99 protein-coding genes, 2 pseudogenes and 1 riboswitch (2 of these 102 only partly in view) are annotated in these 115,343 nt (G+C 72.3%); of the genes and pseudogenes, 72 read left to right on the forward strand and 29 right to left on the reverse strand.

Features of this window, described 5'->3' with window-relative positions:
• The 4 genes from RAN62_RS20215 to RAN62_RS20230 all read left to right on the forward strand — a co-directional run.
• Window positions 1–1,097, forward strand: partial view of a class II 3-deoxy-7-phosphoheptulonate synthase gene (locus tag RAN62_RS20215; RefSeq protein WP_305786253.1) — the 3' portion only. It extends 310 nt beyond the left edge of the window; the window shows 1,097 of its 1,407 coding nt (coding positions 311–1,407); its start codon lies off the left edge, out of view; it ends in the stop codon at window positions 1,095–1,097.
• The gene (locus tag RAN62_RS20220; RefSeq protein WP_305786254.1) at window positions 1,090–2,118 is read left to right on the forward strand and encodes a threonine aldolase family protein; all 1,029 of its coding nucleotides are present in this window, start codon (window positions 1,090–1,092) and stop codon (window positions 2,116–2,118) included. The genes RAN62_RS20215 and RAN62_RS20220 overlap by 8 nt, the downstream gene beginning before the upstream one ends.
• 46 nt (window positions 2,119–2,164) lie before the next feature.
• Window positions 2,165–3,004, forward strand: coding sequence for a MerR family transcriptional regulator (locus tag RAN62_RS20225; RefSeq protein ID WP_305786255.1), 840 nt, complete (start codon window positions 2,165–2,167; stop codon window positions 3,002–3,004).
• 268 nt (window positions 3,005–3,272) lie between these two features.
• Window positions 3,273–4,217, forward strand: a complete 945-nt coding sequence (locus RAN62_RS20230; protein WP_305786256.1) for a LacI family DNA-binding transcriptional regulator — start codon at window positions 3,273–3,275, stop codon at window positions 4,215–4,217.
• Window positions 4,218–4,711: 494 nt separating this feature from the next.
• On the opposite strand, the gene RAN62_RS20235 is transcribed toward RAN62_RS20230, so the two are convergent.
• The 4 genes from RAN62_RS20235 to RAN62_RS20250 form a co-directional block, all read right to left on the reverse strand.
• A complete protein-coding gene (locus RAN62_RS20235; RefSeq protein ID WP_305786257.1) occupies window positions 4,712–5,080 on the reverse strand; it encodes a cupin domain-containing protein in 369 nt (122 codons plus the stop codon).
• A 1,236-nt stretch (window positions 5,081–6,316) separates the two neighbouring features.
• Window positions 6,317–7,180 carry a deoxyribonuclease IV gene (locus RAN62_RS20240; protein ID WP_305786258.1) on the reverse strand — a complete coding sequence of 288 codons (864 nt, stop codon included), beginning with the start codon at window positions 7,178–7,180 and terminating at the stop codon, window positions 6,317–6,319.
• Complete coding sequence (locus RAN62_RS20245) at window positions 7,171–9,135, reverse strand: Stk1 family PASTA domain-containing Ser/Thr kinase (RefSeq protein ID WP_305786259.1); 1,965 nt, start codon at window positions 9,133–9,135, stop codon at window positions 7,171–7,173. Before RAN62_RS20245 ends, RAN62_RS20240 begins: the two co-directional genes overlap by 10 nt.
• A gap of 144 nt (window positions 9,136–9,279) precedes the next feature.
• Window positions 9,280–10,065 carry a hypothetical protein gene (locus RAN62_RS20250; protein WP_305786260.1) on the reverse strand — a complete coding sequence of 262 codons (786 nt, stop codon included), beginning with the start codon at window positions 10,063–10,065 and terminating at the stop codon, window positions 9,280–9,282.
• A gap of 80 nt (window positions 10,066–10,145) precedes the next feature.
• On the opposite strand from RAN62_RS20250, the gene RAN62_RS20255 reads away from it, so the two are divergent.
• The 3 genes from RAN62_RS20255 to RAN62_RS20265 are packed head-to-tail and all read left to right on the forward strand — an operon-like array spanning window position 10,146 to window position 11,269.
• Window positions 10,146–10,496 carry an Rv2175c family DNA-binding protein gene (locus RAN62_RS20255; RefSeq protein WP_305786261.1) on the forward strand — a complete coding sequence of 117 codons (351 nt, stop codon included), beginning with the start codon at window positions 10,146–10,148 and terminating at the stop codon, window positions 10,494–10,496.
• Window positions 10,497–10,820, forward strand: a complete 324-nt coding sequence (locus tag RAN62_RS20260; protein ID WP_305786262.1) for a lycopene cyclase domain-containing protein — start codon at window positions 10,497–10,499, stop codon at window positions 10,818–10,820.
• Window positions 10,817–11,269, forward strand: a complete 453-nt coding sequence (locus RAN62_RS20265) for a lycopene cyclase domain-containing protein (RefSeq protein WP_305786263.1) — start codon at window positions 10,817–10,819, stop codon at window positions 11,267–11,269. Before RAN62_RS20260 ends, RAN62_RS20265 begins: the two co-directional genes overlap by 4 nt.
• Here RAN62_RS20265 and RAN62_RS20270 read toward each other — a convergent pair.
• On the reverse strand, window positions 11,150–12,208 hold the full coding sequence (locus tag RAN62_RS20270) for a polyprenyl synthetase family protein (protein WP_305786264.1): 1,059 nt from the start codon (window positions 12,206–12,208) through the stop codon (window positions 11,150–11,152). The two genes, RAN62_RS20265 and RAN62_RS20270, sit on opposite strands and share 120 nt — an antisense overlap.
• Before the next feature lie 30 nt (window positions 12,209–12,238).
• Between RAN62_RS20270 and metF the strand changes: the two genes are divergently transcribed.
• The 4 genes from metF (at window position 12,239) to RAN62_RS20290 (ending at window position 15,831) form a co-directional block, all read left to right on the forward strand.
• Entirely contained in the window at window positions 12,239–13,138 is a 900-nt protein-coding gene (gene metF / locus RAN62_RS20275) for a methylenetetrahydrofolate reductase [NAD(P)H] (protein ID WP_305786265.1), read from the forward strand.
• Window positions 13,120–13,773: a CDP-alcohol phosphatidyltransferase family protein gene (locus RAN62_RS20280; protein WP_438874530.1), complete on the forward strand. Its 654-nt coding sequence runs from the start codon at window positions 13,120–13,122 to the stop codon at window positions 13,771–13,773. Before metF ends, RAN62_RS20280 begins: the two co-directional genes overlap by 19 nt.
• Before the next feature lie 118 nt (window positions 13,774–13,891).
• Window positions 13,892–14,335, forward strand: a complete 444-nt coding sequence (locus RAN62_RS20285; RefSeq protein ID WP_305786267.1) for an HNH endonuclease — start codon at window positions 13,892–13,894, stop codon at window positions 14,333–14,335.
• Window positions 14,336–15,519: 1,184 nt separating this feature from the next.
• Window positions 15,520–15,831 (forward strand): cupin domain-containing protein, encoded by a 312-nt coding sequence (locus RAN62_RS20290; RefSeq protein ID WP_305786268.1) that lies wholly within the window; start codon window positions 15,520–15,522, stop codon window positions 15,829–15,831.
• A gap of 159 nt (window positions 15,832–15,990) precedes the next feature.
• Here the strand turns inward: RAN62_RS20290 and RAN62_RS20295 are convergent, their stop codons facing one another.
• Window positions 15,991–16,554, reverse strand: a complete 564-nt coding sequence (locus tag RAN62_RS20295; protein WP_305786269.1) for a hypothetical protein — start codon at window positions 16,552–16,554, stop codon at window positions 15,991–15,993.
• 87 nt (window positions 16,555–16,641) lie between these two features.
• Between RAN62_RS20295 and RAN62_RS20300 the strand changes: the two genes are divergently transcribed.
• Genes RAN62_RS20300 through RAN62_RS20315 form a run of 4 tightly spaced genes read left to right on the forward strand, consistent with a single transcriptional unit; the run spans window position 16,642 to window position 20,021 of the window.
• Window positions 16,642–17,118, forward strand: a complete 477-nt coding sequence (locus RAN62_RS20300; RefSeq protein ID WP_305786270.1) for a MarR family winged helix-turn-helix transcriptional regulator — start codon at window positions 16,642–16,644, stop codon at window positions 17,116–17,118.
• Window positions 17,119–17,158: 40 nt separating this feature from the next.
• Complete coding sequence (locus tag RAN62_RS20305; protein WP_305786271.1) at window positions 17,159–18,370, forward strand: MFS transporter; 1,212 nt, start codon at window positions 17,159–17,161, stop codon at window positions 18,368–18,370.
• Window positions 18,367–18,840 (forward strand): hypothetical protein, encoded by a 474-nt coding sequence (locus RAN62_RS20310; protein ID WP_305786272.1) that lies wholly within the window; start codon window positions 18,367–18,369, stop codon window positions 18,838–18,840. Before RAN62_RS20305 ends, RAN62_RS20310 begins: the two co-directional genes overlap by 4 nt.
• A 41-nt stretch (window positions 18,841–18,881) precedes the next feature.
• Window positions 18,882–20,021, forward strand: coding sequence for an MFS transporter (locus RAN62_RS20315; protein ID WP_305786273.1), 1,140 nt, complete (start codon window positions 18,882–18,884; stop codon window positions 20,019–20,021).
• On the opposite strand, the gene RAN62_RS20320 is transcribed toward RAN62_RS20315, so the two are convergent.
• Window positions 19,972–21,363, reverse strand: coding sequence for an FAD-dependent monooxygenase (locus RAN62_RS20320; RefSeq protein ID WP_305786274.1), 1,392 nt, complete (start codon window positions 21,361–21,363; stop codon window positions 19,972–19,974). The two genes, RAN62_RS20315 and RAN62_RS20320, sit on opposite strands and share 50 nt — an antisense overlap.
• Window positions 21,364–21,467: 104 nt before the next feature.
• On the opposite strand from RAN62_RS20320, the gene RAN62_RS20325 reads away from it, so the two are divergent.
• From RAN62_RS20325 to RAN62_RS20350, 6 genes are all read left to right on the forward strand, one after another.
• On the forward strand, window positions 21,468–22,046 hold the full coding sequence (locus RAN62_RS20325) for a TetR/AcrR family transcriptional regulator (RefSeq protein WP_305786275.1): 579 nt from the start codon (window positions 21,468–21,470) through the stop codon (window positions 22,044–22,046).
• 71 nt (window positions 22,047–22,117) lie between these two features.
• A complete protein-coding gene (locus RAN62_RS20330; RefSeq protein ID WP_305786276.1) occupies window positions 22,118–23,119 on the forward strand; it encodes a DUF4190 domain-containing protein in 1,002 nt (333 codons plus the stop codon).
• Window positions 23,120–23,364: 245 nt separating this feature from the next.
• A complete protein-coding gene (locus RAN62_RS20335) occupies window positions 23,365–23,586 on the forward strand; it encodes a hypothetical protein (RefSeq protein ID WP_305786277.1) in 222 nt (73 codons plus the stop codon).
• A complete protein-coding gene (locus tag RAN62_RS20340; RefSeq protein ID WP_305786278.1) occupies window positions 23,583–24,905 on the forward strand; it encodes an MATE family efflux transporter in 1,323 nt (440 codons plus the stop codon). Before RAN62_RS20335 ends, RAN62_RS20340 begins: the two co-directional genes overlap by 4 nt.
• A gap of 149 nt (window positions 24,906–25,054) precedes the next feature.
• Entirely contained in the window at window positions 25,055–25,801 is a 747-nt protein-coding gene (locus RAN62_RS20345) for a hypothetical protein (protein ID WP_305786279.1), read from the forward strand.
• Between the two features lie 124 nt (window positions 25,802–25,925).
• Window positions 25,926–27,083 carry a serine hydrolase domain-containing protein gene (locus RAN62_RS20350; protein ID WP_305786280.1) on the forward strand — a complete coding sequence of 386 codons (1,158 nt, stop codon included), beginning with the start codon at window positions 25,926–25,928 and terminating at the stop codon, window positions 27,081–27,083.
• Window positions 27,084–27,261: 178 nt separating this feature from the next.
• On the opposite strand, the gene RAN62_RS20355 is transcribed toward RAN62_RS20350, so the two are convergent.
• On the reverse strand, window positions 27,262–28,176 hold the full coding sequence (locus tag RAN62_RS20355; RefSeq protein ID WP_305786281.1) for a LysR family transcriptional regulator: 915 nt from the start codon (window positions 28,174–28,176) through the stop codon (window positions 27,262–27,264).
• Window positions 28,177–28,292: 116 nt separating this feature from the next.
• On the opposite strand from RAN62_RS20355, the gene RAN62_RS20360 reads away from it, so the two are divergent.
• The 4 genes from RAN62_RS20360 to RAN62_RS20375 all read left to right on the forward strand — a co-directional run bounded on the left by RAN62_RS20360 (window position 28,293) and on the right by RAN62_RS20375 (window position 32,478).
• A complete protein-coding gene (locus RAN62_RS20360; RefSeq protein ID WP_305786544.1) occupies window positions 28,293–28,985 on the forward strand; it encodes a succinate dehydrogenase cytochrome b subunit in 693 nt (230 codons plus the stop codon).
• A 1-nt stretch (window position 28,986) separates the two neighbouring features.
• Complete coding sequence (locus RAN62_RS20365; RefSeq protein WP_305786282.1) at window positions 28,987–30,927, forward strand: fumarate reductase/succinate dehydrogenase flavoprotein subunit; 1,941 nt, start codon at window positions 28,987–28,989, stop codon at window positions 30,925–30,927.
• On the forward strand, window positions 30,927–31,670 hold the full coding sequence (locus tag RAN62_RS20370) for a succinate dehydrogenase/fumarate reductase iron-sulfur subunit (RefSeq protein ID WP_305786283.1): 744 nt from the start codon (window positions 30,927–30,929) through the stop codon (window positions 31,668–31,670). The genes RAN62_RS20365 and RAN62_RS20370 overlap by 1 nt, the downstream gene beginning before the upstream one ends.
• A gap of 286 nt (window positions 31,671–31,956) precedes the next feature.
• Entirely contained in the window at window positions 31,957–32,478 is a 522-nt protein-coding gene (locus RAN62_RS20375) for a DUF4760 domain-containing protein (RefSeq protein ID WP_305786284.1), read from the forward strand.
• 213 nt (window positions 32,479–32,691) lie between these two features.
• On the opposite strand, the gene RAN62_RS20380 is transcribed toward RAN62_RS20375, so the two are convergent.
• On the reverse strand, window positions 32,692–33,417 hold the full coding sequence (locus tag RAN62_RS20380; RefSeq protein ID WP_305786285.1) for a hypothetical protein: 726 nt from the start codon (window positions 33,415–33,417) through the stop codon (window positions 32,692–32,694).
• 783 nt (window positions 33,418–34,200) lie between these two features.
• Between RAN62_RS20380 and RAN62_RS20385 the strand changes: the two genes are divergently transcribed.
• Entirely contained in the window at window positions 34,201–35,235 is a 1,035-nt protein-coding gene (locus RAN62_RS20385) for a hypothetical protein (RefSeq protein WP_305786286.1), read from the forward strand.
• On the opposite strand, the gene RAN62_RS20390 is transcribed toward RAN62_RS20385, so the two are convergent.
• From RAN62_RS20390 to RAN62_RS20425, 8 genes are all read right to left on the reverse strand, one after another.
• The gene (locus tag RAN62_RS20390) at window positions 35,196–36,005 is read right to left on the reverse strand and encodes a hypothetical protein (protein WP_305786287.1); all 810 of its coding nucleotides are present in this window, start codon (window positions 36,003–36,005) and stop codon (window positions 35,196–35,198) included. The two genes, RAN62_RS20385 and RAN62_RS20390, sit on opposite strands and share 40 nt — an antisense overlap.
• A gap of 104 nt (window positions 36,006–36,109) precedes the next feature.
• The gene (locus RAN62_RS20395; protein WP_305786288.1) at window positions 36,110–37,549 is read right to left on the reverse strand and encodes a phytoene desaturase family protein; all 1,440 of its coding nucleotides are present in this window, start codon (window positions 37,547–37,549) and stop codon (window positions 36,110–36,112) included.
• Window positions 37,550–37,589: 40 nt separating this feature from the next.
• Complete coding sequence (locus RAN62_RS20400) at window positions 37,590–38,684, reverse strand: glycosyltransferase family 2 protein (RefSeq protein WP_305786289.1); 1,095 nt, start codon at window positions 38,682–38,684, stop codon at window positions 37,590–37,592.
• Window positions 38,681–39,457 (reverse strand): carotenoid biosynthesis protein, encoded by a 777-nt coding sequence (locus RAN62_RS20405; protein ID WP_305786290.1) that lies wholly within the window; start codon window positions 39,455–39,457, stop codon window positions 38,681–38,683. Before RAN62_RS20405 ends, RAN62_RS20400 begins: the two co-directional genes overlap by 4 nt.
• 4 nt (window positions 39,458–39,461) lie before the next feature.
• Window positions 39,462–40,043, reverse strand: coding sequence for a GNAT family N-acetyltransferase (locus tag RAN62_RS20410; protein ID WP_305786291.1), 582 nt, complete (start codon window positions 40,041–40,043; stop codon window positions 39,462–39,464).
• Entirely contained in the window at window positions 40,040–40,744 is a 705-nt protein-coding gene (locus tag RAN62_RS20415; RefSeq protein ID WP_305786292.1) for a monooxygenase, read from the reverse strand. Before RAN62_RS20415 ends, RAN62_RS20410 begins: the two co-directional genes overlap by 4 nt.
• 9 nt (window positions 40,745–40,753) lie before the next feature.
• Window positions 40,754–42,505 (reverse strand): glycosyltransferase family 39 protein, encoded by a 1,752-nt coding sequence (locus RAN62_RS20420; RefSeq protein WP_305786293.1) that lies wholly within the window; start codon window positions 42,503–42,505, stop codon window positions 40,754–40,756.
• A 57-nt stretch (window positions 42,506–42,562) separates the two neighbouring features.
• Window positions 42,563–43,282: a TetR family transcriptional regulator gene (locus tag RAN62_RS20425; RefSeq protein ID WP_305786294.1), complete on the reverse strand. Its 720-nt coding sequence runs from the start codon at window positions 43,280–43,282 to the stop codon at window positions 42,563–42,565.
• Between the two features lie 25 nt (window positions 43,283–43,307).
• On the opposite strand from RAN62_RS20425, the gene RAN62_RS20430 reads away from it, so the two are divergent.
• Window positions 43,308–44,084, forward strand: a complete 777-nt coding sequence (locus RAN62_RS20430) for an alpha/beta fold hydrolase (RefSeq protein ID WP_305786295.1) — start codon at window positions 43,308–43,310, stop codon at window positions 44,082–44,084.
• A gap of 6 nt (window positions 44,085–44,090) precedes the next feature.
• Here RAN62_RS20430 and RAN62_RS20435 read toward each other — a convergent pair whose 3' ends face one another.
• On the reverse strand, window positions 44,091–45,008 hold the full coding sequence (locus RAN62_RS20435; protein ID WP_305786296.1) for an NADP-dependent oxidoreductase: 918 nt from the start codon (window positions 45,006–45,008) through the stop codon (window positions 44,091–44,093).
• 50 nt (window positions 45,009–45,058) lie between these two features.
• Between RAN62_RS20435 and RAN62_RS20440 the strand changes: the two genes are divergently transcribed.
• Complete coding sequence (locus tag RAN62_RS20440) at window positions 45,059–45,481, forward strand: MarR family winged helix-turn-helix transcriptional regulator (protein ID WP_305786297.1); 423 nt, start codon at window positions 45,059–45,061, stop codon at window positions 45,479–45,481.
• Here the strand turns inward: RAN62_RS20440 and RAN62_RS20445 are convergent.
• Together RAN62_RS20445 and RAN62_RS20450 are read right to left on the reverse strand one after the other, a co-directional pair.
• Complete coding sequence (locus RAN62_RS20445; protein WP_305786298.1) at window positions 45,471–46,763, reverse strand: ferredoxin reductase family protein; 1,293 nt, start codon at window positions 46,761–46,763, stop codon at window positions 45,471–45,473. The genes RAN62_RS20440 and RAN62_RS20445 overlap by 11 nt on opposite strands.
• A 77-nt stretch (window positions 46,764–46,840) precedes the next feature.
• On the reverse strand, window positions 46,841–47,668 hold the full coding sequence (locus RAN62_RS20450; RefSeq protein WP_305786299.1) for an SDR family NAD(P)-dependent oxidoreductase: 828 nt from the start codon (window positions 47,666–47,668) through the stop codon (window positions 46,841–46,843).
• A gap of 995 nt (window positions 47,669–48,663) precedes the next feature.
• On the opposite strand from RAN62_RS20450, the gene RAN62_RS20455 reads away from it, so the two are divergent.
• From RAN62_RS20455 to RAN62_RS20515, 13 genes and pseudogenes are all read left to right on the forward strand, one after another.
• Window positions 48,664–49,152, forward strand: a complete 489-nt coding sequence (locus RAN62_RS20455; RefSeq protein ID WP_305786545.1) for an SAV_6107 family HEPN domain-containing protein — start codon at window positions 48,664–48,666, stop codon at window positions 49,150–49,152.
• Window positions 49,153–49,995: 843 nt separating this feature from the next.
• Window positions 49,996–50,445: pseudogene (imuA', locus tag RAN62_RS20460) on the forward strand (DnaE2-dependent mutagenesis accessory factor ImuA'); the annotation flags it as partial.
• Between the two features lie 359 nt (window positions 50,446–50,804).
• On the forward strand, window positions 50,805–52,436 hold the full coding sequence (locus RAN62_RS20465; protein WP_305786546.1) for a DNA polymerase Y family protein: 1,632 nt from the start codon (window positions 50,805–50,807) through the stop codon (window positions 52,434–52,436).
• Window positions 52,436–55,780, forward strand: a complete 3,345-nt coding sequence (locus RAN62_RS20470) for an error-prone DNA polymerase (protein ID WP_305786300.1) — start codon at window positions 52,436–52,438, stop codon at window positions 55,778–55,780. The genes RAN62_RS20465 and RAN62_RS20470 overlap by 1 nt, the downstream gene beginning before the upstream one ends.
• Window positions 55,781–55,852: 72 nt before the next feature.
• Window positions 55,853–56,224, forward strand: coding sequence for an SSI family serine proteinase inhibitor (locus RAN62_RS20475; protein WP_305786301.1), 372 nt, complete (start codon window positions 55,853–55,855; stop codon window positions 56,222–56,224).
• 48 nt (window positions 56,225–56,272) lie between these two features.
• Window positions 56,273–57,868 (forward strand): SLC13 family permease, encoded by a 1,596-nt coding sequence (locus RAN62_RS20480; RefSeq protein ID WP_305786302.1) that lies wholly within the window; start codon window positions 56,273–56,275, stop codon window positions 57,866–57,868.
• A gap of 1 nt (window position 57,869) precedes the next feature.
• Window positions 57,870–58,964, forward strand: coding sequence for a tartrate dehydrogenase (locus tag RAN62_RS20485; RefSeq protein WP_305786303.1), 1,095 nt, complete (start codon window positions 57,870–57,872; stop codon window positions 58,962–58,964).
• A complete protein-coding gene (locus tag RAN62_RS20490; protein WP_305786304.1) occupies window positions 58,961–59,524 on the forward strand; it encodes a hypothetical protein in 564 nt (187 codons plus the stop codon). Before RAN62_RS20485 ends, RAN62_RS20490 begins: the two co-directional genes overlap by 4 nt.
• Window positions 59,494–62,721, forward strand: a complete 3,228-nt coding sequence (locus RAN62_RS20495; RefSeq protein WP_305786305.1) for a S8 family serine peptidase — start codon at window positions 59,494–59,496, stop codon at window positions 62,719–62,721. The genes RAN62_RS20490 and RAN62_RS20495 overlap by 31 nt, the downstream gene beginning before the upstream one ends.
• A 72-nt stretch (window positions 62,722–62,793) precedes the next feature.
• Window positions 62,794–63,540, forward strand: coding sequence for a methyltransferase domain-containing protein (locus RAN62_RS20500; RefSeq protein WP_305786306.1), 747 nt, complete (start codon window positions 62,794–62,796; stop codon window positions 63,538–63,540).
• Entirely contained in the window at window positions 63,537–64,676 is a 1,140-nt protein-coding gene (locus tag RAN62_RS20505) for an alkaline phosphatase family protein (RefSeq protein WP_305786307.1), read from the forward strand. Before RAN62_RS20500 ends, RAN62_RS20505 begins: the two co-directional genes overlap by 4 nt.
• A gap of 10 nt (window positions 64,677–64,686) precedes the next feature.
• The gene (locus RAN62_RS20510) at window positions 64,687–65,982 is read left to right on the forward strand and encodes a DNA polymerase IV (protein WP_305786308.1); all 1,296 of its coding nucleotides are present in this window, start codon (window positions 64,687–64,689) and stop codon (window positions 65,980–65,982) included.
• A gap of 91 nt (window positions 65,983–66,073) precedes the next feature.
• Window positions 66,074–66,463 (forward strand): SCO2097 family morphological protein, encoded by a 390-nt coding sequence (locus RAN62_RS20515; protein ID WP_305786309.1) that lies wholly within the window; start codon window positions 66,074–66,076, stop codon window positions 66,461–66,463.
• 626 nt (window positions 66,464–67,089) lie between these two features.
• On the opposite strand, the gene RAN62_RS20520 is transcribed toward RAN62_RS20515, so the two are convergent.
• Window positions 67,090–68,571: an MFS transporter gene (locus RAN62_RS20520; protein ID WP_305786310.1), complete on the reverse strand. Its 1,482-nt coding sequence runs from the start codon at window positions 68,569–68,571 to the stop codon at window positions 67,090–67,092.
• Window positions 68,572–68,638: 67 nt separating this feature from the next.
• On the opposite strand from RAN62_RS20520, the gene RAN62_RS20525 reads away from it, so the two are divergent.
• The gene (locus RAN62_RS20525) at window positions 68,639–69,199 is read left to right on the forward strand and encodes a TetR/AcrR family transcriptional regulator (RefSeq protein ID WP_305786311.1); all 561 of its coding nucleotides are present in this window, start codon (window positions 68,639–68,641) and stop codon (window positions 69,197–69,199) included.
• Window positions 69,200–69,326: 127 nt separating this feature from the next.
• Here the strand turns inward: RAN62_RS20525 and RAN62_RS20530 are convergent, their stop codons facing one another.
• Genes RAN62_RS20530 through RAN62_RS20540 form a run of 3 tightly spaced genes read right to left on the reverse strand, consistent with a single transcriptional unit; the run spans window position 69,327 to window position 74,162 of the window.
• Window positions 69,327–71,807 carry a transglutaminase TgpA family protein gene (locus RAN62_RS20530; protein WP_305786312.1) on the reverse strand — a complete coding sequence of 827 codons (2,481 nt, stop codon included), beginning with the start codon at window positions 71,805–71,807 and terminating at the stop codon, window positions 69,327–69,329.
• A 16-nt stretch (window positions 71,808–71,823) separates the two neighbouring features.
• Entirely contained in the window at window positions 71,824–73,116 is a 1,293-nt protein-coding gene (locus tag RAN62_RS20535; RefSeq protein ID WP_305786313.1) for a DUF58 domain-containing protein, read from the reverse strand.
• A complete protein-coding gene (locus tag RAN62_RS20540) occupies window positions 73,116–74,162 on the reverse strand; it encodes an AAA family ATPase (RefSeq protein ID WP_305786314.1) in 1,047 nt (348 codons plus the stop codon). The genes RAN62_RS20535 and RAN62_RS20540 overlap by 1 nt, the downstream gene beginning before the upstream one ends.
• A 270-nt stretch (window positions 74,163–74,432) precedes the next feature.
• Here RAN62_RS20540 and RAN62_RS20545 point away from each other — a divergent pair, with 270 nt between their 5' ends.
• From RAN62_RS20545 to aroA, 3 genes are all read left to right on the forward strand, one after another.
• A complete protein-coding gene (locus tag RAN62_RS20545) occupies window positions 74,433–77,327 on the forward strand; it encodes a M36 family metallopeptidase (RefSeq protein ID WP_305786315.1) in 2,895 nt (964 codons plus the stop codon).
• Window positions 77,328–77,517: 190 nt separating this feature from the next.
• A complete protein-coding gene (gene leuS / locus RAN62_RS20550; protein ID WP_305786316.1) occupies window positions 77,518–80,340 on the forward strand; it encodes a leucine--tRNA ligase in 2,823 nt (940 codons plus the stop codon).
• A 53-nt stretch (window positions 80,341–80,393) separates the two neighbouring features.
• Entirely contained in the window at window positions 80,394–81,620 is a 1,227-nt protein-coding gene (gene aroA, locus RAN62_RS20555; protein ID WP_305786317.1) for a 3-phosphoshikimate 1-carboxyvinyltransferase, read from the forward strand.
• A gap of 1 nt (window position 81,621) precedes the next feature.
• Here the strand turns inward: aroA and RAN62_RS20560 are convergent, their stop codons facing one another.
• Window positions 81,622–82,170 carry a TetR/AcrR family transcriptional regulator gene (locus tag RAN62_RS20560; RefSeq protein ID WP_305786318.1) on the reverse strand — a complete coding sequence of 183 codons (549 nt, stop codon included), beginning with the start codon at window positions 82,168–82,170 and terminating at the stop codon, window positions 81,622–81,624.
• A gap of 90 nt (window positions 82,171–82,260) precedes the next feature.
• Here RAN62_RS20560 and RAN62_RS20565 point away from each other — a divergent pair, with 90 nt between their 5' ends.
• The gene (locus RAN62_RS20565) at window positions 82,261–83,667 is read left to right on the forward strand and encodes an FAD-dependent monooxygenase (protein WP_305786319.1); all 1,407 of its coding nucleotides are present in this window, start codon (window positions 82,261–82,263) and stop codon (window positions 83,665–83,667) included.
• Entirely contained in the window at window positions 83,664–84,077 is a 414-nt protein-coding gene (locus RAN62_RS20570) for a hypothetical protein (protein ID WP_305786320.1), read from the forward strand. The genes RAN62_RS20565 and RAN62_RS20570 overlap by 4 nt, the downstream gene beginning before the upstream one ends.
• Before the next feature lie 36 nt (window positions 84,078–84,113).
• Here the strand turns inward: RAN62_RS20570 and RAN62_RS20575 are convergent, their stop codons facing one another.
• Window positions 84,114–85,115, reverse strand: coding sequence for an ArsR/SmtB family transcription factor (locus RAN62_RS20575; protein ID WP_305786321.1), 1,002 nt, complete (start codon window positions 85,113–85,115; stop codon window positions 84,114–84,116).
• On the opposite strand from RAN62_RS20575, the gene RAN62_RS20580 reads away from it, so the two are divergent.
• A complete protein-coding gene (locus tag RAN62_RS20580) occupies window positions 85,114–86,361 on the forward strand; it encodes an MFS transporter (RefSeq protein WP_305786322.1) in 1,248 nt (415 codons plus the stop codon). The genes RAN62_RS20575 and RAN62_RS20580 overlap by 2 nt on opposite strands.
• A gap of 23 nt (window positions 86,362–86,384) precedes the next feature.
• On the opposite strand, the gene RAN62_RS20585 is transcribed toward RAN62_RS20580, so the two are convergent.
• From RAN62_RS20585 to RAN62_RS20595, 3 genes are read right to left on the reverse strand one after another with little or no spacing between them, the layout of a single operon-like run.
• Window positions 86,385–87,146 carry a TVP38/TMEM64 family protein gene (locus tag RAN62_RS20585; protein ID WP_305786323.1) on the reverse strand — a complete coding sequence of 254 codons (762 nt, stop codon included), beginning with the start codon at window positions 87,144–87,146 and terminating at the stop codon, window positions 86,385–86,387.
• Between the two features lie 56 nt (window positions 87,147–87,202).
• Window positions 87,203–87,916: a type 1 glutamine amidotransferase gene (locus tag RAN62_RS20590; protein ID WP_305786324.1), complete on the reverse strand. Its 714-nt coding sequence runs from the start codon at window positions 87,914–87,916 to the stop codon at window positions 87,203–87,205.
• Window positions 87,917–87,958: 42 nt separating this feature from the next.
• The gene (locus RAN62_RS20595; protein ID WP_305786547.1) at window positions 87,959–89,179 is read right to left on the reverse strand and encodes a MurT ligase domain-containing protein; all 1,221 of its coding nucleotides are present in this window, start codon (window positions 89,177–89,179) and stop codon (window positions 87,959–87,961) included.
• A 464-nt stretch (window positions 89,180–89,643) separates the two neighbouring features.
• Window positions 89,644–89,853, forward strand: a riboswitch (cyclic di-AMP (ydaO/yuaA leader).
• Between the two features lie 40 nt (window positions 89,854–89,893).
• Between RAN62_RS20595 and RAN62_RS20600 the strand changes: the two genes are divergently transcribed.
• The 24 genes and pseudogenes from RAN62_RS20600 to RAN62_RS20715 all read left to right on the forward strand — a co-directional run.
• Window positions 89,894–90,688, forward strand: a complete 795-nt coding sequence (locus tag RAN62_RS20600; RefSeq protein ID WP_305786325.1) for a C40 family peptidase — start codon at window positions 89,894–89,896, stop codon at window positions 90,686–90,688.
• 600 nt (window positions 90,689–91,288) lie between these two features.
• Complete coding sequence (mraZ, locus tag RAN62_RS20605; protein WP_305786326.1) at window positions 91,289–91,720, forward strand: division/cell wall cluster transcriptional repressor MraZ; 432 nt, start codon at window positions 91,289–91,291, stop codon at window positions 91,718–91,720.
• 222 nt (window positions 91,721–91,942) lie between these two features.
• Window positions 91,943–92,998 (forward strand): 16S rRNA (cytosine(1402)-N(4))-methyltransferase RsmH, encoded by a 1,056-nt coding sequence (gene rsmH, locus RAN62_RS20610; RefSeq protein ID WP_305786548.1) that lies wholly within the window; start codon window positions 91,943–91,945, stop codon window positions 92,996–92,998.
• A gap of 8 nt (window positions 92,999–93,006) precedes the next feature.
• Entirely contained in the window at window positions 93,007–93,546 is a 540-nt protein-coding gene (gene ftsL, locus RAN62_RS20615; protein ID WP_438874531.1) for a cell division protein FtsL, read from the forward strand.
• A gap of 4 nt (window positions 93,547–93,550) precedes the next feature.
• Window positions 93,551–95,869: a penicillin-binding transpeptidase domain-containing protein gene (locus RAN62_RS20620; RefSeq protein ID WP_305786328.1), complete on the forward strand. Its 2,319-nt coding sequence runs from the start codon at window positions 93,551–93,553 to the stop codon at window positions 95,867–95,869.
• A 55-nt stretch (window positions 95,870–95,924) separates the two neighbouring features.
• Window positions 95,925–97,439: a UDP-N-acetylmuramoyl-L-alanyl-D-glutamate--2,6-diaminopimelate ligase gene (locus tag RAN62_RS20625; protein WP_305786329.1), complete on the forward strand. Its 1,515-nt coding sequence runs from the start codon at window positions 95,925–95,927 to the stop codon at window positions 97,437–97,439.
• Window positions 97,436–98,830: a UDP-N-acetylmuramoyl-tripeptide--D-alanyl-D-alanine ligase gene (locus RAN62_RS20630; RefSeq protein ID WP_305786330.1), complete on the forward strand. Its 1,395-nt coding sequence runs from the start codon at window positions 97,436–97,438 to the stop codon at window positions 98,828–98,830. The genes RAN62_RS20625 and RAN62_RS20630 overlap by 4 nt, the downstream gene beginning before the upstream one ends.
• Window positions 98,827–99,924, forward strand: a complete 1,098-nt coding sequence (mraY, locus tag RAN62_RS20635) for a phospho-N-acetylmuramoyl-pentapeptide-transferase (RefSeq protein WP_305786331.1) — start codon at window positions 98,827–98,829, stop codon at window positions 99,922–99,924. Before RAN62_RS20630 ends, mraY begins: the two co-directional genes overlap by 4 nt.
• A gap of 63 nt (window positions 99,925–99,987) precedes the next feature.
• Window positions 99,988–101,508: an FtsW/RodA/SpoVE family cell cycle protein gene (locus tag RAN62_RS20640; protein WP_438874525.1), complete on the forward strand. Its 1,521-nt coding sequence runs from the start codon at window positions 99,988–99,990 to the stop codon at window positions 101,506–101,508.
• A complete protein-coding gene (locus RAN62_RS20645; protein WP_305786332.1) occupies window positions 101,508–102,620 on the forward strand; it encodes a UDP-N-acetylglucosamine--N-acetylmuramyl-(pentapeptide) pyrophosphoryl-undecaprenol N-acetylglucosamine transferase in 1,113 nt (370 codons plus the stop codon). The genes RAN62_RS20640 and RAN62_RS20645 overlap by 1 nt, the downstream gene beginning before the upstream one ends.
• Window positions 102,621–102,714: 94 nt before the next feature.
• Entirely contained in the window at window positions 102,715–104,118 is a 1,404-nt protein-coding gene (gene murC, locus RAN62_RS20650) for a UDP-N-acetylmuramate--L-alanine ligase (RefSeq protein ID WP_305786333.1), read from the forward strand.
• 19 nt (window positions 104,119–104,137) lie between these two features.
• Entirely contained in the window at window positions 104,138–104,905 is a 768-nt protein-coding gene (locus RAN62_RS20655; protein ID WP_305786334.1) for a cell division protein FtsQ/DivIB, read from the forward strand.
• Window positions 104,906–105,194: 289 nt separating this feature from the next.
• Window positions 105,195–106,337 carry a cell division protein FtsZ gene (gene ftsZ, locus RAN62_RS20660; protein WP_305786335.1) on the forward strand — a complete coding sequence of 381 codons (1,143 nt, stop codon included), beginning with the start codon at window positions 105,195–105,197 and terminating at the stop codon, window positions 106,335–106,337.
• Window positions 106,327–107,049 (forward strand): YggS family pyridoxal phosphate-dependent enzyme, encoded by a 723-nt coding sequence (locus tag RAN62_RS20665; protein WP_305786336.1) that lies wholly within the window; start codon window positions 106,327–106,329, stop codon window positions 107,047–107,049. The genes ftsZ and RAN62_RS20665 overlap by 11 nt, the downstream gene beginning before the upstream one ends.
• Window positions 107,050–107,284: 235 nt before the next feature.
• Window positions 107,285–107,983, forward strand: a complete 699-nt coding sequence (locus RAN62_RS20670; RefSeq protein ID WP_305786337.1) for a cell division protein SepF — start codon at window positions 107,285–107,287, stop codon at window positions 107,981–107,983.
• Between the two features lie 25 nt (window positions 107,984–108,008).
• Window positions 108,009–108,314, forward strand: a complete 306-nt coding sequence (locus tag RAN62_RS20675) for a YggT family protein (RefSeq protein ID WP_305786338.1) — start codon at window positions 108,009–108,011, stop codon at window positions 108,312–108,314.
• 56 nt (window positions 108,315–108,370) lie between these two features.
• Entirely contained in the window at window positions 108,371–109,183 is an 813-nt protein-coding gene (locus tag RAN62_RS20680) for a DivIVA domain-containing protein (protein ID WP_305786339.1), read from the forward strand.
• Window positions 109,184–109,259: 76 nt separating this feature from the next.
• A complete protein-coding gene (locus RAN62_RS41385; RefSeq protein WP_305786571.1) occupies window positions 109,260–110,387 on the forward strand; it encodes a hypothetical protein in 1,128 nt (375 codons plus the stop codon).
• Between the two features lie 180 nt (window positions 110,388–110,567).
• Window positions 110,568–110,933: pseudogene (locus tag RAN62_RS41390) on the forward strand (DUF167 domain-containing protein); the annotation flags it as partial.
• An 86-nt stretch (window positions 110,934–111,019) separates the two neighbouring features.
• A complete protein-coding gene (locus RAN62_RS20695) occupies window positions 111,020–112,531 on the forward strand; it encodes a potassium/proton antiporter (RefSeq protein ID WP_305786340.1) in 1,512 nt (503 codons plus the stop codon).
• Window positions 112,532–112,856: 325 nt separating this feature from the next.
• Window positions 112,857–113,258, forward strand: coding sequence for a TraR/DksA family transcriptional regulator (locus RAN62_RS20700; RefSeq protein WP_305786341.1), 402 nt, complete (start codon window positions 112,857–112,859; stop codon window positions 113,256–113,258).
• On the forward strand, window positions 113,255–113,971 hold the full coding sequence (gene lspA, locus RAN62_RS20705; protein WP_305786550.1) for a signal peptidase II: 717 nt from the start codon (window positions 113,255–113,257) through the stop codon (window positions 113,969–113,971). The genes RAN62_RS20700 and lspA overlap by 4 nt, the downstream gene beginning before the upstream one ends.
• Entirely contained in the window at window positions 113,968–114,891 is a 924-nt protein-coding gene (locus RAN62_RS20710; RefSeq protein ID WP_305786342.1) for an RluA family pseudouridine synthase, read from the forward strand. The genes lspA and RAN62_RS20710 overlap by 4 nt, the downstream gene beginning before the upstream one ends.
• A 10-nt stretch (window positions 114,892–114,901) precedes the next feature.
• Window positions 114,902–115,343, forward strand: partial view of a hypothetical protein gene (locus RAN62_RS20715; protein WP_305786343.1) — the beginning only. It continues 542 nt past the right edge of the window; the window shows 442 of its 984 coding nt (coding positions 1–442); it begins with the start codon at window positions 114,902–114,904; the stop codon falls past the right edge of the window.

Genomic DNA, 115,343 nt, shown 5'->3' on the forward strand with positions numbered 1-115,343 from the left:
ACACCGAGAGCCACCTGCTGGCCAACGCGCGCACGCTGCTGCAGATGGCGGTCGTGCTCACGTACGGGGCCTCGATGCCCGTGGTCAAGGTGGCGCGCGTCGCCGGGCAGTACACCAAGCCGCGCTCGTCGGCCACCGACTCGCTCGGGCTGCCGGCCTACCGCGGCGACCTGATCAACTCGCTCGAGGCCAACGAGGCGGCGCGCGTCGCCGACCCGCAGCGCATGATCCGGGCGTACGCGAACAGTGCCGCCGCCATGAACATGCTGCGCGCGTACCTCTCGGGTGGCCTCGCCGACCTGGCCAGCCTGCACACCTGGAACAAGGACTTCGTCCGGTCGTCGCCGGCCGGCGAGCGCTACGAGGCCGTCGCCCGCGAGATCGACCGCGCGCTCGACTTCATCCGCGCCTGCGGCATGACCGACGACGAGGCCCTGCGCACGGTCAGCCTCTACTGCTCGCACGAGGCCCTGGCCCTGGAGTACGACCGGGCGCTGACCCGGGTGTCGGACGGCCGCGCGTACGGGCTGAGCGGTCACTTCCTCTGGGTCGGCGAGCGCACCCGGCAGCTCGACCACGCGCACATCGACTTCATCAGCCGCATCGCCAACCCGATCGGCGTCAAGCTCGGCCCCGGCACGTCGCCCGAGACCGCGATCGAGCTGTGCGAGAAGCTGAACCCGGAGAACATCCCCGGCCGGCTCACGCTGATCAGCCGGATGGGCAACGGCAAGGTGCGCGACGCCCTGCCGCCCATCGTGGAGAAGGTCACCGCCACCGGGGCGAAGGTCGTCTGGCAGTGCGACCCGATGCACGGCAACACGCACGAGTCGTCCAACGGCTACAAGACGCGGCACTTCGACCGGATCGTCGACGAGGTGCTCGGCTACTTCGAGGTGCACCGCGGGCTGGGCACCCACCCGGGCGGCATCCACGTCGAGCTGACCGGCGAGGACGTCACCGAGTGCCTCGGCGGCGCGCAGGGCATCGAGGACCTCGACCTGCCCGACCGTTACGAGACCGCGTGCGACCCGCGGCTCAACACCCAGCAGAGCCTCGAGCTGGCCTTCCTCGTGGCGGAGATGCTCCGTGGCTGATTTTGTCGATCTCCGCTCGGACACCGTCACCAAGCCGACCCCGGCCATGCGCGAGGCCATGGCGTCCGCCGAGGTGGGCGACGACGTCTTCGGCGACGATCCGACCGTCAACGCGCTCGAGGCCCATGTGGCCCGGCTCTTCGGGCACGAGGCGGCGCTCTTCTGCCCGTCCGGCACGATGGCCAACCAGATCGGCCTGCAGCTGCTCGTCTCCCCGGGCGAGGAGCTGCTCGCCGGGTCGGACGCGCACGTCGTCAACTACGAGGTGGGGGCGGCCGCGGCCTACGGCGGCATCTCCACGCGTACGTGGCCGTCGGTCGGCGCCGAGCTTGATCCGTCATATATTTCGGACATGATCGCCCCGGCCGGCTACCCGTCGGTGCCGACCCGGGCCGTCGCCGTCGAGCAGACGCACAATCGCGGCGGCGGCACGATCACGCCGCTCGCCACGCTGCACCGGCTGCACGAGACGCTGCATGGCACGGGCGTCGCCCTGCACTGCGACGGCGCGCGGATCTGGCACGCGCATGTCGCCGACGGGGTGCCGCTGTTCACGTACGGGCAGCTCTTCGACACCCTCTCGGTCTGCCTCTCCAAGGGTCTCGGCGCGCCGGTCGGCTCGCTGGTCATCGGGTCGCGCGAACGCATCGCCCGGGCCCGGACCATCCGCAAGCGCCTCGGCGGCGGCATGCGTCAGGTCGGCATCCTCGCCGCGGCCGGCCGCTACGCCCTGGACCACCACGTCAAGCGGCTCGCCGAGGACCACGCCCGGGCCCGCCGCCTGGCCGAGGCCCTCGAGCCGCTCGGCGTGGTGACCGCGGCCGACGTGCGCACCAACATCGTGCTGATCGACACGGCGAAGACCCGCTACGACGCGCCGGAGCTGGTCCGGGCGGCGGGGGAGCGCGGCATCCGCATCGTGGCCATGGCCCCGCAGACCGCCCGCGTCATCACCCACCTCGACGTGGACGACGACGGCGTGGACCAGGCGATCACCGTCCTGCGTGACCTGCTCTCCTGACCGGTCTTGACTCTCACACGGTGTCAGGGCCCAGGCTGAACGCACCATGTTCAGTATCGGAGAGTTCGCCGGCCTGGGCCGGGTGTCGGTGCGCATGCTGCGTCACTACGACGCCATCGGCCTGTTGCGTCCCGCCCACGTCGATCCCCGCAGCGGCTACCGCTACTACAGCGCCGCGCAGCTCCGGGTGCTCAACCGGGTGACCGCCCTCAAGGATCTGGGCTTCAGCCTGCAGCAGGTGCAGGCGCTGCTCGACGAGAAGGTGGACGTGGCCGAGCTGCGGGGGATGCTGCGCCTGCGCCGGGCCGAGCTGGCCGCGCGCATGCGCCAGGACACCGCCCGGCTGGCCCAGGTCGACACGCGCCTCCGCATGATCGAGAGTGAGGGGCACATGGACACCGGAGATGTCGTCCTCAAGAGCGTTCCCGCGCTGCGGGTCGCGCAGCTGTCCGCCACCGCGGCGGGCTACGACCATCCGACGTCGATCACCGAGAACCTGAGCCCGCTCTATCCGCGGCTCATGGAGCTCCTGGAGAAGCACGCGGTGGCGATGACGGGCGCGCCGCTCGCCTGGTACGAGCCCGCGCCCGCCGAGCCCGGCGACGAGACGATCACCGTGCACGCCGCCTTCCCGATCGGATCGGCCGAGGTCGGCCCGGACGCCGGCTTCGAGGTCGTCACGCTGCCGCCGATCGAGCAGGCGGCGACCGCGCTGCACCACGGGTCGATGGCCGAGGCCTTCCGGACCGGCCAGAAGATCGCCACGTGGATCGACGACAACGGGCGCCGGGCGGCCGAGCCCGGTTTCGCGCGGGAGGTCTATCTCGACTGCCCGCCGGGCGAGTTCGACAAGTGGGTCACCGAGCTGCAGATCCCGCTCGCCTGAGGCGCTCTTCTCACGAGTCTCCTGAGGCGCTTGTTTCGCGAGTCTCCTGAGGCGCTTTTCACGAGCGTCGGCGCGGCCACCGCCTCCGGTCCTCGCGGATCGGGGCGCGGGGCAGCGCCGACTCGTTCTCCCGCCGGCTCCGGCGGGTGGCCACCAGCCAGGCAATCGGTTCCATGGCATCTCCTCGGATGAGCCGTTAACGTTAACGTGAACGCTAACGGGCCTCCGGCGGGGAGGTCAAGGCCGTGGGCGCTAAGCTGCGCACATCGTGGAGAAACGGCAGGTCACGCTCAAGGACGTCGCCCGGGCGGCAGGCGTGTCGCACCAGACCGTCTCGCGGGCGATCAACGACAAGGGCGAGATCGACCCCGAGACGCGCCGGCGGGTGCTCGAGGTCGCGCGGGAGCTGCGCTATCGGCCGAGCCGCTTCGCCCGGGGCCTCGTGAGCTCCGGCACGATCACCGTCGGACTGCTGGTGCGCGAGGTCGTGAACCCGTTCTTCCCCGAGCTGATCGCCGGCGTGCTCGCCGCGGCGGACGAACGAGGCTGGCAGGTCGTCGTGGCCAGCAGCGAGAACGACGAACGCCGCGAGGCGGCCGCCGTCAGGTCGCTGGCCAACCAGGTCGACGTACTGATCGGTTATCTGATGGGACCCGCACCGGAGGACGGCCTGCCCCTGGTCGTCATCGGCCGCGAGGGCGCCGACATCGACGTCGACGCGGAGGGCGGCGTGCGGCAGGCGCTCGACCACCTGATCGATCGCGGCCACCGCCGGATCGGCATGCTCGACCTGCCGTCACCCTGGGGGAGGCGCGAGCCCTTCCTCGAGTACGCGAGGGAGCGCACCCTGCCGATCGACGCCGGCTGGGTCATCGACACCGAGTCGGTCGACCCGGACGGCGGAACGGCCTTCGAGCGACTCCGCGCCGTGCACCCCGACGTGACCGCCGTGCTGGCCTACAACGACGTCATCGCCGTCGGCGCCCAGCGGGCCGCCCGCCGCCTCGGCCTGCGCGTACCGGAGGACTGCGCCTTCGTGGGCTTCGACGGCCTGACCATCGGCGACCTCCTCGAACCACCCCTGACCAGCGTCGCCATCGACAAACGCCGGATGGGCGAACTGGCCGTCGAGCAGGCCGAGCGTCTGCTGGCCGGCACTCCGGCCGACCGGATCATCCTCGAGACGACGCTCGAGGTGAAGGGCAGCAGCTAAGGCCCGTCCTCGCGGGCACTGAGCGTCGGATGCCGACTGCTCGGTCCGTAGGCGAGGTGCGCCACGCCCGCGGCCGTTCAATCGCCCATCACGGCGGTCCTTGAAGATCGCCGAGTCGGCCGCAGAAGTCCATCGCCGCGACCGACGGAATGCTGCGCTTCGCATTGGCCATGCTCCGCATTGTGCGGGTCGCGCTGTGCCCGTGCCGCGCAGTTATCGAAACCGCCGCTGTTTTTCCTGGCGAGCCTCGCGGGAAAGGCGCTCGTCATCCGCGCGCGTAATGCGCCTCAATCCATTCTCGTGGGCCGATCGGCGGTAGTGCGCCGGGCCGAGCTGGTGGTGCGGCCGCCCGTTCCGAAGTTGAGCTGAGCGACGCTGACGGCTGCGGGTGGCTTCGTCGACCCGGGAGAGTTCGGCCTCGATGGCGAGCGCGCCCCCGGCGGGGGCGGAGGGGCGTGACTTGCCGGCCCTCGGCGACAAGGACCCGGGCGGAATCACATCAGCGAGTCGTCGTAGGCGGCCGTCAGCTCCCCGTCCGCATCTCCCGTGTTGATCACGCCGGTCGGCTCGATGAGAACCGCGTGAACCTCTCCGTCGGCGACCGGGCAGTGCTCGACGCCCCGGGGTACGACGAAGAGCTGACCGGGACGCAGGACCACGTCGCCGTCACGCAGCTGGATGGTCAGCTCCCCGTGGACCACCAGAAACAGCTCGTCGGTGTCCTCATGGGTGTGCCAGACGAACTCCCCCTGCACCTTGACGACCTTGACCTCGTAATCGTTGAGCCGCGCCACCACTGCAGGCGACCAGTACCGCGACACATGGGACAACTTCACGGCGATGTCGACAACGTCACGAGCCATACCCGCCAATATGCCATCGGCAGCTGCACTTAGGGAGATCGACACCCGTCGTGCGGAAGCCGTCGACGCCAAAGCGGAAACGGCCGACCCTCGCGCCGAGGTGGCCGGCGGGCGGGCGTGGGCGTTCGCCCTCCGTGCGGAGGTCGCCGGCGGGTGGGCGTGAGCGGTCGGCCTCCGTGCGGAGATCGCGCGCGGTGAGGCGGGAGCGGCAGGCCCTCGCGCGGAAGCGGCCTGATGGAGGCGGTAGCGACCGGTGGTGGTGGCGGGGTCAGCTCCGGGCGCGCAGGCTGAGCTGGTGGGGCAGCCGCTCGTTTCGGAGTCGAGGTGAGCGGCGCCGCCGGCTCTGGCGCCGGAGCGGGTCGCGTGGGACTCGGGGCAGGACGGACCGACTGCGGCAGGGCTGGACCGGGCAGAACTGCGGGCTGCGGCGCGGTCGGGCCAACCGGCGCCACGGGCTGCGGCGCGGCCGGGATGGCGGCCGGGATGACTGACGCGACCGGCTGCGGCGCGGTCGGGGCAACCGGCGCCACGGGCTGCGGCGCGGCCGGGATGGCGGCCGGGATGACTGACGCGACCGGCTGCGGCGTGGCCGGCGCAACGGGCGCGCTGGGCTGCGTTGCGGAAGGTAATGAGGCGGCTGGAGCGTGCCGTGCGGTGGGCTGCGGCGCGGAGGCCGGCCGGGATCGGGGGCGCACCGGCATGGCTGGCAGCACTCCGCCGGGACCACTCGCGCCGGGCGCCCAGAAGCCCTCCCGGCGAGCCCGCAGCTCAGCCAGCCGCCGGGTGTGCAGGCGAAACTTGCCCCAGTCGCGCCGCACCTTGTGCTCGCGCCGAAACTGCTCGCGCTCCGGGCACCAGCGCCGCGAGCGGGTGCGATCACGCATCCCGGTCACCTGCGCCCGGCTGAACAATCCCAGCTGTCCCATGCCGAAAATTGTCCTCCCGCCCGATGCCGAATGTCGCATCGAAATGACGATCCGGCGTGGAATTAACCACCGTCACCATGCCACTCCGAATTGGCTTACGAATGCATGTGAGTGATACAAGCAAAGAGCGAGGAAGCGCGGAGCGTATTGCCGCTGAGGCGGCAGAAACGGACGCCGAGACGGTGAAACAGACAGACGCCGGACGGTGACAAGGGCGGGCAGAGGGATGGTGACAGAGGCGCGCGCCGAGACGGTGACAAGGGCGGGCGGAAGGACGGTGACCAAGGCGGGCGGAGGGACGACGGGTGCGTCAGAGGTCGCGCAGGCCCTTCAGCAAGGCGATGTCGGCCGCGTGGCCCTCGTGCTCCTTCGTCGGCGTTTCGACGATGATCGGGACGCCGGCGGTGGCGGGGTGGGTCAGCAGCTCGGCGAAGGGGGCCGCGCCGATCGTGCCGGCGCCGATGGTTTCGTGGCGGTCGCGGGTGGAGCCGCAGGCGTCCTTGGAGTCGTTGGCGTGGATCAGCATCAGCTTTTCGCGGCCGACGGTGGCGATCAGGGAGTCGATCGTGGCTGTCATGCCGCCCGGGGTGGCCAGGTCGTGCCCGGCCGCCCACGCGTGGCACGTGTCGAAGCAGACGCCCAGCCACGGGTGGTTCTCGACCGCCGCGAGGTACGGGCCGAGATCCTCGACCTTCGACGCCAGGCTCCGGCCGCCGCCCGCGCTCGGCTCCACGAGCAGCTTCGGCAGACCCTCCGAGGAAGCGACGTCGAGCAGCGGGAGGAGCGCCTCACGGAGCTGGTGCATCGCCTTGTCGTCGTGGGCCGGGTCCACCGAGCTGCCCGCGTGATAGACCACCGCGGTCGCCCCGATGGCCTGGCCGCGGCGCAACGCGTGCGACAGCGTCTCCACCGAGCGGTCGACTGTCTGCTCCGTGGGCGAGCCCAGGTTCACGAGCAGCGACGCGTGGATGTAGGCGGGCAGCCCGCGTTCGCCGCACCCGTCGCGGAACAGGGTGTCCTGCTTGGGGTCGCCCGGGGGCAGGGCCCAGCCGCGGGAGTTGGAGACGTAGACCTGCACCGCCTCCGAGCCGGCGGCGTCCGCATAGGGGAGCGCCGCCTTGGCCAGGCCGCCGGAGGTCTTGGTGTGCGATCCGATCCGGCGGGTCACAGGCAATTCAGCACTACCTCGGTCTGGGGCGCCACCTGGCTGTTGCCGCCCGGGTTCTGCTGGAACACGTTGCCGTTCTGGTTGAACTGGAGGCGCACCCGCAGGTTCATGCCCTGCAGCGTCTGGGCCGCCTGCTGGCAGTTCTGCCCGGTGAGGTCGGGCACGGTGACGAATGGCGGGCCCTTGCTGACCTCGAGCTTGATCTCGGTGTCCTTCTCGACGCCGGTGCCCGGAGCGGGCGTCTGGCCCAGCACCGTGCCGGCCGGCTCGTCGCTGTCCTTGACCTGCTCGACCACCTGGAGGCCTTGGCCCTGCAGCTCGGCGCGGGCGTCGTTGATGTTCTTGCCCTTGACGTCGGGCACGCTGATCGGCGCCTTGCCCTTGCTCAGCACGACGGTGACGGTGTCGCCCGGCTTCGCCTCCGTGCCCGCCTTGGGGTCGGTGGAGATGACGGCGCCCTCGGCCACGTCGTCGCTGTATTTCGGGGTGCCCTCCTTGTAGACCAGCTTGGCGCCCTCGATGTCGCCCTTGGCCAGGGCCTTTTCCTTCTCGATGACGTCGGGCACGGGGTAGCGCTCCGGGCCCAGCGAGAGGATCAGCGTGATCGTGCCGCCCTTGGCGATCTTCTCCTCGGCCGGCGGCTGCTGCTCCAGCACGACGTCCTTGGGGACCTCTTCGCTGTAGCGGCCCTGCCCGAGCACGATGCCGAAGCCCTGGGCCTTGGCGGTCTGCTCGGCCAGCGTCTGGGTGGCGTTGACCAGCTGCGGCGCCTTGGTGAAGCGCCCGGCGGTGAGCCACCAGGTGCTGCCGGCGATCGTGAGGACCATGGCCGCGATCGCCGCGATGATCAGGATGCGGCGCCGGTCGCCGAAGCGGCCGGTGGGCTCGGGCGGCTCGGGCTCGGCGTAGCGCCGGGCGCCGGCCGCGCGGCGGCCGCCACCCTGGTCGGGCAGGCGGGCCCAGGACGGCCGGTTGCCGCCGGCCGCGGGGAAGGTCGAGGTGACCTGGGGTACGAGCGCCGTGGCGTCGGCCGCCGGCGGGCGCGCGGGCACCTGGCGCAGCAGGGCCGTCTCGACGTTCGCCGCGCCGAGGTCGTCCCGGACCACCTGCACCTCGGCGAGCAGCGCGCCCGCGTCGGTGGGGCGGGCGCCGGGGTCGCGGCGGGTGGCCCGGGCGACCAGGTCGTCGAGCGCCGTGGGCAGGCCGCGGACGATGCTGGAGGGCGCGGGCACGTCGTTGTCGACGTGGCGCCAGGCGATGTCGACCGGCTCGCCGCCGTCGTAGGGCACCCGGCCGGTCAGCATCTCGAAGAGCACGATGCCGGCCGAGTAGACGTCGGTGCGCGCGTCGGCGTGACCGTCGGTGACCAGCTCGGGCGCGACGTAGGCCACGGTGGCCATGAGCTGGCCGGTGTCGTCGGACGAGCTCGCCTCGACCGCGCGGGCCAGCCCGAAGTCGGCGACCTTGACGACGCTGTCGACCAGGTTGCCCAGGCCGCCGCTGGGCGCCTCGGCGACCAGGACATTTTCCGGCTTGACGTCGCGGTGGACCAGGCCGGCGCGGTGGGCGGCGGCGATCGCGGAGAGCATCTGCTCCAGGATGGCCAGGGCCTCGACCGGGTTGAGCCGGCGGCGCTGGGTGAGCAGGTCGCGCAGGGTGCGGCCCTGCACGTACTCCATGACCAGATAGGGCAGGCCCTGGTGGCGGCCCTGGTCGTAGACGGCGACCACGTTGGGGTGGGTCAGCCGGGCGATCGTCTTGGCCTCGTCGGTGAAGCGATCGACGAAGTGCACGTTCGTCGCCTGCGACGGGTGGATGATCTTCAGGGCGACGGTGCGCTCGAGGCGGTCGTCCACGGCGGTGTAAACGGTCGCCATGCCACCACGGGCGACGCGCCCGGTGATCCGGTAGCGCCCGTCAATCGTCGTGCCGATCAACGCGTCGGCGACTGTCGTGTCCATCGGCGTGAAGTGTATGTGCCCTTTCCTGAACGGCGGACCAGGATGTCACAGCTGAGACCGAACGGGTATGGCGACCGGCGCGGATTCAGGTGAATTGCCCGCGACACCGGCGCGTCGCGGGCGGCTATGTCATGAAAAATCGGATCAGTCCCGGCGTGCGTGCCGTGCCCGGCGCCCGTCGTGCCGCCGGCCCTCGCCGTCGTCCGGCTCGGCCGAAGTGGGGTCGTCCGACGGCTCGGCGGACGGCGACTCGGTGTCGCTCGTGGACTCGGTCGGCGTGGGCACCGGCGGGGTGGTCGCCTGGTGCGTCGGCGCCGCGGTGGGCGTCGGCACCGGCGGGGTGAGACAGTCGCACGGCTCCGGACCGGCGGGCGGCGTGGTGCCCCCCTCCACCTTGGTGGGACGGGTACGCGGCGGAGCGGTGGCGCGGGTGGTCATACCCGGCGTGGCGGTGGTCGCAGCTGTGTTCGGGATCACCTGAATCGTGTCGGCGAGCGGCTCCCGCACCAGCGTGGCACCCGGCTCGGCGGAGGCGACAGGGAGCTCGGGGGCCGACCCGCGGCCGAGACCCTGGTTCGAACGCGCCGCCCCGGGAGCGGCTGCCGCCAGCGGGTACGGCTCAGCGCCCGGCTCGCCCCCGGCCAGCGCGCCCATCCCGCTCGTCACGGCGAGGTAGCTGCCGCCCGCCCCGGCGACCACCAGCGTGCCCAGCGCGGTCACCGTCACGAGGCGGCGCCGGTTGCGGTCCTGGGCCGGGCCGGTCCGCAGCCCGGTGACGCCGCCGAACGTACTCATGCCGGTCGCCGTCACCTCCTCGCGCACGGCGTGCCGGGCGGGCAGGCCGGTCGCCGGGTCCGGCCGGTTCATGTCGTACTGCAGGGAGCGCCAGGCGCCGGCCATCTCCGTGCGGGTCTTCCGCCACAAGGTCATCGCGACTCTCCTGTCTGCCGGACGGCAAAAAGCGGGAACTCGGTTTTCACACCGGGGAGGGGGCGTGGCACGCTGGTCGGGTGACCGATTCCGTGACCAAGGGCCCCGCGAGCTGGGTCAATCTGCCGGACGTGGCAGAGCGCCTCGAGGTGTCGATCAGCAAGGTGCACCAGATGATCCGCGACGGCCACCTGCTGGCCGTCAAGCGCGACGGCATCCGGGTGGTGCCGTCCGAGCTGGTCGCCAACAGCATCGTGCTCAAGCACCTCCCCGGCGTCCTCACGTTGCTCCACGACGCCGGGTACAACGACGAAGAGGCCCTCGGGTGGCTCTACGAGCCCGACGAGACCCTGGACGGCTGCGGCGCGGTGGCGCTGGGCGGCGACCGGGCCCGCGAGGTCAAGCGGCGCGCGCAGGCACTCGGCTTCTGAGTGCGCCACTTCTCGTACCTCTTCGTGCTCCTCGGCTGCCTGGTCTGCGCCGGGTGGCTGGAGCCGATCTTCAAGGTCAACGTGTTCCGGCGCTGGCGGCGCCTGCTGCTGACGCTGCTCCCGGTGGCCGTGGTCTTCGTGCTGTGGGACCTGGGCGCGATCGCGGCGGGGCACTGGACCTTCGACCCGGAGCAGACGACCGGTGTGCTGTTCCCGGGCGGCCTGCCCCTCGACGAGGTGCTGTTCTTCCTGGTCGTCCCGATCTGCGCGGTGCTCGGGTTCGAGGCGGTCCGGGCGTCCCTCGGGAAGGGTGACGACGAGTGACGTACACAATGGCGGTGTTGATCGGGGTTCCGGCGGCGGTGCTCGTGGACCTCTTCGTGCTGCGGACCGCGCTGGTCGCCAAGGCCGTCTTCTGGGCGACCTACCCGATCATCATCGTGTTCCAGCTGCTGTCGAACGGCATCCTGACCGGGCGCCACATCGTGATCTACGACCCGGACGCGATCGTCGGGCTGCGGATCGCGTACGCGCCGGTCGAAGACCTGTTCTTCGGTTTCGCGATGATCCTGCTCACGCTCTCCACGTGGGTGTGGCTCGGCCGCCGGGGCGTGCAGCGCACACCCCGGGCGGGTGAGGGGAGCAGGCTGCTGTCATACCTGGCGGCGCGTCGCGGCGTCGGCCAGGGCGACCAGCACGTCACGGGCCTCCGCGTCCAGCTCGACGGCGTCGAGGGCGGCGAGCCCGGCGGTGGTCAGCGCCGCGATCCGTGACTCGGTGCGGTCGAGCGCGCCCGTGGCGGTGATGATCTCGCGCAGGCGGGCGACATCCGGGGCGGGACTGCCCAGACCGGTCTCCAGCTCGGCGCGCTCCGCGGGGCCGGCCGTCTCGTAGGCAGTCGCGATCAGGTACGTCCGCTTGCCCTCGCGCAGGTCGTCGCCCGCCGGCTTGCCGGTCACGCCGGGGTCGCCGAACACGCCCAGCACGTCGTCACGGAGCTGGAACGCCTCGCCGAGCGGCAGCCCGTACCCGGAATAGGCCTCGAAGACGGCCCGGGGCGCGCCGGCGAGCGCGGCCCCCAGCAGCAGCGGGCGCTCGACCGTGTATTTCGCCGACTTGAAGCGGGCCACCTTGCTCGCCCGCGCGGCCGTCATGTCGCCGGTGACCGGGCTGAGCACGTCCAGATATTGCCCGACGGTCACCTCGGTGCGCATCTCGTCGAAGACCGGCCGGGCCCGGACCAGCGCCTCGAGGTCCACGCCCGCGCCCTGCAGCAGCTCGTCCGACCAGACCAGCGCCAGATCGCCGAGCAGCACCGCGGCCTTGTCCCCGAACGCCTCCGCGTCACCCAGCCAGGCCGCCGCCGCGTGCCGGGCGGCGAACCGCTTGTGCACCGACGGCTCGCCGCGGCGGGTGTCCGAGCGGTCCATCAGGTCGTCGTGGATGAGCGCGGCCGCCTGCACCAGCTCCAGCGCGGAGACCGCGGCCACGACCTGGTCGCTGTCCACCCCGCCGGCCCCGCGGAAGCCCCAGTACGCGAACGCGGGCCGCAGCCGCTTGCCGCCCCCCAGCACGAAGGCCTCGAGGGCGTCGGCCACATCGGCCAGGTCGTCGTCGATCGCCAGCAGCCGGGTGCGCTGCCCGGCGAGGAAGGCGGAGAGGGCCTTGTCGACGCGGGGACGCAGGCCGGCACGGTCAAGCAGGGAGGTCACGCCGCCCAACCTAGCCGGTAGGGTGGGCGCGTGGCTCTCGGTCTCCCCTCCCAGCTGCCGGCGACCCCGGCGATCGGTGACCTGGTGCGAGGACCGGGGCCGACGTTCTCGTTCGAGTTCATGCCGCCGAAGACCCCCGAGGCCGAGCAGCTGCTCTGGCAGACGATCCGCGAGCTCGAGCCGCTGCGGCCCGACTTCGTCTCCATCACGTACGGGGCCGGCGGCAGCACCCGCGACACCACCGTCGACGTGACCGAGCGCGTGGCCGGCGAGACGACGCTGCTGCCCATGGCCCATCTCACCGCGGTGAACCACTCCGTCGCCGAGCTGCGCCACGTCATCGGCCGCCTGGCCGGCGCGGGCATCCGCAACGTGCTCGCCGTCCGGGGCGACCCGCCGGGCGATCCCACGGGCGAGTGGGTGCGGCATCCCGAGGGGGTGCTCTACGCCGAGGACCTCGTCCGGCTGCTCAAGGAGTCGGGCGACTTCAGCGTGGGGGTGGCCGCGTTCCCGTACAAGCATCCCCGCTCGGGTGACGTCGACAGCGACACGCGGCACTTCGTCCGCAAGTGCCGGGCGGGCGCCGACTTCGCCATCACGCAGATGTTCTTCGAGGCGGACAATTATCTGCGGCTGCGCGACCGGGTGACGGCGGCCGGCTGCGACACCCCCGTCGTGCCGGGCGTGATGCCGGTGCTGCGGATGGGCACGATCGAGCGGGCGGCTCAGCTCTCGGGGGCGCCGTTCCCGGCCGGCCTCCGCGCGCGCTTCGAGCGGATCGCGGACGACCCCGCCGCCGTACGCGAGCTGGGCCTGGAGTTGTGCGCCGAGATGTGCCGCCGCCTGCTCGACGAGGGCGTGCCGGGGCTGCACTTCATCACCATGAACCGCTCCACCGCCACCCGAGAGGTCTGGCAGAAGCTCCGGTGACCTGGGATCAGTACGCGGACGCCTGGTCGGCGCTCCACGGTGGCTTCGACCCGCGCACGGCGTCGCCGGTGGTCCGCGGCTGGGTCCGGCTCGCCTGGCGCGGCGGCAGCCTCGCCGGTCGCCTCGGCATCGGCCCGTCCGGAGTCACGACGCTCGGCCTGGCCCTCTGCGCGCTGGTCCCCTTCGTGCCCCTGCCCGCGGCCGCCGTGCTCGTGCTGCTCGCCGCCTTCGCCGACACCCTGGACGGCGCGACCGCCGTGGTCACCGGCCGGGTCACCCGCTTCGGCTACGTCTACGACTCCGTCGCCGACCGGCTCGGTGAGCTCGCGTGGCTCGCCGCCTTCTGGGCGGCCGGCGTCCCCGGCCCGCTCGTCGTGGCGGCCCTCGCGATCAGCTGGCTGCACGAGTACCTGCGCGCCCGCGCGACGGCGAGCGGCATGACCGAGATCGGCATGGTCACGGTGGGCGAACGCCCCACCCGCGTCTCGGTCGCCATCAGCGGCCTGGTGATCGCGGCCGTCCTCACCCCCTGGTCCGCGACCATCGTCCTGGTCGCGGTGATCGCCTGGCTCACGCTGGGCGTCGTGGGCTTCGCCCAGCTGGTGTACGCCGTCCGGCGCGCGTTAATCCGTTGATCCATCCCGCCGTGCGTCCTACCTTTTGTCCCGTGACGCCGCGCCGGGACTGCTGAGGATCCCTCCTTCCGTGCTGCGCGCGTGCCGTCGCGCCGGTCAACAAGGGAGGTGATCCGTCATGAGCGTGGTCCTCGTTCTCAACGCCGATTCCGGGCCGCTGCACCGGGTCAGCGTCCGGCACGCCATCCGCATGCTGTTCCGCGAGGTCGCCGTGGTCGAGGAGGCCCGGCCCGACGATCGCATCGGCGTCTTCCCGGTCCCGACGATCATCCGCCTGGTCAGCTATGTCGTCACCCGCTGGCGGCACAGCCACGGCCCGGCCTGGTCCCGCGCCGGCGTCCTCACCCGCGACGGCCGCCGCTGCGCCTTCTGCGGCAAGCCGGCCTCCACCATCGACCACGTCCTGCCCCGCTCCCGGGGCGGCGCCAACAGCTGGACGAACACCGTCGCCGCGTGCGGCCGCTGCAACCAGCGCAAGGGCGACCGGACGCCGGAGGAGGCACGCATGCCGCTCCGCTTCCGCCCGGCCGCGCCGAGCTGGGCCGAGGCCGCGGCGCTCTGATCGGCGGCCGGCGGGTGCAGCACCACGGGGGCCCGCCGGCCGTCATCCCTCTGCCCACCTGTCGCCGTACGCTTGTTTGCGCCACCCCATTGCATTTCATCGACAATTCGGGGTGGCGTGGTGACGGTGATTACTTTCATTCCGGATCATCATTTCAATGCGACATGGCGGGGCGGGCCGGAGGACAATTTTCGGCATGGGACAGCTGGGTTTGTTCAGCCGGGCGCAGGTGGCCGGGATGCGTGATCGCACCCGGTTGCGGCGCTGGCGCCCGGAGCGTGAGCAAATCCGGGCTGAGCACCAGGTGCGGCGTGACTGGGGCAAGTTTCGGCTGCACACCCGGCGGCTGGCTGGGCTGCGGGCTCGCGGGGAGGGCTGCTGGGCGCCCGGCGCAAGCGGTTCCAGCGGAGTGTTGCCTGCCATGCCGGCGCGTCCCCCGAGCCGGCCCCCCGCGCCGCAGCCCGCCGGGCGGCACACTCCCACCTCCTCGCCGTCTCCCGCACCACTCACCGCGACTGCGCCGGGGTCCGTGGCGCCGGGTGCCTCGGCCGCGCTGCAGGTCGCTGTGCTGTCCAGTTCGGCTTCGCGGTCGAGCCGGCCTGGCTCGAGTCCCGTGCGACCCGCTCCGGTGCCACAGCCGGCGGCGCCGCTGACCTCGACTACGGAACGGGCGGCTGCACCGTCAGCTCGGCCTGTGCACCCAGGGCTGACCCCGCCACCACCGGTCGCACCCGCCTCCGCCAGGCCGCTTCCGCCTCATCGCCGACAGCTTCCGCTTGAAGGCCGGCCGCTCCTGTCTGACCGCCAGCGAGCTCCGTTTGAAGGCTGGCCGTTCCTGGCTGACCGTCAGCGACTTCTGCTCGTCGGCTGGGCGTTCCTGGTCAGCCGCCGGCGACTTCCGCATGGAGGCCGGACGCTCCCGCGCGAGGGCCGGTCGGCGCCGGCGGTTTCCGCGCGACGGCTGTCGGCGCTTTTGCTGGGCTTGTCGGCGCGATCGGCCCTTACGCGCGGCAGCTCAGATCGCGGCATGCGAATGCTGATCGGGTCCACCGAGATGAGTGAGACTGCTTCGGTCCTGCCTCGCATGACGAATTGCGCGCTCCATTCAGCCGAGTCGCGAGGTTCGGCCCCGTGGCCCGCTGTCATGTACCCGGGTCCATGTCAGGCGGCGAAGATGTCGTCGGGTGTTGGTCGACATCCGCGAGACGGGTCATGGCGACGGCTGCATGTCTCTTCGGGGGCGGCTGCCGATGGCATATTGGCGTGAGGACACCGACGAGTTGTTTCTCGTGGTCCACGGGGAGCTCACCATTCAGCTGCGTGACGGCGACGTGGTCTTGCGTCCCGGTCAGCTGTTCGTCGTGCCGCGGGGCGTCGAGCACTGCCCGGTCGCCGACGGAGAGGTTCATGCGCTTCTCGTCGAGCCGGCCGGCGTGGTCAACACGGGAGATGCGGGCGGGGCGCTGACGGCTGCCTACGACGACTCGCTGATGTGACTCCGGCCGGTCACTTGTCGCCGAGGGCTGAAAACTCACGCCCCCGGCCTTGTCGTCGCTGCGCACGGCGTTGCGGTGCTGGGCCGACGGCAATGCCAGGCCGGGCCGACGGCGGAAATCGGGCAGGCGAGAGCAGATGAGATTGGATCAGGGCGAGTGTCAGGGCTCGGGGCTCCACCAGCGGGCGGTCAGGGTGACGGCGGCTCCGGCGAGGGCGGTGGACAGGCCGGTGACGAGAGCGGTGTGCAGGTTGGCGCTCAGCCACAGGGCGTAGGCCGCCGTCACTGCCATGGCGAGTGTTGTCACGGTGGCTGGGGCGTAGGAGCGGGGGAGCAGGAGGAGCGCCGGTAGGCCGATGAGGATCACGGCGGCGGCGGGGAGGGTGCCGGCGGCGGCGCCGTAGATCAGGATCAGGAGCAGGACGCCGGTGTTGTGGGGGATGTCGGCGGTGAACTCGCCGATGCGGGGAAGGCCCGCGACCGCTGCGAAGAGGGCGACGGCGGCGGCTGCCGTTGCGGTCAGCCAGCGGCCGGCGGGGTGGGTCCGGCCGGCGAGGCGCCAGGCGATCAGGGTCACGATCAGCAGCGGGAGGGCGACCGCGAGCACGGCCGGGCCGCGGGGGACGGGCGGTTCGAGCAGGACGACCAGACAGGCCGTGACCATGCCGCCGATGATGCCGGCGGCCAGCGCCGTGGCGACGAAGACGGTGGACTGCTTGAGCATGGGTTCTCCTAGACGAGCATTTGAGCGATCGCTCAAACTGAGCCTAGCAGTGATTTGAGCGACCGCTCAAAGGGTTACCGTGGGGGCATGAGTTCCGCACCTGAGCGCACCGCCCGCGACGTCACCGGCCTGCTCAACTCGGCGGGGCATGCGCTGTCCAGCCGGCTGAACGCGGCGCTCATCGAGGTCGGGCTCACCGAGAAGATGCAGTGTGTGCTGGTTCATGCGCTCGAGGAGGAGCGGACGCAGATTCAGCTGGCGGCGCTGGCTGATCTCGACAAGACCACGATGGTCGGGGTGGTGGACGAGCTCGAGCGCCGGGGGTTCGCCACCCGGCAGCCGTCGCGGACGGATCGGCGGGCGCGGATCATCGCGGTCACCGAGGCGGGGCGGCGGGCGGCCGAGCAGGGGCAGGAAGTGGTCGACCGGGTGCACGTGGAGGCGCTGGCCGGGCTGCCGGACGACGTGCGCGCGGTGTTCGTACGGGCGCTGGCTCAGCTTGTCGACGACAACCGGGAGGCCGGGCCGAAGGCCGTGCGGCGGGCGCGGCAAGTCGTCCGTTAGAAGATAGTCCGCTTCCGAACAATCTGTTAGGGTCCGATGTATGGACCCCTCTCGTCGTGCCGCCGCGCTGGCGGTTCTGTGCCTGACCGCGCTCATGATCGTGCTGGACAGCACGATCGTGGCCATCGCCCTGCCCGCCATCCAGGGCGATCTCGGCTTCTCCGACGCCGGCCTGTCGTGGGTCGTCAACGGCTATCTGATCGGCTTCGGCGTGGTGCTACTCCCGGCCGGGCGCCTCGGCGACCGGATCGGCGCGCGACAAGTGCTGCTGGCCGGGCTGCTGGTGTTCACCGTGGCCAGCCTGGTGTGCGGGCTGGCGCCGGGCGCGGGCTGGCTGGTCGGCGGGCGCCTCGTGCAGGGCGCCGGCGGCGGGCTCGCGTCGGCGGTGATCTTCGGGATGATCGTGCGGCTCTATCCTGAGGCGCGCGGGCAGGCGCGGGCGCTCGGGCTCTACAGCTTCACGCAGGCCGGGGGCGCGGCGCTCGGGTTCGTCGCCGGTGGCGTCGTCACGGACACGGCCGGCTGGCCCTGGATCTTCCTGATCAATGTCCCGATCGGCGCGCTGGCGCTGGGGGCCGGGCTGCGCGTCGTGCCGCGCGAGGCGGGCGCGGGAGTGCGTACCGGGAAAATGGTCCTCCGCAGCCGGCACCTGTGGGTCGCCCTCGCCGCCACCATGCTGATCTTCGGTACGGGCATGGGCTTCCAGTACATCAACGCCCTCTACCTCCAGCGCGTCCTCGGCCTGGATCCGGTCACGACCGGCATCGCCTTCCTGCCCACGCCGGTCGTCATCGGCCTGGTGTCGCTCTTCGTCGCGCCGCGCGTCACCGCCCGGTTCGGCCTGCGCGCCGTTCTGGGAGCCGGCCTGGGCCTGATGGTCGCCGGTCTGCTGCTGCTCGCGCGGATGCCGGCCACCGCCACGTACGCCACCGACGTCCTGCCCCCGCTCGTCGTCATGGGTCTCGGCGTCGGCGTGGTCATCCCGGCGATCATCATGCTGGTGATGCGGGATGTCGCCCCGGCCGCCACCGGCTTCGTCTCCGGGCTGGCCAACACGGCGCAGCAGGCGGGCGGCGCCGCCGGCGTGGCCGTGCTCGCCCTGGTCGCCGCCCGGGTCACCGGGAGCGGAGGGTACGGCTACTCGTGGGCTTTTCTGGTGGCGGCGGGCTTCGTGCTCGGCGCGCTCGCGCTGACGTCGCTTGTCCGGCGGCCTGGTGCTCGGGAGGAGGTCAACGTAGCGTTGACACGGTGACACCGGACCTCGATCAGCTTGCCGAGATCGGTCCGGCCCGGGCCCGGCTCGACGAGCGGGAGCTGGAGCTGATCGACCGCGCCCGGCAGGCCGGCGCCACCTGGGCGCAGGTCGCCGCGGCGCTCGGGCTGGCCAGCCGGCAGGCCGCCGAGCAGCGCAGACAGCGGCTCGTCGGCGCGGCTCGGGCGCGCCGGCACGACCTCGATCGGCGGTACGCGTACAGCATCGTCGTCCTGCGGCAGGCCGTCGCCGACCTGCACCGGGCCATCGCCGCCGACCGGGGCTGGACCGGTCGCTTCCCGCGGGCCGCTCTCGCCCGCACGACCGTCGCGACCGCGCTGGACGCCCCGCCCGGCGGGCTGTTTGCGCTGGCCAGCCAGGCTGCCGACGACCTGCGGGGAGCGACGATCCCCGGGTATGTGCGGCTCGCTCACCGCAAGGTGCAGGCCGCCCTGTCAATGAGCGATTGACAGGTTGCCTCGCTGGGACTCAACTCCTGACGATGGCGCCCATGTCCCGCAACGCCACCCTCTTCGTCGCCGTCTCGGTGCTGTCCGGCTTCGGCAGCAGCGCCATGGCCCTGGTCAGCGGCATCTGGATCCTCGATCTGACCGGTTCGCCCGGGCTCGCGGGCCTGGCCGGCTTCTGTGTGTACGCCCCCACGCTCGCCGGGCCGTGGCTCGGTGCCCTGGTCGACCGGCTGCCCCGCCGTCCGCTCGCCGTCGGCACGAACCTGGGCCTGGCCGTCCTGCTCGGCGCGCTCCTCGCGGTCCGCGACCCGGGCGACGCGTGGCTGATCTACGTGGTCTCCTTCGGGTACGGCCTCAGCTACGTCCTGCTCGACGCGGCCGAGTCCGCCCTGGTGCCGGCCGCCGTGCCGCCGGGTGACCTGGGCGCGATCAACGGCCGGCGCTCCAGCGCCCAGGAGGGCATGAAGCTCGTGGCTCCCCTCGCCGGCGCCGCGCTCTATGCCTGGCAGGGCGGTCACGCCGTCGCCGGCCTCAGCGCCGGGCTGCCCGTGATCGGCGCCGTCCTCTACGGGCTCCTGCACGTGCGGGAGCCGGGCCGGTCGCCGCACCGCCGGGAGAAAATGGCGCTCCCCGCGTCGCGCGAGCTCCGGATCACTGTCCTCGTCGCCGCAGTTGCCATCGGCGTCTCCGCCCTCACGACCGCACCGCAGTACGCCGTCGTGACCCGCGACCTCGGGCTGCCCAGTGCCTTCGTCGGCGTGCTGACCAGCGGCCAGGGCGCGGGCTCGATCGTGGCCGGCCTGCTCGCCGGGCGGGTGATCGCCCGGCGCGGCGTGGTCTTCCTCGGTGTGACGGGCGCATTGATCTACGCGGCGGGGCTCCTGCTCAAATGTCTGCCGTGGACGCCGGTGGTCGTGGCGGGCGCGGTGCTCAACGGCGCGCTGCCGTGGACATTGATCGCCGCGGTGACGGCCGTGCAGACGCAGGTGCCCGAGCGCCTGCTGGGCCGGGCGTCGGCCACGGCCAACACGCTGATGTTCGGGCCCATTGTCCTCGCCAACCCGGCCGGCTCGGCGCTGGTGGCGCTCGGCGGCCGCCCCGGCCTGGCGATCGGGGCGGCGCTCTGCGTGGTCACAGCAGGTTTTTCACGTACGCGGTCACGTCAGCCGGATCATGCGTGACGCACCCGATGTAGTTGTCCGGCCGGACGAGAACCAGGGTCGGCTCGGTGATGTCGTAACTCGCGTCGGTGTGGCCGCCGATGTCGACCACGTGCACTTCGCCGGGCACCGCGGGCGCCGGGGTGCCGAAGCAGAGCAGCGTCCAGTGCGGGCCGCGGAGCGCGTCGAAGATGCGTACGGGAGCACCTGAAGTGTCGTGGCACAGGGCGTCCGGCGCGCGATCTCCCGCGCGCACCTCCCCGGGCCGCGGCCTGTGGTCCGCGGCGAGCGGTCCGCCGCGATAGCCGAGACCGAGTTGCCGCAGCACCGGATCGTCGCGGCGCATCGCCTCCTCGGGCGCCGCGAACTGGCGGTGGTGCAGCTTGGTGCTGATCCCGAGCACGTGCGCGGCGATCGGCAGCCGCTCGGCCTCATAGGTGTCGAGCAGGGCGTCGTTGCCGGCGGCGAGCTTCCAGCCCAGGTTGTACGCGTCCTGGATGCCCGTGTTGAGGCCCTGCCCGCCGGCGGGGGAGTGGATGTGCGCGGCATCCCCGGCCAGGAAGACATTGTCCACGCGGTAGCGGTCGACCATGCGAATGTTCGCGCGGAACTGTGACGTCCAGCCCACGTGGGTCAGCGTCACCTCCGGCGCCAGGCGGGCGACGACGGCGCGCATCTCCGCCTCGGACGTGGCGAGCGGCGCGAACAGCTGCCAGACGTCGGTGCCGGGCAGAGGACAAAGAGCCAGTTGCTGCGTACGCCCGTCGGGGCCGGGCCACATGTGCCATGCGTCCCGGGGCAGCCCGGTCAGCCGGACGTCCGCGATGAACATGGTGTGGGTGTCGTACGTCTCGCCGGCGAATCCGACGCCCAGCAGCCGGCGGATCGTGCTGCGCCCGCCGTCGGCCCCGACCACGTAGCGCGCCTCGACCGTCTCCCCGGTGCTCAGCTCCACTGTGGTGCCGCGCAGCCCGGTGACGGCCGTGCCGTACTCGATGCGCCCGCCGAGCCCGGTCAGGTGCTCCGCGAGCAACTCGCCGGTGCGCCACTGCGGCACCATCCAGCCGTTCGGGTACGGGACGGCGGGCGTCGGCTCGTGCACCTCGTCCATGCGCCAGTCCGTGAGCGTGCCGTCGGGCCGGTGGATGCGTAGCGGCGGGTAGAGGGCGCCGGCCGCGAGGAACCGGTCGAGGACGCCGAGATCGTCGAGAACCTCGAGCGTACGGGGCTGGAGTCCCTTGCCCCGGGAGCCCTCGAACGGATGGGACGAGGCCTCGACGATCCGGTACGGGACGTGGCGGCGCTGCAGCTCGATGGCGGCCGTGAGCCCGGTGGGCCCGGCTCCGGCGATGAGGATGGTCATCGGTTCCCTTTCGATGAATTTTGGTTCACTGAATTTGGATTCACCGTAGAGCGCGGGAATAATCGGCGTCAAGCGCGCGGCGGGAGGTCCAGGTGGCGACGGGGGTGCGACGGCAGCAGGCCGAGCGGACGGAGGCCGAGCTCAAAGCCGCGGCGGTGCGTGTCTTCGGCCGGCTGGGCTACCTCAACACCAAGATCACGGACATCACGGCCGAGGCCGGGCGGGCGGCCGGATCGTTCTACTCGCACTTCGGCAACAAGGAGGCGCTGCTCGAGGCGTTGCTGGCCGACGTGCTGGCCTTCGGTGACGCCTCGGCCGGGTCCGCCGGGCACAGCGACGACTTCAGCTCCCGCGAGGCCGTGCGGTTCCACGTCGCGTCCTACTGGCACGCCTCCCGGCGCCACCGCGTGGTGCTCGACGCGCTGCGGCAGGCCGCGACCGTCGACGCCGCCGTCGCCGCGCGGCTGCAGGAGCTGACCGACCCCGACCTGCGGCACATGGCGGAGCACCTGGTGCGGGCGCGCGAGGGCGGGCTGACCCTGCCGGGCGACCCGGCCCGGCTCGCGGAGATCTTCACCACCCTCATGGCGGAGATGGCGGCGCAGTGGCAGGCGGCCGGGATGCCCGACGACGAGGCGATCGAGCTGCTGACCTCGTTCTACTACGCGGGCATCGGCGGGTGACCGCCGGTTTGCAACTTGTTCGATACCTGTGGGGTACCGCGAAAACTCTTCGAGATCGCTAGATTCCGCTGGTGAGCGACCAGCACCCCGCCCCCGGCCCGTCGTACCCGCCCGTCGACCCCTACGGTTCGGCGCCCGGTGGTTCCTATCCGCCGCCCTCCGACCCGTCCGGCTTCCCGGCCGCGCCGGGGTATCCGGATCCGACGACCGCTTACCCGCCGGCTGCTTCGTACCCGCCGGCTGGGTTTCCTCCGCCGCCGGTTTCGGGCGCGCCCGCCGGTTATCCGGGGCAGTCCTATCCGCCGCCGGTCTCGGGTGCGCCCGCCGGTTATCCGGGGCAGTCGTATGCGGGGCAGTCTTATCCGCCGGCTTATCCGGCGGCGCCGGGTGCCGGTTATCCGGGCGGGCCGGGCTATCCCGGGGCGTACGACTACGCGGGGATGCCGCCGCAGCCGAAGCCGGGCACCAACGGGTTCGCCATCGCCTCCCTGATCTTCGGCATCATCGGCGGCGTGCTGTTCGCGCTGATCTTCGGCGCCGTCGCGCTCTCGCAGGTGAAGAAGTCCGGCCAGAAGGGCCGCGGCCTGGCCATCGGGGGCATGGCCGCCGCCGGTGCCTGGGTTCTGATCGGCGTGCTGGTGGGCATCATCGCCGCCCTGGCCGACACGTCCGGCGACGACGCGTCCGCCTTCTCGCCGCTGCCCGCCGTCACGAGCACCGCCGGCGGCGCCACGGACGTCCAGGACCTGGTCAAGGGCGACTGCCTCAAGAACGTCACGAACTCCACCGACCGCGTCTACGACCTGCCCAAGGTCTCGTGCGGCCTGCCCCACGAGGGCGAGGTCTTCGCGACCTACACGCTGCCCGCCGGCGCCTTCCCGGGCGACGACGAGGTCGAGGACATGGCGTTCAAGGGCTGCGACAGCCGCTACAGCTCGTACACGTCCGAGGACGACCCGGCCATCGAGATCTACTACCTGCACCCGCTGCGGGACACCTGGTCCTCCGACCGGGGCGTGACCTGCATCGCGGTCGACACCAGCGGCCCCCGTACGGGCTCGCTCAAGGACTGATCCCGAGGTGCTCGCGTCATGACCAGGTCGAAGCGCTGCCGCCGGGTGGTGTCGCTGGTGGCCACATCGGCGGGCCGGGTACCAGCGGGCCGCGCGCGATCTCGGCCTGGACCCTGCCCGCCGCGCAGACGGCCGGCGCCGCCGTCCGGGCCGGGCACCGCGAGCACTTCGCCGTCTCACTGGTCCGCCGGGCCTGCGCCGCCTGATCTTTTCCTGAGAGCGCTCTCGGTCGTACCGTCCGAACCATGGAGCGCGTCACCAGGAACCGGCAGTCGCCCACCGCCCTGCTCGCGATGCTCGAGCGGGCCTACGGCGCCGGGCCGGTGCCGGACGCCGGCGACGAGTGGGTCAGCGAGCTCGACCACGGCTGGCTCAACATGGCCTATCTGATCCGGCTGCGCGACGGGCGCCGGGTCGTGTGCAAGATTGCCCCGCGCGAGGTCATGGCCCTGTTCGGCCGGGAGTGACCGCCGACGCCCTGGGGACCCGGCCGGTCGGGCGGCTGTTGTGGCACACCTGCTCGCAGACCACGCTGTCGGTCAGCGCGTACGGGATCTATGCCCTCACCAACGCCTGGTTCGTCGCCCGCGGAGTCGGCACCGACGCCATGGCCGCGGTCAACCTCGCCGCCCCCATCCTGCTCGTCCTCGGCGCCGTGTCGACGACCGTCGGCGCGGGCGGCGCCTCCCTCGTCTCGCGGCGGCTGGGCGCCGGCGACCCGGCCGGCGCCGCCCGGGCGACCGGCCACGCCTTCCTGCTCTTCTGGACGTGCGCGGTGGTCACCACGGTCGCCGGGCTGCTCGCCCTCGGCCCGCTGCTCACCGCGCTCGGCGCCGGACCCGGCTCGCCCACCCGCGGACTCACCCGCGACTACGCCGTCGTCCTGCTCTGCGGCGCGCTGGTGTCCACCGGCTTCTCCAGCCTCATCCGGGCCGAGGGCCGGCTGCGCTTCGCCACGCTCATCTGGCTGATTCCGATCATGGTGCAGATCATCCTCGATCCGCTGTTCATCTACGGCCTCGATCTGGGCGTACGCGGCGCCGCCCTCGGCACCGTCGGCGGTCAGGCCGTCTCGGCCGGCATGAGCTGGTGGTTCTTCTTCGTCCAGTGCCACCGTCCCTACCGCGTCACCGCCCGTGACCTGCGGCCGCACGGTCCCACCCTGCGCGCGCTGCTCACCGTCGGAGCCCCGTCGTTCCTCGCCGGGTTCGGGGCCACCGTGCTGGCCGTGCTCGTCAACAATGTGCTCGCCGCGACCGTCGCCGGGGCGACCGCCCTGGCCGCGTACGCGGTCTGCGCCCGCATCCAGACCTTCGCCGCCATGCCCCAGACCGGCATCAGCCAGGGGCTGCAGCCCGTCGTCGGCTACAACGCCGGGCTCGGGCGGCCCGACCGGGTGCGGCGGGCGCGGACCCTCGCGTTGCGGGCCACCGTCGGCTACAGCACGATCGTCGCCGTCATCGTCGCCGTGGGCGCCGGGCCCCTCATCGCCGTCTTCACCGACGATCCGGCTGTCGCCCCGGTTGCCCGGGACGCGTTGCGCATCATCGCCATCGGGGTCGCCTGCGCCGGCGTCACGCCGCTCATCTCGGCGTACTTCCAGTCGCTGGGCCGGGCGACGCCGGCGTACCTGCTGTCGGTCGGCACGCTGCTCGTGGTGAAGGTGCCGCTCGTGCTGGCCGGGAGCGCCGCCGGGGTCACGGGCATCTGGGCCGGGCTGGCGGCGGGGGAGGTGGTCAGTGCCGTGGTGGCCTTGCTCGTCCTGCGGCGCGTGGCTGGGGACTGAGTCAGCCTGCGCGGACCAGGGCGCCGGGCCCAAGGTCGCCGGCCTGTTGCCGGAACGGCGTCCACCTTTCGGCGGTCTGGTGCGGGGTCGGCCCGGCTGATCGAATGGGGGACCCGGACAGGGGCGCGACGACCAGAGGAGTGCGAGGCATGACAGTGGACGTCCCGGACGGCACCGGACCTGAAGCGGCCGTGCGGGGACAGCGCGTCCTCGACCTGCTGGACAAGGCGATCGACGTCCAAAGCCCGCTGGTGCGCAAGAACATCGCCCGCGCCCGGCAGCGAAAGCCGGAGGCGTCGCCGGCCGAGGTGATCCGGACTTTGGAGCGGATGTACGTCAGCGCCCTGACCGGAACAGGTGCGGCCGTGGGCGGGAGTGCGGCCGCGCCCGGGGTCGGGACCGGGGTGGCCCTGGCGCTGTCGGCGGGGGAGTTCCTGTCCTCGCTCGAGCTGAGCGCCCTCTTCGCGCTCTCGGTCGCCGAGATCCACGGGGTCCCGATCGACGAGCTCGAACGGCGCCGGACGATCGTCATGGGCATCATGCTGGGCGGGTCGGGTTCGGCGACCATCGGGAAGGTCGCCGAGCGGACCGGGCAGCACTGGGGGCGCCAGATCGTCGCCAAGGTGCCCGGTGAGACCCTGCGGCAGATCAACAAGGTGCTGGGACGGCACTTCATCACGAAGTTCGGGACCAAGCAGGGCATCATCGTGCTCGGCCGGGTGGCGCCCTTCGGGATCGGCGCCGTGATCGGGGGCGGCGCCAACGCTGCCCTCGCCGCCCTGGCGGTGCGGGCCGCCCGGCATGCCTTCGGCGCCCCGCCCGACTCCTGGCCGGCCGAGACGGGAGCGTCGCCGGGGTCACGGCCCGCCGAGGGTGCCGCGACGGAGAACGGGTGAGGGGCCACGGGCGGGCGGCGCGCCAGGGCGACAGCACCCCTTCTGATGGTGGTGACAGCAGGATGGTTCCGCAAAGGACCCGCTACCTACGGTGATGTCACTCGCCGAAGGACAGGGGAACCACATGCGAGCATCTCGAAGTCTTGCCGCGGCACTGCTGGTGGCCGTCGTGGCTGGGAGTGCGGCGCCGGCCGCTGCCGCAACGACCACGCGCGACCGGACTCTGCAGGCGGCCGTCGACGATTTGCATGGGCGGGGTGTCACCGGTGTTCAGGGGCTGGCGCGCACCGGCGGCACGGTAGTCACGGCTCGGGCCGGGGTTCGTGACCTGCGGACCGGGCAGCCGGTGCCGGTCGACGGTTATTTCCGGATGGGCAGCAACACGAAGACGTTCGTCGCGGTGGTTGCGCTTCAGCTGGTCGGTGAGGGCAAACTGTCGCTCGACGACACTGTGGAGCGTTGGCTGCCCGGGGTGGTGACAGGCAACGGCAACGACGGACGCACCATCACCGTACGGAATCTGCTGCAGCACACCAGCGGCATCGCCGACTACACCGGGGATCTCGTGGGGCTGAGCTCGTACGAGAACTATCTGGCCCACCGGCTCGACCACCACGACGCCGCGGATCTTGTGGCGCTGGCGATGCGGCACGAGCCCGGGTTCGCGGCCGGGACACACTGGTCGTACTCGAACACCAACTACATCCTCGCCGGCATGATCATCGAGAAGGTGACCGGGCGGCCGTGGGCGACCGAGGTGAGCGCGCGGATCCTGCGCCCGCTGGGGCTGCGCGAGACGTCGATGCCGGGCGACGTGCCGTTCCTGCCCGGCCCGCACGCCCGGGGCTATCAGCAGTGGGAGCCGGGCGGCGAGCTCACCGACGTGACCGTGTTCAACCCGACCGTCGCGGGCGCCTCGGGCGGCATGGTCACGACGCCGTCCGACCTGGCCCGGTTCTGGCAGGCCCTGCAGCGCGGCCGGCTCCTGCAGCCTCAGCAGATGGCCCAGATGCACGACACCGTCCTGGCCGAGACCGTGCAGGACGAGGTGCCCGGTGCCCGCTACGGCCTCGGCATCATGTTCCTGCCGAACCGCTGCGGCGGCGCCTGGGCCCACCTCGGCGACGTGCCCGGCACGAGCACCGCGAACGCCGTCAGCGCGGACGGCTCGCGGGTCGCGATCGTCGCCCTGTCGACCCAGCTCGCCGACGAGCAGCCGGCCCGGGCGGTCCAGCAACGCACCACCCGCCTCCTCGACGACATCATCTGCGGCGCGCGCTGAGCGGCCGTGACTATCTGCGGCGCTCGGTGAGCGGCCGTGACGGGACCGGCCGGCGTGACCCACCACGGGGGCGCGCCGGCCGGACCCACCCGTTGCGCCGGATGCGGGCGCTGCGGCCGGGAGCGGGCACACGGTCGCCGGGCCGCCAGTCTCGCTTCATGCCGCCCGTACTTATGAATCAGGCCGCCTGGACGCCGAACGGAAGCTCGCCGTGGGCGATGTGGTCGAGCAGTGTCTCGCGCAGAGCGAGCGCCGCATGGGGCAGCGTCGCCCGGCGGCGGTGGGCCAGTGCGATCGTCCGGCGCATGCCCGGCGGCTCGAGCGGCGTCGCGCGCAGCAGCGGCCGGTTGACCAGCACCATGCTCGGGACCAGGGCGACGCCGAGACCCGCCTCGACAAAGGCCAGCACCGCGTCCATCTCGCCGCCCTCCACGGCGAAACGCGGGGTGAAGCCGGCCTGGCGGCAGGCCTCGAGCGTGGCGTCGCGCAGGTCGTAGCCGGGGCGGAACATCACCATCGGCACGTCGCGCAGATCGGACAGCGACGCGTACGCGTGGGGCAGGGGCTCGACCGACGCGACGACCAGGCTCTCGCGGAGCACGGGCATCGAGCGCAGCGCGGGGTCGACGCCGTGGACGGCCGGCTCGACGATGAGGGCGAGGTCGAGGTCGCGGGCCAGCAGGTGGGTGATCATGTCCTGGGAGCTGCCCTCGTTGACGTGCAGCTCGACGTCGGGGTGCTCGGCGCGGAAGCGGCGGAAGACGGCCGGGACCAGGCTCGAGCAGAGGCTCGGGGTGGCGCCGAGGCGGACGCGGCCGCGGCGCAGGCCGACGATCTCCTGGATGGCGTCGCGGGCGGCGTTGGCGTCGGCGACCATGCGGCGGGCGAGGGGCAGCAGGGTCTCGCCGGCGGCGGTCAGGACGACGGCGTTGCGGGCGCGTTCGAAGAGCGGCGCGCCGAGGGTCGCCTCGAGGCTGTGAATTTGCTTACTGAGAGTCGGCTGTGAGACGCCCAGGATGTCAGCCGCCTGGGTGAAATGCCGGGATTCTTCCACTGCGAGGAAGTAGCGAAGTTGCTGCAACTGCATGTTCATAGCCTACGTCTATGATTACTGAGCCGATCATGCATTAGACGAATCGAGCCCGCCTGCCTACCGTCAGAAGTGTGGCGGTAAACACCAGTACACCCCCGGTCAAGGCCGGACCAGCGGTGGCGACGGGGCGGCGCACGCCGAAGGGCGTCCGCTCCTCGGTCGCGCTCAAGATCATCATGGCGGTCTCCGGCATCGTGCTGGTCGGCTTCCTCTACGCGCACATGATCGGCAACCTGAAGATCTTCTTCGGCGCCGAGTCCTTCGACCACTACGCGCACTGGCTGCGCACGATCGGCGTGCCCGCGCTGCCCAACAAGGTCGCGCTCTGGCTCATGCGGATCGGCCTGATCGTCGCCGTCGTCGCCCACATCGTCGCGGCCGCGATCCTGGCCCGCCGGGCCCGCAAGGCGCGCCCGGTCCGCTACGCCCACCGGCCCAAGGTGCAGGGCAGCTATGCCGCGCGCACCATGCGCTGGGGCGGTGTGATCATCGTGCTCTTCGTGATCTGGCACCTGCTCGACCTGACCGCCGGCGTGGTCAACCCGGCCGGCGGTGACTCCGAGCCGTCCGCGCGGGTGATCGACGGCTTCCAGCCGGACCGCTGGTGGGTGACCATCTTCTACGTGCTCGCGATCGTCGCCGTGGGATTCCACCTGCGGCACGGCCTGTGGAGCGCCTTCCGCACCCTGGGCCAGCAGACCGCCCGGGGCCAGATCATCGGCCGCACCGTCGCCCTGGTGCTCTCCCTGGTGCTGGTCGTCGGCTACCTCTCGGTGCCGTTCGCCGTGACGCTCGGATTGGTGGACTGACATGACCTCCTTCTGGAACGAGGGCGACCCGATCGTCGACGAGGCCGCCCCCGACGGCCCGATCGAGACCCGTTGGGACCGCCGCAAGTTCGCCGCCAAGCTGGTCAACCCGGCCAACCGCCGCAAGCTGAGCGTCATCGTCGTGGGCACCGGCCTGGCCGGCGGTTCGGCGGCGGCGACGCTCGCGGAGGCCGGCTACAAGGTGCGGTCCTACTGCTACCAGGACAGCCCCCGCCGCGCGCACTCCATCGCCGCGCAGGGTGGCATCAACGCCGCCAAGAACTACCGCAACGACGGCGACTCGATCTACCGGCTGTTCTACGACACGGTCAAGGGCGGCGACTTCCGGGCCCGCGAGTCCAACGTCTACCGCCTCGCCCAGGTCAGCGTGAACATCATCGACCAGTGCGTCGCGCAGGGCGTGCCGTTCGCCCGCGAGTACGGCGGGCTGCTCGACAACCGCTCGTTCGGCGGCACCCAGGTGTCCCGCACGTTCTATGCCCGGGGGCAGACGGGCCAGCAGCTGCTGCTCGGCGCCTACCAGGCGATGGAGCGGCAGATCGGGCTCGGCAACATCGAGATGAACGCCCGCCACGAGATGCTCGAGCTGATCATCGTGGACGGCAAGGCCCGCGGCATCGTCGTCCGCGACATGATCACCGGCGAGATCAGCACCGACCTCGCGGACGCCGTCGTGCTCGCCTCCGGCGGCTACGGCAACGTGTTCTTCCTCTCGACGAACGCCAAGGGCTGCAACGTCACGGCGACGTGGCGGGCGCACCGCAAGGGCGCGCTCTTCGCGAACCCCTGCTACACGCAGATCCACCCGACGTGCATCCCCGAGTCCGGCACGCACCAGAGCAAGCTCACGCTGATGAGCGAGTCGCTGCGTAATGACGGCCGGGTGTGGGTCCCTCGCGGCCAAGGGGACAATCGCCCTGCTTCGAACATTCCGGAGGAAGAGCGCGATTACTACCTTGAGCGGATTTATCCCTCCTTCGGGAACCTGGTCCCGCGTGACATCGCCTCCCGCGCGGCGAAGAACGTCTGCGACGAGGGACGCGGCGTGGGCCCCGGCGGCCTCGGCGTCTACCTCGACTTCGCGGATGCCATCAGCCGTCTCGGCCGGGCAGCCGTCGAGGCCAAGTACGGCAACCTCTTCGAGATGTACCAGCGCATCACCGGCGAGGACCCGTACGAGACGCCGATGCGCATCTACCCCGCCGTCCACTACACGATGGGCGGGCTCTGGGTCGACTACGACCTGCAGTCGACGATCCCCGGCCTCTTCGTGGTCGGCGAGGCGAACTTCTCCGACCACGGCGCCAACCGCCTCGGCGCCAGTGCGCTGATGCAGGGCCTGGCCGACGGCTACTTCGTGCTGCCGCACACCCTGGCCAACTACCTGGCGTCCGGCCCGTACGAGAAGATCTCCGAGGACCACGCCGAGGTGGTCGCCGCCCGGCAGCAGGTCGAGGAGCGCATCACCAAGCTCCTGTCGATCAACGGCGACCGGACCGTGGACTCGTTCCACCGCGAGCTCGGCCACATCATGTGGGAGTACTGCGGGATGGAGCGCACGGAGGAGGGCCTCACCAAGGCGATCGACCTCATCCGGGCGCTGCGCGACGAGTTCTGGACGCGGGTCAAGGTGCCCGGCACCGGTGAGCAGCTCAACCAGAACCTCGAGAAGGCCGGCCGCGTCGCCGACTTCCTCGAGCTGGGCGAGCTCATGTGCATCGACGCGCTGCACCGCGCCGAGTCGGCCGGCGGCCACTTCCGCGCCGAGAGCCAAACCCCCGACGGCGAGGCGCTGCGCCACGACGACGAGTACAGCTATGTCGGGGCGTGGGAGTTCGGCGGCACCGGCCAGGCGCCCACCCTGCACAAGGAACAGCTCGACTTCGAATACGTCCACCCGAGCACCCGGAGCTACAAGTAATGGACATCCAAGTACGGGTGTGGCGCCAGTCCGGCCCGGACGACAAGGGCCGCATGGTCACCTACGACGTCAAGGACATCAGCCCCGACGCCAGCTTCCTCGAGATGCTCGACGTCCTCAACGAGAAGCTGATCCTCGACGGCGACGACCCGATCGCCTTCGACCACGACTGCCGCGAGGGCATCTGCGGCATGTGCGGCATGATGATCAACGGCATCGCCCACGGCCCGGAGCGCGCCACCACCACCTGCCAGCTCCACATGCGCCACTTCAAAGACGGCGACGTGATCGACGTCGAGCCCTGGCGCGCCGCCCCCTTCCCGGTGATCAAGGACCTCGTCGTCAACCGCGGCGCCTTCGACAAGATCATCGCGGCCGGCGGCTACATCACCGCCCCCACCGGCACGGCCCCCGAGGCCCACGCCACCCCCGTCCCCAAGCCCGACGCCGACGCCGCCTTCGAGGCCGCCACCTGCATCGGCTGCGGCGCCTGCGTGGCCGCCTGCCCCAACGGCTCGTCCATGCTCTTCACCGCGGCCAAGGTCGCCCACCTGGGCCTCATGCCGCAGGGCCAGCCCGAGCGCGACACCCGCGTCATCAACATGCTGGAGACCCAGGACGACCTGGGCTTCGGAGGCTGCACCAACATGGGCGAGTGCACCTCGGTCTGCCCGAAGGGCATCCCGCTCAACCTGATCGGGCGCCTCAACAGCGACTACCGCAAGGCGCTGCGCAAGCGGTGATTCTCTTGTGAGGACGGCCCGGAGCTTCGGTTCCGGGCCGTCTTTCGTTGCGCCTGCTCGAGGATTCCGCCGGGCCGTCTTTCGTGCGGCTGCCTTGTCGAATACGGGCGGCATGACGTGAGCCTGGCGGCCGGCGACCGTGTGCCCGCTCCCGGCCGCAGCGCCGGCATCCGGCCTGAGGCGCGGGTCGAGCCGGCACGCCCCCCGTGGTGGGGCGCGCCAAGTTTCTCGCGTTCCGACCCGCAACAAGTCACTTGGAGTAGCGGCTTGCTGCCACTATGCGGCCATGGGTGCACAGACGCTCCTCGCCGCCTTCGCCGTCGTGATCTCGATCGCCGCCCTGGCCGTCTCGTCGGCGTTGTCGTGGCGGCAGCTCCGGTCGATGCGGAGCGCCAATCATGTCCCGGTGGCCATCGAGATGCTGACCCGCGCCTACGGCAATCCGGAGTTCCAGCGCGCTGAACTCGACATGCTTGCTCGCCTGCCCACCCTCGACCCGAAGGCCGGCTTCAGCGGGCTCCCGGAGTCGTTGCTGACGACCAGTCTGCAGGTCATCGCCTTCTACGACTCCATGGGCATCCTGGTCGCCTTCGGCTGCGTGGACGAAGTGCTCGTGCTCAGCTCGATCAACTTCCGGATCCGGCGAGTGTGGCGAACCCTGGAACCATTCGTGCTCGCCGAGCGCAGGCTCCGGCAGGGCTTGTACCTGGACTTCCTGGAGGATCTCGCCGCCCGGGCCGAACAGTCGGACCCGCAACGGCTGCACGAGCGGCTCGGCCTCCGGTCCATGCGACCGAGCCGGGCCTGAATCGGGCGAGGACCACGGCTCGGAACCCGTCGCGGCTGACGGCGTCGGCAGTGCTCGGGCCGGGGCGGGCCCGGCCGCTCCTGCCCGCGCCGGCACCCGTCCCGATCAGAGCGCCCACGTCCGGATCATCTCGTCCGGCGACGCCTCCGGATTCCGCCTCAGGTCCCGTCCGGGACGTCCACTGTCACGCCTCGGCGCCGAGGCCCCGGATGGTCAGCTGAGCTTCCATTCGGCGGCGACGTCCATCAGGGGGACGTAGACGATCTCGCCCTTGCGGGCGGCGACGTCGAAGACCACTGTCGACGTGTACGTGCGCCCCACCGACTGGCGGCGGAAGAAGCCCAGGTAGTCGTCGACGTCGCAGCCGCTGCCGCCCACCGAGTTGAGCCACTTGCCGTCGGCGTTCTGGAAGCGGAACGAGTACTCGCTGACCTCGGGCTCGCCCTCGAGGACCTTGAGGGTGAGCTTGACCGGGAGGTAGCCGCCGTTCGCGGGCTTGACGCCGTAGTTGCCGCAGCCGCCCTTGTGGAACTTGCCCGCCTTGAGCGTCAGCCGGTACCGGGCATCGCCCTCGCCCCGCATCACGAAGGACTGGCCGTCGCGCAGCTTCTGGGGGCCGAAGCGGGCGCGGAGCGGTTCCGAGGGTTCGGTGGCGGGCTTGGGCGAAGGGAGAGACGACGGGGTGCGGGCCGGAGTCCGGGACGTGGAAGCGGCGGGAAGGTCGTCGGACGAGGTGGCGAGGGTGGAGTCGTCCGGGCCGAGCGCCCGGTAGGTCAGGTAGACGACGGCCACGGCCCCGAGCAGCAGCAGCGCGAGCCCGCCCGCGAAGTAGGTCGTCACCAGCTTGCGGGAGACGCGGCGGGGGCCCCGGCCGATACGCACCGGGTTGCCGGTCGAGCCGGGCGCTCCCGGGCCGGTGGGCGTTCCCGGGCCGGACACGGGAGGGATCGGGCCGGCGGAAGCATAGGACGGCGGCAACAGCGGCACGGTGTGCAGTGACGTCGGATCGCCCAGCCAGGGGTCCGAGGGCGGCGGCGTGGGATCGGCGCTCGCGGGCTCGCCCGCCGAGGAAGGCGCGCCCGAAGAGATTGGGTCTGAAGAAAGCGGACCCGAGGAAGGCGCGTCCGAGGAAGGCCCGCCCGGCGAGAAGGGCGCGCCCGGGGAAGGGTCGCCCGGCGAGAAAGGCGCGCCCGGCGAGGGCGGCGTCGAGGATGGCACGGGCGGTCTCCTAGCTGCTCACTGCGCGATCCCCGGAAGCACCGCCGGATCGATCAACGTGGAAGCAGCATAGAGGAGTGTGTCACCTTGCCGTGTCCGCACGGATCGTGGGTGGGGCAGCTATCAGCCCGGTGCGTTCCCTCGGCGATGGCTGTTCTGTCACATCGTGGCATCACTCTGGGACTGAGTCGCCGTTGGATCGATACTGATCCTTCCGGTGACTCGTCGGAAGGGGCGACACGTGGCGTTCTGCTTCGCGACGCCGCGCCGCAGCGGGATGACCGCATTTGTAATCCTTGTCGCGGTCGCTGGTTTGTGGTGGCCGGACTACGGCTTCACGCGAGGCCGGGCGACGAGGCCCCGTCAGAAGCAGTTCTTCGCCTGTCCTCACTTTCCGCAGTGTCATACCAAGCCCGTACGACAGCCGACACGTGCCCATCACCGAATGCCGCGCTGCAGGGAGCACTCATTGGCTATGAATGTGCCCGTCGTCCGGAAGCCGCGATGAGTGATCTAGGACTGGGCAAGGAGAGTATCAAAAGCCTCGGAGCAGGTGCCTACCTTGTCAATGTCTTGCCGAGTGCAGTCCTCGTCGCGGGGATCTTCGCGGTTGTCACGTCGCGGTTGTACCCGTGGAGCAAACCTGTCGGCGCGGCACGTCCGGGTATTGATTCAATCATTGCAACTGTCCGAGGGTCAGTCCTTACCAGCGTAGTCGTCTTCGCCGCTGCGGTTCTGTTCACGACGGTTGTACTGCGTCCATTCCAGATATCGATTGTTCAATGGCTAGAGGGGTATTGGCATTACCGTCCTCCCTTCCGTGTGGCACAGGACTTCGCCGTCGAGCGGCACCACCGCCGCCGCAGTCGGCACCTTATTCGTCTGCAGGATATTCCAGAGGAGTACCTCAGGCTACCTCGATTTGATGCGGTCGCATCGCAGGGGCGGAGGCGCGCCAAGTCGCAACGCGAACAAGAGCTCGCCAGCGAGATTCTCTTCCAGCAGTACCCTGAGCATGCCGAGAACATCATGCCGACCCTGCTCGGTAACGTGCTGCGCCGTGCCGAGACTGTAGCGGGCGAACGCTACGGGCTGAGTACCGTGCAGGCCTTCCCGCGCTTGCATCCTTTCCTCTCGCCGCGGTTGGCGCAGGAGAATGAGACGCAGCTCAACGTATTAGACACAAGTGCAACCCTGACCATGATTCTCGGCGTCTTGGGTGTTGTGTCAGGACCGTTTGTGGCGCGGTGGGATCTTTGGTCTGCGGTGCCGCTGGCATTTGCCTTGGTTGCTGCTCTCAGTTACCGGGGAGCTCGGATCGCCGCCCAACGCCAAGGTGCAATACTGGCAGTGGCTTTTGACTTGCATCGCTTCGAGATGCTTACTGCTATGCGCAGGCGCCTGCCGAGGGACGCTCGGGAGGAAGCCGCTGACAATGAGGCGCTTTCTCGAGTATTCGATGGGCAATCCGCCGTCAGTCAGCGTCCTTGGCGATATGCTCATCCGGCGCCGAGCGATGGGTCAGAGATGGTGCGTTGACGGTCACGTAGGTGGACCGAGCCGCCGACGCCAGCCACATGCAGGACGACGGCGGTGCCCGTCTCCCCGGTGCGGCTATAGATTTGCCACTCTGCTTCGATCTCCTGCAGACGTTCGCCCTGCTCCGAGCTGCGAGGATCGTCGAAGACCTCCGTGGCGTCCAAGAGGCCGTCCAGCCGGATGCTCCTACTGGCGTTTGTGCGGCCCACCACGACCGGCCAATGGCTCGGGAGCGCCAGTTCTATCCGTCCTGCAACGCTGCTCGCAACAATCTCGAGAGGGCCAGTCCGGGGCACTCCAGCCGAGCGTAAATCTATGACCACCCTGCAGAGGACTGCCACGACGTCCAAGCGTTCGGGTGCCTCGGCGTCAAGGTCATAGATGACGTGGCGGTTCAAGAACATGCCATATGTGCGACGGATCGGCCCATGTGAACCTGAGCCAGCCGCTTGGCGTAGCACGGCGGATGTCGCGACTAGGGCAAGCATGAAGCCTAGTCCCGGCCAGAGATCGTGTGGTGCCCACCAGCCTTTGCCGAGCGCGAGGACGGTCACCCCGGCTGCACTAAGCAGCACCGGGCCCGCCAAGGCGCCTTTCGGAACGAAGTTGTGGAGTAGAACCACAACGGCGCATGCCAAAAGGAGATAGCCAGCTCTGTCCCATAACGCCCGACCGATCACTGCAAAGGTCCCGGGTCCCGCCAGGGCGAGCAGCAGGCCCGTCCAGATGCCGATGACGCCGAACACGCCTCCGATGCTTCGGTTGGTCACCTTCGATATAGAACCACGTCAGGCAAGCTCAGTCTTGTCTCGGCACATCACCAACACGTTCAGCAGTGAACGGGACTCGCGGTGGCTTAAGATCCGTCTGAAACTCAGGCGTCCCCGACGGTGTCCGCGACGATCTGGGCGGAGAGGGTCACCATCGGGAGGCCGCCGCCCGGGTGGGCGGAGCCGCCGACGAGGTACAGGCCGCGGACCGGGCCGCGGTTGGCCGGGCGGAGGAGGCCGCCGGCCGTACCGTAGATCGCTCCGCCCGGGGCCCGCGTCGCCGCCGCCAGGTCGCGGGGGGTGCGGGTCTCCAGGAAGCGCAGCCGGTCGCGGACGTCGAGACCGCGCGCCGCCAGCACGTCCAGGATGTGCGTGGCGTAGGCGCTGGCCAGGCCGGGCCGGGTCCAGTCGACCGCGTCCGGGGCGGTGCCGTGGCGGGGGGCGTTGATCAGGACGAACCACGCCTCGTCACCGGCCGGATGCACTGCCTCGTCGACAGCGCGGGTGACGAAGATCGTCGGGTCGGCCGGCGGCCGGGCGCGCGAGCCTCGCCCCGGGTCGCCGAAGACGGCGTCGAACTCCGCGTTGTAGTTCCGCGGGAAGAACACCGTGTGATGGGCCAGGGCGGGTGTTGCGCCTTCGACGCCCAGGAGCAGCACGAAGCCGGCGAGGCTCCGGTCGTTCAGCGTCGCGAGCCGGGCCGGGCTGGGCAACAGATCCCGGTAGAGGATGGCCGCGTCCACGTCGGACACGACCACGTCTGCTGGAACGAACGTTCGGTCGGCGAGAGTCACCCCCGAAACAGAATATGTGGCCTCGATCGAGGCGACCGGGGTCGAGAACTTCAGCCTGACGCCGAGTGACTCGGCCTTGGCGACCAGGGCGTCCGTCAGGGTGGTGAGGCCACCGGGCAGGTACCAGCCGCCGAAGGCGAGTTCCGCGTAGGGGACGGCGGCCAGGGCAGCGGGGGCCCGGCGGGGGTCGGTGCCGGTGTACGTGGCGTAGCGGTCGAGCAGCATGCGCAGGCGCCAGTCGCCGAGGTAGCGGCGGCCGAGGGCGCGCAACGACCGGCCCGGGGCGATGGCGAGCAGGTCGGGTACGCGCCACGAGAGGCGGGCGAGGGTGGCGGGGGTCACCTCGTGGCGCAGCACCGAGTTCCAGGAGGCGCCCCAGATGCGCTCGGCGCGTTGCCAGAAGCGGGCCCAGTCGGCGGCGGCGCGCGGGCCGAAGGCGTCGGCGATGCGGGCGCGGAAGACGGCCGGGTCGGACGAGGAGTCGAGCACGCTGCCGTCCGGGAAGACGTGGCGGACCACCGGGTCGAGCGGCTGCGGGTCGAGCTCCAGGCCCAGGTCGGCGAAGACCTGCGGCAGCGTCAGCAGGCTCGGGCCGGTGTCGAAGCGGAAGCCGTCCCGCTCGTACTGGGCGAGCTTGCCCCCGGCCCCGGCGGCCTGCTCGAACACGGTGACGTCGTGCCCGGCGCCCGCGAGCCGCACCGCCGCGGCCAGCCCGCCGACGCCCGCACCGATGACGATGACCCGGCTCACACTGTCCTCCCGTCGACGCGCGCACCGAACATGATCCGGCTCATACCGTTCTCCCTCGCCAGGTCAGCTGCCCACGGCGGCGCCGGGCGAACGAGCGCGCGGCGAGCCCCGCGAACAGCACGATCGACACCGGCTGGGCCAGCGGGTCGGGCCAGGTCCGCCCGCCGGTCGCGGCCGCGGCGATCACCCTGCCCAGCACACCGATGACGTACGCCGTGAGCGCCACCGCCACGCCCGGCGTCCACCCCACAAGAGCGAACACCGCGGCGGCGACGAGCGGGAGGGCGTACAACAGAAGGAGCAGCACCACGACGCACGCCGCACCGGACGGTGATCCGAAGGACGCCCACAGCGACTTGCCGTAGCCGTCGGCCAGCTCGCGCCACGTGTCGTACATGCAGCAGACCGCCGTCCGCGACCCGTCCGCGAGCGCGATGCGGCCGCCCGCGCGCTTGACCGCCCGGGCCAGCCCGATGTCCTCGAGCACGTCGTCGCGGACCGCCGCGTGGCCGCCCGCCCGTTCGTAGCCGGCGCGGTCGGTCACCAGCCACTGCCCGCCCGCGGCGGCGAGCGAGGGGCGCGGGGAGCGTTCCATGGCGCGCAACGGCAGGAAAGTGAGCCATGACCACTGCAGCAGCGGTTGCACGAGGCGCCCGGCGCCGACGATCTTCGGGTACGGGGAGAGCAGCGTCACGCCCGCCGACCGCAGTGCCGTGACGGCGCCCGCCACGGCGTCGGGGGCCAGGACGACGTCCGCGTCGACGAAGACGAGGACGTCGCCGGCGCGGGCCGCGTCGGCGAGCTGCGCGCAGGCGTGGGGCTTGCCGAGCCACCCGGCAGGCAGCGGCTTCCCGGTCAGCAGAGTGACCCGGGATCCCGCGACGGACGTCACCACGTCGGCTGTTCCGTCGGTGGAGCCGTCGTCGAGGACGTAGATCTCCAGGTGCGGCACTCCGCGCTGGGCGAGCAGCGCTTCGAGGCACGGGGTGACGCGGGCGGCCTCGTCACGCAGCGGCAGCAGGACGGCGACACGCTCGGTCACCGACTTCTCCCGCGGCACGCGGCGTAACAGCAGCGCGTTGACCAGAGTGTGAGCGGTCAGCGCGAGCCACGGGACGAGGGCGAGCCAGATCATGGCCGGCGGAAGGTCAGGAGCAGCGGCGCGACGACCGCGCCCATGAGCACGCCGCCCCACACGGCGGACCACGGCAGGCCGAGGAAGACGGCGTGGGCGAGGACCGAGGAGGCGTACGTCCACAGCCAGAGCGCGAGCATCGGGCCGTCCGCAGCGGGGCGCGGGTCGCCGGCGAGGCCCAGGGCCAGGCGCAGCACGGTCATGAGGACCAGGGCGAAGCCGAGCCAGCCCAGGTAGTTCCCGATCGGGATGCCGGGGACGCCGGGGAGGGCGGGCGTGGGGGAGTGCCACGTCCAGTAGTCCTCGGCGACCATCTGCGGGTCGAGGAAGAGGTCCCAGGCGGCGAGCCCGGCGGCGGCCAGCAGCACGCGCGGGACCGCCCGGGCGGCCACGCGACCGGCGGCGAGCCAGGCCGGCCAGGCCATCCAGGTCCAGGCGAGCGGGATGATGAGCGGGACGCCGAGGATCTTCGGGCCGAGCTCGCCCGAGTAGTCGTACGTGCCGAAGGGGAAGCCGGTCGCGACGCCGACCGCCTCCACCGCGAACCCGCCCGCCGTCGCCGTGGCGACCAGCGCGACCGCCGCTCGGACGCCGCGGGTGAGCGCGGCGTGCGTGACGGAGAGCACGTACCCGAGGAGGACCGTGGCCACGGTGAAGCCGGCGCGGACGTCGCCGGCGGTGAGCGGGTAGCAGATCTGGACCAGGACGAGGACGCCGAGCAGCGCCCAGAGCACGAGGCCGGTGCGCGGCCGGCGGAGAACCGCGGCGGTCAACAAGCTAGATGCCGACAATGCCCGGGGCATCCTCGGCGGGGGCGCGCTCGGTCAGCGGCAGCGAGCGGCCCAGGATCGCGAACGCGCGCTCGTCCCCGGGGAAGTAGAAGTGGCGCAGCACGTCCTCGTAGCCGAACCGGCGGTAGAGCCGCCAGGCCCGCGACTGCTGCTCGTCCGCCTCGGGAGTGGACAGCAGCACGGTCGAGCCGCCGGCCATGGCCAGCAGCGCGCGCAGCTGGCGGGCGCCGATGCCGTGGCCCTGGGCGCTCGGGCGCACGTGCAGCTCGACCACCTCGAAGCAGTCGCCCAGCCAGCGCTGGCGGGCCGGCTCGCCGAGCGCGGCGCGCACCTGGTCGTGCCACCACTGGCCGGGGCCCGAGGTGTAGCCGTAGCCGAAGCCGGCCAGCTGCCCCTCGGCCGTCAGGGTGGCGACGGCGCGGAAGCCCGCGCGGCGCACGTGGGCACCGATGTAGCCGCGGCGGGTCTGCAGCAGCGCGGGACGGTAGCCCATCGCCTCGCCGTAGACGCTCACCACGTCGTCCAGCCGCCGGAGCATGTCGTCCGGCTGCCAGGGGACGAGCCTCATCGCTCTCCTTCTTCCCGCCAGCTGAGCACGGCCTTGTCGCCGTGAATGGCCCGCACCGCGAACCGGGCGAACAGATCCTCGGCGTACCAGCGCGCGGCCGGCGTCCGGGCGATCACCGCACGGTGCTCCGGCTGACGGTACGCGAACGCCGTCAGGTCCGCCGCGTCACGCCACACACTGACCGTGCCCTGCCAGCCGACCGGCGCCTCGCCGATGCCGAACCGGGCCAGCAGCCCGGGCGCGGCGTGCAGCTCCCGGGCGACCGGTGGCACCGCGTTCCAGAAGGTCAGGGCCTTGGCGGGGCGCAGCCGGGCCCGGGTCAGCGCGAGCACGGTGCCCTGGCTCTTGCCCGCGTGCGGCTCGCCGAAGGGCGCCACGCCGGACCAGCGGCCCCGGCTGACCAGCGGCGTGAGGTCGATCCGGGCGGCGCCGCCCGCCAGCCTGTCCCACGCGCGGCCCACGGCGCCGAGGTCGCCGCCGCCGGGCGTGTCCCACGTGACCACGGCGGCGAACCGGGTCAGATCGGCGTCTCCCGGCCCGAAGCCCGTGCCCGTCCCGGTGCCCAGCAGCTTGGCGAACCGCACGCCGGGCAGCCGGCGCAGGCGGCGCGGATCGATCGCCATCCGCGGAAAGGCCAGCCCCGCGCTGCGCCGCGGCAGCCGCCACACGTGCAGCGTGACCAGCGGCGGCGGGGGGATCATGGGCCGAGACTACCCAGCCGGCCGGCGGATAAGCTCGCTCACCCACAGCCGGTGGAACGTGGTGGTGGTCACCACCTCGTACCGGTCGGCGACGGATTTCTGCTGCCACGGCGGCAGCGGCCACAGCGGCTTGCCCGCCGGGTCGGAGGAGATCAGCCAGATCCGCTCGGTGCCGCCCAGGCACGTCACGGTGTCCGGGCACGGATAGTGCAGCCAGTTCCACTCCTCGCCCGGCGCCTGCTGGACCAGGATCTCCTTCGGCTGGTCGGCGACCGGCCGGTTCCGCCAGTAGTAACGGAACCCGCGGTGCAGGAACGTGTACCCGGTGAACACCACGCCGTCGCCCGGCTCCTCGCGCTCGGCGATGAAGGCGGCCGCGGCGCGATAGCCGGCCTCGTCCTCGACCGTGTCGCTGCGCAGCTCGAGCTGCTGGTTCCACCCGAAGAAGGTGAGCGCGCCCCCGGCCACGAGCACGGCCGCGACCAGCTGCGCGGTCACCGGGCGCCACAGCCGCGCCGCCGGGTCGCTGCCCGCGACCTTCACCATCGCGTACGCCGTGAGCAGCACCCACGCCGGCACGGTGAACAGCACGTACCGCGGGTAGAAGAAGTGGAACTCGTGGAACGTGTAGTACGCGACGACGGGCGGCAGGATCGTCCACAGCGCGAGGGCGGCGGCCGTGGCCGGGCGGCGGGCGACGAGCCCGACGAGCCCGACCAGCCCCGCCACGAGGAGGAACGCCGCCGCGCCGGGGCTCATGAAGACCTCGCCCGGGAACTCCTGGACCCGCTCCCACGTGGTGTCGGGGATCCAGGCGATCTGCCCGTTCTGTCCCTGGCCCTTGAGGATGAGCGGAGCCGCGACGCCGAGGCCGGCGAGGGCCGCCACGGGCCAGCCGATGAGGATGCGGAGCCGGACGCGCAGGCCACGTTCCTCAAAGACCTTCGCCGCCGGGGCTTCCTCGTCTTTCTTTTCCGGGGTTTCCTCAACCGTGTCCGTGGTTTCCTCGACCGGCTCGTCGCCGGGCTTTTCCCGGCTTCCGTTGCGGCGGAGCAGGGTGCCGAGGACCAGGGGCAGGTGCGCGGCCAGCGACATCAGCGCGACGACGTGACTGCCCGCGATCCACGCGACGGCGACCGCGTACGGCAGCCAGCGCCACACCGTCGGCCGCTCCAGCGCCCGCAGCAGCAGCCACACCGCCGTCACCGTGGCGAGCATGGCCATCGCGTACGGGCGGGCCTCCTGACCGTACCGGGAAATCACCGGGAGCGCGGCGATCAGCAGGCCCCCCGCCAGTCCGGCGCGCGGCTCGAAGAGGCGCCGCCCGATCAGTGCGACCACCGCCGCGGCCAGCGCCATGAACAGCGCCGACGGGACACGCAGCGCGGCCTCCGAGTCGCCGAACAGGCCGATCCACCAGTGCATCAGCACGTAGTAGGGGAGCAGCACCACGTCGACGGTCTCGGTGAGCTTGCCCAGATCGTCGAACGACAGTGACGCGGCCCACCAGGTCGCGTTCTCGTCGCGCCACAGTTGCCGGTCGCCGATCCCGATCAGCGTCACGGCCAGCGTGACGGCGAAGGGCGGAAGCGTCAGGCCGAGGGTCTGCCACAGCCGCCGGGTCCGCCGCTCCGGCCGCGCGGGCGGGGGCTCCGCCGGCGCCGGCGCCTCGTCGTCCACGGGCTTGCGGGCGGCCGGGATCTTCGCGGCCGGGTGCGCCGTGGCTTCGCTGCCGGGTATCGCGGATGTCTCGGCGGCCATGCGGAATGCTCCGGGAGGTCGGGGACACAGGTGCTTCATCTTAGGCAGGCCCGCTGTTCACCTTCCGGTCGCCGTGAGCAGCCCGGCCGCGCGGGCGATCGTGGCGCGCGGATTGTCCGCCCAGTCCGGCGTGACCGGCGTGAGGGCGGCGGCCAGCGGATAGCGCTCGGCCAGGTCCGGAATCTGCCGCCGCGTCGCTTCCGCGTGCGCCAGCCACTCGGCGGCGCCGTCCGGCCCCAGGCGCCGGTAGTCGGCATCGGTCTCGGCGCAGGCGCGCACGGTGGCGTAGAGCACGGTGACGATCGGGGCGTGACCGGCCGGCGGCACGTGCCACGCGTGCAGGATGCCGAGCAGGCGCTCCATCCAGTCCCGCTCGTTCGGGCCCCGGCCGGTGCGCGCCCACGACTCCGCCGCCAGCCAGGGGTGGGCCGCGTACAGGTCGAAGAGGGCCGTGCCCCACGCCGTGAGATCGGCCGCCGCGCTCGGGCCGGGATCCCGCCAGGCCGGGAGCGCGGAGACGTGGTCGCGCAGGAGCTCCAGGAGGTTGGCCTTCGTTCCCACGTACGGATAGAGGGCCATCGGCGTCTTCCCGAAGGCCGCCGCGACCGCCCGGGTGGAGACGGCCGCCAGCCCCCCGGCATCCGCGAGCGCCGCGGCGGTGTCGAGCACCGCGTCGAGGTCGAGCTGCTGCCGCGGCCCCCGTCTCGGCGTGGGCAGCGTGGTGCCCCGGTGCCGCCACAGTCGCCGGACCTGAGCGTCGCTGTCGTCTTGTCCCATAGTCCTTACAGTGTAATCTGTTTCCATGACTGTGGTGCTGCTGCCCATGAACACCGGCGTGACCGACGAGTCCACAGCGGCAACCGTGCGGGCGTGGGGCGGCGATCCCGACGCCGGCCACACCATCGCCGCGGCGCTGACCGAGGCGGGCTATCGCGTGGTGGCCTTCGACTACGAGAAAGAGGTGTTCGCCCGGCCCCGCCCGCTGAGCGGCGACCGGCTCGCGGCGGACCTGCTGGCGGCGGCCGACGAGGCGGGCGCGGAGCGGTTCGCGTACTACGGCTATTCGTGGCTCGGGCTCGCCGGCCTGCAGCTCGCCCAGCGCACGGATCGCGTGACGGCCCTGGCGGTCGGCGGCTTCCCGCCCCTCGGCGGCCCCTACGAGGCGATGCTGAAGGTGACCCGCGCCGCCCACGAGCAGGCGCTGCACCCCGTGCCGGCGCCCGCCGAGGTGACCCCGGGCGACTGGGAGTCGGCGGGCAGCACAGTGGAGCCGGCCCAGACCGAACAATTCGTGACCCTGTACGAATCGCTGCAGGGCCTCGACGAGCCGGCCCAGCTGGACCGGATCACCGTGCCGGGGCTGGCCTACGCCGGCGCGGCCGACTCCATCACCTACGGCCCGGGCTGGGGCGACACGGAAGTGGTGATCGGCCCCGCCCTGGCCGCCCGCCGCACCGAGCTCGAGCAGCGCGGCTGGACAGTCCACCTCGAACCGGGCGCCGACCACCTGAAGGCCCTGCACGCCTCGGTCGTCCTGCCCGTCCTCCTGCCCTGGCTGCGCGAGCACGTCCCCGCCTGAGTCCCGCTACGGGATGAGGACGATCTTGCCGCGGGTGTGGCGCTGCTCGAGCTCGGCGAAGGCGTCGGTGACGCGGTCGAGGGGGTAGGTCGCGGCGATCGGGAGTTCGAGGGTGCCGTCGGCGACGAGGGCGGCCATCTCGGCCAGGATCTCCGGGGTGGTGGCGTCCTCGCTGCCCTCCGCCTTGACGCCCAGCTCGGCGGCGAGGGCGAAGGCGATGATCGTGTTGATGCGGTCGCGGGGAATGCCCAGGTCGACGGCGAGGCGGACGTAGTCGGGGCCGAAGAGGTCCAGGAACGCGTCGATGCCCTCCGGGGCGGCCGCGGTGAGGCGGTCGCGCAGGCCGTCGCCGTACGGGATGGGGGTGGCGCCCTTGCTCGTGAGCCACTCGTCGTTGGCGGGGGACGCGATCGCGAGGACATTGACACCGCGCCGGGCGAGAAGTTGCACGACCAGGGTGCCGACGCCGCCGGCCGCCGCCGAGACGGCGACCGTCTCGCCGGGCCGGGGATCAATGGCGCGCACGGCGGAGTACGCGGTGACGCCCACCACGTAGAGACCGCCGGCCGTGACCCAGCCGAGGGCCGGGGGCTTGGCCACGAGCTGGCCGGCCGGGACGGTGACGTGGGTCGCCTGGCTGGACCGGCGCCACGACCAGCCGAGCACATCGTCGCCGGGCTTCCAGGCGCGCACGCCCGGGCCGAGGGCGGTGACGACGCCGGCCAGATCGCTGCCCTGGCCGGACGGGAAGGTGCCGGGCCAGCGCTCGTGGAAGGCCCCGGTGCGGATGGCGATCTCGCCGGGGTTGATGCCCGCGGCGCGCACCTCGACCAGGACCTCGCCGGCGGCGGGCTCGGGGGTGGGCAGGTCGGCGACGTGGAGGACACCGCGGTCGCCGTACTCGTCGAATCGGACTGCTCTCATGGGTTTGATGTTAAGCACTAATAACCTTAGTGGCAATGTAATCTGGGGCGATGCTGAGGGAGCTCTTCGACGACCTGATCCGCCTGGAGATCGTGCTGTGGAACACGATCGACACCGCGCTGCGCCGGGAGTGCGACGCGAGCATGGGCAGCTTCGACGTGCTGAGCGTCATCGAGCGGACGCCGGAGTGCCGGGTCCAGGAGGTCGCGGGTCAGCTGGTCATCACGGTCGGCGGGGCCAGCCAGGCGGTGGACCGGATCGAGCGCAAGGGCTGGTGCGTGCGCCGGCCGCACCCGCGGAACAGGCGCTCCTCGGTGCTCGAACTCACGGAGGAGGGCCGGCGGGTGTACGACACGGCGGCGCAGGTGTTCGAGCGGGAGGCGCAGCGGCTGCTGGGCGAGCCGTTGACCGACGGGGAGCGCGCGCAGTTCGGCGCGATGCTGCGACGGCTGCGTGCGGCTGCTACCAGCTGAAACGCTCGCGGTGGATGCGGGCGGCGGGGACTCCGGCGGCGCGGGCGGCCGTGCGTACCGTGTCGGTCCAGGCGTCAGGGCCGCACACGTACAGGTCGTGGCCGGCGATGTCCGGGGCGAGCTCGCGCAGGGCCGCCGCGTCGGAGTAGCCGGCGTACTCGGCGGGCAGCCAGGAGCCCGGACGCGCGCGCGGGCCGATCAGCGGGACCAGCCGCACGCCCCGCCGCCCGGCGAGCCACTCGATCTCGTCCAGGAAGGCCACCTCGTGCGCGTGGCGGGCGCGGTAGAGAAGAGTGGCCTGGTTGTGGCCGTACGGGAGATCCCACAGCAACGCGAGCAGCGGGGTGATCCCGACGCCGCACGCGAGCATGGTCACCGGTCCGCCGCGGTAGGACTCGGCGGTGAGGCGGCCGTAGGGGCCCTCGATCAGCACGCGGGTGCCCGGGGTGAGACGGGTCACGCGGGCGCTGCCGTCGCCGAGGCTCTTGACGGTGATGCGGAGCCGGTCGCCGTGCGGCGGGCCGGACAGCGAGAACGGGTTGCCCCGCGACCAGCCGTGTCCGTCCAGGAAGCGCCAGACGAAGAACTGCCCCGCGCGTACGGGCAGACGGTCCAGCTCACGCCCGCGGAAATGCACCGACACCAGGCCGTGCGCCTCCGGGACGACCTCGTCGACCACGAGCCGGTGCCGCAGCGTGCGCCCGAGCGGCACGGCTATCCGGAAGACGAGCACGCTGCCCGCGGCGAGGAGACAAAGACCCTGCCAATAGGCGCGCGCGACCGGGTCCGGCTCCGTCCACAGCAGGTGGGGCAGGGCAAGACCGATTCCCGCGTACGCGTACAGGTGCAGCAAGTGCCAGCGCTCGTAGCGCAGGCGGCGGCGGGCCCGGCGGACCGACGTGACGACGACCAGCACCAGGGCGGCCGTGCCCGCCGTGGCGAGCAGCACGCCCGGATAGCTCAGCACCGCGGCGGCGTACGTGAGGGTGGCCAGGAGAATGTGCGCCAGCAGCAGCAGGAACGACGCGAAGCCGGTCCACCGGTGCCAGCGGGCCAGGGTGTCCTGGCCGAAGGACCGCTCGACCAGCGGGACACGGGCCATGAGCAGCACCTGGAGCAGCAGCAGGTCGGCCGCGAGCAGCCCGGCCAGCTGACCGGGAGTGCGGTTCTCGTTGTGCCACCAGAGCCCGGTGACGGTGAGCACACTGAGGGCGCCGGCGAGCCGTGCCGCCCGGGGCCACCAGCGCGGGGTGACGCCGACACGCGGCCGCAGACCGGTCATGGGCGGTCACGCTATAGGCGCGTTTTCCCTGGTGGCGAGGGCTGCGTGGGGTTCTTCACGGGTCGGCCCGGAAACGGTTATCGGGTGCCGTCGCCGCCGGTCTCCACAGCGTCGACGCTCGCGTCCCACAGCCGCCTCGCCAGCTCGGGATCGGTGGCGCGGGCCGCCGGTTTCGTCGCTTTGCGCCCCACGTAGTAAGCGCCGTTCGTCAGCTCCTCCGCCGGGGTGATCGCCAGCCACGCCAGCTCGGCGCCGGCCTGCACCGGGCTCTTCAGGAACGGTGCCCCGACGGTCCAGAGGGCCCTGGTCAGGGTGCCCGCGCCGAAGTTCGAGCGGACGACGCCCGGGTGGAAGGAGACCGACAGGATGTCCGGCCAGCGGCGGGCCGCCTCCTGGGCGAAGAGGACGTTGGCCTGCTTGGCGGTGCCGTAGGCGGGCCAGGAGCGCCACTTCTTGTCGGTGCCGGCCAGGGGATCCGCCGGATCGAGGGTGCCGCCGCGGTGGGCGTCCGAGGCGGTGGTGACGATGCGGCTCACCCGCTCGCGCAGGAGGGTGGCCAGGAGGAAGGGGCCGAGGTGGTTGCCCTGCAGGGTCGCCTCGAAGCCGTCCGGTGTGCGGCGGTGCTCCGGCACCATCCCGCCGGCGTTGCTGGCGAGGACATCGATCTTCCCGTACGTGGTCAGCAGGTGCTCGGCCAGGCGGCGCACCTCGGCGAACGACTCGAAGTCGGCCCGCACCTCGTCGGGCTCGGGCCCCTGCGCGGCGGTGCGGATCCGCGCCATGGCGGCACCGAGGCGGCGGGGGTTGCGCCCCACGACGACGACCTGGTCACCCAGGGCGGCGAGCTGCCGCGCGGCCTCGAGCCCGATGCCGGAGCTGGCACCGGTGACCACGATCGTGCGCATAGCTGTCCTCTCGCCGGGGTGTCTCCCATCCTGCCTCCTCGCGACGTTGCTTTTTTGTCGGAGGGGGGTGCTAGTCTCGTCGGTAGTTAGAACGAGTGTTCGATTGGTTCGACGGTTGTTCCATGGTGATCGACTCCGGCTCCGGCCGGCCGGTCACCGGGGGCGGCCGGCCGGGCCGGTCGGGCGAGGGAGGGGCCGCGTTCGCCGCGCGGCTCCGGGCGCGGCGCCCGCGAAGTGCCGTGCCGGGTCCGGCCTCGCGGTCCGGGCCACCCTCCGGTCCGATCCTCGTGGGTCCGGGCCGTGCCGGTCCAGGCCTCGCGAGCCCGGACTGGTCCGGTCCGGGTCGTCGAAGGGCGCGGGCCGGGTCGCTCCGGGCCTCGCGAGCCCGGTGGCGGCGGCCGGATCCTCCGGGATGCGGCCAGTTGGTCCGGTAACTCCGGTTTCGGGCCGAGGCGGTCCGGGCATTCGCGGGTCCGGATCGCGCCGGTCCGGACAATCGCGGGTCCGGATCGCGCAGCCCGGGGCTCCGGCTCCGGGCGCACCAGGCAGGACCGTCGTCCGCCGCCCCCGACCCCCGGGCGGCGGGCGACGGCCCCGCCGGCGAAGTCCGGCCGGGTGTGGTGTGGGGAAGCTTCACACCCGGCCGGCACCCCCGCTGTGCCTTCCTCCGCAGCGGATCGGTTCGACCAGCACGTCGGATGCGACACACGCGAGGAGAGACCATGGGGAGCACCCCGGCACCGGGACCGAGACCATCCCACCCGGGCTTCGGCCCGCAGGAGCCCGCCCTCTGGGAGCCGGGCCAGTGGGACCCGGAGCGCCCTGCCGTCCGGCCCGCTGCTCAGCCCCGGGCTGAGCGTCCTGTTGGCCAGCCTGCTGCCGAGCGGTCTGCTGCCCAGCCTGCTGCCGAGCGGCCGGCTGCCCGGCCGGCTCCTGTGCGTTCCGCTCCTCGGCCGGTCGCCGGGCAGCCCGTCCCGGGTGCGGTCGGTGCGCCGGTGGCGGGGCTGGCCCATGCGCCGACGGCGGGGACGCAGTCGCTGCCCACCGTGCCGGCCAACCTGCTGCCCAACCGGACGCCCGCCCAGCTGCTCGCCATCGCCCACGCGGGGCTGGCCGAGGCGGCGCGCACCCGGCCCGACGGCCTGCGCTACGCGGCCGCCCACCTCGCCGCCCTGCGCGCCGCGGCGGCGGTCCTCGCCTCCCGGGCCCGCCCGGCCGCCCCGACCCGGCGCAACCAGGTCACCAGCGTGTGGTCGCTGCTGGTCCTCGTGGCGCCCGAGTTCGGCGACTGGGCCACCCACTTCGCCCTGGGCGCGGCCAAGCGGTCGGCGGCCGAGGCGGGCATCCCCCGCGTGGTGACCGCCCGCGAGGCCGACGACCTTCTGCGCGCGGCCGAGACGTTCGTGGCCCAGGTCCAGGCGGCGCTCGGGCTGCCGCATCAACCTGTGCTCGAGGGGACGCCCGCTTCGCTCGAGGCGGCTTGAGCGGCTTCCGGGCGTTTTAGCGCGGTTCTCGGGCGGTCTCGCCTTTTGCCTGCGGCTTGTCGGCGGGCGTCTCGTGGCCTTTCGCCGACGGTCTCGTGGCCTTTTCGCCGGCGGTTTCGTGGCCTTTCGCCGGTGGTCTCGTGACTTCTGGCCCGCGGGCTTGTCGGTGGTGTCGCCGGCGCGCTTCTCGTCGCGGGGCTGCTGGTGGTCTTGCGGCCGGAGTGCGGCTGGTTGCTGCGGTGGAGGCGCCGCAGCGGTAGAGGGCCGCGGTGGAGGCGCCGCGGTGATGGAGGCCGTGGTGGAGGCGCCGCGGTGACGGGTTCGTCCTCGGGGGCGAGCGACTCGGGTGCTTGGTGGCTCGGTGCGGCGGGGCCATGAAGATCAACTTGGGTGGATGCGGACAAGCGGGGCGGGGAGATGGCCGGACGCATGATCAACGGTGCGACGGCGCTGGCTGAGCTGGTTCGGAGCGGGAACGAGGCCGGTGAAGGAGGCGCGCAACGGGCGCTGCCCGTGCTGCCCGCGCTGGGCGGACTGCTGCCCGGGCGGGGGTTGCGCCGGGGCAGCACCGTGGCGGTCGGCGCGGTGCTCGGCGGTCTCCCGGGGCGGGAGCGGTGGTCCGAGCCGGGGCGGGAGCGGTGGTCCGAGCCGGGACGTGGATGGCGGAGCGAGCCCGGGCGCGAGCGATCGTCCGAAGTGGAACAGGCTGGGCGGGCCGAGCCGGGCCGGGAGCGGCAGGCTGGGGCGGGCCGGGAGCGGCAGGCCGGGGCGGGCCGGGAGGCATGGCAGCGACCGGGGGCGGCTTTTCGGCCGGAGGGGCAGCTGCGGGCGCCGGTGGCCGTGGGGAACACGTCTCTGCTGCTGGCGTTGCTGGCGGCGGCTTCGGAGGCGGGGTCGTGGTGTGCCGTGGTGGGAGTGCCGGAGCTGGGGGCGGTGGCCGCGGCGGAGAGCGGGATCGCGCTGGAGCGGCTGGCGCTGGTGCCCAACCCCGGGCCGGAGTGGCCGACGGTGGTGGGGGCGCTGATCGACGGGGTCGACGTGGTGGTGCTCGCGGTGCCCGGGCCGGTGGCGCCGACCGTGGCGTCGCGGCTGGTGGCGCGGGCGCGGCAGCGGGGGTGCGTGCTGGTGCCGTACGGGCGGTGGGACGGGGCCGACGTCAACCTGCAGGTGGTGCGTGGTCAGTGGGAGGGGCTCGGGGAAGGCCACGGGCGGCTGCGGCGGCGCACGGTGACAGTGGTGGCCCGGGGCCGGGGCGCGGCGGCGCGGCCCAAGGAGCTCACCCTGTGGATGCCGGCGGCGGCGCCCCGGCCCGCGATCCCACCCGTGCCGCAGGACGTGGTCGCCCCGGCGTCCGGTGAAGAGGTGACCAGGACGCCCGTCGAAGACCTCGCCGGAGCCACTTGGGGAAAGGCGTCCGTCGAAGACCTCGCCGGAGCCACGCCCGTCGCGGCGTCCGGCACGGTGGTCGGGGCGGCGGCGTCGTGGGAGGCGTTGCGGGGGAAGGTCCGGCTCGCCACGGTCGACGGGGAGACGGTGGATCCGGCGTGAGCGGGACCGTGGGCGAAGCCGGGCGCGGCAGGGCGCCGGGCGCGGCGGGCGGGCCGCGTACGTTGCTGGTGTGGTGTCCTGACTGGCCGGTGGTGGCGGCCGAGATGGTGGACGGGGTCGGGGCGGACGGGCCGGTGGCCGTGCTGCGGGCGAACCGGGTGGTGGCGTGTTCGGAGGCCGCTCGGGCGGACGGGGTGCGGCAGGGGCTGCGGCGGCGGGAGGCGCAGAGCCGGTGTCCGGGGCTGACCGTGGTGGAGTTCGACGCGGGGCGGGACGCGCGGGCGTTCGAGCTGGTGGTGGCGGCGGTCGAGGAGGTCGCGGCCGGCGTGGAGGTGGTGCGGCCGGGGGCCTGTGCGGTCGCGGCCCGGGGGCCGGCCCGGTACTTCGGGGGTGAGGAGCTCGCCGCCGAGCGGATCGTCGAGCAGATCGCGCAGGCGTGCTCGGTGGAGGCGCAGGTGGGGATCGCCGAGGGGGTCTTCGCGGCGGGGCTGGCCGCGCGGACCGGGGTGATCGTCGAGGCGGGGCGGACCACGGCGTTCCTCGAGCGGGTGACCGTCGACGCGCTGGAGCGGCCGGAGCTGGCCGATCTGCTGCGCCGGCTCGGGGTGAAGACGCTGGGGGAGTTCGCGGCGTTGCCGGCCGGGGACGTGCTGACGCGGTTCGGGTTCGACGGGGCGCTGGCGCACCGGCTGGCGGGCGGGCTCGACCATCGGCCGCTGGCGGTGCGGCAGCCGCCGCCGGACCTGGAGGTCACCGGCACGTACGAGGACGATCCCCTCGACCGGGTCGACGTCGCCGCGTTCGCGGGGCGGGCGCTGGCCGAGCGGCTGCACGAGCGGCTGGCCGCGTACGGGCTGGCGTGCACCCGGCTCGGCATCGAGGCGATCACCGCCGACGGGCAGGAGCTGCACCGGGTGTGGCGGCACGACGGGCTGCTCGACGCGGCCGCGATCGCCGAGCGGGTGCGCTGGCAGCTGGACGGCTGGCTGACCGGTGGCCGTCGGCAGGACAGAAGGCCGACTGCGGGTCTCGTACGGCTGCGCCTGGTCCCGGACGGTGTCATCGTCCACCTCGGACTCCAGCCGGGGCTCTGGGGCGACGCCGGCGCGGAACGTGAGCGGGCGCACCGGGCGCTGAGCCGGGTCCAGGGCCTGCTCGGACCCGACGCGGTGCTCACGGCGGTGGCGGCCGGCGGCCGGTCGGCGGGCGACCGGGTCCGCTTCGTCCCGTGGGGCGACGAACGCGAGCCGGCCCGCCCCGGCGCGGCTCCCGAGCGGGGCATCCCCGTGGCAGAGCACGAGCCGGCGCTGGAAGGAGCGTCAGAAAAAGAGGTGGAAGGGCGCGAGCCGGCCGCCCGCCCGAGAGATATGAGCAGAAAGCGGAAACAGAAACAAATGTCCGAATCGCCAGCGCCCCCGTGGCCGGGGAAACTACCCGCGCCCGCGCCCGCACTGGTACTCCCGCAGCCGGCTCCTGCCGTCGTCCGGGACGAGGACGGCAACACGGTGGGCGTGAGTGCGCGGCTGCAAATAACCGGGGCGCCGCGGGTGCTGACGCTCGGGCCCGAGGAGCTGGAGATCACCGGCTGGGCCGGGCCGTGGCCGGTGGACGAGCGCTGGTGGGCTCCGGCCGAGGCCGGGCGCCGGGCACGGTTCCAGATGGCGGTCGCGGACGGGCGCGCCTTTCTTCTGTCCCTGAGCGGCGGTCACTGGGCCGTGGAAGCGATATACGACTGATGAGTTTTCACAATCCCGACATCTCGTGGGGCGAGCTGGAGAGCAAGCTCACGGGCAAGCGTCACCTGCACGTCGTCGATCCGCTCGCGGTGGACGGCGACGGCGGGGACTCGCCGGCGTGGTCGCGCAAACGGCAGCCGTACGAGGCTCCCGCTTTCGTCAAGAAGGCCACCGCCGAGCCGTACGCGGAGCTGCACTGTCACTCGAATTTCAGCTTTCTCGACGGGGCGAGCCACCCCGAGGAGCTGGCCGAGGAGGCGGCGCGGCTCGGGCTGACCGGGCTCGCGGTGACCGATCACGACGGGTTCTACGGGGTGGTGCGCTTCTCGCAGGCGGCGCGGGAGCTGGGGCTGCCGACGATCTTCGGGGCGGAGCTGTCGCTCGGGCTCACCAAGCCGCAGAACGGGGCGGCCGATCCGGAGGGCACGCACCTGCTGGCCCTCGCGCACGGCACCGAGGGGTACGCCCGCCTGGCCCGGACGATCTCGCGCGCGCAGCTGGACGGGGGCGAGAAGGGCCGCCCGGCGTACAAAAGCCTGGAAGAGCTCGCGGAAGTCTTGAGAGACCACGTCCTGGTCCTGACCGGTTGCCGCAAGGGCAGTGTGCCGCAAGCGCTGGCGCAGAACGGCGTGGAAGCTGCGGCCTACGAGCTGGACAGGCTCATCGACCTCTTCGACCGCGCCAACGTCGTCGTCGAGCTGACCGCGCACGGCAACCCGGACGACGACGACCGCAACGATGTCTTGTACGAGCTCGCTCGCAGCCGCCGCGTCGAAGTGGTCGCCACCGGCAACGTGCACTACGCGACCCCGGGCCGGCGGCGGCTCGCGACCACGCTGGCGGCGGTCCGGGCGCGGCGCAGTCTCGACGAGATGGACGGCTGGCTGCCCGCGGCGGGGACGGCCCACCTGCGCAGCGGTGCGGAGATGCGGCGGCTGTTCGCGGCGTACCCGGGTGCGGTGGAGAACGCCGCGATGTACGGCCGGGAGCTCGCCTTCGACCTCAACCTCGTGGCGCCGAAGCTGCCCGACTTCCCGATCCCGGAGCCCGGGCACACCGAGATGAGCTGGCTGCGCGAGCTGACCATGCGCGGCGCCCGCGAGCGCTACGGGCCGCCCCAGGCCCATCCCAGGGCGTACGAGCAGATCGAGCACGAGCTCCGCATGATCGAGGAGCTGGACTTCCCGGGCTACTTCCTCGTGGTGTACGACATCGTGCGCTTCTGCCGCGACAACAAGATCTACTGTCAGGGGCGGGGCTCGGCCGCGAACTCGGCGGTCTGTTACGCGCTGCGGATCACCAATGTGGACGCCGTGGAGTACGACCTGCTCTTCGAGCGGTTCCTCGCCCCGGAGCGCGACGGGCCGCCGGACATCGACGTGGACATCGAGTCGGACCAGCGCGAGAAGGTCATCCAGTACGTCTACGACAAGCACGGCCGCGAGCACGCCGCTCAGGTCGCCAATGTCATCTCCTACCGGCCCCGGTCGGCCGTACGGGACATGGCCAAGGCTTTTGGATTCTCGCCCGGGCAGCAGGACGCGTGGAGCAAGCAGATCGACCGGTGGGGCAGTGTCGCCGCGGTCGACGTGGAGGACATCCCGGCGCACGTGGTCGACTTCGCCAACCAGGTGCAGAGCTTCCCGCGGCACCTGGGCATCCACTCCGGCGGCATGGTGATCTGCGACCGGCCGATCATCGAGGTGTGCCCGGTGGAGTGGGGGCGGATGCCCGGCCGCTCGGTGCTGCAGTGGGACAAGGACGACTGCGCGGCGATCGAGCTCGTCAAGTTCGACCTGCTCGGGCTGGGGATGCTGTCGGCGCTGCACTACGCGTACGACATGATCGAGCTGGAGCTGGACCTCGGCGACATGCGGCTGGACGATCCGGAGATCTACGAGATGCTCCAGCGTGCCGATTCCGTCGGGGTCTTCCAGGTCGAGAGCCGCGCGCAGATGGCGACCCTGCCGAGGCTCAAGCCGGACAAGTTCTACGACCTCGTCGTCGAGGTGGCGCTGATCCGGCCGGGGCCGATCCAGGGCGGCTCGGTCCACCCGTACATCAGACGAAAAAACGGACTCGAGGCGCCGACCGTCCCCCATCCGTTGATGGCGAATGCCTTGGCCAAGACGCTCGGCGTGCCGCTGTTCCAGGAGCAGCTCATGCAGCTGGCGATCGACGTCGCGGGGTTCGACCCGGCCGAGGCCGATCAGCTCAGACGGGCGATGGGATCCAAGCGGTCGACCGAGAAGATGGAACAGATCCGGCAAAGGCTCTATGAGGGCATGGCTGAACGAGGCATCACCGGCGACCTGGCCGACGAGATGTTTCACAAGCTGTCGTCGTTCGCCAACTACGGCTTCCCCGAGAGCCACGCGATGAGCTTCGCCTATCTCGTCTACGCGAGCGCGTGGCTGAAGAGATATCACCCCGCCCCCTTCTGCGCGGCGCTGCTCAACGCCCAGCCGATGGGCTTCTACTCGCCGCAGTCGCTGGTCGACGACGCCCGCCGCCACGGGGTCGAGGTGCGCCGCCCCGACATCAACCTCAGCGACGCCCTGGCCACCCTCGAGTCCGACGAGAGGACGAGGTGGGGCTCGGGGCCGGAGGAGCCGCCGCACATGTGGGGACTGGGCGGGCCGGCCGTACGCATGGGCTTGTCGAGCGTGCGCACCCTCGGCGCCGACCTGGCGGAGAAGATCGAACACGAGAGGCGCGCCGGGGGTCCGTACCGGGACATGACAGATCTCGCGCGGCGGACCGGGTGCTCGACCGCCCACCTGGAGGCGCTCGCCACCGCCGATGCCTTCGCGGGTTTCGGCCTGTCGCGCCGCGAGGCGCTGTGGGCGGCGGGCGCGGCGGCGCAGGACCGGCCCGACCGGCTGCCGGGCACGGTCACCGGTACGGGTGCTCCCGCGCTCCCCGGCATGGAGGACGTCGACAAGCTCGTGGCGGACGTGTGGGCGACCGGCCTGTCCCCGGACGCGCATCCGGCGCAGTTCCTCCGCGCGGAGCTGGAACGGCAGGGCGCGCTGCCCGTCGCCCGGGTCGGCCAGGTGACGTCGGGCACCCGGATCCGGGTCGGCGGCATCGTCACGCACCGGCAGCGACCGGCGACCGCGGGCGGGGTGACGTTCGTCAACCTGGAGGACGAGACCGGGATGCTCAACGTCACCTGCTCGCCGGGGCTGTGGCAGCGCTATCGCCGGGTGGCGCGGACCAGCTCGGCGCTGCTGGTGCGCGGGATCCTCGAGAAGACCGCGGAGGGCGTGCTGAACCTGGTCGCCGACCGGCTGGAGACACTCACACCACCGGTGACGCCGGCGTCCCGGGATTTTCGGTGATTATTCCCTTACAGCACCTTTTGTGGCGTACACCGTTAGCCGGGGTGAAGACCACGTCGAGGGAGTGACACCATGATCCGCAGCCTGAGCCTGTCCGCCGTCCTGCTGGCGCTCGCCGCGAGTCCCGCCGCCGCCGCGAAGGCCGGGGAGAGCCGGCTGGAGCTGAGCTACACCGCCGCGGCGGGCTACGCGGGCGCGGTCGAGCTGCGCTGCAAGCCGGCCGCCGGCGCGCACCCGCGGAAGAAGACGGCGTGCCAGGAGCTCACCGCGGCGAAGGGCAACCCGGCGAAGCTCAAGCCGCGCGCGGGCATGTGCACGATGCAGTACGACCCGGTGACCGCCACGGTCCGGGGCACGTGGCGGGGCGGACAGGTGGCCTGGTCGAAGACCTTCGGCAACGCGTGCGCGATGCGCCTGGCCATGGGAGATGTCATGGCATTCTGATGACAAAGCGCCCTACTGACCTTGGGGGCCGGCTCCTAGCATCGATGCATGTCCACAACGGAGCGGACCGACGTCGAGCAGGCGCTGCTCGGCGGCACCACCTATCGCAGCCTCGGCGAGCAGCGTCTCTCGCCGCAGGAGGAGCGCTTCGAGCGAGCCCGGCGCACGGCGGGCTTCGTCCTCGCCCCGCTCGTGACCCTCGTCTTCCTCGCCCTGCCGCTGGACCTGCCGCCCAGCGAGCAGACCCTGGCCGGCATCCTGCTCGGCGTCATCGTCGCGTGGGTCACCGAGCCCGTCCCGATCCCGGTCGGCGGCCTGATCGGGGTCGCGCTGATCGTCCTGCTCGGGGTGGCGCCGGCGGCCGACGTGCTGGCGCCCTTCGGCTCGTCCACCGTCTTCACGTTCATCGGCGCGTTCATCCTCGCGCAGGCGATGCTCAAGCACGGCCTGGCCCGGCGCTTCGCGTTCCGGCTGCTGTCGGTGCCGGGCGTCGGCCGCTCCACCACCCGGGTGATCATCGCCTTCGGCGTCATCACCTGCTGCCTGTCCGCCTTCGTCTCCAACACCGCCACCGTCGCGATGCTCCTGCCGACCGCGCTCGGCATCCTCACCGTCATCGCCAAGCTGCTGCAGGAGCGCGGCCACGTCGCCGGCGCCTTCGACCCGACGCGGCTGCGGGTGGGCGCGGCGTTGCTGCTCATGCTCGCGTACGGGGCCAGCGTCGGCGGGCTCCTGACGCCGGTCGGCAGCCCGCCCAACCTCATCGGGCGGGGCCTGATCGAGGAGGCGACCGGTGAGCGCATCTCGTTCGCGGAGTGGTCGGCCGTGGCGGCGCCGATCTGCCTGGCCATGTTCGTCGTGCTGGCCGTGGTCCTGCTGCTGCTCAACAAGCCGGAGATCAGGCGCATCGACGGCGTCGAGGAATACGTCGCCGCCGAGCGGGCGAAGCTGGGCCCGATGTCGCGCGCGGAGCGCAACACCCTCGTCGCCTTCGCCGTCACCGTCGCCCTCTGGATCACCCCGGGCATCGTCGCGCTGATCGCGGGCAGTGACTCGGCGGCCTACGACACGGTCAGCGGCCGCCTCAACGAGGGCATCGTGGCGGTGCTCGGCGCCTCGCTGCTCTTCCTGCTGCCGACGGCCTGGGGCGAGCGCAAGTTCACGCTGGACTGGAGCGACGCCGCGCGCATCGACTGGGGCACGATCCTGCTCTTCGGCACCGGCATCATCTTCGGCTCGCTGCTGGCCGACACCGGGCTGGCCGAGCGGATCGGCAAGTCCAGCGCCGACGTGCTCGGGCTCTCCAGCACCTTCGCGGTCACGGCCTTCGCGGTCCTGCTGGCCATCCTGATCTCCGAGACCACCAGCAACACGGCCTCGGCCGCGGTGGTCGTGCCCATCATCATCCCGATCGCGGCCGCCACCGGGATCGACCCGCTGGTGCCGGCGCTGGCCGCGACCTTCGCCGCGTCCTTCGGCTTCATGCTGCCGGTCTCCACGCCGCAGAATGCCGTGGTCTACGGCTCCGGCGCCGTGCCGATCACCACGATGATCCGGTCCGGGGCGTCCTTCGACGTGCTCGGCGCCGCGCTGATCCTCCTGCTGCTGCCGCTCATGGTGGCCCTCGTCGGGCTGGGCGGCTGACATGGCGGCTGACCCAGCGGCCGGCGTGGCGCGGATCGCGGTGATCCCCGGCGACGGGATCGGCGTCGAGGTCACCGCGGCGGCGCGGGAGGTGCTCGACGCGGTGGCCGCCAAGCACGAGCTCGGCCTGGCCTACGACGAGTTCGACTGGTCGTGCCGCCGCTATGCCGAGCACGGCGCGATGATGCCGTCCGACGGGCTGGAGACGCTGCGGCGCTACGACGCGATCCTGCTCGGGGCGGTGGGCTGGCCGGGCGTCCCCGACCACGTCTCGCTCTGGGGTCTGCTGATCCCGATCCGGCGCACGTTCCGCCAGTTCGTCAACCTGCGGCCGATCCGCACGTTCGCCGGCCTGGTGAGCCCGGTGCGCGACGCGGTCGCCGACTTCGTGGTGGTGCGCGAAAATGTCGAGGGCGAATACAGCGAGGTCGGCGGCCGGATGAACCGAGGCTTCCCGGACGAGTTCGCCGTGCAGGAGTCGGTGTTCAGCCGGGCCGGGGTGTCGCGGATCGCCGACTTCGCGTTCGGGCTGGCGCGCACCCGTCGCTCCTACGTGACGTCGGCCACCAAGTCCAACGGCATCGTGCACACCATGCCGTTCTGGGACGAGGTCGTGGCCCAGCGCGCGGCCGCCCACCCGGACGTGCGCTGGGACGCCGAGCACATCGACGCCCTGGCCGCGAAGCTCGTCCTGCAGCCGGAGCGGTTCGACGTCATCGTGGCGTCCAATCTTTTCGGCGACATTCTCAGCGATCTGGCCGCCGCGGTGGCCGGCAGCATCGGCATCGCGCCGTCGGCCAACCTCGACCCGACGCGGGCCGGGCCGTCCATGTTCGAGCCGGTGCACGGGTCGGCGCCCGACATCGCGGGCAAGGGCATCGCCAACCCGGTCGGCGCGGTCTGGTCGGCCGCGCTGATGCTCGAGCACCTCGGCCACGCGGACGCGGCGGCGGACGTGCTGGCGGCCATCGAGACCACGCTCGCCGGGCCGGACACCCGGACCGCCGACCTGGGCGGGACGGCGGACACCGGCACGGTCGTGCGTGCCCTCGTGTCCGAAATAGGTCGCGCGGCCGGCCGGCCGCCGGTGCGGTGAGCGGTTTGGTCCACAAGAGAGCTGGCCACCATCTGCCCCGCCGTCGCGCCGGTGAGCGGCGCCGGGCCGAACGCGTCGACGAGACGGCCACGCCCGGCCGGAACAGCCCGGAGCTTTGGGATTTCGCGTGGTATCGGAAAGGCGGGACCGACACCGGGCTGACGAAGACCGTCCGCGCCCGGGACACGGCGACGATCAGGGCGCGCTGTCTCGCCGAGGCGCCCGGCACTGAGGGCGGCAAGGGCAATGTCAGTCAGCTCGACGGCGCCGGTGGCTTCGCCGTTTTCCCGGCCTTCGATCTGCCGTTCCGGCGGCCCGAGCACGTCAACATCGACGGCGGCGGGGACCGCGACGCAGCGTGTCATCCGGGCGTACGGGTTCGGGTGATCGCCGGGACGGACGGATCGCTGCTGTCGGAAATCCGTCGCACCTGGGTGCGACACGTCACATATTTGCCAGTGTCGATCGGTGGCGGGGAGATGCCTCGCCGGACGGGGGAGGGCACGTGCGACGAATATCTGTTCTGGCAGTGTGCGTCACTGCGGCCGCGGCTTCGGTGAGCGCGCCGGCGGCGGCTGCCGTCACCGACACTCCGGCGGCCGCTCCGGCGCCGGTCCGGGTCACGAGCGACCGCATCCTGATCACGGGCGATCGGGTGACCGTCCACAGTGACAAGACCGTATCCGTGGTGCCCGCGGCGGGACGCGAGGGGATGCGCTTCCTCAGCACGTCCACGCCCGCGGGCCGGTCGGTCATCCCCGTGGACGCGTTGCCGCTGCTGCGGTCGGGGCGGCTCGACCCCCGGCTCTTCGCGCTCGACCCGCTGACCGATGCGACGGAGCTGCCGCTGCTGGTGGCGTACCCGAAGAGCAAGAGTGCCCAGGCCCGCACCGCGACCGGCGTCGCAGGCACCCGGGTCACGCGCGAGCTGACCAAGGTCGGCATGCTTGCGGTCCGGGCGAACGCCGCCGGCCGGGCGGACCTCTGGAAGTCATTGACCACGGGTACGGACGCCGCCCGCACGTTGCGCGCCGGCGTCGACCGCGTCTGGCTCGACGGCAAGCGCCGCGTCAACCTCGACCGCAGCGTGCCGCAGATCGGGGCGCCCGCGGCGTGGCAGGCCGGCCTGGACGGCACCGGCGTCAAGGTGGCTGTGCTCGACACCGGCATCGACGCCACGCACCCCGACTTCGCGGGGCAGATCGCGGAGTCGCAGAACTTCACCGACACGGCGAGCACCGACGACGAGGTGGGCCACGGGACGCATGTCGCCTCGACCATCGCCGGCACCGGCGCCGCGTCGGGCGGGCGTTACAAGGGCGTCGCCCCGGGCGCGAAGCTGGTGATCGGCAAGGTCTGCGGCACCGAGTACTGCGAGGACTCCGCCATCCTGGCCGGCATGGAGTGGGCCGCGAGCCGCGCGCCCGTCATCAACATGAGCCTCGGCGGTGGGGACACCCCCGAGATCGACCCGCTCGAGGCCGCGGTCGGCGAGCTGACCCAGCAGTACGGCACCCTGTTCGTCATCTCCGCGGGCAACGCCGGTGGCTATCAGACCCTCAGCTCCCCGGCGAGTGCCGACGCCGCGCTGGCCGTGGCCGCGGTCGACCGCGACGACCAGCTGGCGAACTTCTCCAGCCGGGGCCCGCGGGTCGGCGACAACTTCCTCAAGCCGGAGATCTCCGCGCCCGGTGTCGACATCGTCGCGGCCCGCGCGGCGCACGACCGGATCGGCGGTCCGGCGCCGGTCGAGGGCTACTCCAGCCTTTCCGGGACGTCCATGGCGGCCCCGCACGTCGCCGGTTCCGCCGCGATCCTCACCCAGCAGCACCCGGACTGGACGCCGCAGCAGCGCAAGACCGTCCTCATGGGAGCCGCGAAGCCCACGCCGGGCGCGGAGGTCGAGGGGCAGGGCGCCGGCCGGGTCGACGTGGCCCGGGCGATCACCCAGGAGGTCGCCGTCGACGAGGGCACGCTCGGCTTCACCGGCGGGCAGTGGCCCCACGGCGACGACCAGCCCGAGACGAAGACCGTCACCTACCGCAACGACGGCGCCGCGGCTGTCACGTTGACGCTGTCGCTCGACGCCCCGGCGCTGTTCTCGCTCACCGGGCCGTCGACGCTGACCGTGCCGGCCGGGGGCACCGCCACGACGACCGTCACGTCCGACACGAGCGTCGAGTCGCCGGAGACGTACCGGGGTGGTTATCTGACCGCGACCGGTCCCGGCGGGCTGCGGGTCGTGGCGCCGGTCGGTGTCTATGTCGAGCCGGAGAGCTATGACGTGCCCGTCACGGTCACCGGTCGCGACGGCGTGCCGGCCGAGTCGGCGTACACCGTGTTCTTCGATCAGGAGACACTGCGGTTCTTCGAGATCGGCGGGGCCGGCGGCACCGTCCGGCTGCCCGTGGGCGACTACGGCGTCTACTCCTTCGTCGACAGCTCGGATTCCTCGGCGCTGCTCGCGCAGCCGCTGCTCGTCGTCGACGACGCGGACCCGGTCCGCATCGACGCGCGTAAGGCCGGCCGGGTGCGGGTGACCCCGCCGCGGGCCGATGCGGTGAACACCATGCTCGCCGCCTCCGCTGAATGGCTCAGCGACGAGTGGGGCGTCGGCGCCGGGACGCTCGGTGACGAGGCCCACGCGCTCTACACCGGGCAGATCGCTCCGGCCGCGCCGCTCGACATCTTCACCGCCACGATCGCGGCGTCCTTCGCGCGGGGGTCCGGACGGAACAGCCCCGAGATCTGGGACTTCGCGTGGTTCCGGAAGGGCCGGATGTACACCGGGCTCAGCAAGACCGTCCGGGCCCGGGACATGGCGACGATCAAGGCGCAGTACAACGCCGAGGCGCCGGGGACGGAGGGCGCCAAGGCGAACATCGGCACCCTCGACGGGGCCGGCTTCTGGGCCGTCTTCACACCGTTCGACCTGCCGTTCCGGCGGACCGAGCACGTCAACACCGACGGCGGGCAGTGGCAGTCGCAGTTCTACCAGAGCATCCCGGCCGCCTCCCCGGAGGACTTCCCGACCGACGTGAGCTGGGCTCAGGCACCGCCGCGGACGCTGCGGGCCGGGCAGACGTACCGGGAGGTGTGGAACAAGGCCGTCTTCGGCCCGAGCGTGGTCGGGCCGCAGTATCCGTTCGACTACGTGGTCCGGTTCGGTGACACCGTGTTCGCGGCGATCCGGCTCTTCAGCGAGGGCTCGGGGCATGCCGGTGGTTCGGTGGTGACGTCGGCGCGGACGGCGCTCTACCGGGGCGACACGTTGATCGGGGAGAACGCGGCCGTGTGGGGCGAGTTCGCTGTGCCGCCCGAGCCGGCGACCTACCGGCTGGAGGCCACCGCGTCGCGCGGGGCGCCGCACACGTTGTCGACCTCGGTGACCGGCTCGTGGACGTTCCGGTCTGCCACTGTCCCGGGTGACGATCCCGCGCACGATGCCGCGCAGGTGCCGATCTCGACGATCCGGTTCGATCCCGCGCTCGATGATCACAACCGGGCCTCCGGGACTCTCCGGGTTCCCGTCCACATCGACCAGCAGGTGCCGGCAGCGGTGCGGAAGGTCACTGTCGACGTCTCGTACGACGACGGCGCCACGTGGAAGGCCGTGCCCGTGACGGGTTCCGGGGTGCACCGGGCGGCCGTGATCCGGCATCCCGCGGGTCCGGGATTCGTGTCGCTGCGGGCGACGGCCGTGACGGCGGCGGGTACCGCTGAGCAGAGTGTGATCAGGGCGTACTCGATCGGTTGATCGGGTGGTGCCCAGGGGCGGCGGGCTCCGGCTCGCCGCCCCTCTCCCGCGCCCGGCCGTTACGCTGCGACGGTGGACACCGCATCGACGCGTACCCCCCGACCGCCCGTCACCGTGCGCACGGCCGCCGTCTGGGCGGTGCTGCGCCGGGAGCTGGACCGGCAGCCCGGCCGCGAGCTGACCGTGCTCGACGTCGGCGGCGGGACCGGCGGGTTCGCCGTGCCGCTGGCCGAGCTGGGCCACACCGTCACCGTCGTCGACGCCAGCCCCGACGCGCTGGCCGCCCTGACCCGCCGGGCCGCCGACGCGGGCGTGGCCAAGCGGGTGCACGCGGTGCAGGGCGACGGCGACGCGCTCGCCGGGCTCGTGTCGCCGGGCAGCGTCGACCTCATCCTCTGCCACGCCGTGCTCGAAGTGGTCGACGACCCGGCCGGCGTGGTCCGCGCGATCACCACGGCGCTGCGGCCCGGGGGAGCGGTCAGCCTGCTCGTGCCCGGGCGGGCCGCCGCGGTGCTCAACCGGGCGTTCAACGGGCACCTGGCCTCGGCGTCCGCGCTGCTCGACGATCCCGAGGGGCGGGCCGGGCGGCGGGACACGCTGCGCCGGCGTTACGACGCGCGGAGTGCCGCGGAGCTGCTCGGGGCGGCGGGTCTGACGGTCGAGGAGACCCACGGCGTCCGGGTGCTGGCCGACCTGCTGCCCGCCGCGGTCACCGAGGAGGACCCGCAGGCGATGGTGGAGCTGGAGCTGGCCCTGTCGTCCCGGCCGCCGTTCCGGGACATCGCGTCGCAGCTGCACGTCTTCGCCCGTCGCCCGTGACTCTTTTCGATCAGCCGGGCCTGGTGCGGCCCGCTTACGGGCGCGGGAGTCTCGCGGAAGTGCTGCCCAGCGTGGCGGCGGTGCTCGGGGTGCCCGGCGCGGTCGACTCGCTCGGGCTCGGGACGGCGCTGGGCGACGTCGATCGGGTCGCTGTGCTGCTGGTGGACGGGCTGGGGGCGTACCAGCTGGCGGCGGTCCGGGAGCACGCACCGATCCTCGGGCAGATGGGTGACCGGACGATCACCTCCGGCTTTCCCTCCACGACGCCGGTGAGCCTGGCCACGATCGGGACCGGCGTGCCGCCCGGCGAGCACGGGATCCTCGGCTTCACCGTCCGGCAGCCGTCGGGCGAGGTGCTCAACCACATCCAGTGGGGCCACCACCCCGATCCGCTCGCGTGGCAGCCGGTGCCGACCTGGTTCGAGCGGGTACGGGCCGCGGGGGCCGGCGCGACACTGGTCACACGGCCTTCCTTCCGGGGTACGGGTCTCACGGTCGCTTGTTACCGCGGCGCCTCGTTCTCCGGGGCGACCGACGTGCCGTCCCTGGCCGAGGCGATGCTCGCGGCGTTGTCGGCGCCGGGGCTGGTCTACGGCTATCACCCCGACCTGGACCATCACGGGCACGGGACCGGGGTCGGGTCTCCGGAATGGGTTTCCGCGGCGGCGGCACTCGAGGAATTGGTGTCGCGACTGATCTCCGGGTTGCCGCCTCGGTCGGCGCTGCTGATCACCGCTGATCATGGTCAGGTGAACATTCCGTTCACTGCTCGTCCTGACATTTCCGACATATCGCCTCCTGGGCTGGTGGGGGTGGCCGGGGAACCGCGGGTTCGATATCTGCACACGGCACCTGGGGCTGCTTCTCGGGTGGCGGCGGCTTTCCGGTCCGCGTTGGGGTCGTCGGTGCGGGTGCTGCTGCGGGACGAAGCCGTTTATTCTGGACTTTTCGGATCTGTTCCGGCGGCGCATGCCGGGCGGATCGGGGACGTCGTGGTGCTCTGCGTCGACGACATCGTGCTGACCGCCCGGGACTGGGAGCCGCCGTCGGTCGGCAAGCTCGTGGCCTATCACGGGTCGGTGACCGCGGCGGAGATGACGGTGCCGCTGCTGATTTCTGTCGTACCCCCGGCCTAGGGTTTCCGGCGTGGGACGAAGTCAGGCGATCGGGCAGGGGTTCGACCCGCGGTTCGGGCCGGAGGCCGACGACGCGGGGTGCACCATCCTGCACGTCGACATGGATGCCTTCTACTGCTCGGTCGAGGTGCGGCGGCGCCCCGAGCTGCGCGGCAAGCCGGTCGTGGTCGGCGGGCTCGGGCCGCGCGGGGTGGTGAGCTCGGCCAGCTACGAGGCCCGGCGCTACGGGGTGCGCAGCGCGATGCCCATGGCGCGGGCCCGGTCGCTGTGCCCGCGGGCGGTCTATCTCGAGCCCGACTTCGCCGAATACACGGCCGCGTCGCGCGCGGTCATGAAGATCTTCCGTGACGTGACGCCGCTGGTCGAGCCGTTGTCGCTGGACGAGGCGTTCCTCGACGTCGCCGGCGCGCAGCGGCTGCTCGGGCGGCCCGCGGTCATCGCGGCCGGCATCCGCCGCCGGATCCTCGAGCAGCAGCGGCTGACCTGCTCGGTGGGCGTCGCGCCGAGCAAGTTCGTGGCCAAGCTCGGCTCCACCCGGGCCAAGCCCGACGGCATGATCGTCGTCCCGGCGGGCGAGGTGCTCGACTTCCTGCACCCGCTGCCGGTCGGCGCGCTGTGGGGCGTCGGGGACAAGAGCGCCGAGCGGCTCCAGCGCCTCGGCCTCGCCACCGTCGGCGACCTGGCCCGGGCGCCGATCCGGATGCTGCGCGGCAGCCTGGGCGAGGCCGCCGCCGCCCACCTGCACGAGCTGTCCTGGGGGCGCGACCCGCGCAAGGTCGTGCCCGAGCACGAGGAGAAGTCGATCGGCGCCGAGCACACCTATGACGTCGACGTCACCGACCCGGCCGTGATCCGGCGCAGCCTCCTCGGCCTGAGCGAGAAGGTCGGCGCCCGCCTGCGCGCCGCCGGGGTCGCCGGCCGCACGATCACGATCAAGGTCCGGCTCGACGACTTCCGCACGGTCAACCGCTCCCGCACCCTGCCGGCGACCACCGATGTGGCCCGCGAGATCTTCGAGATGTCGTGGAGTCTCTTCGAGGCGCTGCGCCCGGCCGACCCGATCCGGCTCGTGGGCGTCCGGGTCGAGGGCCTCACCGCCGCGGCGGGTGCTCCGCGCCAGCTCACGCTGGGTGAGCCCGAGCGCGGCTGGCGCGAGGCGGAGGCCGCCGCGGACGCCGTGGCGGCCCGCTTCGGGCGTTCCGTCGTCGGTCCGGCCAGTCTTCTGGGCCGATCCGGGCGCCGCGTAACCGAAAATCACCCGCACTCGACGGTCGTCCCGCTTTCCGACCCGCCCACCCCCTCGTAGACTTGCTCCAAGGCAGCCGGACGGCTGTCTCGCTTCATCGGCCGCCTGCGACTCCGCCGGGGGCCGGGACTTGCGCCCGGGGAGGAATGTCGTGCCGCTCTCGGAGCACGAGCAGCGGCTGTTCGATCAGATCGAGCGGTCGCTTGCCGAGGACCCCAAGTTCGCCTCGGCTGTGCGCAACAGTGACCCGCGCTTCCACGCCCGCCGTCGATTCGTCGTCGCCGGGTTCGGGGTCGTGGTGGGTCTCGCGCTACTGGTTCTGGCCGTGATGATCGGCAGCACGCTGCTCGGCGTCGGTGGCTTCGTCGTCATGCTCGCGGCCGCGGCCTTCGCCGTCCAGAGCCGTCGCAAGGGCAACGCCCCCGCCGACCTCCACGCCGTCGGCGGCACCGCCTCCCGCCGCACCCGCCAGCCCCGCCGCGGCGGGCTCATCGACCGCCTCGAGGACCGCTGGCGCCAGCGGCCCGAGGGGCACCGCTGACCCGCCCGCCCCGGGCTCCCGCCGGCCGCTGACGTTTTCGTCGGCGGCCTCGCGCCTGTCGCCGGCCGCTGATCCCGTCGTCGGCGGCCGTATGCGTTGCTGCCGGCCGCTGACTTCATCGTCGGCGGCCGCTTGCGTTGCTGCCGGCCGCTAACTTCGTCGTCGGCGGCCAGGTGCGTTGGTGCCGGCCGCTGACCACCCGTTGGCGGCCGTGGGCGTTGTTGCTGATCACTGAGCTTCGCGTCGGCGGCTGCTTGCCGGTTGCCCTTGGCGCCCGCGCTGCTGACGGCCTTGGACGTCTGCGCGCCGTCGGCCGCCCCGCCTGCCTCCGCCTCGCCCCGCCTGCCTCCACCCGCCTCGCCCCGGTTGCCTGCGCCGCGCCAGCCGCCCGTCCGTCGCCTGCCACGCTTCCAGGCGCCGCGCCGCCCGTTCGTCGCCACCTGCCGGCTTTCTGCGCCTTGCCGCGCCGACTGGCGGCTGCCGCTGGCCGGGCTTTCTGCGCGGCGCCGGCTGATCGACAGGGCGGCCATAGCGACCTTTTGGCGGGCTTTCGGTGATTCGGGCTGAACGGGACATCGTGCGGATGGTGATCGCGGGCGGCCCGGGCGGGTCAGGTCCGCGGGTGGTCAGCGGTCCAGGTGCGGGCGGGACGGGATGACCTTCCAGGCGATCGCGCCGGACAGCAGGAGGAGGGCGGCGGCAATCATCGAGGTCACCTGCATGCCGTGGGCGAAGGCGTCCCGGGCGGCGGCCAGGATCGCGGACCCGGTGGCGCCGGTGCCGGCGAGGGCCTGGGACGCGGCGGCCAGCGAGTCGGCGACGGCGGACCGGGTGGTGACGCTCAGCGCCGAGAGGTCGGGCAGCCCGGCGCGGTAGAGCGTGGTCTGCAGCGTTCCCAGCAGGGCGATGCCGAGGGCGACGCCCAGTTCGTACGACATCTCGGAGATGGCCGACGCCGCGCCCGCGCGTTCGCGGGGGACGGTGCTCAGGACGGCGTCGGTGGCGGCGGTGAAGGTGATGCCGATGCCCGCGCCGATGAGGACGAGGGCGGTGGCCAGCGCGGCGTAGCCGGTGGCGCCCTCGGCGACCGCCAGGACGGCGAAGCCCGCGGCGGTCACGAGGAGGGCGGCGGCGAGGGTGCGGCCCACGCCGAGGCGGAGGATGACGCGGGCGGCGACGACGGCCACGAGCATGGAGGCGATCGTGGCGGGGAGCTCCCACAGGCCGGCGCGCAGCGGGGAGTAGCCGCGGACCAGCTGCAGGTACTGCGAGAAGAAGAACAGCAGGCCGCTGAAGGCGAAGATGGCGATCAACGACACCAGGACGGTGCCCGCGAAGGCCGGACGGGCGAAGAGCGTGATGTCCACGAGGGGCGTGCGCAGGGTTCGCTGGCGGCGCACGAACCACACCCCGGCGGCCCCGCCGATCACGACGGCGACCAGGGCGAACGCGGAGTCGGTGTGCTTGACGGCCCACACCAGCGGCACGACCGCGGCCACCGACAGCACGGCGCTCAGGGGGTCGAAGCGGCCGGGGGAGGGGTTGCGGGACTCCGGCACGAGGGTGGCGACACCGGCCAGGACCAACAGCATCACCGGTACGTTGATCAGGAACACCGATCCCCACCAGTAATGCTCCAGCAGTGCGCCGCCGATCAGTGGGCCCAGGGCGGCGCCGCCCGCGGTGCCCGCCGACCAGATGGCGATGGCCCGGGTGCGCTCGGCCGGCTCGGTGAAGACGTTGCGCACGATCGACAGCGTCGACGGCATCAGGGTCGCCCCGGCCACGCCCAGCAGGACGCGCGCGGCGATCAGCCAGCCGGCGCTCGGAGCCAGGGCGGCCAGCACGGAGGCGGCCCCGAAGCCGGTGGCGCCGAGGAGGAGCAGGCGCCGGCGGCCGATCCGGTCGGCGAGCGTGCCCATGCTGATGAGCAGGCCGGCGAGGGCGAACGAGTAGACGTCGCCGATCCACAGCACCTGGGTGGCCGAGGCGCCGAGGTCAGTGGTGAGGGCCGGCATGGCCAGGGCGAGCACCGTGCCGTCGACCGCCAGCAGGGTCACCGCCAGGGTGAGCGCGGCGAGCAGGGCGGCCTTGCGGGTGGACGTCATGCTCCGAACGCTACCGACCATCTGGTCGGCAGAGCAAACCATATGGTCGGTTAGTAGAATCACCACGATGAAGGAGCGGGACACGGCACGGACGCGGCGGATCGTGCTGGACGCTGCGGCGCGGGTGGTCGGGCGGCAGGGCTCCGGGGCCAGCGTGGACGCGATCGCCCGGGCGGCGGGCGTCTCCAAGGGCGGCCTGCTGCACCACTTCAAGTCCCGCGACCAGCTGCTGCTGGCGCTGGCCGAGGACCTGGTCGAGCAGTGGACGGCCGCGGTCCGGGCCAAGGTCGATCCGCGGGACCACGGCCGGGGCCGGCTGGTCCGGGCCTACGTGAACGCCCTCTTCGACGAGACGCTCGGGGAGACGGGCGTGCCCGAGCACGTCACGCTGTACGCGACGCTGGCCGGAGTGCCCGGAGTGGCCGAGCTGCTGCGCCGCGACAAGGAGCGGTGGCGCGAGGCGTTCGAGGCCGACGGGCTGGATCCCGACCGGGTGCTGCTCGTCGTGCGGGCGGCGGACGGCGCGGCGGTGGCGAGCCTGTACGAGGGCGGCGCCGACCCCGGTGAGATCGAGCACACCCGGCGCCTCCTCCTGGCCCTCACCGAGGCCGACGGACCGCCGACCTGACCACCGCCCCGCCGCGAAAGGCCGAGAAGCCCGCCGCGACGGACAAGCCGGGGGGAAGGGGGTCGAAGCGAACCGGCGCCACCCCGAGGAGGGATGACGCCGGCGAAAGGGAGAAAAGAGAGAACCGTCAGCGTGCCGAGCGGTTGGCCAGCAGCCGGCGCGGGCTGAAGCGGATCGCCGAGTCGCGCATCCGGCTCAGCGCGCCCATCCACCGGGACGACGTGTCGCCCACAGCGAGCCGCCAGCGGAGCATCACCGACGGCGGCAGGAGCACGGCCCGCAGGCGGGTGCGCTTGTCGGACGTCTCGGCGAGGCCCTTGCGGACCATGGTGAGCGCCTCGGTGAGGCCGTCGCCGCGCAGCGGGCTGCGGGCATAGCGCGCGCGTTCCTCGGCGCTGCCCAGCAGGACGGCGGCGTCGGCGGCCGGGGTGGCCTTGAGCTCGGCCTCGCGGATGAGGCGCTGGGCCGTGTGCCGGGGCGTCTCGGTCGGGTCGACCGTCACCTGGTAGTCGAGCATGGTGTCGACCAGCTCGTCCCAGGCCGCGTGGGCGTCCGCGCGGGCCCGGACCGACTCGGTGGTGACGGTGACGGCCGGCGCGCCGCCCGGTGGGGCGCCGCCCGGGCTCGCCGCGGCCGCGGTGACCGTGACCGGCTCGGTGGCGGCGTGGCGCCGGCGCCGGACGAGGACCCGGCGCAGGGCCGGGACCAGCAGCAACGCGATGAGCAGGGCCGCGACGGCCACCGCGATCAGGGCGCCGGTCGGGAAGCCGGAGCCGGTCGTGGTCGAGGTGGTGCCGGCGAGGCCCGCATCTTGGTCACGGTCGGGGCGGTCGGCCGCACCGGCGGCGGCGGAGCTGGTCGCGCCCGGGGCGGCGGTGGCCGAGGCGCTGGCCGTCGGCTCCTCGACGCGGTCGTTGTCCGGGGCCCAGGCCGAGCGGGTCGAGCCGACCACGTCGGCGGCCGGGGTGGCGTCGAACGGGATCCAGCCGAAGCCGTCGAAGTAGACCTCGGTCCAGGCGTGCGCGTTGCGGTTGGTCAGGACGTACGCGTCGCCGTCCTTGGTGCCGCGGGTGAAGCCGAACGCCACCCGGGCCGGGATGCCGGCCTCGCGGACCATCCACGCGAGCGCCGCCGCGTATTGCTGGCAGTAGCCGGCCTTGTTGTCGAGGAAGGACGAGATCGCCGAGGCACCGTCCACGTCGGGCGCCTGCAGGCTGTACGTGAACCCGTTGTCCTTGGAGAAGTACTCGTACAGCGCGAGCACCTTGTCGTACTCGGTGTCCTGGCCCCGGGTGAGCCGCCTGACCAGGTCCTCGACCTTGGGGTCCTCGGGCGTCGAGGCGAGCTGCTGCACCCGGGAGTCCTCGCGGGGCAGCTGCTCCGCCCGGCGCAGCTGGGCCGGCGTGTACTTGGCCCGGACGTAGTCGAACGAGTACTTCTGGCCGCGGGTGGTCGTGCGGTTGGAGTAGACGACGCCGGCGCTCGGGTCGTAGGACCAGGGGCCGTCGAGGCCGTCCAGGTCGACCGGGCTCGAGTAGACCGGGGCGAGCGCCTGCGCGAAGTCGTTCGTGATCTCGACGTCGGCGCGGTAGGACTCGTAGTCGCCGCCGTTGCTGCCCTGGTCGTCGCGCGGGTCGGTCAGCGCGCCGCGGGAGATCGGCTGCCCGGTCGGCGTCCGGTTGCTGAAGCCGCCCTCGGTCAGCACGTCGGCGATGCCGAAGCGCAGGTAGAACGGGTCGGGCTCGGAGGTGCGCACCTTGACGTAGTCGGTGACCGCCGTGGTCTTGAGGAAGCCGCTGAGCGACGCGACGAGGTTGATGCGCCCGTTGCCGCCGCTGCCCGTGCCGTTGCCGCCCGGGCCGGTGCCCACCTGGGTGAGCCGGTTGAGCAGGCCGGTGTCGAGGCCCGGCACGATGAGCGGGAGCAGCACGGCGACCGCGACGCCGGCGACCGCGAGCCGGCGGCCCGCCGCGGCCAGGGGCGACGGCTCCCAGACGTCCACGTCGCGCCCGTCGCCGGTGAAGCGCCGGCCGAAGCGGCGCACCCGGTCGACATTGTCGGCGACGAGCAGCCACAGGAAGCCGGTGGCGCCGACGATGAAGGGGACCACCGGCACGCTGTCGACATAGACGGCGACGGGCACCGAATAGATCGCGAGCATGGGCAGACCGGCCAGCGCCGGGCGCCGCGCGACCACGGTCAGCAGGTCGACCACCACGGCCACCCCGCCGATGCCGAGCGTGGAGAGGAAGAGCAGGCCCTCCCGGTCGGGGACCGGCACGCCGTACGACCGGGTGTCGTTGCCCGCCTCGGTGAACAGCTCGCCGAAGTGCGCGAAGGTGCCGGGGCCGGGGATCAGCGCGAGCAACTCCTCGCCGCTGGGGAACATCCAGGTCAGCGTGAGCAGCAGCACCGCGACCATGCCGGCGGCCTGGGCCCACACCGGGAAGCGGAGGGTACGCGCGAGCACCGCCGCCCCGGCCACGAGACCCACCGCGAGCATGGCCTGCAGCAGCCACGTCCAGGTGTCGAAGATCGCGTACAGCGGAGCGGCCGACAGCAGCGTCGCCGCCGCGGCCACCAGGCCCAGTCGTCGCCGGCCCGTCACAGTGTCACTCCTGTCATCACATGCCCGCCACGGTCTCGGCCATCGCCGCGCGGTAGGCGAACCCCTGCGAGCCACGCCCCGCGGACGGCCAGAGCGCCGCGAGCGAGTCGCCGTGCTTCACCGGCAGCGCCCGCCAGCCGCTGCGGACCAGCGCGAGCTGCGTGGTCGCCGCCTGCCGGTCGGCCTCCTGCCGGTCGGGGCCGGTCATCGTCGTCCAGGTGGAGCTGTCGATCGCGAACCCGAGGCAGGTCGCGCCGTTGCTGCGCAGCCCGGTGAGCACCTCGGCCTCGGCCACGGTGAGCGCGCCGAAGAGCCCGATCACCAGCCCGCCGTCCGAGCGCCGGCGGACCGCCTCGACGAGCGTGGAGACGTCGCCGGCCTGGGTCAGCTTGACGTCGGCGAGGGTGTCGAGGATCGCGCCCTCGCCGCCCGCCTCGACGGCGTCGAGATCGATGCCCGTGCCCGTCACCAGGCGCAGCTTGTAACCCGCGGCCCGCAGGTGGACCGCGATGCTGGCCGCCGCGGACACCGCCCACTCGAAGCTGGCGGTGGGACCCTCGCCGCGGTGCGCGTACAGCCGGGTGTCGAGCACCACCGTGGCGCGCGACTCCCAGGGCTGCTCCTCGCGGCGGACCATGAGCTCGCCCGTGCGGGCCGTGGACCGCCAGTGCACCCGGCGCAGGTCGTCACCGCGACGGTACTCCCGGGTGGCGGCGTCGTCCTCGCCGTGCACGGCCACCGAGCGGGCGCGGCTCTCGCCCGTACCCGCGTATTCACCGGCCAGACGCACGGCCGGCAGCGCCACGACCTGCGGAATCACGGTCAGCTTGTCGACGCTGGGGAACGAGCGGGTCAGCTCGCACAGCCCGAAGGGGTCGGTGAGCCGGATCACCAGCGGGCCGACGGGATAGCGGCCCCGCACGTCGGCCCGGACCGTGTAGGCCACCGAGCTGGCCATGTGGGCGCCGAGCCGCTCCAGCACGACGCGGGGCCGGGAGCCGAGGGCGTACGGAAGCCTGTCCTCCAGCAGCAGCGTGCCGGTGGGCAGGCGGGACAGATTCTGCAGGCGCAGCACGACCCGCGCGCTGGAGCCGACCGGGGCGCGGCCGGGCTCGAGCGACCGGGTGCAGGCCAGCTTGTAACGGCTGCGCCCGACATAGGCCGCGGCCAGCAGCGGGAGGGCGGCCAGCAGCACCGCGACCCGCAGCAGGTCCTTCTCGCCCAGGATCATGGCGGAGATCCCGGCCGCCACGGCCGCGGCCAGGAAGGACCGGCCCCGCGTCGTCAGCCCGCGCAGCGCCTCGCGCATCAGCGACCCCGGGACTCGTAGAGGCCGCCGTCGCCCTGGGCCCGGGTGTCGTACGGCGAGCGGTTGCGGTCGTGCGGCAGCGGGAGCCGGTGCACGATCTCGGCCACGATGGTGTCCGTGGTGCGCCGGTTGAGCTGGGCGTCCGCGGTCGGGATGATGCGGTGGGCCAGGACCGGCACGGCGAGGGCCTGCAGGTCGTCGGGCAGCACGTAGTCGCGGCCCTCGAGGGCCGCGACCGCCTTGGCCGTGCGGAGCAGCTGCAGCGTCGAGCGGGGCGACGCGCCGAGGCGGATCTCCGGGGCCTCGCGGGTCGCGGTGACCAGCGCGATCGCGTATTGCTGGACGGCGTCGGCGGCGTGCACGTCACGGACCGTGGCGATCAGCCGGCGGATCAGCGCGGCGTCGGCGACCGGGCGCAGCGAGTCGAGCGGGTTGACCGCGGCGCGCCCGCTCAGCATGGCCAGCTCGGCCCGCGGGTCGGGATAGCCCATGGCGATCCGGGCGGTGAACCGGTCGCGCTGCGCCTCGGGCAGCGGATAGGTCCCCTCCATCTCGATGGGGTTCTGGGTGGCGATGACCATGAAGGGCGACTGCAGCTCGTAGGTCGTGCCGTCGACCGTGACCTGCCGCTCCTCCATGCACTCGAGCAGGGCGGACTGGGTCTTGGGGGAGGCGCGGTTGATCTCGTCGCCCACGACCAGGTTGGCGAAGACGGCGCCCGGCTTGAACTCGAAGTCGCGCGTCTCCTGGTTGTAGACGCTGACGCCGGTCACGTCGCTGGGCAGCAGGTCGGGGGTGAACTGGATGCGGCGCACCGAGCAGTCGATCGAGCGCGCGAGGGCCTTGGCGAGCATCGTCTTGCCGACGCCGGGCACGTCCTCGATGAGCAGGTGCCCCTCGGCCAGCAGCACGGCGAGCGCCAGCCGGACGGTCGCGCCCTTGCCCTCGATGACCTGCTCGATGTTGGCGATGATCGCGTCGCTGGCGCTGCGGAACTGGTCGTTCGTCAGCGGTCCGCCGGGCGCGTCCCAGGTGGGCGTTGTCACGGGCCTCCTCCATGTCGTTCAGGCCCCTTTCTAGGCGACGCCGCCGAAAGGAAACCGAAGGGCGCTCGCCGCCCGTCCTGACAGGTTAGCCCGGTCACAGCAACTCGCCGAGGGGGCTGCCCAGCGGAGATGCGTTTAGTAGTCAATCGGTCACGGATACCGCTTCGATAACGAACCGCCCATTTATTGATTTCCCTGTCTCCATGTGAATCGATCAAGGGCATCGACGGGCGCGAGCCCGTTCAGCCGTGGCCACATGGAGGGCCGTACATGAGATTCACCACTGGATGGGCCGCCGGCGCGAGCGTCGTGCTGCTGGCCGGGCTCCTGCCCACCGCCGCGCAGGCCGCCCCCAGCCCCGCGCCCGCTGTCGAACCGGCGGCGCCCGGGGAGCTGCACGCCGGGAACTACGACTCGCGCACGGCCATCAATGCCGGCAAGGGCGATCTCGGCACGACCGAGTCGGCGAAGCGCGTCAAGGCGGCCGAGCAGGCGGGCAGCGGCGCCCGCAAGCTGCGGGACTCGCTGGGCGTGCAGGGCGTGGTCGACATCGACCGCGCCACCGGGACGCCGCGCCGCGTCGCGCGGCTCGACGGCTTCCTCACCGGCCCCAGCCGCAAGAAGCCCGAGAGGATCGCCCGCGACTACCTCAAGGCGCACACCGACGTCTTCGGCCTGAGCGCCGCCGCGGTGAACGCCCTGACGCTGCGCCAGGACTACGTCGACATCGCCGGCACCCACCACCTGAGCTTCCAGCAGACGGTGGACGGCGTCGCGGTCTTCGGCAACGGCATCAAGGCGCACGTGGCCAAGGACGGCCGGTTGGTGCAGGTCGACGGCTCGCCGATCGCGGCCCTGCCCACCAGCGCGGGCACCGCCGGCATCACGGCGGAGAAGGCGCGCGCCGCCGCGGTCAAGGACGTCCGGGGCAACTCGACGGCCCAGGTCACCAAGCGGGCGGCCGACAAGGTCAGGACCACGACCTTCGCCGACAACGGTACGGCCAAGCTGGTCCTGTTCCAGACGAAGACCGGCCCGCAGCTCGCCTGGCAGGTCATCGCCGTCGACGAGGGTTACGTCTCCGTCGTGGCCGCCAGGACCGGCGACGTCCTCTACCGGCAGAGCACGGTGGCCGAGCACAGCGACAGCCCGACCGGCCTGGTCTGGGACTACTACCCGGGTGCGGCGGTCGGCGGCAAGCAGAAGAAGACCGACCTGAGCAAGTGGCTGCCGAAGAACAGCACCACGCTCAGCGGCACCACCGCGCACGTCTACGCGGACCTCGACGACGACAACACCGCCAACGCGGGCGAAGAGGTGCCGTCGACGGGCAAGGGGAGCTTCAACTACCCCTTCACCGACTTCACGGCGACCGCCGGCGGCCTGTGCTCCGCGCAGTACCAGTGCTCGTGGGACCCGGCGACGCCGTACTCGTGGCAGAAGAACCTGGGTCAGAACGCGACCCAGATCTTCTACTACATCAGCAACTTCCACGACCACCTCAAGGCCGGGCCGATCGGCTTCACCCGGGCGGCCGGCAACTTCGAGGCGGCCGGCGGCGACGCCGTGCAGGCCCAGGCGCTCGACGGCGCGAACACCATGAACGGCCTGCCGGACCCGGACCACACCGACAACGCCAACATGAACACGCCGCCGGACGGCATCGCGCCGATCATGCAGATGTACCTGTGGCCGGACCCGAGCACGCCGGGCGACCCCTTCCTCGCCGGCAACTCCGGTGACGAGGCGGACATCATCTACCACGAGTACACGCACGGCCTGAGCAACCGGCTCGTGGTCGACGCGGACGGGGTCTCGACCCTCAACTCGCACCAGTCCGGCTCGATGGGCGAGGCGTGGAGCGACTTCTACGCGCTCGACTACCTGGTGAGCCGGGGCATCGACAAGGACACCAAGGCCGACGGCGACGTCAAGGTCGGCGAGTACATCACCGGCGGCGACACCATCCGGTACGAGGCCATCGACTGCCCGGTCGGCAGCACGGCGGCCGCGTGTGTGGGCGGGGCGGCGAGCGGTGCCGGCGGGTTCACGTACGGGGATCTGGGCAAGATCTCCACCCGCGGCGCCGAGGTGCACGCCGACGGCGAGATCTGGGTGCAGACCCTCTGGGACCTGCGCAAGGCGCTCGGCAGCAGCAAGACCCTCGCCCTGGTGACGCGGGCGATGGAGCTGTCCCCGGCGGACCCGTCTTTCCTGGACCAGCGCAACTCGATCCTGACGGCGGACCGGGTGCTCAACGGCGGCCGCAACAGCGCGGCGATCTGGAAGGTCTTCGCCCAGCGGGGCATGGGCTTCTTCGCGGCCACGGTCGACGGCAGCGACGTCGAGCCGGTCGAGGACTTCTCCCTGCCTCCGGCGGCCAACGCGCCGCGCGGCACGCTGACCGGCACGGTCACCGACTCGGCCACCGGGGCCGGGGTCGCCGGCGTGACGGTCGGCTTCGGCGGGCACGACTCGGGCTTCGCCGGCAGCTACGTCGCCACCACGACGGCCGGCGGCAAGTACACGATCAGCAACATCATCCAGGGCACCTACCCCAAGGTGTACGCCAAGGGCGGCGGCTACGACGAGCAGGTCGCCACGGTCAAGGTCGGCAAGGCCGTCACGCGGAACTGGTCGGTGCGCCGGGACTGGGCGGCGTCGAGCGGCGGCGGCACGGTCACCGGCTTCAACGGCGTGGACGGCAACGCGTACGGCTGCGGCACCAACCAGATGATCGACCAGGGGCAGACCACCGGCTGGAGCTCCGACGGGGTCCGCCCCGGCGGCGGCACCACCACGGCGATCGAGCCGCGCTGGATGATCACGCGGCTCCCGGCGGCCGTGAACGTCGCCGAGCTGTCGATCAACCCGTCGAACATCTGCGGTGACGACCCCAGCGCCGCGACGGGCGACTACCGGGTGGAGACCTCGGCCGACGGCAGCACCTGGGCCGTGGCCGCCGAAGGCCACTTCACGCCCGACCAGCTCCAGGCCACCACCGTGCCGCTCGCGGCCGGGACCGGCACCGGGGTGACGTTCATCCGCTACACGATGCTGGGCACGCAGCTCGCGGACTACGGTCTCGACTGCTCGCTCGGCTACAGCGGCTGCTCGTGGATCGACTCGGCGGAGCTTTCCGTCTACGGCTCGCCCGCTTCCTGAGGCAGGAAGGCCCCGGCGGCATACCAGTCGCCGGGGCCTTCGCGCGGGGAGTACTATCGCTCCATGGCTTTCAGCTCGCTGCTTCTTAGCTAGCCGCGCGGTCGATCCCCGACCGGCGTGGCGCCCCCTCGTGAAGGGGGCTTTTTTGTGTCCTTTGAACCGGCGAGCTGACACGAACGAGATGGTGACGATGAGCGAGTCCGAGAACGTCGGCGCGGACGTCCCGCCGTACCGCTACACGGCCGCGACGGCCAACGAGATCGAGCCGCGCTGGCAGGCGTACTGGGCCGAGCACGGCACCTTCCGCGCGCCCAACCCGGCCGGCGACCTGGCCGACCCGGAGCACCCCCGGGCCGGGGCGCCGAAGCTGCACGTGCAGGACATGTTCCCGTACCCGTCGGGGTCGGGCCTGCACGTCGGGCACCCGCTGGGCTACATCGGCACCGACTCCTACACCCGCTACAAGCGGATGACCGGCTTCAACGTGCTGCACCCGATGGGCTTCGACGCGTTCGGCCTGCCGGCGGAGCAATATGCCGTGCAGACCGGCACGCACCCGCGCACCACCACCGAGGCCAACGTCGAGCGCTACCGGCAGCAGCTGCGCCGGCTGGGCCTGGCCTACGACGACCGGCGCACGTTCTCGACCACGGACCCGGACTACTACCGGTGGACCCAGTGGATCTTCCTGCAGGTCTTCAACTCGTGGTTCGACCGCGCGCGGCGCCAGGCGCGCCCGATCGACGAGCTGATCGCGGAGTTCGAGGCCGGCACGCGGCCGGTCCCGGGCGGCCGGGTGTGGAGCGAGCTGTCCGCGGTCGAGCGCCGTCAGGTGATCGACGGCTACCGGCTGGCCTACGTCAGCGAGGCGCCGGTCAACTGGTGCCCCGGCCTGGGCACCGTGCTGGCCAACGAGGAGGTCACGCCGGACGGGCGCAGCGAGCGCGGCAACTTCCCGGTCTTCCAGCGGTCGCTGAAGCAGTGGATGATGCGCATCACCGAGTACGGCGACCGCCTGGTCGACGATCTGGACGCGCTGGACTGGCCCGAGCCGGTCAAGCTGATGCAGCGCAACTGGATCGGCCGGTCCCGGGGCGCCCACGTCGGCTTCCCGCTGGACGGCGACGACGTCGTCGAGGTGTTCACCACGCGTCCCGACACGCTGTTCGGTGCGACGTACATGGTGCTGGCGCCCGAGCACGACCTGGTGTCCACGATCGTTCCCGCCGAGTGGCCCGCGGGCGTCAAGGACGCGTGGACCGGTGGGCACGACACGCCCGAGGCGGCCGTCGCCGCGTACCGGGCGCAGGCCGCGGCCAAGACGGAGGAGGAGCGGACCGCCGACGCCAAGGTCAAGACCGGCGTCTTCACCGGCGCGTACGCGACCAACCCGGTCAACGGCGCGCGGGTGCCGATCTTCATCGCCGACTACGTGCTGGCCGGCTACGGCACCGGCGCGATCATGGCGGTGCCGGGGCACGACGAGCGCGACTGGGACTTCGCGCAGACCTTCGACCTGCCGATCGTCCGCACGATCTCGACGCCCGAGGGCCACGAGGGCGTCTGGACCGGCGACGGCGTGGCGGTCAACAGCGAGTTCCTGGACGGCAAGAACGTCGTGGACGCCAAGGCCGCGATGATCTCGTGGCTGGAGGAGCGGGGCCACGGCAAGGGCGCCACCACGTACCGGCTGCGCGACTGGCTGTTCAGCCGGCAGCGCTACTGGGGCGAGCCGTTCCCGATCGTCTACGACGAGACCGGCCTGCCGATCGCGCTGCCCGAGAGCATGCTGCCCGTCGAGCTGCCCGACGTGGACGACTTCTCGCCGCGCACCTTCGACCCGGACGACGCCGACAGCGAGCCCGAGACGCCGCTGTCGCGCAAGAAGGACTGGGTCGAGGTCGTGCTGGACCTGGGCGACGGGCCCAGGACGTACACGCGTGAGACCAACACCATGCCGCAGTGGGCCGGCTCCTGCTGGTACGAGCTGCGCTACCTGGACCCGCGCAACGACAAGCGGCTGGTCGACCCCGAGAACGAGGCCTACTGGATGGGCCCGCGGGGCGAGGGCGACCCGGGCGGCGTCGACCTGTACGTCGGCGGCGTCGAGCACGCGGTGCTGCACCTGCTGTACGCGCGCTTCTGGCACAAGGTGCTGTTCGACCTGGGCCACGTGAGCTCGTTCGAGCCGTTCCGGAAGCTGTACAACCAGGGCTACATCCAGGCGTACGCGTTCCGGGACGCCCGCGGCTTCGCGGTGCCGGCGGACGAGGTCGTCGAGCGGGACGGCAAGTGGTTCCACGGCGACGACGAGGTCACCCGCGAGTACGGCAAGATGGGCAAGTCGCTGAAGAACGTCGTGACCCCGGACGAGATGGCCGAGCGCTACGGCGCCGACACGTTCCGGGTCTACGAGATGGCGATGGGCCCGCTGGACGTGTCCCGCCCCTGGGACACCCGCGCGGTCGTCGGCTCCCAGCGCTTCCTGCAGCGCGCGTGGCGCCTGGTGGTCGACGAGGAGACCGGGGCCAACCGGGTCACCGACGAGCCGCTGGACCCGAAGACCCGCCGGGTGCTGCACCGGGTGATCGACGGCGTCCGGGGCGACATGGAGGAGCTGCGCTTCAACACGGCCATCGCCAAGCTGATCGAGCTGACCAACACGCTGACCCCGCGGAGCACGGTGTCGCGCGAGGCCGTCGAGCCGCTGGTGCTGATGATGTCGCCGTTCGCCCCGCACGTCGCCGAGGAGCTGTGGGGCAAGCTGGGGCACGAGGGGTCGCTGGCGTACGCGGACTTCCCGGTCGCGGACCCGGCGCAGCTGGTCGCGGAGTCGGTCACGTACCCGGTGCAGGTCAACGGCAAGGTCCGGGGCCGCGTCGAGGTCGCGCCGGACACCGCCGAGGACGCCGTGCGCGCCGCCGCGCTGGAGGCCGTCGCCGAGACCCTGGGCGGCCGTGAGCCGCGCAAGGTCATCGTCGTCAAGGGCAAGCTGGTCAGCGTCGTCGTCTGACTCTGTGGGAAAGGGCCCGCCGCCGGCGGGCCCTTTCTGCTTGTCTGGGCGCCATGTCGCAGCCTGTCACACCCCTGACCCAGCCCTTGGACGCCACCGTCCGGCCGCCCGGCTCCAAGAGCATCACCAACCGCGCGCTGCTCTGCGCCGCGCTCGCCCCGGGCCCGTCCACGCTGACCGGCGCGCTCTTCGCCGACGACACCCGCGCGATGATGGGCGCGCTGTCCGCGCTGGGTGCGGAAGTGGCGGTCTCCGACGGCGTCGTCCAGGTCACCGGTGGTGCGCTTTCCGCCGGTACGGTCGACGCGCGCCAATCCGGCACGACGTCCCGGTTCATCCTGCCGGCGGCAGCGCTGATCGCCGGTCGTACGGTGGTGGACGGCACCCCTCAGCTCCGGGCGCGCCCCTTCGGCCCTGTCCTCGACGCCCTCCGCCAAGCCGGGGCGGTCGTCGAATCGTCCGGTTTTCTGCCCGCTGCCGTCACCGGGCCCGCCGCCGGGGGAGAGGTCACCGTCAGTGGGCACATCTCCAGTCAGTTCCTGTCCGGGCTGCTCATGGCCGGTCCGCTGATGCGCGACGGGCTGCGGGTGACCCTCACGTCGCCGCTCGTCTCGGTGCCGTACGTGGAGATGACCAAGGCCGTGATGGCGGCCTTCGGGGTCACCGTGTCCGATCTGAGCGTCGAGCCGGGTTCCTACGTGCCGGCCACTTACGCGATCGAGCCCGATGCCAGCGCCGCCTCCTACTTTCTCGGGGCCGCGGCCGTCGCCGGGGGCCGGGTCACGATCGACGGCCTGGGAACGGGCAGCCTCCAGGGGGATGTCGCCTTCGCCGACGTTCTCGCGCGGATGGGCGCCTCGGTGATCCATGCCGCCGGCTCGATCACCGTGGAGTCGTCCGGCTCCCTGCGCGGGATCGACGTCGACATGGCTGACATCTCGGACACCGCGCAGACGCTGGCCGCCGTGGCGGTGTTCGCCGACTCGCCGACCCGGGTGCGCGGCATCGGCTTCATCCGGGGCAAGGAGACCGACCGGGTGGGCGCCGTGGTGACCGAGCTCCGGCGGGCCGGCATCGACGCGACCGAGGACGACGACGGCTTCACGATCCGTCCGGGGACGCCGCGGCCGACGCGGTTCGCCATGTACGAGGATCACCGCATGGCGATGAGCATGGCGCTGCTCGGGCTGCGGGTCCCGGGCATCGAGATCGCGGATCCCGGGTGCGTGGCGAAGACGTACCCGGAGTATTTCGCGGATCTCGCCGCACTGGGCGGCTGAGTCAGTCCGTCAGGTAGTGGGCTATGACCGGCCGCAGCCAGGCGACGAGGGCGTCGTCGGGCATGTCGACCAGGGGCGCTATCCCGACGATCGAGCGGGCGACGGCGATCCCGAGCAGGTGGGCCCCGATGAGCGCGATCCGCTCCTCGGGGCGGTCGGCGGCCAGCGGGGCGAGGCCGGGCGTGACGTGGTGGGTGAAGACGCCCAGGAGGACGTCCGCGGCGGCGCGGTTGGACGCCGCGGCCCGCAGCAGCGGGAGCAGCGGGCCGTCGGGCCGCCACAGGTGGACGAAGAGCGGGACGAGCACGTCCGCGACCTCGCCCGGTGCCGTCGCGGACAGGTCCGGGAAGCGGATCTCGAGCCGGGCCGCGGCCTCGAAAAGGCCGTTCTTGGTGCCGAAGTAGTGCATGACCAGGGCGGGATCGACGCCCACGGCCGTGGCGACCGAGCGGATCGTCGTGCGGTCGAAGCCCTGCTGCCCGAACTGCGCCCGTGCCGCGTCGAGGATCGCGGCCCGGGTCGCCTCGGAGTCCGCTGTACGTGCTGCCACGCGCCGAGCCTACCGGACCCTGTTCAACAGGTGTTGACGACGCCTCCTGAGCTGTTCTACGGTTGTTGAACAGCTCAGGAGGTGAGCCCTATGGAGGACGTTCTCGTCATCGGAGGCGGTCCCACCGGCATGACAGCCGCCGGAGACCTGGCGCTGCGGGGCCGCGCGGTCACCGTGCTGGAGCGCTGGCCGCAGATCAACCCCGCGAGCCGGGCCTTCGTCACCATGCCCCGCACGCTCGAGGTGCTCGACAGCCGCGGGCTGGCCGACGACCTGCTGGCGACCGGCACCACCACGGCCGAGATCCGGCTCTTCGGCGGGGCCACGATGGACCTGTCGCGGCTGCCGTCGCACTACCCCTTCGGCCTGATCACACCCCAGACCAATGTCGACCAGGCCCTCGGCCGCTACGCCACCGCCGCGGGCGCCACGATCCGGCGCGGGGTCGAAGCGGCCGCCGTGACGCAGGACGACGACGGCGTGACCGTCACCGCGGCGTCCGGCGAGGTGTTCCACGCCCGCTATCTCGTGGCCGCCGACGGCGCGCACAGCACGGTGCGACGGTTGTTGCGGCAGGACTTTCCGGGCAGCACGGTGCTGTCCTCGGTGGTGCTGGCCGACGTCCGGCTGGCGCACGGGCCGGCGGGCGGGGCGCTGACGCTCGGCGACACCGCCGACTGCTTCGGTTTCCTGGTGCCCTATGGCCGCGGCGACTGGTTCCGGGCGATGACGTGGGACCGCGGCCATCAGGTGGGCGACGCCGTGCCGGTCGAGCGGGAGGAGATCGTCCGGGTGCTGAACCGGGCGATGGGGCGGGACGTGGGGGTCCTGGAAGTCGGGTGGCACTCGCGCTTCCACTGCGAGGAACGGCAGCTCCGGGCGTACCGGAAGGGAAGGGTCTTCTTCGCCGGTGACGCCGCGCACGTGCACTCGCCGATGGGCGGGCAGGGCATGAACACCGGCATCCAGGACGCGGCGAATCTCGCCTGGAAGATCGACGCCGTGCTCGGCGGGGCGGGCGACGCCGTCCTGGACACCTATCACGCCGAGCGGCATCCGATCGGGCGGCGGGTCCTGCTGCAGTCCGGGCTGATGATGCGCAGCGTCACCACGCACCCGGCCGGTGCGCGCTGGCTGCGCGACCATCTCGCCCCGCCCGCGCTGCGCCTGGTCCGCGACCAGCTGGCGGGCAGCTTCGCCGGCACCGGGCTGCGATACACGCACCGTCGCGGCGAGCACAAGCTGGTCGGCACGCGCGCCACCGAGGTGCCCCTGGCCGAGGGGCGGCTGACCGAGCTGCAGCGCCGGCCCGGGTTCCTGCTCGTGCGCTCTGCGGCCGGGCCGGCGGTGCCGCCCGGTTTGCTGACGGCCGAGCGCACCGACGCGGGACCGGCCCTGCTCGTGCGGCCGGACGGCTACATCGCCTGGGCCGGCGAGGACGGCTGGGCTCCCGTTCTCCGTCGATGGACCGCTCACTCCGAGGAGGCAAAGCTGTGACCATCAAGGTGCTGCAGACCGGCCTGGACCCCGACAAGATCGATTTCGCGTCGCCTGCGTTCGCGTCGTTCCCGGGTCTGACCCGCGAGGGCCTGCGCAAAGCCAACGACGACAACGTCGCCGGGCTGCGCGCCGCGGGCTTCGACGTCGACAACATCCTCATCGACTTCGGCGAGACCGCGGTGGGTGTCATCGCCGAGGCCATCGACCGTACGCCCTACGACGCCGTGCTGATCGGCGCCGGCGTACGCCTGGTGCCGTCCAACACCGTCCTCTTCGAGGCGCTCGTCAACCTCGTCCACGCCCGGCTCCCGAAGGCCCGCTTCGTCTTCAACTACGAGCCGCGGTCGACCCCGGACGACATCCGGCGCTGGTTCGACGGTCCGGAAGCCGCCGGCCCGCGGGCGTGACCGTCGTCCGCCGTGACCCGGCTTGGTCGTCCGTTCTCATCCGGCTTTGTCGTCCGCGGGGCCGACTGCGGTCGCGGCCAGGGCGTCGCCGAGCGCGGTCCGCCAGTAGAGGACTTCACGCCCGGCGCGGCGGCGGAGCACCAAGCCGGCGCCGAGCAGCACCTTGAGGTGGTTGCCGACCGAGCCCAGCGGCAGCCCCGAGAGGGCCACGAGCTGCGTGGTCGACCGCGGATCGTCCAGCGCGAGCAGCAGCCGGGCCCGGTTGGCGCCGACCAGCCGGGCCAGGCCCCGTACGTCCGCCCCGGCCGGCGGGGCGAGCGCGCCGGTCACCGGGTACATGACGGCGTACCGGGTGGGCTCGTCCCACATGACCCACGAGCCGTTGCTGTGCACCGGGACGAACACCAGGCTCCGCGCGGCCGAGAGGTCACGCTCGGGCAGGTCGAAGTGGTTGATCTGCAGCAGCCCGTCGCCGAGCCACCGGGTCCTCGCCCCCAGCGTCGGGATCAAGCCGGACCAGCCCTGCGTGGCCAGCAACGTCGTCCGGGACACGATGTCGGCCTGCAGCACCCGCCGGCGCCGGGGCCAGTCCGCCTCGACGGTGGCCGTCCAGATCCACTGCAGCAGTCCGAGCAGCTCCGCGCGCAGCCCTGGGCGCAGCAGCGTCGCGGCGAGCCGGCCCGGCCGGACCATATGGAGCTCCGAGCGGATGCGGTCGTCGTCCCACTCGCCGGCGAGCTGGTCGAGCTCGCCGGCGAACGACAGGCCCGGGGCCGCGGGAACCGTGCCGAGGAAGTCGGCCGTCCAGCCCGGCCGCTCGCCGATCCGGGGCCGCCACGCCCGGCGGACGAGGTCGCGCCGGACCGGATGCCGGGCCAGCATCTCCGCGTATGCGTCCCGGTTGGCGGCGTGGAACGCCTGCTGCCAGGGCCCGCGTGGGATCTCGAGCAGGGTGAGCGCGGCCACCGTCTCGGCCAGCGGGGACAACACGAACCGGCTCGACGCCAGCAGGTCGGCGGTCACACGCCAGGACCCCATGACGTTTCGCCTCCTCGCGAAGAAGTGGGGACTGCCGCCGCCACTGTTCCAGACTCTCGCCGTGCGTACCTATCGCGAGATCTTCACCCTCCCCGAGTTCCGGATGCTGTTTCTCGCCCGCTGTATCACGATGGCGGCCGTCTCCGTCGGCAGCCTCGCCCTCGGCGCCACCACCTATGCGAGCACCGGGTCGCCCGTGCTCACCGCGCTGGCAATGTTCGGCGGGCCGCTGATCACGCTGCTCGGCTCGGCCACCGTGCTCAGCGCGTCGGACGCGATGGGCCCGCGGCGGGCGGCGACCGTCATGCCGATCGCCTACGCCGTCGCGTTCTCGCTGCAGGCGCTGCCGGATCTGCCCTGGGGGACGCGGTTCCTGATCCTTGCGATCCCCTTTCTCGCCGGCTCGGCGACCAGTGGTTCCGTCATCCGGCTGCTGCACGCCGTCGTGCCGCCGGACGGCTTCGTGCTCGGCCGGGCGACGCTCAACATCGCGGTCGGCGTGATGCAGGTCGCCGGGTTCGGGCTGGGCGGTCTTCTGCTCGTTCGGCTTCCGCCCGCCGCGCTCTTCGGGATGGCCGGGGCGGCCGCCGTCGGGGCGGCACTGACCCTGCGGTTCGGGCTCCGGGAGCGGCCCGGCGTGGCGTCGGACAAGGGACTCGTCATCCGTACGCGGGAAGTGAACCGGGCCTTGCTCGGCTCGCCGGTGACGCGGCCGCTCTACCTGGCGATGTGGGTCCCGAACGGGTTGATCGTCGGGTGCGAGGCGCTCTTCGTCCCGTATGCGGGGCAGGCGCACGCCGGGTATCTGTTCGCCGCCGGCGCGGCCGGCATGCTGCTCGGCGACGTCCTCCTGGGCCGTTTCGTCCCGGTTCGGTGGCGTGATCGGTGGGCCGGTCCGCTGCGAATCCTGCTCGCGGTGCCGTACCTCGGTTTCCTGCTCAGGCCGCCGCCGGGGGTCGCGCTCGGGCTCGCCTTCGTCGCCTCGATCGGGTACGCCGCCGCGCTGCCCCTGCAGGAGCGGCTGGTCCGGGTGGCCGGGGCGGATATCCAGGGCCAGGCTTTCGGCCTGCTCTCCACCGGGCTGATGGCGGGGCAGGCGGTCGGGGCGGCGATCGGCGGGGTGCTCGCCACCGGGCTGAGTCCGGCCCGTGCGATGGGGGTGCTCGCGGTCGCCTCGCTGGGCATCACGCTGGCGTTGACCCCGGCGCTGCGGCGGTCGGAGCCGGCCCCGGTGCTCGCTCGCTGAGGTCCTCTGCCGCTGGGCGTAGGTCAGGCTGCGGCGGCGACGGCCTGGGCGGCGGCGTTCTTCTTCGCGGCGAGGCGCCAGCGGAGGACGATCGTGGTGGTGAGGCCGATGCCGATGGCGGCGGGGGCCAGCGTGACCGGGTTGAGCGAGCCCGGGGCGGCCACCGCGGCGCCGATGACGGCGTAGGAGACGGCGCTCGGGATCGAGGCCAGGGTGGTGCCGAGCAGGTAGCGCTTGCGGCAGACCGAGGTAGTGCCGTAGGCGTAGCCGATCAGGCCGAAGGGGGCCAGCGGCAGGAAGCGGACCAGCAGGACGGCCGACAGGCCGCGGCGGTTGAGCCAGCCGTCGAGGCGCTCCATGCGGCTGCCGTTCTTGGCGCCGAGGGCGCCGCGGCCGGCCCAGCGGCCCGCGTAGTAGGTGGCGACGGCGGCGATGACGGCCGCGGCCAGCGCCGTGGCGGCGCCGGTCGCGGGGCCGAGGAGGGCGCCGCAGGCGACGGTGATCGCCGTGCGGGGGACCAGCACCGAGAGGAGCAGGCCGCCCACGACGGCGACGATGACCGCGGCGGCCGGGCCGAGGGCGACGACCGAGTCGGCGATCGCCTGCAACGGGAGGACCATCGCGGCGACGCCGAGGCCGGCGACGACGGCGGCGAGGAGGCCGAAGCGGACGAGCCGGCGGCGCCAGCCCATCGGCTCGTGCGGCAGGGCCGGGGGCTGCTGGCTGGCCTGAGGGTCCGGGGCGGAGGTGTCGATGCCGCTCGGGGCGATCAGGAGGTCAGTCATGCAGGCGTACCGCCCCTACTCTCGTCGGTCCAGGTGCTGGTCAGGCGTTCATCGGGTCATGCGGTGCCCGCCGCGGCGAGCCGTTCGCCCCGGAGCCGCTCGCTCCAGGTGTCGTCCAGGGGTTGAAGACTATCCGCGCCCGTGGCCCAGCGCAGTAGCAGATCGGCTATAGCTGGGTTGCGGGCCAGGGCGGGTCCGTGGGCATAGCTGCCGAGGATCTTCCCGTTCCAAGCGCCCTCGGTCTGCCCGTCATTCCCGATGCCCGCTGTGACTCGTGCGAGCGGTGAGACGCCCGGGCCGAGATGGGTGCGGCCGCCGTGGTTCTCGAAGCCGGTCAGCGGGGGCAGGCCCAGCCGCGGGTCGATGTCGCCGCGCACCTCGCCGACGGCGCGGGTCTCGCCCCGGTCGGAGGAGATGTCGAGCAGATCGAGGCCCCGGCACTGGGCGCCCTTGGCATAGAACGAGCTGCCGAAGAGCTGGTAGCCGGCGCAGATGGCGAGCACGGCGGCGCCCTGGTTGACCGCGCGGTGCAGGCCACCGTCGGCGAGCAGCCGCTGGGCCGCGAGAGCCTGCGGGCCGTCCTCGCCACCGCCGATGAGGTAGATGTCGGCGGTGGTGGGCATGGCCTGGTCGGAGCGGACCTGGTAGGTCTCGGCCGGGATGCCGCGCAGCGCCGCCCGGCGGGCCAGGATCAGCATGTTGCCCCGGTCGCCGTAGGTCGACAGCAGATCCGGGTAGATCCACACGATCCGCAGCGTGCTGTCGTTCATCGCTCTGACTCTCGCTTCCTGCCCTGGGTGCCGCGGGGTGCGTCAGTTGACACGGTCGAGCTCCGCCCGGATGTCCTGGAACGCGGTGTAATTGGCGATCACCTCGAGGCGGCCCGCCGGAACCGAGCGCACTGCCTCGTCGAAGGTAGTCACGTGGCGGAAGGCGACTTCGTTCACTTCGAGCCGGACGGCCAGGTCGTAGGCCCGGTCGCCGGTGATCAGCACCTGGCGCCCGCGCAGCGGCGAGAAGTCGACGTCGTAGAGCCACGAGGTGTCGAAGCCGTCGGGGTCGCGCGCGTTGATGGAGAGCAGCGTGGGGGCGACCTCGGCCATGTCGAAGGCCTCGAGCCAGCTCGCCGGGTTCTTGGCGAGGAGCAGCCGGATGTTGCGCCCGTCCCGGTCGACCTGCGCGTAGCGCCCGGCCACCGAGGCCACGGTCGCGAGCCGCGGGACGGCCTCGATGGGCCGGACGCCGAACTCTGCGGCCACCGCCAGCGCGGTCGCGGCGTTGCCCAGGTTGACGTGGCCCGGAAGCTGCAGCTTGACCAGGTGCCAGTCGCCCTTGGCGTCGATCACGCCCTCGTCCTCGACGACCCACTTCGGCTGCGGGCGGCGCAGCGTGCAGCCGGTGCACCACCAGTCGCCCTGGGCGCGGTTGATGGGGGAGCCGCACTCGGGGCAGACCCACGAGTCGTCGGTCCAGCGCTGACCGGCGCTGAACCAGCTGATGTGCTGGCTGCCGGTCGCGGCCCACACGACCATCGGGTCGTCGGCGTTGGCCACCACGACGATGTCGGGGTGCGCGGCGAGGGCGGTGCGCCACAGCTGCGCCATCATCGACACCTCCTTGGCCCTGTCCAGCTGGTCGCGGGAGAGGTTGAGGAGGGCGACGACGCGGGGCGTGGTCTCGTCGATGACCCGGGCCAGATAGTGCTCGTCGACCTCGAGCACCGCGAACGGCGTGGTGCCGGCCTTGGCCAGGGCCGAGGTGTGGCCCGTGGGCATGTTGGCGCCGAACGAGTTGGTCGCGACCGGGCCCAGCACGCCGAGCGCCGCGGCCGTGAAGCGCGTGGTCGTCGTCTTGCCGTTGGTGCCCGAGACGAGCGCGATGGCCCGCCCCGCCGCGAGGTTGCGCAGCAGGTCTGGGTCGATCTTGAGACCGATCCACCCGCCGATCACCGAGCCGTCGCCGCGGCCCGCGGCACGCGAGAGCGCGGCCGCCGTGCGCGACACCGAAGTCGCGACCTTGGCTCTCAGAGGCAATTTCCCGTCCGTCACGGCGACGAGGGTACCCGAAACGGACGTTACGTCGAGTGGCGCCAGGGGCGGTGTATTCCTGTGCTGCGAGCGTGTTTCACGCCTCCGCCGAACGGTGGACCCCGGCGCGCCGTACGGGGGACGATAAAGCCCGGTAGGGACGTTTGCCGGGGTATTCGCCCGACCTCGGCCGGGTGGGAGTACGGCCTGGTGGCGGGTTTTTATGTGTTCTGATTCACCCGTAACTTTAGACGTACCGTAGTTGATCAATCTCGGGGCGTAGCGGCAAATGTCTCCGGCAGGTAACAAAACGGACAGTGTCCACTGTGCCAAATACGGAGAGTCACATCGGTGGGTCTTACCGTCGGGCCGAAACTCGGGTACCAAGGTGGGGCCGGTGAGCACCCGCCCACCGCTCGAGCCGCCCGGATCACGCCGAGCCCTGCCCCGGTCCGCGCAGCTCGACCACGAAGCTCCACGCACCAACCACAAAGGCATACGGGGGCAGGGACGGGGGACCCATTTCCACTGGTCCGCTCGAGGCCGAGACCGGCCGGCGCCGTCAGGTGCCGCTCGGAGCAGGCCCCGGACCTCGGGGTGAAGCCGCGCAATCCGGCGGCCGGGCAAGCCTTCCCGCCCGAACCCGACAGCTAACCTCGCAGGCGTGCCGGAGGGATCTCTACTACCGTGCACGAACGCAGTTCGAGCAAGGGCCGGCGTGTGTCCGCCGGTGCCGGAACCGTCGCTCTCTCCCTGGGTCTCTGCCTCTGCGCCGGCCAGCTGGTCGCGACGCCGGCAGCGTCCGCCGCCACCATCACCGCGACCCCCGTGGTCACGGCGGCGGCGGCAAAGATCAAGCCGAAGCTGACCAACTCGGCCACCCGCACCATCACCAAGGGCAAGTCGGTGAAGGTGACGGCGAAGGTCGTGAACCCCAAGACCGGCAAGGTCGTCACCAAGGGGTCGGTCCGCCTCCAGGCGCTCCGCAACGGCAAGTGGCACACGTGGGCCGCCAAGCCGGTGAACAGCAAGGGCCTGGTGGCGATCACCGCCAAGCCCGGCGTCACCACCTGGTTCCGGACCCAGTACACCGGTTACGGCCAGTTCGGCTACGGCACCAGCGCCGGCCTGAAGATCACGGTCAAGAAGCCCAAGGTCGCCGCGGGCGTCAAGATCCTGAACGAGGCCAAGAAGCACAAGGGCGCGCTCTACAAGTACGGCGCCGCGGGCCCCAGCCGCTTCGACTGCTCCGGGTTCACCAAGTACGTCTACAAGAAGGCGGTCGGCAAGAGCCTGCCGCACAAGGCGAACTCGCAGCAGAAGTACGGCAAGTCGGTCAGCAAGGCGAACAAGAAGGTCGGCGACCTGATCGTCTTCCGCTCCGGGTCGTACGGCTACCACGCGGGCATCTACGCCGGTGGCGGCTACATCTACGACTCGCCCCACTCGGGCGCCCGGGTCGGCAAGCACAAGATCTGGAGCAGCAACTACGTCGTACGCCGCCTCGCGGCCTGACGCAGCTCCCGGCAGGACGCCGTCGCCGGCTGACCCCGGCGCGCGGCCGAGCAAGGCTGTACGACAGTGATGCAGTGACGCGGTTCGACATTTCAGTGAGGCGTGGCCCGATGCGGGTCACGCCTCACTGTCGTTTCCGCCGTGATCCGGCGCGGCCGCCATGGGGTGGTCGTCCGTTCGGCGCGCGGGAAGGCTGGGGCGCGCGGGCGCAAGGGGTTCCCATGTGAGAGATCTTGCGCCGGGTGGGGGTTGCCAAGGGGGGCACCACTTCGCTCCACCCGGGGTCGCGGATTTCCTCCACTTCCCTCCCCGGCTGCCCTTCCGTGCTTGAGATATACCCCCTTTTGTGGGCGTTTCTGCCGCCGTGGCCGCCGCGTGTCGGAAAGTGGACCACGCGGGGGCGGCCAAAACCCTCCACCTCGCGGCCACCGCTTCTGACGTGCTGTTTCATCCGCGAATCGGGCTCGCGGAAGCCCCGTTTCCGGTTGCGGGTGGAGGGAAGTGGAGTAAAGTGGTGCCCAGTGGCAGGGCCGGATCGGACCTGCCGGCCCGAGCGAACCGGCGGACCGCGATGCCGCCACTGGGCAGGGGGGTTTGCCGATGTTTCTCGGCACGCACACCCCGCGCCTGGACGACAAGGGCCGGCTGATCCTCCCGGCGAAGTTCCGGGACGAGCTGGCGGGAGGTGTCGTGATCACCAAAGGGCAGGAGCGCTGTCTCTACGTGTTCCCGATGGCCGAGTTCCAGCGGATCGCGGAGCAGTTGCAGACCGCACCGGTCACCAACAAGGCGGCCCGGGCCTACAGCCGGGTGTTCTTCGCCAGCGCGCACGACGAGATCCCGGACCGGCAGGGCCGGGTCACGATCCCGGTCCACCTGCGGGACTACGCGGCACTCGACCGCGAGCTCGTGGTGATCGGGGCGAGCACGCGGGTGGAGATCTGGGACAAGCAGTCCTGGGAGCAGTACCTCTCGGCGAGCGAGGACGAGTTCGCCGACATCGAGGAGGGGGTGCTGCCCGGCGGACTGTAGGCGTGGCCACCGCCGGCGGAGAGTCCGGTCGTCGTTGCCCTACCACCAGATCTCCAGCCGCTCCCGCTCCTGGCGCCTCTTCCCCGGCGCCAGGCGCGTGACCAGCCCGGACGGCACCGGGCATGAGCGGATGGGGATCTGGCGGTACGGAGGACGGCCGGCGCACGCTCGACAGAGCACGGGTGGCACCACGCGAGGAAGAGCGGTGCGATGGGGGTCGACATGGGGGAGCTGCGCGGCACGCACGTGCCGGTGCTGCTCGAGCGTTGCCTGGAGATCCTGGCTCCGGCGCTCGACCGCAGCGGCGCGGTGCATGTCGACTTCACGCTGGGCCTGGGCGGGCACGCCGAGGCGGTGCTGGAGCGGCACCCGGGCGTGACGCTCGTGGGGCTGGACCGCGACACCGAGGCGCTGGCCCACGCGCGGCACCGGCTCGCTCGCTTCGCCGACCGGATCCATCTCGTGCACGCCGTCTTCGACGAGCTGCCCGAGGTGCTCGAGCGGCTGGAGCTGCCGGCGTTCCACAGCGGACTGCTCGACCTGGGTGTGTCCTCGTTGCAGCTCGACGAGGCGGACCGCGGGTTCGCGTACGCCAAGGACGCCCCGCTCGACATGCGGATGGACCAGTCCCGCGGCATCACCGCGGAGGAGGTCGTGAACGGCTACGAGCCGGGGGAGCTCGTCCGCATCCTGCGGGTCTACGGCGAGGAGAAGTTCGCGCAGCGGGTCGTCTCGGCGATCGTGCGGGAGCGGGCGAAGGCCCGGATCGTCTCCTCGGCGCGCCTCGCGGACCTGGTGCGGGACGCGATCCCGGCCGCCGCGCGACGAACGGGTGGAAATCCCGCGAAAAGAACGTTTCAGGCGCTACGTATTGAGGTAAATGGCGAACTCGCCGCCCTCGAGAACGTTCTGCCGTCCGCACTGGAGCTGCTGGCGCCGAAGGGGCGGCTTGCGGTGCTGTCGTATCACTCCTTGGAGGACCGGATCGTCAAGCGTGCCCTGGCCGAGCGGGCGCGCAGCACGGGGCCGATCGACCTGCCGGTCGAGCTGCCCGGCACCGGTCCGACGGTGCGGCTCCTGACGAGGGGGTCGGAGCCGCCGACGGAGCAGGAAGTGGCGGAGAACCCGCGGGCGGCCTCGGTGAAGCTGCGCGCGGCGGAACGGCTGGACGAGCACGACCCGGCAGCGGGGACCGGACGCGAGCGGGCCCGGCTGTCGGCACAGGGGGGACAAGGGCGGCGACGCCCGGGGGCACGGAAGAAGGGGGAGGGTAGTTGAGCGAGCGTATGCAGGCAGCGCGGTCGGGGGGCCGGACCGCGAGCCAGGGGGACGACCGGCGCAAGCCGGGCCGGGGCAGCAAGTACTTCCCGACGCAGGGCGCCACGGCGCTGAAGCCGGGGGTGCAGCCGCGCGAGACGGCGGCGGCACCGCGGCTGCGGGTCGCGCCGCCGATGCCGATCAACGCGCCGCGGGCGCCGTTCATCGCGCTGGTGGTGGCGGTGGTCGTGGCCGGCGTGCTGGGCATCCTGCTGATCAACACGAAGACGGCCGAGAACTCGTTCAAACTGGACACGCTGCAGAAGCAGCAGGACGCGCTGGACGCCCGGCAGCAGACGCTGGAGAACCAGATCGCGGCCAACGAGATGCCGGGCAGCCTCGACGCGGCCGCCCGCCGGCTGGGCCTGGTCAAGGCGAACTCGCCGGCCTGGATCCGGCTGCCGGACGGCAAGGTGTTCGGCATGCCGAAGCCGGGCAGCGGCGAGCCGGCCGTGACGGCGCAGCAGCCGCCGTCCGGGGCGCCGGCGACGACGGCCGCGGGCGAGTAGCGCGATGACGCCGCGCGACGACGAGCCGCCGCGCCGGGGCCGTGAGCCCCGGCGCGGCGCTTCGTCAGAAGAGGGCCGGGAGAGCGGGCGCGGCTTCGGGGGCATCGGCGAGGCGCGGGCCTACACGCCGCGCGGGCGCACGGTGCGCGAGGGCGACCAGCGCACCCGGTCCCCGCGCGCCGGGCGCACCAACGACCCGTTCCGCCCGGCGCTGCAGGTGCTGGACGGCGGCCGGTCGGCCCGGGACCGGCGGCGCGGCGAGGACACCCCGCCGCCCCGCCAGCGGGACGAAGAGCCACAAGAAAAGGGCAAGGGCGCCCGCGTACGCGCCCAGCAGTCCGACCGTGAGCGCGAACGCCAGCCCCGTCCGGCCCGCGGCGAGACGCGCTCGGGCCGGACCGAAGCGCGTTCCGGCCGTACGGAAGCCCGGCCCGGCCGGGGTGAGGCGACGCGCGCGACCGCAGGGGCCGGACGCACCCGCGCCACCGCCAACCCGCGCCGAAGCGGCGGCCCGGCCCGCAACGTGGCCCGGAACACGCGCCGGCCCGTCCCGGCGGCGCCGCCCGAGCCGCCGAAGCTCGCGAACAGCACGCGCCGGCTGCGGCTGGGCACCGTCCTCGCGCTGACGCTCTTCGCCGCGATCGGCGTACGCCTGGTGGTGTTGCAGGTCGTCGACTCGCCGGCGCAGGCGCAGAGCCTGGAGAAGCAGCGCAGCCAGCGCCTCACCGAGGTCGTCCTGCCCGCCCCGCGCGGCAGCATCCTCGACGAGAACGGCGCCGAGCTCGCGCACAGCGTGGAGGCCCGCTACATCTACGGCGACCCGGAGATGATCGGCGACCCGGGCGCCACCGCCGCGAAGCTGTCGCCGCTGCTGGGCGTGCCGCAGTCCAAGCTGGCGACGCTCATGCAGAAGAAGAAGCGCCCCGGCGGCGGCCCGTCCCGCTTCGAGTACCTGGCCCGGGGCGTCGACGTCGCGACCGCCGATCAGATCCGCAAGCTCGACCTGGACGGCATCGGCTCGGGCCGCGACGAGGTGCGCGTGGTGCCCGGCGCCGACCTGGCCGCCAACCTCATCGGCTTCACCGGCGACAACCACACCGGCCTGGAGGGCCTCGAGGCGCGCTACGACGACCTGCTCAAGGGCACCGACGGCGAGAAGGTCTACGAGGTCGGCAACGGCGACCTGGCCAAGGAGATCCCCGGGGGCTACCGCCGGGAGACCGCCGCCAAGCCCGGCTCGTCGCTGCAGCTGACCATCAACAGCGACCTCCAGTTCCAGGTGCAGCGCTATCTCCAGGAATACATGGAGGAGAAGAAGGCCACCATCGGCGGCGCGGTCGTGATGGACGTGCGGACCGGCGAGGTCAAGGCGCAGGCGAGCTATCCCACCTACAACGCCCAGAAGGCGCTCGACTACGACGCCAAGGACCGGGTCGACACGGTGACGAGCATCGTCTCGGACCCGGGCTCGACGCACAAGGCCTTCACCGTCGGGGCGGCGATGGAGGAGGGCCTGATCACCAAGGACTCGACGGTGACGGTCGCCCCGGCGATCAAGGTGGGCGGCACGTGGTTCCGCGACCACCACACGTTCACGACCGGGTCCAAGGTGCCGGTGAGTCAGCTGCTCGCCTACTCGTCGAACGTGGGCACGATCCAGATCGGCAAGATGCTGGGCAAGGACAAGCTCTACGAGTACCAGCAGAAGTTCGGGCTGGGCCGGCCGGCCAACGAGGGCATGCCGGCCGAGGCGGCCGGGCAGCTGCTCGCGCCGGAGGACTGGAGCGACTCGTCGTGGGGCTCGGTGCCGATCGGGTTCAGCGTCAGCGCCACCCTGATCCAGATGGCCGGCGGCTATGCCGCCATCGCCAACGACGGCGTCTACATCCAGCCGCACCTCATCAAGGCGACCATCTCCGGCAAGGACGGCACCGTGACGCCCGCCGACCCGCCGGAGACCCACCGGGTGCTCAGCGCGTCCACGTCGCAGGACCTGCGCGAGATGATGGAGTCCGTCGTCGACGCCCAGGACGGCACGGGCACCCAGGCGGCCGTGGGCGGCTACCGCATCGCGGGCAAGACCGGCACCGGCAACAAGCCGATCGAGGGTCAGTACACCAACCACAACGCCAGCTCGTTCATCGGCATGGCCCCGGCGGAGAACCCGAGGTACGTCGTCGCGGTCTTCGCCGACGTGCCCGAGGGGACGACCGGCGGCGACGTGGCCGCCCCGGCGTTCAGCAAGATGATGGCCGCGACCCTCACCGCCTACCATGTGCCACCGTCCAGTACCCCTGCGCCGAAGTTCGACTGGATGGAATAGCGCTCCCGTATGGCGTTCGCAACCAGAAGTCTGTGACCGGGTAGGGTCTGACGCCGTGTCCGGCATTCCCCGTCCCCAGACTGTCCGGCCGTCCCGGCTGACCGACCTGGCGCGTCTGGTCGACGCCGCCGTGTCCGGCCCGGACGCCCAGGTCACCGGCGTGACGCACGCCAGTGGCGAGGTCCGTTCCGGCGATCTCTACGCCGCCCTGCCGGGTGCCCGGCGGCACGGCGCGGAGTTCGCCGCCGCGGCGGTCGCGGCCGGTGCCGTGGCCGTCCTGACCGACCCCGGCGGGCGGGAGCTCGCGGCCGCCGCCGGGGTTCCCGTCGTCGTGGTGGACGACCCCCGGGAGTCACTCGGTGTGATCGCCTCGGCGGTCTACGGCAACCCGGCCGAGCGATTGACGATCATCGGGCTCACCGGCACGGCCGGCAAGACCTCGACGGCGTACCTCGTCGAGTCGGGCCTGCGCGCCGCGGGCCTCAAGACCGGCCTGATCGGCACGGTGGAGACCCGCATCGGCGACTCGGTGGTCAAGAGCTCGCGCACCACGCCCGAGGCGACCGACCTGCACGCGATCCTGGCCGCCGCCGTCGAGCAGGGCGTCACCGCCGTGGTCATGGAGGTCTCCAGCCACGCGCTGGTCATGGGCCGGGTCGGCGGCGTGCGGTTCACGGTGGGCGGCTACACCAACTTCGGCCAGGACCACCTCGACTTCCACGCGGACTCGGCCGAGTACTTCGCGGCCAAGGCGCGCCTCTTCGACGGCCGCTGCCGCTTCGAGGTGCTCAACGCCGACGACGCCGCGCTGCGGCCGCTCTTCAAGCCGGCCACGATCAGCTACTCGGCGGCCGGCGACACCGCGGCCACCTGGTCCGCCTCGGACGTCACGGTGGACGGTGCGGGGCAGCGCTTCACCGCGCACGGGCCCGCTGGTCCCGTACCGGCGGGGGTGGCTCTTCCGGGTCTGCACAACGTGGCGAACGCCCTGCTGGCCCTGGCCGGTCTCGTCGCCGCCGGCATCGACCCGCGGGTGGCCGCGGACGGCATCGCGGCGTGCCCGGGCGTGCCCGGCCGGCTGGAGCGCGTCGACGCCCCCGGCGAGGTGCTCGGCGTCGTCGACTACGCGCACAAGCCCGACGCGATCGTGGCCGCCCTGGCCGCCCTGCGCGAGCTGGCGACGGCCCGCGGCGGCAGCCTGGTCTGCGTCATCGGGGCGGGCGGCGACCGCGACCGGGGCAAGCGGCCGCTGATGGGCGCCGCCGCCGCGCGCGGCGCCGACGTGGTCGTGGTGACCGACGACAACCCGCGCACCGAGGACCCGGCGGCCGTGCGCGCCGCGGTCCGGCGGGGGGCGGAGGAGGCCGGCGCGCCGGCGAAGATCATCGAGGTGGCGGGCCGCCGGGCCGCCATCGACGAGGCGGTACGACTGGCCGGCCCCGGCGACGTCGTGGCCGTCCTCGGCAAGGGACACGAGCGGGGCCAGGAGGTGAACGGCGAGGTGCTGCCGTTCGACGACCGCATCGAGCTGGCCGCGGCCCTGACCGCGAGCTTGGGAGGAACGCAGTGATCCGGATGACGCTGGCGGAGATCGCCACGATCACCGGCGGGACGCTGGTCAACGCCGGCCCGGACGCCACGGTGACCGGGCCCGTCGAGTACGACACGCGGCTGCTGGAGCCCGGCGGCCTGTTCGTCGCCTTCGCCGGCGAGCGCGTCGACGGCCACGACTTCGTCGCCGGTGCCGTGGCGGCGGGCGCCGCCGGTTACCTCGGGACGCGCGACGTCGGTCAGCCCGGCGTGGTCGTCGCCGAGCCGCTGGAGGCGCTGGCCACGCTCGCGTCGGCGGTGGTCGGGCGGCTGAGCGAGCTGACCGTGGTCGGGCTCACCGGCTCGTCGGGCAAGACCACGACCAAGGACTACGTCGGGCAGCTGCTGAGCAAGCTGGGACCGACCGTGGCGCCGGCCGGGTCGCTCAACAACGAGCTCGGGTTCCCGTACACCGTGCTGAAGGCCACGACCGAGACGCGCTTCCTGGTGCTGGAGATGGGCGCGCGGGCGGTCGGCCACATTGCCTACCTGACCGGCATCGCGCACCCGCGGATCGGGCTGGTCCTCAACGTCGGCGCGGCGCACATCGGCAAGTTCGGCTCGGTCGAGGGCACCGCCCGGGCCAAGGGCGAGCTGGTCGAGGGGCTGCCGGCCGAGGGGCTGGCGGTGCTCAACGCCGACGATCCGCTGGTCGCCGCGATGGCGTCGCGGACCCAGGCGCGGGTCGTGCTCACGGGCGAGTCCGCCGCCGCGACGGTACGCGCCGAGAACGTGACCGTGGACGAGCGCGGGCGGGCGGCGTACACCCTCGTCACGCCGGACGGCCGCGTGCCGGTGCGGCTGCGGGTGGCCGGGCGGCACCAGGTCGCCAACACCCTCGCGGCGGCCGCCGCGGCCCTCGAGGCCGGCCTCCCGGTCGAGGCCGTGGCCGAGGCGCTGGGCGAGGTGACCATCAAGTCCGAGCGGCGGATGGACGTCTTCGAGCGGCCCGACGGCGTGACGGTGATCGACGACTCGTACAACGCGAACACGTCCTCCACGACCGCGGCGCTGCACGCGCTGGCCGCCATGGGCCGGGAGCGGCGCATGGTCGCGGTGCTGGGTTACATGGCCGAGCTCGGTGACGAAGAGGTCAGCGGGCACGAGGAGGTGGGCCGGCTCGCCGCGGAGCTGGGCGTCGGCCGGCTGGTGGCCGTGGCGGAAGCTGCTCCGGCGGTGCTGGACGGCGCGGCTCGCGTACCGGAATGGAAGGGTGAGGCGATCGCGGCGGCCGACCAGGACGCGGCGATCGAGGCGGTCATGGGTGATCTGCGGCCGGGCGACATCGTGCTCGTCAAGGCGTCGCGGTACCGGACGTGGAAAGTGGCGGACGCGCTGCGCGCCGACGCCGCCGGGGAGGTTGGCCCGTGAGGGCAGTCATCGTCGCGGCCGCGGTCGCGTTCATCATCTCGTTGTTCGGCACGCCGGTCGCCATCCGGGTGTTCACGGCGCTCAAGGCCGGGCAGCCGATCCGGACGCTGGGCCCGCAGACCCACCAGGGCAAGCGGGGCACGCCCACGATGGGTGGCGTGGCGTTCATCATCGCCACGGTGCTCGCCTACGTGGCCGGGCACGTGGCACTGACCACGCTCCCGGAGCAGCAGATCGCCCAGGTGCCGCCGACGATGACGGCGCTGGTGCTGCTCGGCCTGTTCGTCTTCTGCGGGGCGGTCGGCTTCCTCGACGACTTCCTCAAGGTCCGCCTCAAGCACTCCGGCGGCCTCAGCGCGCGCAGCAAGCTGCTCGGCCAGCTCCTGGTCGGCGGGGGGCTCGGCGTCGCGGCCCTGTACGTCCCGAGCACCAACGGCGAGACGGTGGCGAGCACCTCCATCTCGTTCATCCGCGACATCAGCTTCCTCGACGTCGGCAAGGTCGGCTCGGTCATCGTCTTCGTCTTCGTGATCATGTCGATGTCCAACGGCGTGAACCTCACCGACGGCCTCGACGGCCTGGCCACCGGCGCCTCGATCCTGGTGCTGGGGGCCTACGCGCTGATCGGCTTCTGGCAGTACCGGCACTGGTGCGGTGACATCAACTACCAGGGCGCGTACTGCTACGAGGTCCGGGACCCGCTGGAGATCGCCCTGATCGCGGCGGCCGCGGCGGGCGCCTGCGTGGGCTTCCTGTGGTGGAACACCTCGCCGGCGCGGATCTTCATGGGCGACACCGGCGCGCTGGGCCTGGGCGGCCTGATCGGCGGGCTCGCGATGGCGACCCGGACGACGCTGCTGTCGATCATCATCGGCGGCCTGTTCGTCATCATCACGATGTCCGTCGTGATCCAGATCATCTCGTTCAAGACCACGGGCAAGCGCGTCTTCCGGATGTCGCCGCTGCAGCACCACTTCGAGCTCGCCGGCTGGAGCGAGGTCAACATCGTGGTCCGCTTCTGGATCGTCGCCGGCATCTGCGTCGCCATCGGTCTCGGTCTCTTCTACAGCGACTTCCTGGCGACAATGGGATAGATCTCCTCCGACACGCCCGGCTCCTCCCGGGGCCGGGCGTGTCGCGCCACCATGATGGGTGGCATGGGGGAGGACAAGCCTGAGTCCCGGACCACGGTCACCGTGTCGCCGGCCGCGACCGTGCAGCCCGCGCCGGCGGCGGTCCCGCCGAGGACGCTGAGCCAGCAGCTGCTGCCGGCCGTGCACGGGCTGCTCGCGCGGCCCCTGTCGTCCTACTACCTGTTGATCGCGAGCGCCGGGCTGCTGCTGGTCATCGGGCTCACCATGGTCTTCTCGGCGACGAGTGTGAAGGCGTACGCGGAGGACGGCAACGCCTTCACCGCCGTGGGCAATCAGGCGATCTTCGCCGTCCTCGGCTTCCTCGGCTTCTGGGTGTGCCAGCGGCTGCCCGCGAGCACCCTGCGCTTCCTCGGCGTCTACATCCTCGGCGCGGCGGTGGCCTTGCTGCTCCTGCTGGACCTGGTGTGGGCGCTCGGCTCGGTGGGCGTGCTGCCCCGGGACTCCGTGAACGAGACCGTCACCGCCGGCCCCATCACCGCGCACCTGCTCTGGCTCTACATCGGCCCGATCGGCCTGCAGCCCGCCGAGTTCGTCAAGTTCGGCGTGGTGCTCTGGGGCGCCGACGTCATCGCGCGCAAGGGCGCCGCGCTGGGCTACTGGCGCGAGCTGTCCATGCCGCTCTTCCCGGTGGTCGGCGTGCTGTTCGTGCTCGTCGGCTACAACGACCTGGGCACCATGCTGGTGCTGCTGTCGCTGATCGTCGGGTTGCTGTGGGCGGCGGGGGTGCGGACCAAGGTCTTCGCCGCGCTCGGCGTGCTCGGTCTGGCCGGCATCGGCCTGCTGGTCGCCGCGGCGTCGCGGGGCGCGGGCTCCGGCGTCGCGGGCGAGGAGAACTACCGCCTGCTGCGCCTCACCATGTGGCTCAAGATGCCGGAGAACTGCGACCTGGGCTACTGCTACCAGATCCTGCAGGCGCGGTCGGCCATCCACGAGGGCGGCTGGTTCGGCGTCGGGCTGGGCAAGAGCGCGCTCAAGTGGAACTGGCTGCCGGCCGCCGACAACGACTTCATCTACGCCGTCGTCGCCGAGGAGCTGGGCGTGATCGGCTGCATGGTCATCGCGGTGCTGTTCGCCGTGCTGGCCTACACCGGCTTCCGGATCGCCCGGCGCGTCGACGACCCGTGGCGGCGGCTGGCGGCGACGGGGATCACCACCTGGCTGGTGGCCCAGGCGGTCATCAACATGGGCGGCGTGATCGGCCTGCTGCCGCTGACCGGCGTGCCGCTGCCGCTCATCTCCTCGGGCGGCAGCGCGCTCATCGTCACGATGGCGGCACTGGGCGTACTGGCGGCCTGTGCCCGCTCGGAACCCGACGCGGCGCGGGCCCTGCACGCCCGTCCGGCCGCCCGATGGGTACGGCTACTCTGGGCCCCGCTGCCGCCGCTTCCCCCGCCGCGGCGGCCCGGTCCGTCGCGTCCTCCGGTCGCCCGGGCCTCGTCCGTGAGGGGGGCGAGTTCGTCCGTGAAGGGGGACTCGTCGGCGAGGGGGGCGAGTTCGTCCCTGAAGGGACAGAGGAGGCGGTAATGGCACTGCTGCGGTCGGTCGTGCTCGCCGGGGGAGGCACCGGCGGTCACATCTACCCGCTGCTCGCCTTCGCCGACGCGCTCCGCCGCCACTTCCCCGAGGTGCGGATCACCACCCTCGGCAGCCCCAAGGGCATGGAGAACGACCTGATCCCGCCGGCCGGCTACGACCTGCGCGTGATCCCGGCGTTCCAGCTCCCGCGCGCGATCAACCTCGATCTGCTGCGCACCCCCGACCGGATGTACAAGTCGGCCCACGCGGCCGGGCTGATCGTCGACGAGGTGGGGGCCGACGTGGTGGTCGGCTTCGGCGGCTACGTGTCGGTGCCCGCCTATCTCGCGGCGTGGCGCCGGGACCTCCCGATCGTCATCCACGAGGTGAACGTGCCGCCCGGCGTCGCCAACCGGATGGGCATGCGCTTCACGAAGAACGTGGCGGTCGGCTTCCCGGGCCAGCCGGAGGCGGTGGAGTCGCTCAAGGATGCGCGCGTGGTGGGCGTACCGTTGCGGACCGCCCTCACCCGCATGGACCGTGCCGCCCTCCGCCCGCAGGCGTTGCAGCACTTCGGGCTCCGCCCCGACCTGCCGGTGCTCTTCGTCTCCGGCGGCTCCTCGGGCGCGCGGTCGATCAACCTGGCGGTCGCCGCGGCGGCGAAGAAGATCACCCACGCCGGCGTCCAGGTGCTGCACGTGCAGGGCGGCCGCAACGATCCGTTCGAGGTGCCGGGCGACCTGCCGGTACCGTACGTCGTCGTGCCCTACCTGTCGGACATGGAGCTCGGCTACGCCGCCGCCGACCTGATGCTGTGCCGGGGCGGGGCGATCACGGTGGCCGAGACCACCGCGCTGGGCATGCCCGCGGTGTACGTGCCCTACCCGCACAGCAACCAGGAGCAGAAGCGCAACGCGCTGCCGGTCGTCGAGTCCGGTGGTGGCCTGCTCGTCGACGACGGCGAGATGACGCCGGAGTGGGTCGAGCGCACGATCATCCCCCTCGCCCTGGACTCCTCGCAGCTGGCCACGATGGGGGCGGCCGCGGCGGGCCAAGGCCGGCGCGATGGCGACGAGGCGCTGCTCGACTTCGTGTGCGAGGCCGTGGCGGCCTCCCGATGACCCTTCCCGCGATCCTTCCCGTGAGCATGAGAGGTGCCCTGTGAGCACGCCCGACCTTGTTTCATCCGCGGCGGAAAACCGAAAGAAACCAGGTTTGGAGCCGGCCGGCGAGACGACCGCCGAGGACCTCGGAAATGTCCACCTCATCGGCATCGGCGGTGTCGGCATGGGCGGGCTCGCCCGTCTGCTGCTCACCCGCGGCGTCCCCGTCTCGGGCAGCGAGCTGCGCGAGTGGCCGGCGCTGGCCGCGCTGCGGGCGCTGGGCGGCACGGTCCACATGACCCACGAGGCCTCGAACCTCGACGGCGTCGACACCGTCGTCTATTCCACCGCGATTCCGCAGGAGCACGTCGAGCTGGCCGAGGCGCGCCGCCGGGGCCTGCGGATCCTGCATCGCTCCGAGGCGCTCGCCGCCGCGATGACCGGGCGCCGCACGATCGCGGTCGCCGGCACCCACGGCAAGACCACGACCACGTCGATCATGACGGTGATCCTGCAGCACGCCGGCGAGGACCCGTCGTTCGTCATCGGCGGCGAGATCTCCGCGGCCGGCTCCAACGGTCACCACGGCTCGGGCTCCTACTTCGTCGCCGAGGCGGACGAGAGCGACAAGTCGTTCCTGATCTACCGGCCGCACGTGGCGATCATCACCAACATCGAGGGCGATCACCTCAACAACTGGGGCGACCTCGACGGGCTCAAGGCCGGCTTCCTCGAGTTCGCCGAGCTGGCCGATCCCGAGGGCTTCGTCGTGACGTGCATCGACGACCCCGGCGTGCAGGAGATGATCGAGGCGCTGCGCGCCAAGGGCAAGACCGTTTTCACGTACGGGGAGAGCGCCGCGGCCGACCTCCGCATCAGCGACGTGGTCTCGTCCGTGCAGGGCGTGCGCTACCAGGCGACGCTGGACGGCAAGCCGCTCGGCGAGATCACGTTCGCGATGCCGGGGCGGCTCATGGGGCTCAACAGCGCGGCGGCGGTGCTCACCGCGTTGCGCCTCGGCCTGCCGCTCGACAAGATCACGGAGGCGCTCGCGTCCTTCCCGGGCGTACGGCGGCGCTTCGAGCGCAAGGGCACGGTCAACGGCGTCCGGGTCTACGACGAGTACGCCTACCACCCCACCTCCGTGCAGGCGGCCCTGCGCACGCTGCGCGACGTGGCCGGGGACGGACGGCTGCTCGTGGTGTTCCAGCCCTACCGCGTCTATCGCACCCGGGACCTGCAGGCCGAGCTGGCCGAGGGGCTCGCGGTCGCCGACGAGGTGATCGTGATGGAGGTCTTCGGGCCGGGCGAGACGCGGGGGCCGGGCGAGGGCGGCGCGGCGCTGACCGCGGCGATCGACCTGCCCGCGGAGAAGAAGGTTTTCGTGGCGTCCTGGGAGGACGTTCCGGCGGAGGTCGTGCGGCGCAGCCGTCCCGGTGATGTCGTGGTGACGATGGGGGCGCCGCCGATCTCGCTGATGGGGGACGAGCTGCTGGTGGCGCTGGCAGACAGCTGATCTTTCGGGGGGCGGGGTCGTGGCGGAGCCGGGTGGGCGCAACTGGCGTCTCGTGCGGGCGGACACCGATGCCGTGCCGCCGTCGGTGCGGCGCTTCATGGCGCGGGCCCGGCAGCGGCGGTTGCGGGCGGCCATGCCCTGGGCGGTGACGCTCGGCGTCGTACTCGTGGTGGGCGGGCTGGTCTGGACGGTCTACGGCACGTCGGTCCTCGGCGTGCGCGACGTGGAGATCGTCGGCACCGACATCCTCACGCCCGAGCAGGTGGAGCAGGCGGCCCGGGTGCGGATGAGCGAGCCCCTGGCCCGGGTCGACCTGGACGTGGTCCGCGCGCGCGTGGAGACGCTGCCGGCCGTGGACCGGGCGATCGTGTCGCGCGGCTGGCCTTCCACGGTGGAGATCCAGGTCGTCGAGCGGACGCCGGTGGCCGCCGTGCCGATGGGCGAGCAGTTCGCGCTCATCGACGACGAGGGGGTCGCGTACCGGACGGTGGCGAAGAAGCCGAAGGGCCTGCCGCGGGCCGAACTCACCACGCCCGCGCCCGGCGACGTGAACACCAAGGCCGCGCTGACGGTGCTCGGCTCGCTCACCGACGAGCTGCGCGCGCAGCTGGTGTCCGTCTCGGTGCCCGCGCCGGCGCAGGTGAGCCTCGGGTTGCGCGAGGGCCGTACGGTCGTCTGGGGCGACGACACCCAGAGCCCGACGAAGGCGCAGATCGCGACCGTGCTGCTGAAACGGGACGGCGACACGATCGATGTGAGCGCGCCCACGGTCGTGACGATCCGGTGAGTTATTCGGACAGAACGGTCCGAACGGCGCTTTCCGGCACAGGTTACGGCCGAGTCGGATAGTCGCCACGTAAGCGGACGCCGACACGCCGCGCCGGTCCTTGGATCGGGCGACACGTCCGCTTACGTTGCCCCTTGAGGTTCAGTAGTTGACATAGCACTAAGCCTCTAGTAGAGGGTGAGGGTTTCCTCGCCCTCCCTTGTACGGAGTGGACGCCGATGGCGGCTGCCGACGGGGAGCCGCTGGGGCCCTCGACGTCCGAAAACCCTGGAAGGGAAGGCTGAGCCCGATGACACCTCCGCACAATTACCTGGCGGTCATCAAGGTCGTCGGCATCGGTGGCGGCGGCGTGAACGCCGTGAACCGCATGATCGAGGTAGGGCTCAAGGGAGTCGAGTTCATCGCGATCAACACCGATGCGCAGGCGCTGCTGATGTCCGACGCCGACGTCAAGCTCGACGTCGGCCGCGAGCTGACCCGCGGCCTCGGCGCCGGGGCCCAGCCGGAGGTCGGCAAGAACGCCGCCGAGGACCACCGCGACGAGATCGAGGAGGTCCTCAAGGGCGCCGACATGGTCTTCGTGACCTGCGGCGAGGGCGGCGGCACCGGCACCGGCGGCGCGCCCGTGGTCGCCAACATCGCCCGCAAGCTCGGCGCGCTGACCATCGGCGTCGTCACGCGGCCGTTCTCGTTCGAGGGCAAGCGCCGCCAGGTGCAGGCCGAGTCCGGCATCGACGAGCTGCGCAACCAGTGCGACACGCTCATCGTGATCCCGAACGACCGGCTGCTCGCGCTGGGCGACCGCGGCATCAGCATGATGGACGCGTTCCGCCAGGCCGACCAGGTGCTGCTCTCCGGTGTGCAGGGCATCACCGACCTGATCACCACGCCGGGTCTGATCAACCTGGACTTCGCCGACGTGAAGAGCGTCATGAGCGGCGCGGGCAGCGCCCTCATGGGCATCGGCAGCGCCCGCGGCGACAACCGCGCGGTCGAGGCGGCCGAGAAGGCGATCTCCAGCCCGCTGCTCGAGCAGAGCATGGACGGCGCGCGCGGCGTGCTGCTCTCCATCGCCGGCGGCTCGGACCTCGGTCTCTTCGAGATCAACGACGCGGCGCAGCTGGTCACCGACGCGGCCCACCCCGACGCGAACATCATCTTCGGCGCGGTCATCGACGACGCCCTCGGCGACGAGGTGCGGGTCACGGTCATCGCGGCCGGCTTCGACGGGGGCACTCCGTCGTACAAGCCCGCCGAGCCGGCCCGCAAGACGGTCGAGGCGCCCCCGGCGCCGCGGGCGACCCCGCCGAGCGTGCCGCAGGCGCCGGTCAGCCCGGCCGCGGCGCCGCAGCCGGCGGCCACCACCCCGCCGCCGCGGCGGGTGCTCTTCGACGACGTGGACGTGCCGGACTTCCTCAAGAATGGTTCCTGACCTGGAGCGGCACGCTGAGCTGGCTGCTTCTCTCGCCGAGGTGCGGGAGCGCATCGAGCGTGCCGTCGCCGGTGCGGGGCGTGCACCGGGCAGCGTCGCCCTGGTGGCGGTGACCAAGACGTACCCGGCGAGCGACGTCGAGTTGCTCGCCGGGCTCGGCGTCACCGACGTCGGGGAGAACAAGGATCAGGAAGCCGCGGCGAAGGCGGCCGCGGTCTCCGCGGCTGTGCGGTGGCACTTCGTCGGGCAGTTGCAACGTAACAAGGCCAGGTCGGTGGTGACCTACGCCGATGTCGTGGAGTCGGTCGGCTCGGTGCGGCTGGCGACGGCGCTCGGCTCGGCTGCCCTTTCGCGCCGGGATCGGGAGCTGGAGGTGCTGATCCAGGTCAGCATCGACGGGGATCCCAGCCGGGGCGGCGCGGTCGACGGGGGCGCCGACCCCGACCGTGACCTGTGGCGCGTCGCCGAGGCCGCGGCCGGCGGCGAGCGGTTGCGCCTCGGTGGCGTCATGGCGGTGGCTCCCCGGGACTGGGAGCCCTTGCGCGCGTTCGCGAGACTGGCCGATATCGCGGCCCGGCTGCGCGCGGACCATCCGGGGGCGACGGTGGTGTCGGCGGGCATGAGCGGGGACCTCGAGGCCGCCGTCGAGCACGGGGCGACACACGTACGGATCGGTACTTCTTTGCTCGGGATGCGAAACCCGCTGCGGTAGCCTTTGGCGGGCAGCAAACTACATACGTGTTGTTTACGCGCGAAGCGCAGGTCGTCCTCCGGGCCGCCGCGCCGCGCCCGACGACGCAACGTCGTTCGCGGGCGCCGGGGTCGAGAGGTTTGAAGATCACGGAATCCGTGCAAGGGGGGACGCGGCACCACAGGGGGTGTGGGTCGCACACGGACGGAGGTGGGGGCATGGACAAGCGGTTCGGCGCCGAGGGTTCGGTGATCGCATGAGCGCTCTGCGCAAGGCGGGGGTGTGGCTCGGCCTCGTCGAGGAGGACGACCAGTACGACGACCGGGGCTACCGCGACGACAGCTACCGCGACCGGGAGCCCCGCGAGCGGGACCACGACCGCGGCCGCGAGCGTGCGCGCTCCCGTGACTACGGCTACGCCGACGACTATGCCGACGACGAGGACGAGGTCGACGAGACCCCGGCGCCGCCGCGGCCCCGGGCGTCGGCCAACAGCGGCCGGCTGCAGCGGGCCGTCGAGGACCTCGACCGCCAGGAGCACCAGCGGGGCAGCGTGCGCTCGATCACGCGGCCGCCGGCGCCCGTGGCCGACCCGGCCTACGCCACCAGCGACAACCTCGCCCTGGCCCCGCAGCCCCAGCCGCAGCCGCAGCCCCGGGTCTACGAGGAGGAGCAGCGCTACCAGATCACCACGCTGCACCCGACCACCTATCGCGAGGCGCGGACCATCGGCGAGCACTTCCGCGACGGGGTGCCGGTCATCATCAACCTCACCGAGATGGACGAGGGCGACGCGCGGCGGCTGGTCGACTTCGCGGCCGGACTGGCCTTCGGCCTGCGGGGTACGATCGAGCGCGTGACCAACCGGGTTTTCCTGCTCTCACCGGCCAACGTCCAGGTCACCGCGGAGGACAAGGCGAAGATCGCTGAGGGCGGCTTCTTCACCCAGAGTTGACCCCCTAACGAGGGACCCGCTGACCGTGCTGTCGATCGTGTTCCAGATCATCTTCCTGCTCCTCTATCTCTTCTTCCTGACGTTGCTGGCCAGGTTCGTCCTGGGTGCGGTGCTTCAGTACGGTCGCCGCTGGCAACCCGGGCGGGGTGCGTCGGCGGCGCTGGAGTCGGTGTGGAGCGTCACTGATCCGCCCCTCAAGGCGTTGAGGCGTGTGATCCCGCCGCTGCGAATTGGTACCGTGAGCTTGGACCTGGCGTCCCTGGTCCTGCTGGTTATCCTTTACGTGCTTCTGTATTTCGTGTTAGCGAGGCTGATCATCACGTTCGCCTGACCGCGAGCGCTGATCGGCCCCGTCCCACGCGGCCGCAACTGACCCGAGGAGTTTCGATGCCGCTGACCCCGGCCGACGTGCATAACGTCGCCTTCAAGAAGCCCCCGATCGGCAAGCGGGGGTACGACGAGGAGGAGGTCGATGCCTTCCTGGACGAGGTCGAGCGCGAGCTCGCCCGTCTGATCGAGGAGAACAACGAGCTGCGCGCGCAGGTGGAGCGCGGCGGGCGCGGTCCCGCGCCGGCCGGCCCCAGCTCCGACCCCCGCCTCGCCGCGGAGCTCAACGACATCAAGGCCCAGCTCGACCGGGTGCAGCGCGACAAGACCGCCGCGGAGCAGGCCGCCCGCCAGATGCAGGCCGAGCTCGAGCAGGTCCGGGCCCAGGGCCCCGGCGCGCCGGCCCCGTCCGGCGGTGGCGACGGCGAGCAGCAGGCCCTGCGGGTCCTGATGATGGCCCAGCGCACCGCGGACGACCACGTCTCCGACGCGCGCCGCGAGGCCGACAAGCTGCTGTCCGAGGCTCGCTCCAAGGCGGAGGAGGTCACCCGCGAGGCGCGGGCGAAGGCCGACGCCCTCGAGCGGGACGCGCGCCAGCGGCACCAGGAGGCCATGGGCGGCCTGGACGCCAAGCGCACCGCGCTGCAGAAGCACATCGAGGAGCTCAAGCAGTTCGAGCGGGAGTACCGCACCCGCCTGAAGGCTTACCTCGAGAGCCAGCTGCGCGACCTCGACGGCCGGGGCCAGGGCCTCGAGGCGGAGATGTCGCGGGCCGACGCCGGCCGGGCGGTCGGCGGCTCCGGCGGTCTCGCCGCGGCCGGCCTCGCCGGGTCCTACGGCGGCAGCCGGGCCAACTCCATCGAGGGCCGCTGAGCCCCCGCACCACCCCTGAGTTCCTTTGCAGTGCGGCACAGCCGCTCCACGGTCAACACTGCGACGGGGATGAGCCATGATCGTAGCCAGCCTTCTGCTCATCCTCGTCGCCGTGCTGCTGCTCGTCCTGGGCCTGGTCGGCGGCTCGAGCTCCCTCCTCATCAGCTCGATCGTCGCCAGCCTGCTGGCCGCCGTCGCCCTCGTGGCAGGCGCCCGCCAGTCGGCCGCCCGCCGCGAGTCGGATCCCGACGCCGGCCCCTCTCCCGCCCGGTCCCGGGCGCGCACCCGCTCCGCCGCTCGCGCGGCTGCCGGGTCCTCCGCGGCCGCACCGGCTTCCGAGGCCCCATCCGCTGATTCCTCGTTCGCCGGGCCGGGCTCTTCCGCTTCCTCCTTCGCCGGGCCGGGCGCTTTCTCGGATCTCGGGTCGTCGCGGGAGCGGGACGCTTACGCTGACCGGGACGTCCCGGGGGCGTTCTCCGGCTCCGGCGACGCCTCGGAGATCGACGACGCCGTTCCCGGTCCGGTGGCCGATCGTGACGCTCCGGACGACGACCGGGACGACCGGGCCCGGCAGGACCAGGCCGCCGCCTACGCCGCGGGTCAGCGCGACGCCGAGGCGGGCCTCACCGGCCCGCCCCGGACGGCGGCCACCACCGGGCCCGATGTGACTCAGCGTGTCATTCCGGACGCGGATCTGCGCGACGAGTCGCCGCGGGCCGGAGCCGGCGCCGGTGGGGACCATGCTCCGTTCTCGGGACCGGAGTCCTCCCGCACCGGCGCCGGTCCGGCCCACGACGCTCCCGGCGGCGAGGGCGACCGGCCCCGGGCCGACTACGAGCAGGCGGCCTCGGTGATCGGTGCCGCGCGGTCCGAGGGGGACGCTTCCCCGGAGAGCGCGGCCGGGCCACCGGTGGCTTCGGACCCGGCGGAGGCCGGGGAGTACGCCGCGCCCGATCCGGAGGACCCGGACGACGAGCCGCTGCCGCAGGCGGTCCGGCCGGCCGACGCGGTGCGGGTGGCCCGGATGGACGCGGAGGTGCTGGTCGTGGACGGGCGGCCGCGTTATCACGTGGCCGGGTGCCCGCATCTGGCCGGCCGGGAGACCGAGGGGCTGCCGGTGGCGGAGGCGGTCGAGCTCGGCTTCAGCCCGTGCGGGCAGTGCCGTCCGGTCGATCGGCTGGTCGCCGCGGCGGCCCGTTCCTGAGCCCGCGGCGACACGCTCCTGAGTCCTCGGCGTTGCGGCTGAGCGCTGCCCACCGTTCGCCGGCCGGGTCGCCGGCGCGAGCCCCTCTCGCGCCGGTGACGCTGGGTCAGCGCGGTTGGTGACGGTGGGTGTCGATGCGGGCCCGCTCCGGGTTCGCATCGATCATCGGCACAATGAGGCATGGCCAAGCGGCGTGCGCCTCGATCCGATCCCTCCGATGCTGCCGGTCGCCCGGCGGGTTCTGCGCGGGGCGGGGCGGCGGGCGCGCAGGCCGATGGGCCGGTGTCGGTGGCGGTGCGGGCGCGGCCGGGGGCGGGTCGGACCCGGGTCGGCGGGCGCTACGAGGGTCCGCACGGGCCGGCGCTGATAGTCGCGGTAGGGGCGCCCGCGGTCGACGGGAAGGCCACTGAGGCGGTGCGGCGGGCGCTGGCCGAGGCGCTGGGGGTGCGGGCGGGGGCGGTCGCGCTCAAGCTCGGGGCGACGAGCCGGGACAAGGTCTTCACCGTCGACGGGGACGTCGGCGCCGAAGTAGCCGCCCTGCGTGATGGCGCTCCTGGCAGGGCGGTCGGCAGCGGTGGCGCTCCTGGTGGGGCCGGCGGCGAGGCTCGTGGCGGGGCGAGCGGCGGCGTGGCGTGACGGAGGGGCTCGACGTCGCGCTCCTGCTCGGGGCCGCGGTGCTGCTCGTGGCGGTCGGGGCGGTGCGCGTGTCGACGCGGATCGGGCTGCCGAGCCTGCTCGTCTATCTGCTCATCGGGATGCTGATCGGCGAGTCCGGGCTGGGGATCCGGTTCGATGACGCGGAGCTGACCCGTACCCTCGGCTTCTGCGCTCTGATCATGATCATCGCCGAGGGCGGGCTGACCGCGCGCTGGACCACCCTGCGGCCCGTGCTCGGGCTCTCCGCGACGCTGGCCACGCTCGGGGTGGCCGTCAGCGTCGCCGTCGTGGGCGCTGTCGTGCACTGGGTGCTCGGGCTCGACTGGCGGCTCGCGCTGCTCTACGGGGCGGTGCTGTCGTCGACGGACGCGGCGGCGGTGTTCGCCACGTTGCGGCGGCTGCGGCTGCCGCGCCGGCTGGTCGCCACGCTCGAGGCCGAGTCCGGCATGAACGACGCGCCGGTGGTCCTGCTGGTCGTGCTGCTCTCGGCCGTGGGTGCCTTCGCTCACCCTTGGTGGTACGAACTCCTGCTCGTCCTGTACGAGCTCAGCGCCGGCGCCGCGATCGGCCTCGTGGTCGGCGTGGCCGGACGGTGGCTGCTCCGGCACGCCGCGTTGCCGTCGGCCGGGCTCTATCCGATCGCGGCCGTGGCGCTGACCTTCCTCGCGTACGCGGTCGGTGCCGTCGCCCACGCCTCGGGCTTCCTCGCCGTCTATGTGGCCGGGGTGGTGCTCGGCAACGGCCGGGTCCCGCACCGCCGGGCGATCCTGGGGTTCGCGGACGGGCTGGCGTGGGTGGCCCAGATCGGACTGTTCGTGCTGCTCGGGCTGCTGGTGTCGCCGGCCGAGCTGCCCGCGGCGCTGGTGCCGGCGCTGGTCGTGGGGTGTGCGCTGGTCCTCTTCGCCCGGCCCCTGTCGGTGTGGGTGTCGGCGGTCGCGGTGCGCGGCTCGCGGCGGCTGGGCTGGCGGGGACAGGCGTTCCTGAGCTGGGCCGGGCTGCGCGGCGCGGTGCCGATCGTGCTCGCGACGATCCCGTTGTCGGCGGGGACGCCCGGGGCGGGACGGCTCTTCGACGCGGTGTTCGTGCTGGTGATCATCTTCACGCTGGTGCAGGCGGGCACCCTGGCGCCGGTCGCGCGGCGGCTCGGCATCACGGCGCCGGAGGAGACGGTCGAGGTGCACGTCGAGACGGCGCCGCTCGAGCGCATGCACGCGGACCTGCTGCAGATCGACATCGACCGGGGCTCGCGGCTGGCCGGGGTGCACATCGACGAGTTGCGGCTGCCGGTCGGGGCCGGCGTCACGCTGATCGTGCGGGACGGGGGCGGGTTCGTGCCGGGGCCGGACACGCGGATGCGTACGGGGGACAGTCTTTTGATCGTCGCCACCGCGGACGTGCGGGACACCGCCGAACGCCGGTTGCGGGCCGTGAGCCGGCGGGGGCGGCTCGCGCGGTGGTTCGGGGAGGACGGGATGGAACGGGTCTGACCGGCGCCGCATCATCCGTGGCTTCCGCCGGCGGCCGGCCGGGCGGGTCCGTCGGGGCCTGACCGGTATCCGACGGTCCGGTTCGGGGCTTTTGTCGCAGGTCGGGGCGGTGCGGCGTGTTGTCGGGACCGTTCACGTTCCGTATCCTTGCCACCCTCCGGAGTGCGCGGCTGGGTCGAACCGCCGCGCACAGGTGCGTGGGGTGCGTGCCGGGCCGCGCGGGGGCGTGGCCGCCTGGGTGCGGGGGCGGTGGGCGACCGCGACCCCGCGACACCGATGACCGCCGAGATTCGCCGCGCCCCGCGCGCGGCTCAGGGGAGCGACGATGGCCAAGGCAACCGAGAAGGCCGCGCCGAAGGGGACCCGCAGCGCGGAGGAGACCGAGCAGATCCGCGTCGCGCTCGTGGAGCGCCGCGACGAGCTGCAGGAGGAGTACGACCGCTCCCTCTCCGAGATCACCGCCCTCCAGCGCGAGCGGCTCGAGGACTCCGCCGGGGACGACCAGGCGGACACCGGCACGAAGACGTTCGAGCGTGAGCAGGAGATCACTCTCGCGCACAATCTGCTGGAGCGGATCACACAGGTGGAACGCGCCCTCGAGCGGCTCGGCGAAGGCAACTACGGTTGGTGCGAGCGATGCGGCAACGCCATCCCCGTCGAGCGGCTGGCGGCGTTCCCGGTCGCGACCCTGTGTGTGTCCTGCAAGCAGTTGGAGGAACGACGCTGAACGCCGACGAGGCAGCGGCCGGCGCCGCGCACCCGGTCGAGGGCTCGCCTGCGGGCGGGCCCGTCGCGGGCTCGCCTGCGAGTTCGCCCGCGGGCTCGCTTCCGGGGGGCTCACCCGCGAGTTCGCCCGCGGGCTCGCTTCCGGGGGAGTCCGCCGGGGGTGGGCCGGATCCGGTCGCCGCCGCACCCCAGAGTTTTTCCCGCAAGGCGGTCACGGTGCTCGGCGTCGTGGCCGTCGTCGCGGTGCTGCTCGACCAGCTGGTCAAGGAGCTGTCCACCAACGGCCTGACCGAAGGTGAGCCGGTGCGCATCCTGGGCGGCCTGGTCTACCTGTCGCTGCTGCGCAACAGCGGCGCCGCATGGAGCATGGGCGCCGGGATGACCTGGATCTTCCCGCTGGTGACGATCGTCGTCGTGGGCTGGATCGGATGGATGGCCGTCCGGCTGCGGTCGATCCCGTGGGCGGTCGCGCTCGGCCTCGTGCTGGGCGGGGCGCTGGGCAACCTGGGCGACCGGTTGTTCCGGGACCCCGGCTTCTTCCAGGGGCACGTGGTCGACATGATCAGTGTCTTCGGGCCCAACGCGCAGTACTTCCCCGTCTTCAACATCGCCGACAGCTGCCTGAGCGTCGGCGTGGTGCTGGCGGTGCTGCTCGAGCTGACCGGGCGGCAGCGCGACGGGTCGCGTACCGGGCAGAAGCGGGCCGCGGCATGAGCGCGCGGTCGTTGCCCGTACCCGACGGTCTGGACGGCATGCGTCTCGACCAGGCCGTGTCGCGTCTCTTCGGCCTGAGCCGCACGGCGGCCGCGTCCCTGGTCGAGGCCGGTGACGCGCTCGTCGACGGCATCCCGCGGCCCAAGAGCGACAAGGTCAGCGCCGGGGCGTGGCTCGAGGTCACGCTGCCGCCGCCGGTGACCGCGCCCGCCGTGGTCGCCGAGCCGGTGCACGGCCTGGGCATCGTCTACAGCGACGACGACATCGTGGTGGTCGACAAGCCCGTCGGCGTGGCCGCGCACCCGAGCCCCGGCTGGACCGGCCCGACCGTGATCGGCGGCCTGGCCGCCATGGGCCAGAACGTCGCGACCAGCGGCGCGGCCGAGCGGCAGGGCGTCGTGCACCGCCTCGACGTCGGCACCACCGGGCTCATGGTCGTGGCCAAGAGCGAGGTGGCCTACAGCGTCCTCAAGCGCGCCTTCAAGGAGCGCGAGGTCGACAAGCGCTACCACGCCGTCGTGCAGGGTCACCTCGACCCGCTGCGCGGCACGATCGACGCGCCGATCGACCGGCACCCCACCGCCGACTACAAGTACGCGGTCATGTCCGACGGCAAGCCCAGCGTCACGCACTACGACACCCTCGAGGCGTTCCGCTCGGCGAGCCTGATCGACGTGAAGCTGGAGACGGGGCGCACCCACCAGATCCGCGTCCACTTCTCGGCGCTGCGGCACCCCTGCGTGGGCGATCTCACGTATGGCGCCGATCCGACCCTGGCGGCCCGGCTCGGGCTGAAGCGGCAGTGGCTGCACGCCCGCGAGCTCTCCTTCCTGCACCCGCGCACGCTGGAGGAGGTCCGGTTCGTGAGCGACTACCCTGAGGACCTGGCGCACGCACTCGACATCCTTGGTGAGAGCTAGGTTTCTTCCGATGGGCCCCGGAGACCGCACGATGCACGCTCCGGTGCGGGGGTTGCCCCGCACCGGCTCGGGTCCCGTGCGGCTGCGGGTCCTGACCGGGCTCGTGCTGGCCTCGGCCCTGGCCCTGCTCATCACGGTCGTGGTCAGCACCGACCACGGCCCGGCCCCCGAGCGCGAGTCCGGCGACGTCGTGCGGGTCGGCGTGGTCGACGGCCAGTCGGTCGCCGGCTATCTGCGCTCGAGCCGGGGCGAGCTGGCGGCGCTGCTGCCGGCCTCCGGGGCGCCCGCGTCGGGCGAGACCTGGGCCCTGGTCAGCCTGGCCTCCTACTTCCCGCCCGACCGGCTTCCCGCCCTGCTCGGCGGCGCGCCCGTCGCCCAGGTCTACGCCCGGGCGCCGCTGCCCGGCGTGCGCACGCAGGTCGTCAAGATTCCGGTTTATCGCATGCCGCAAG

The sequence above is a fragment of the Symbioplanes lichenis genome (assembly GCF_030709675.1).
In the GTDB taxonomy this organism is placed as follows: Bacteria; Actinomycetota; Actinomycetes; order Mycobacteriales; family Micromonosporaceae; genus Actinoplanes; species Actinoplanes lichenis.

Coding starts and splice junctions, on each gene's coding strand:
- RAN62_RS20225 (WP_305786255.1), top strand. CDS start 2,165: ATGTTCAGTATCGGAGAGTTCGCCGGCCTGGGCCGGGTGTCGGTGCGC.
- RAN62_RS20235 (WP_305786257.1), bottom strand. CDS start 5,080: ATGGCTCGTGACGTTGTCGACATCGCCGTGAAGTTGTCCCATGTGTCG.
- RAN62_RS20245 (WP_305786259.1), bottom strand. CDS start 9,135: ATGGACACGACAGTCGCCGACGCGTTGATCGGCACGACGATTGACGGG.
- RAN62_RS20250 (WP_305786260.1), bottom strand. CDS start 10,065: ATGACCTTGTGGCGGAAGACCCGCACGGAGATGGCCGGCGCCTGGCGC.
- RAN62_RS20285 (WP_305786267.1), top strand. CDS start 13,892: ATGAGCGTGGTCCTCGTTCTCAACGCCGATTCCGGGCCGCTGCACCGG.
- RAN62_RS20295 (WP_305786269.1), bottom strand. CDS start 16,554: ATGCTCAAGCAGTCCACCGTCTTCGTCGCCACGGCGCTGGCCGCCGGC.
- RAN62_RS20300 (WP_305786270.1), top strand. CDS start 16,642: ATGAGTTCCGCACCTGAGCGCACCGCCCGCGACGTCACCGGCCTGCTC.
- RAN62_RS20305 (WP_305786271.1), top strand. CDS start 17,159: ATGGACCCCTCTCGTCGTGCCGCCGCGCTGGCGGTTCTGTGCCTGACC.
- RAN62_RS20315 (WP_305786273.1), top strand. CDS start 18,882: ATGTCCCGCAACGCCACCCTCTTCGTCGCCGTCTCGGTGCTGTCCGGC.
- RAN62_RS20320 (WP_305786274.1), bottom strand. CDS start 21,363: ATGACCATCCTCATCGCCGGAGCCGGGCCCACCGGGCTCACGGCCGCC.
- RAN62_RS20335 (WP_305786277.1), top strand. CDS start 23,365: ATGGAGCGCGTCACCAGGAACCGGCAGTCGCCCACCGCCCTGCTCGCG.
- RAN62_RS20345 (WP_305786279.1), top strand. CDS start 25,055: ATGACAGTGGACGTCCCGGACGGCACCGGACCTGAAGCGGCCGTGCGG.
- RAN62_RS20350 (WP_305786280.1), top strand. CDS start 25,926: ATGCGAGCATCTCGAAGTCTTGCCGCGGCACTGCTGGTGGCCGTCGTG.
- RAN62_RS20355 (WP_305786281.1), bottom strand. CDS start 28,176: ATGAACATGCAGTTGCAGCAACTTCGCTACTTCCTCGCAGTGGAAGAA.
- RAN62_RS20365 (WP_305786282.1), top strand. CDS start 28,987: ATGACCTCCTTCTGGAACGAGGGCGACCCGATCGTCGACGAGGCCGCC.
- RAN62_RS20370 (WP_305786283.1), top strand. CDS start 30,927: ATGGACATCCAAGTACGGGTGTGGCGCCAGTCCGGCCCGGACGACAAG.
- RAN62_RS20375 (WP_305786284.1), top strand. CDS start 31,957: ATGGGTGCACAGACGCTCCTCGCCGCCTTCGCCGTCGTGATCTCGATC.
- RAN62_RS20385 (WP_305786286.1), top strand. CDS start 34,201: ATGAGTGATCTAGGACTGGGCAAGGAGAGTATCAAAAGCCTCGGAGCA.
- RAN62_RS20400 (WP_305786289.1), bottom strand. CDS start 38,684: ATGATCTGGCTCGCCCTCGTCCCGTGGCTCGCGCTGACCGCTCACACT.
- RAN62_RS20410 (WP_305786291.1), bottom strand. CDS start 40,043: ATGAGGCTCGTCCCCTGGCAGCCGGACGACATGCTCCGGCGGCTGGAC.
- RAN62_RS20415 (WP_305786292.1), bottom strand. CDS start 40,744: ATGATCCCCCCGCCGCCGCTGGTCACGCTGCACGTGTGGCGGCTGCCG.
- RAN62_RS20420 (WP_305786293.1), bottom strand. CDS start 42,505: ATGGCCGCCGAGACATCCGCGATACCCGGCAGCGAAGCCACGGCGCAC.
- RAN62_RS20425 (WP_305786294.1), bottom strand. CDS start 43,282: ATGGGACAAGACGACAGCGACGCTCAGGTCCGGCGACTGTGGCGGCAC.
- RAN62_RS20430 (WP_305786295.1), top strand. CDS start 43,308: ATGACTGTGGTGCTGCTGCCCATGAACACCGGCGTGACCGACGAGTCC.
- RAN62_RS20435 (WP_305786296.1), bottom strand. CDS start 45,008: ATGAGAGCAGTCCGATTCGACGAGTACGGCGACCGCGGTGTCCTCCAC.
- RAN62_RS20440 (WP_305786297.1), top strand. CDS start 45,059: ATGCTGAGGGAGCTCTTCGACGACCTGATCCGCCTGGAGATCGTGCTG.
- RAN62_RS20445 (WP_305786298.1), bottom strand. CDS start 46,763: ATGACCGGTCTGCGGCCGCGTGTCGGCGTCACCCCGCGCTGGTGGCCC.
- RAN62_RS20450 (WP_305786299.1), bottom strand. CDS start 47,668: ATGCGCACGATCGTGGTCACCGGTGCCAGCTCCGGCATCGGGCTCGAG.
- RAN62_RS20465 (WP_305786546.1), top strand. CDS start 50,805: ATGGTGGACGGGGTCGGGGCGGACGGGCCGGTGGCCGTGCTGCGGGCG.
- RAN62_RS20470 (WP_305786300.1), top strand. CDS start 52,436: ATGAGTTTTCACAATCCCGACATCTCGTGGGGCGAGCTGGAGAGCAAG.
- RAN62_RS20475 (WP_305786301.1), top strand. CDS start 55,853: ATGATCCGCAGCCTGAGCCTGTCCGCCGTCCTGCTGGCGCTCGCCGCG.
- RAN62_RS20480 (WP_305786302.1), top strand. CDS start 56,273: ATGTCCACAACGGAGCGGACCGACGTCGAGCAGGCGCTGCTCGGCGGC.
- RAN62_RS20485 (WP_305786303.1), top strand. CDS start 57,870: ATGGCGGCTGACCCAGCGGCCGGCGTGGCGCGGATCGCGGTGATCCCC.
- RAN62_RS20520 (WP_305786310.1), bottom strand. CDS start 68,571: ATGACGTCCACCCGCAAGGCCGCCCTGCTCGCCGCGCTCACCCTGGCG.
- RAN62_RS20525 (WP_305786311.1), top strand. CDS start 68,639: ATGAAGGAGCGGGACACGGCACGGACGCGGCGGATCGTGCTGGACGCT.
- RAN62_RS20535 (WP_305786313.1), bottom strand. CDS start 73,116: ATGCGCGAGGCGCTGCGCGGGCTGACGACGCGGGGCCGGTCCTTCCTG.
- RAN62_RS20545 (WP_305786315.1), top strand. CDS start 74,433: ATGAGATTCACCACTGGATGGGCCGCCGGCGCGAGCGTCGTGCTGCTG.
- leuS (WP_305786316.1), top strand. CDS start 77,518: ATGAGCGAGTCCGAGAACGTCGGCGCGGACGTCCCGCCGTACCGCTAC.
- aroA (WP_305786317.1), top strand. CDS start 80,394: ATGTCGCAGCCTGTCACACCCCTGACCCAGCCCTTGGACGCCACCGTC.
- RAN62_RS20565 (WP_305786319.1), top strand. CDS start 82,261: ATGGAGGACGTTCTCGTCATCGGAGGCGGTCCCACCGGCATGACAGCC.
- RAN62_RS20580 (WP_305786322.1), top strand. CDS start 85,114: ATGACGTTTCGCCTCCTCGCGAAGAAGTGGGGACTGCCGCCGCCACTG.
- RAN62_RS20575 (WP_305786321.1), bottom strand. CDS start 85,115: ATGGGGTCCTGGCGTGTGACCGCCGACCTGCTGGCGTCGAGCCGGTTC.
- RAN62_RS20585 (WP_305786323.1), bottom strand. CDS start 87,146: ATGACTGACCTCCTGATCGCCCCGAGCGGCATCGACACCTCCGCCCCG.
- RAN62_RS20590 (WP_305786324.1), bottom strand. CDS start 87,916: ATGAACGACAGCACGCTGCGGATCGTGTGGATCTACCCGGATCTGCTG.
- mraZ (WP_305786326.1), top strand. CDS start 91,289: ATGTTTCTCGGCACGCACACCCCGCGCCTGGACGACAAGGGCCGGCTG.
- rsmH (WP_305786548.1), top strand. CDS start 91,943: ATGGGGGAGCTGCGCGGCACGCACGTGCCGGTGCTGCTCGAGCGTTGC.
- ftsL (WP_438874531.1), top strand. CDS start 93,007: ATGCAGGCAGCGCGGTCGGGGGGCCGGACCGCGAGCCAGGGGGACGAC.
- RAN62_RS20620 (WP_305786328.1), top strand. CDS start 93,551: ATGACGCCGCGCGACGACGAGCCGCCGCGCCGGGGCCGTGAGCCCCGG.
- RAN62_RS20640 (WP_438874525.1), top strand. CDS start 99,988: ATGGGGGAGGACAAGCCTGAGTCCCGGACCACGGTCACCGTGTCGCCG.
- RAN62_RS20645 (WP_305786332.1), top strand. CDS start 101,508: ATGGCACTGCTGCGGTCGGTCGTGCTCGCCGGGGGAGGCACCGGCGGT.
- ftsZ (WP_305786335.1), top strand. CDS start 105,195: ATGACACCTCCGCACAATTACCTGGCGGTCATCAAGGTCGTCGGCATC.
- RAN62_RS20665 (WP_305786336.1), top strand. CDS start 106,327: ATGGTTCCTGACCTGGAGCGGCACGCTGAGCTGGCTGCTTCTCTCGCC.
- RAN62_RS20670 (WP_305786337.1), top strand. CDS start 107,285: ATGAGCGCTCTGCGCAAGGCGGGGGTGTGGCTCGGCCTCGTCGAGGAG.
- RAN62_RS20680 (WP_305786339.1), top strand. CDS start 108,371: ATGCCGCTGACCCCGGCCGACGTGCATAACGTCGCCTTCAAGAAGCCC.
- RAN62_RS41385 (WP_305786571.1), top strand. CDS start 109,260: ATGATCGTAGCCAGCCTTCTGCTCATCCTCGTCGCCGTGCTGCTGCTC.
- RAN62_RS20700 (WP_305786341.1), top strand. CDS start 112,857: ATGGCCAAGGCAACCGAGAAGGCCGCGCCGAAGGGGACCCGCAGCGCG.
- RAN62_RS20710 (WP_305786342.1), top strand. CDS start 113,968: ATGAGCGCGCGGTCGTTGCCCGTACCCGACGGTCTGGACGGCATGCGT.